The sequence below is a fragment of the Desulfurobacterium sp. TC5-1 genome, assembly GCF_000421485.1.
Taxonomy (GTDB): Bacteria; Aquificota; Aquificia; order Desulfurobacteriales; family Desulfurobacteriaceae; genus Desulfurobacterium_A.
In genome coordinates this window covers 632,455-745,920 of record NZ_ATXC01000001.1, presented here as the reverse complement: position 1 = coordinate 745,920, position 113,466 = coordinate 632,455, and the positions used below count along the sequence as shown (strand labels likewise).

Annotated in this window: 128 protein-coding genes, 1 tRNA gene and 2 CRISPR repeat arrays (2 of these 131 cut by a window edge); of the genes, 83 read left to right on the top strand and 46 right to left on the bottom strand. The window is 38.9% G+C overall.

Annotation, left to right across the window (positions count from 1 at the left end; all coding sequences use genetic code 11):
* The 6 genes from H153_RS0103835 to H153_RS0103805 all read left to right on the top strand — a co-directional run.
* On the top strand, positions 1–604 hold the 3' portion of the coding sequence (locus H153_RS0103835) for a ParM/StbA family protein (protein ID WP_022846828.1). 299 nt of this gene lie to the left of the window's left edge; only the last 604 of its 903 coding nucleotides appear in the window; the start codon falls outside the window, past its left edge; the stop codon is at positions 602–604.
* Positions 601–804 carry a hypothetical protein gene (locus H153_RS10210; protein WP_022846827.1) on the top strand — a complete coding sequence of 68 codons (204 nt, stop codon included), beginning with the start codon at positions 601–603 and terminating at the stop codon, positions 802–804. The genes H153_RS0103835 and H153_RS10210 overlap by 4 nt, the downstream gene beginning before the upstream one ends.
* A complete protein-coding gene (locus H153_RS0103825; protein ID WP_022846826.1) occupies positions 776–1,048 on the top strand; it encodes a hypothetical protein in 273 nt (90 codons plus the stop codon). Before H153_RS10210 ends, H153_RS0103825 begins: the two co-directional genes overlap by 29 nt.
* A gap of 17 nt (positions 1,049–1,065) precedes the next feature.
* The gene (locus H153_RS0103820; protein WP_022846825.1) at positions 1,066–1,749 is read left to right on the top strand and encodes a ribonuclease H-like domain-containing protein; all 684 of its coding nucleotides are present in this window, start codon (positions 1,066–1,068) and stop codon (positions 1,747–1,749) included.
* 3 nt (positions 1,750–1,752) lie between these two features.
* Positions 1,753–2,418 (top strand): hypothetical protein, encoded by a 666-nt coding sequence (locus tag H153_RS0103815; RefSeq protein WP_022846824.1) that lies wholly within the window; start codon positions 1,753–1,755, stop codon positions 2,416–2,418.
* Positions 2,419–2,606: 188 nt separating this feature from the next.
* A complete protein-coding gene (locus tag H153_RS0103805; protein WP_022846822.1) occupies positions 2,607–4,094 on the top strand; it encodes a hypothetical protein in 1,488 nt (495 codons plus the stop codon).
* A 38-nt stretch (positions 4,095–4,132) separates the two neighbouring features.
* Here H153_RS0103805 and H153_RS0103800 read toward each other — a convergent pair whose 3' ends face one another.
* Positions 4,133–4,441 carry a HigA family addiction module antitoxin gene (locus tag H153_RS0103800; RefSeq protein ID WP_022846821.1) on the bottom strand — a complete coding sequence of 103 codons (309 nt, stop codon included), beginning with the start codon at positions 4,439–4,441 and terminating at the stop codon, positions 4,133–4,135.
* The gene (locus tag H153_RS10160) at positions 4,438–4,632 is read right to left on the bottom strand and encodes a hypothetical protein (protein WP_155883407.1); all 195 of its coding nucleotides are present in this window, start codon (positions 4,630–4,632) and stop codon (positions 4,438–4,440) included. The genes H153_RS0103800 and H153_RS10160 overlap by 4 nt, the downstream gene beginning before the upstream one ends.
* Positions 4,633–4,679: 47 nt before the next feature.
* On the opposite strand from H153_RS10160, the gene H153_RS09880 reads away from it, so the two are divergent.
* Both H153_RS09880 and H153_RS0103785 read left to right on the top strand, forming a co-directional pair.
* Positions 4,680–6,002 (top strand): RNA-guided endonuclease TnpB family protein, encoded by a 1,323-nt coding sequence (locus H153_RS09880; RefSeq protein WP_081638817.1) that lies wholly within the window; start codon positions 4,680–4,682, stop codon positions 6,000–6,002.
* A 46-nt stretch (positions 6,003–6,048) separates the two neighbouring features.
* Positions 6,049–6,405 (top strand): hypothetical protein, encoded by a 357-nt coding sequence (locus H153_RS0103785; RefSeq protein ID WP_196799786.1) that lies wholly within the window; start codon positions 6,049–6,051, stop codon positions 6,403–6,405.
* A gap of 50 nt (positions 6,406–6,455) precedes the next feature.
* Here the strand turns inward: H153_RS0103785 and H153_RS0103780 are convergent, their stop codons facing one another.
* Both H153_RS0103780 and H153_RS0103775 read right to left on the bottom strand, forming a co-directional pair.
* Positions 6,456–7,712 carry a CHC2 zinc finger domain-containing protein gene (locus tag H153_RS0103780; RefSeq protein ID WP_022846817.1) on the bottom strand — a complete coding sequence of 419 codons (1,257 nt, stop codon included), beginning with the start codon at positions 7,710–7,712 and terminating at the stop codon, positions 6,456–6,458.
* Positions 7,705–8,853, bottom strand: a complete 1,149-nt coding sequence (locus H153_RS0103775) for a hypothetical protein (protein WP_022846816.1) — start codon at positions 8,851–8,853, stop codon at positions 7,705–7,707. The genes H153_RS0103780 and H153_RS0103775 overlap by 8 nt, the downstream gene beginning before the upstream one ends.
* 175 nt (positions 8,854–9,028) lie before the next feature.
* On the opposite strand from H153_RS0103775, the gene H153_RS0103770 reads away from it, so the two are divergent.
* From H153_RS0103770 to H153_RS0103705, 14 genes are all read left to right on the top strand, one after another.
* Entirely contained in the window at positions 9,029–9,340 is a 312-nt protein-coding gene (locus H153_RS0103770; RefSeq protein ID WP_022846815.1) for a hypothetical protein, read from the top strand.
* Between the two features lie 138 nt (positions 9,341–9,478).
* Complete coding sequence (locus H153_RS0103765) at positions 9,479–9,973, top strand: hypothetical protein (RefSeq protein WP_022846814.1); 495 nt, start codon at positions 9,479–9,481, stop codon at positions 9,971–9,973.
* Between the two features lie 376 nt (positions 9,974–10,349).
* Positions 10,350–10,841: a hypothetical protein gene (locus tag H153_RS0103760; protein ID WP_022846813.1), complete on the top strand. Its 492-nt coding sequence runs from the start codon at positions 10,350–10,352 to the stop codon at positions 10,839–10,841.
* Positions 10,816–13,230, top strand: coding sequence for an HD domain-containing protein (locus H153_RS0103755; protein ID WP_022846812.1), 2,415 nt, complete (start codon positions 10,816–10,818; stop codon positions 13,228–13,230). The genes H153_RS0103760 and H153_RS0103755 overlap by 26 nt, the downstream gene beginning before the upstream one ends.
* A gap of 83 nt (positions 13,231–13,313) precedes the next feature.
* Positions 13,314–13,616 (top strand): hypothetical protein, encoded by a 303-nt coding sequence (locus H153_RS10205; RefSeq protein ID WP_022846811.1) that lies wholly within the window; start codon positions 13,314–13,316, stop codon positions 13,614–13,616.
* Positions 13,616–13,894, top strand: coding sequence for a type IV conjugative transfer system protein TraL (traL, locus tag H153_RS10200; protein WP_022846810.1), 279 nt, complete (start codon positions 13,616–13,618; stop codon positions 13,892–13,894). The genes H153_RS10205 and traL overlap by 1 nt, the downstream gene beginning before the upstream one ends.
* Positions 13,891–14,445: a type IV conjugative transfer system protein TraE gene (gene traE / locus H153_RS0103740; RefSeq protein WP_022846809.1), complete on the top strand. Its 555-nt coding sequence runs from the start codon at positions 13,891–13,893 to the stop codon at positions 14,443–14,445. Before traL ends, traE begins: the two co-directional genes overlap by 4 nt.
* Positions 14,438–15,559, top strand: a complete 1,122-nt coding sequence (locus H153_RS09875) for a TraB/VirB10 family protein (RefSeq protein WP_022846808.1) — start codon at positions 14,438–14,440, stop codon at positions 15,557–15,559. The genes traE and H153_RS09875 overlap by 8 nt, the downstream gene beginning before the upstream one ends.
* Positions 15,556–15,741, top strand: a complete 186-nt coding sequence (locus H153_RS0103730; protein WP_022846807.1) for a hypothetical protein — start codon at positions 15,556–15,558, stop codon at positions 15,739–15,741. The genes H153_RS09875 and H153_RS0103730 overlap by 4 nt, the downstream gene beginning before the upstream one ends.
* Positions 15,738–16,085 (top strand): TraV family lipoprotein, encoded by a 348-nt coding sequence (locus H153_RS0103725; RefSeq protein WP_022846806.1) that lies wholly within the window; start codon positions 15,738–15,740, stop codon positions 16,083–16,085. The genes H153_RS0103730 and H153_RS0103725 overlap by 4 nt, the downstream gene beginning before the upstream one ends.
* On the top strand, positions 16,082–16,546 hold the full coding sequence (locus H153_RS09870; RefSeq protein ID WP_081638814.1) for an OmpA family protein: 465 nt from the start codon (positions 16,082–16,084) through the stop codon (positions 16,544–16,546). The genes H153_RS0103725 and H153_RS09870 overlap by 4 nt, the downstream gene beginning before the upstream one ends.
* Complete coding sequence (locus H153_RS0103715; protein WP_022846804.1) at positions 16,543–17,235, top strand: type-F conjugative transfer system secretin TraK; 693 nt, start codon at positions 16,543–16,545, stop codon at positions 17,233–17,235. Before H153_RS09870 ends, H153_RS0103715 begins: the two co-directional genes overlap by 4 nt.
* Positions 17,228–19,717: a TraC family protein gene (locus H153_RS0103710; protein WP_022846803.1), complete on the top strand. Its 2,490-nt coding sequence runs from the start codon at positions 17,228–17,230 to the stop codon at positions 19,715–19,717. The genes H153_RS0103715 and H153_RS0103710 overlap by 8 nt, the downstream gene beginning before the upstream one ends.
* Positions 19,701–20,060: a hypothetical protein gene (locus H153_RS0103705; RefSeq protein WP_022846802.1), complete on the top strand. Its 360-nt coding sequence runs from the start codon at positions 19,701–19,703 to the stop codon at positions 20,058–20,060. The genes H153_RS0103710 and H153_RS0103705 overlap by 17 nt, the downstream gene beginning before the upstream one ends.
* 434 nt (positions 20,061–20,494) lie before the next feature.
* Here H153_RS0103705 and H153_RS0103700 read toward each other — a convergent pair whose 3' ends face one another.
* Positions 20,495–21,127 (bottom strand): YkgJ family cysteine cluster protein, encoded by a 633-nt coding sequence (locus H153_RS0103700; protein ID WP_022846801.1) that lies wholly within the window; start codon positions 21,125–21,127, stop codon positions 20,495–20,497.
* Between the two features lie 161 nt (positions 21,128–21,288).
* Positions 21,289–23,058, bottom strand: coding sequence for an AAA family ATPase (locus H153_RS0103690; RefSeq protein ID WP_022846799.1), 1,770 nt, complete (start codon positions 23,056–23,058; stop codon positions 21,289–21,291).
* Positions 23,059–23,632: 574 nt separating this feature from the next.
* On the opposite strand from H153_RS0103690, the gene H153_RS09220 reads away from it, so the two are divergent.
* Positions 23,633–24,427, top strand: coding sequence for a tetratricopeptide repeat protein (locus H153_RS09220; RefSeq protein WP_022846797.1), 795 nt, complete (start codon positions 23,633–23,635; stop codon positions 24,425–24,427).
* 330 nt (positions 24,428–24,757) lie between these two features.
* Here the strand turns inward: H153_RS09220 and H153_RS0103675 are convergent, their stop codons facing one another.
* The gene (locus H153_RS0103675; RefSeq protein ID WP_022846796.1) at positions 24,758–25,369 is read right to left on the bottom strand and encodes a recombinase family protein; all 612 of its coding nucleotides are present in this window, start codon (positions 25,367–25,369) and stop codon (positions 24,758–24,760) included.
* Positions 25,370–25,744: 375 nt separating this feature from the next.
* Between H153_RS0103675 and H153_RS0103670 the strand changes: the two genes are divergently transcribed.
* The 12 genes from H153_RS0103670 to H153_RS0103610 all read left to right on the top strand — a co-directional run bounded on the left by H153_RS0103670 (position 25,745) and on the right by H153_RS0103610 (position 33,357).
* Entirely contained in the window at positions 25,745–26,122 is a 378-nt protein-coding gene (locus H153_RS0103670; RefSeq protein WP_022846795.1) for a DUF6516 family protein, read from the top strand.
* Positions 26,123–26,131: 9 nt separating this feature from the next.
* Positions 26,132–26,596: a transcriptional regulator gene (locus H153_RS0103665; RefSeq protein ID WP_022846794.1), complete on the top strand. Its 465-nt coding sequence runs from the start codon at positions 26,132–26,134 to the stop codon at positions 26,594–26,596.
* On the top strand, positions 26,597–26,863 hold the full coding sequence (locus H153_RS0103660) for a hypothetical protein (RefSeq protein ID WP_022846793.1): 267 nt from the start codon (positions 26,597–26,599) through the stop codon (positions 26,861–26,863).
* A complete protein-coding gene (locus H153_RS0103655) occupies positions 26,853–27,245 on the top strand; it encodes a hypothetical protein (RefSeq protein WP_022846792.1) in 393 nt (130 codons plus the stop codon). Before H153_RS0103660 ends, H153_RS0103655 begins: the two co-directional genes overlap by 11 nt.
* Positions 27,242–28,468, top strand: a complete 1,227-nt coding sequence (locus H153_RS0103650; RefSeq protein WP_022846791.1) for a hypothetical protein — start codon at positions 27,242–27,244, stop codon at positions 28,466–28,468. The genes H153_RS0103655 and H153_RS0103650 overlap by 4 nt, the downstream gene beginning before the upstream one ends.
* Positions 28,469–28,836: 368 nt before the next feature.
* Complete coding sequence (locus tag H153_RS0103640; protein ID WP_022846789.1) at positions 28,837–29,103, top strand: hypothetical protein; 267 nt, start codon at positions 28,837–28,839, stop codon at positions 29,101–29,103.
* Positions 29,104–29,153: 50 nt separating this feature from the next.
* Positions 29,154–29,321: a hypothetical protein gene (locus tag H153_RS10155; RefSeq protein ID WP_022846788.1), complete on the top strand. Its 168-nt coding sequence runs from the start codon at positions 29,154–29,156 to the stop codon at positions 29,319–29,321.
* Complete coding sequence (locus H153_RS0103630) at positions 29,311–30,042, top strand: hypothetical protein (RefSeq protein WP_022846787.1); 732 nt, start codon at positions 29,311–29,313, stop codon at positions 30,040–30,042. Before H153_RS10155 ends, H153_RS0103630 begins: the two co-directional genes overlap by 11 nt.
* The gene (locus tag H153_RS0103625) at positions 30,026–30,448 is read left to right on the top strand and encodes a lytic transglycosylase domain-containing protein (protein ID WP_022846786.1); all 423 of its coding nucleotides are present in this window, start codon (positions 30,026–30,028) and stop codon (positions 30,446–30,448) included. Before H153_RS0103630 ends, H153_RS0103625 begins: the two co-directional genes overlap by 17 nt.
* Positions 30,445–31,548: a thioredoxin fold domain-containing protein gene (locus tag H153_RS09865; protein ID WP_022846785.1), complete on the top strand. Its 1,104-nt coding sequence runs from the start codon at positions 30,445–30,447 to the stop codon at positions 31,546–31,548. The genes H153_RS0103625 and H153_RS09865 overlap by 4 nt, the downstream gene beginning before the upstream one ends.
* Entirely contained in the window at positions 31,545–32,396 is an 852-nt protein-coding gene (locus H153_RS0103615; protein ID WP_022846784.1) for a phosphatase PAP2 family protein, read from the top strand. The genes H153_RS09865 and H153_RS0103615 overlap by 4 nt, the downstream gene beginning before the upstream one ends.
* Positions 32,344–33,357 (top strand): hypothetical protein, encoded by a 1,014-nt coding sequence (locus tag H153_RS0103610; RefSeq protein WP_022846783.1) that lies wholly within the window; start codon positions 32,344–32,346, stop codon positions 33,355–33,357. The genes H153_RS0103615 and H153_RS0103610 overlap by 53 nt, the downstream gene beginning before the upstream one ends.
* A gap of 166 nt (positions 33,358–33,523) precedes the next feature.
* On the opposite strand, the gene H153_RS0103600 is transcribed toward H153_RS0103610, so the two are convergent.
* The 6 genes from H153_RS0103600 to H153_RS09210 all read right to left on the bottom strand — a co-directional run bounded on the left by H153_RS0103600 (position 33,524) and on the right by H153_RS09210 (position 35,628).
* A complete protein-coding gene (locus H153_RS0103600) occupies positions 33,524–33,721 on the bottom strand; it encodes a hypothetical protein (RefSeq protein WP_022846781.1) in 198 nt (65 codons plus the stop codon).
* Positions 33,718–33,927, bottom strand: a complete 210-nt coding sequence (locus H153_RS0103595; RefSeq protein WP_022846780.1) for a hypothetical protein — start codon at positions 33,925–33,927, stop codon at positions 33,718–33,720. The genes H153_RS0103600 and H153_RS0103595 overlap by 4 nt, the downstream gene beginning before the upstream one ends.
* A gap of 20 nt (positions 33,928–33,947) precedes the next feature.
* On the bottom strand, positions 33,948–34,094 hold the full coding sequence (locus H153_RS10150) for a hypothetical protein (RefSeq protein ID WP_022846779.1): 147 nt from the start codon (positions 34,092–34,094) through the stop codon (positions 33,948–33,950).
* A 77-nt stretch (positions 34,095–34,171) separates the two neighbouring features.
* A complete protein-coding gene (locus H153_RS0103585; protein WP_022846778.1) occupies positions 34,172–34,471 on the bottom strand; it encodes an SWIM zinc finger family protein in 300 nt (99 codons plus the stop codon).
* Positions 34,425–34,835: a hypothetical protein gene (locus H153_RS0103580; RefSeq protein WP_155883403.1), complete on the bottom strand. Its 411-nt coding sequence runs from the start codon at positions 34,833–34,835 to the stop codon at positions 34,425–34,427. Before H153_RS0103580 ends, H153_RS0103585 begins: the two co-directional genes overlap by 47 nt.
* The gene (locus H153_RS09210) at positions 34,717–35,628 is read right to left on the bottom strand and encodes an ArdC-like ssDNA-binding domain-containing protein (RefSeq protein ID WP_022846776.1); all 912 of its coding nucleotides are present in this window, start codon (positions 35,626–35,628) and stop codon (positions 34,717–34,719) included. The genes H153_RS0103580 and H153_RS09210 overlap by 119 nt, the downstream gene beginning before the upstream one ends.
* A 106-nt stretch (positions 35,629–35,734) precedes the next feature.
* Here H153_RS09210 and H153_RS0103570 point away from each other — a divergent pair, with 106 nt between their 5' ends.
* On the top strand, positions 35,735–36,946 hold the full coding sequence (locus tag H153_RS0103570) for a TrbC family F-type conjugative pilus assembly protein (protein WP_022846775.1): 1,212 nt from the start codon (positions 35,735–35,737) through the stop codon (positions 36,944–36,946).
* A gap of 8 nt (positions 36,947–36,954) precedes the next feature.
* Here the strand turns inward: H153_RS0103570 and H153_RS0103565 are convergent, their stop codons facing one another.
* Together H153_RS0103565 and H153_RS0103560 are read right to left on the bottom strand one after the other, a co-directional pair.
* On the bottom strand, positions 36,955–37,236 hold the full coding sequence (locus H153_RS0103565) for a type II toxin-antitoxin system RelE/ParE family toxin (protein ID WP_022846774.1): 282 nt from the start codon (positions 37,234–37,236) through the stop codon (positions 36,955–36,957).
* Complete coding sequence (locus tag H153_RS0103560; RefSeq protein ID WP_027719991.1) at positions 37,229–37,462, bottom strand: ribbon-helix-helix domain-containing protein; 234 nt, start codon at positions 37,460–37,462, stop codon at positions 37,229–37,231. Before H153_RS0103560 ends, H153_RS0103565 begins: the two co-directional genes overlap by 8 nt.
* A 247-nt stretch (positions 37,463–37,709) precedes the next feature.
* Here H153_RS0103560 and H153_RS09860 point away from each other — a divergent pair, with 247 nt between their 5' ends.
* From H153_RS09860 to H153_RS0103510, 10 genes are read left to right on the top strand one after another with little or no spacing between them, the layout of a single operon-like run.
* Complete coding sequence (locus tag H153_RS09860; protein ID WP_081638812.1) at positions 37,710–38,732, top strand: TraU family protein; 1,023 nt, start codon at positions 37,710–37,712, stop codon at positions 38,730–38,732.
* Positions 38,722–40,590 carry a hypothetical protein gene (locus H153_RS0103550; protein ID WP_022846771.1) on the top strand — a complete coding sequence of 623 codons (1,869 nt, stop codon included), beginning with the start codon at positions 38,722–38,724 and terminating at the stop codon, positions 40,588–40,590. Before H153_RS09860 ends, H153_RS0103550 begins: the two co-directional genes overlap by 11 nt.
* Positions 40,587–41,987, top strand: coding sequence for a conjugal transfer protein TraN (gene traN / locus H153_RS09855; RefSeq protein ID WP_022846770.1), 1,401 nt, complete (start codon positions 40,587–40,589; stop codon positions 41,985–41,987). Before H153_RS0103550 ends, traN begins: the two co-directional genes overlap by 4 nt.
* 35 nt (positions 41,988–42,022) lie before the next feature.
* A complete protein-coding gene (locus tag H153_RS0103540; protein ID WP_022846769.1) occupies positions 42,023–42,625 on the top strand; it encodes a hypothetical protein in 603 nt (200 codons plus the stop codon).
* A complete protein-coding gene (locus H153_RS0103535; protein WP_022846768.1) occupies positions 42,622–43,149 on the top strand; it encodes a hypothetical protein in 528 nt (175 codons plus the stop codon). Before H153_RS0103540 ends, H153_RS0103535 begins: the two co-directional genes overlap by 4 nt.
* Entirely contained in the window at positions 43,146–43,880 is a 735-nt protein-coding gene (locus H153_RS0103530) for a hypothetical protein (RefSeq protein ID WP_022846767.1), read from the top strand. Before H153_RS0103535 ends, H153_RS0103530 begins: the two co-directional genes overlap by 4 nt.
* A complete protein-coding gene (gene traF / locus H153_RS0103525) occupies positions 43,828–44,604 on the top strand; it encodes a conjugal transfer protein TraF (RefSeq protein ID WP_022846766.1) in 777 nt (258 codons plus the stop codon). The genes H153_RS0103530 and traF overlap by 53 nt, the downstream gene beginning before the upstream one ends.
* Positions 44,588–45,055 (top strand): S26 family signal peptidase, encoded by a 468-nt coding sequence (locus H153_RS09195; protein WP_022846765.1) that lies wholly within the window; start codon positions 44,588–44,590, stop codon positions 45,053–45,055. The genes traF and H153_RS09195 overlap by 17 nt, the downstream gene beginning before the upstream one ends.
* Positions 45,055–45,273, top strand: a complete 219-nt coding sequence (locus tag H153_RS09190) for a helix-turn-helix domain-containing protein (RefSeq protein ID WP_022846764.1) — start codon at positions 45,055–45,057, stop codon at positions 45,271–45,273. The genes H153_RS09195 and H153_RS09190 overlap by 1 nt, the downstream gene beginning before the upstream one ends.
* Entirely contained in the window at positions 45,264–46,676 is a 1,413-nt protein-coding gene (locus tag H153_RS0103510) for a hypothetical protein (RefSeq protein WP_022846763.1), read from the top strand. Before H153_RS09190 ends, H153_RS0103510 begins: the two co-directional genes overlap by 10 nt.
* Positions 46,677–46,743: 67 nt before the next feature.
* Here the strand turns inward: H153_RS0103510 and H153_RS0103505 are convergent, their stop codons facing one another.
* The 4 genes from H153_RS0103505 to H153_RS0103485 all read right to left on the bottom strand — a co-directional run bounded on the left by H153_RS0103505 (position 46,744) and on the right by H153_RS0103485 (position 49,393).
* On the bottom strand, positions 46,744–47,457 hold the full coding sequence (locus H153_RS0103505; RefSeq protein WP_027719990.1) for a nucleotidyl transferase AbiEii/AbiGii toxin family protein: 714 nt from the start codon (positions 47,455–47,457) through the stop codon (positions 46,744–46,746).
* Entirely contained in the window at positions 47,342–47,821 is a 480-nt protein-coding gene (locus tag H153_RS10145) for a hypothetical protein (protein ID WP_022846761.1), read from the bottom strand. The genes H153_RS0103505 and H153_RS10145 overlap by 116 nt, the downstream gene beginning before the upstream one ends.
* A gap of 303 nt (positions 47,822–48,124) precedes the next feature.
* Positions 48,125–49,141 carry a tyrosine-type recombinase/integrase gene (locus tag H153_RS0103490; RefSeq protein ID WP_022846759.1) on the bottom strand — a complete coding sequence of 339 codons (1,017 nt, stop codon included), beginning with the start codon at positions 49,139–49,141 and terminating at the stop codon, positions 48,125–48,127.
* Positions 49,142–49,306: 165 nt separating this feature from the next.
* Positions 49,307–49,393, bottom strand: a tRNA-Leu gene (locus H153_RS0103485).
* 54 nt (positions 49,394–49,447) lie between these two features.
* Between H153_RS0103485 and proC the strand changes: the two genes are divergently transcribed.
* The 6 genes from proC to H153_RS0103455 are packed head-to-tail and all read left to right on the top strand — an operon-like array spanning position 49,448 to position 54,958.
* Positions 49,448–50,266, top strand: coding sequence for a pyrroline-5-carboxylate reductase (gene proC, locus H153_RS0103480; protein ID WP_022846758.1), 819 nt, complete (start codon positions 49,448–49,450; stop codon positions 50,264–50,266).
* Positions 50,266–51,015 (top strand): UPF0280 family protein, encoded by a 750-nt coding sequence (locus H153_RS0103475; protein WP_022846757.1) that lies wholly within the window; start codon positions 50,266–50,268, stop codon positions 51,013–51,015. Before proC ends, H153_RS0103475 begins: the two co-directional genes overlap by 1 nt.
* A gap of 39 nt (positions 51,016–51,054) precedes the next feature.
* A complete protein-coding gene (locus H153_RS09845) occupies positions 51,055–53,094 on the top strand; it encodes an adenylate/guanylate cyclase domain-containing protein (protein ID WP_022846756.1) in 2,040 nt (679 codons plus the stop codon).
* A gap of 11 nt (positions 53,095–53,105) precedes the next feature.
* Positions 53,106–54,149 (top strand): DNA-processing protein DprA, encoded by a 1,044-nt coding sequence (gene dprA / locus H153_RS09175; protein WP_022846755.1) that lies wholly within the window; start codon positions 53,106–53,108, stop codon positions 54,147–54,149.
* The gene (gene hisB / locus H153_RS0103460) at positions 54,130–54,717 is read left to right on the top strand and encodes an imidazoleglycerol-phosphate dehydratase HisB (RefSeq protein WP_022846754.1); all 588 of its coding nucleotides are present in this window, start codon (positions 54,130–54,132) and stop codon (positions 54,715–54,717) included. The genes dprA and hisB overlap by 20 nt, the downstream gene beginning before the upstream one ends.
* A 1-nt stretch (position 54,718) precedes the next feature.
* Positions 54,719–54,958 (top strand): hypothetical protein, encoded by a 240-nt coding sequence (locus H153_RS0103455; protein ID WP_022846753.1) that lies wholly within the window; start codon positions 54,719–54,721, stop codon positions 54,956–54,958.
* Positions 54,959–55,001: 43 nt separating this feature from the next.
* Here the strand turns inward: H153_RS0103455 and H153_RS0103450 are convergent, their stop codons facing one another.
* The 5 genes from H153_RS0103450 to H153_RS0103425 all read right to left on the bottom strand — a co-directional run bounded on the left by H153_RS0103450 (position 55,002) and on the right by H153_RS0103425 (position 60,137).
* Positions 55,002–55,979, bottom strand: a complete 978-nt coding sequence (locus H153_RS0103450) for an ABC transporter permease (protein ID WP_022846752.1) — start codon at positions 55,977–55,979, stop codon at positions 55,002–55,004.
* Positions 55,976–57,013: an ABC transporter permease gene (locus H153_RS09170; RefSeq protein WP_022846751.1), complete on the bottom strand. Its 1,038-nt coding sequence runs from the start codon at positions 57,011–57,013 to the stop codon at positions 55,976–55,978. Before H153_RS09170 ends, H153_RS0103450 begins: the two co-directional genes overlap by 4 nt.
* Positions 57,003–58,469 (bottom strand): ATP-binding cassette domain-containing protein, encoded by a 1,467-nt coding sequence (locus tag H153_RS09165; protein ID WP_022846750.1) that lies wholly within the window; start codon positions 58,467–58,469, stop codon positions 57,003–57,005. The genes H153_RS09170 and H153_RS09165 overlap by 11 nt, the downstream gene beginning before the upstream one ends.
* Before the next feature lie 18 nt (positions 58,470–58,487).
* Entirely contained in the window at positions 58,488–59,660 is a 1,173-nt protein-coding gene (locus tag H153_RS0103435) for a BMP family ABC transporter substrate-binding protein (RefSeq protein WP_022846749.1), read from the bottom strand.
* 120 nt (positions 59,661–59,780) lie between these two features.
* Positions 59,781–60,137 carry a ferredoxin family protein gene (locus H153_RS0103425; RefSeq protein ID WP_022846747.1) on the bottom strand — a complete coding sequence of 119 codons (357 nt, stop codon included), beginning with the start codon at positions 60,135–60,137 and terminating at the stop codon, positions 59,781–59,783.
* Between the two features lie 173 nt (positions 60,138–60,310).
* Between H153_RS0103425 and H153_RS0103420 the strand changes: the two genes are divergently transcribed.
* Both H153_RS0103420 and H153_RS0103415 read left to right on the top strand, forming a co-directional pair.
* Positions 60,311–61,507 (top strand): hypothetical protein, encoded by a 1,197-nt coding sequence (locus H153_RS0103420; RefSeq protein ID WP_022846746.1) that lies wholly within the window; start codon positions 60,311–60,313, stop codon positions 61,505–61,507.
* Between the two features lie 21 nt (positions 61,508–61,528).
* A complete protein-coding gene (locus H153_RS0103415; protein ID WP_022846745.1) occupies positions 61,529–62,680 on the top strand; it encodes a hypothetical protein in 1,152 nt (383 codons plus the stop codon).
* Between the two features lie 24 nt (positions 62,681–62,704).
* Here H153_RS0103415 and H153_RS0103410 read toward each other — a convergent pair whose 3' ends face one another.
* The 4 genes from H153_RS0103410 to H153_RS0103395 are packed head-to-tail and all read right to left on the bottom strand — an operon-like array spanning position 62,705 to position 65,579.
* Positions 62,705–62,989, bottom strand: a complete 285-nt coding sequence (locus tag H153_RS0103410) for a DUF503 domain-containing protein (protein WP_022846744.1) — start codon at positions 62,987–62,989, stop codon at positions 62,705–62,707.
* 8 nt (positions 62,990–62,997) lie between these two features.
* Positions 62,998–64,158, bottom strand: coding sequence for a tRNA pseudouridine(13) synthase TruD (gene truD / locus H153_RS0103405; protein ID WP_022846743.1), 1,161 nt, complete (start codon positions 64,156–64,158; stop codon positions 62,998–63,000).
* Between the two features lie 3 nt (positions 64,159–64,161).
* Positions 64,162–64,731: an aminodeoxychorismate/anthranilate synthase component II gene (locus tag H153_RS0103400; protein ID WP_022846742.1), complete on the bottom strand. Its 570-nt coding sequence runs from the start codon at positions 64,729–64,731 to the stop codon at positions 64,162–64,164.
* On the bottom strand, positions 64,728–65,579 hold the full coding sequence (locus H153_RS0103395; protein WP_022846741.1) for a metal ABC transporter substrate-binding protein: 852 nt from the start codon (positions 65,577–65,579) through the stop codon (positions 64,728–64,730). The genes H153_RS0103400 and H153_RS0103395 overlap by 4 nt, the downstream gene beginning before the upstream one ends.
* A 64-nt stretch (positions 65,580–65,643) precedes the next feature.
* On the opposite strand from H153_RS0103395, the gene carA reads away from it, so the two are divergent.
* From carA to H153_RS0103365, 6 genes are read left to right on the top strand one after another with little or no spacing between them, the layout of a single operon-like run.
* The gene (gene carA / locus H153_RS0103390; RefSeq protein WP_022846740.1) at positions 65,644–66,786 is read left to right on the top strand and encodes a glutamine-hydrolyzing carbamoyl-phosphate synthase small subunit; all 1,143 of its coding nucleotides are present in this window, start codon (positions 65,644–65,646) and stop codon (positions 66,784–66,786) included.
* A gap of 15 nt (positions 66,787–66,801) precedes the next feature.
* Entirely contained in the window at positions 66,802–67,983 is a 1,182-nt protein-coding gene (locus H153_RS0103385) for an NAD(P)/FAD-dependent oxidoreductase (RefSeq protein ID WP_081638811.1), read from the top strand.
* Positions 67,916–69,124, top strand: coding sequence for a class I SAM-dependent rRNA methyltransferase (locus H153_RS0103380; protein ID WP_022846738.1), 1,209 nt, complete (start codon positions 67,916–67,918; stop codon positions 69,122–69,124). The genes H153_RS0103385 and H153_RS0103380 overlap by 68 nt, the downstream gene beginning before the upstream one ends.
* A complete protein-coding gene (galU, locus tag H153_RS0103375) occupies positions 69,121–70,008 on the top strand; it encodes a UTP--glucose-1-phosphate uridylyltransferase GalU (protein ID WP_022846737.1) in 888 nt (295 codons plus the stop codon). The genes H153_RS0103380 and galU overlap by 4 nt, the downstream gene beginning before the upstream one ends.
* Positions 70,001–72,406, top strand: coding sequence for an endopeptidase La (lon, locus tag H153_RS0103370; RefSeq protein WP_022846736.1), 2,406 nt, complete (start codon positions 70,001–70,003; stop codon positions 72,404–72,406). Before galU ends, lon begins: the two co-directional genes overlap by 8 nt.
* On the top strand, positions 72,403–73,260 hold the full coding sequence (locus H153_RS0103365; protein ID WP_022846735.1) for an MnmC family methyltransferase: 858 nt from the start codon (positions 72,403–72,405) through the stop codon (positions 73,258–73,260). The genes lon and H153_RS0103365 overlap by 4 nt, the downstream gene beginning before the upstream one ends.
* On the opposite strand, the gene H153_RS0103360 is transcribed toward H153_RS0103365, so the two are convergent.
* Positions 73,257–73,451, bottom strand: a complete 195-nt coding sequence (locus tag H153_RS0103360; RefSeq protein ID WP_022846734.1) for a hypothetical protein — start codon at positions 73,449–73,451, stop codon at positions 73,257–73,259. The two genes, H153_RS0103365 and H153_RS0103360, sit on opposite strands and share 4 nt — an antisense overlap.
* Before the next feature lie 98 nt (positions 73,452–73,549).
* Between H153_RS0103360 and H153_RS10140 the strand changes: the two genes are divergently transcribed.
* Entirely contained in the window at positions 73,550–73,711 is a 162-nt protein-coding gene (locus tag H153_RS10140; RefSeq protein WP_155883401.1) for a hypothetical protein, read from the top strand.
* Positions 73,712–73,736: 25 nt separating this feature from the next.
* Here H153_RS10140 and guaB read toward each other — a convergent pair whose 3' ends face one another.
* Positions 73,737–75,203 (bottom strand): IMP dehydrogenase, encoded by a 1,467-nt coding sequence (gene guaB, locus H153_RS0103350; RefSeq protein ID WP_022846732.1) that lies wholly within the window; start codon positions 75,201–75,203, stop codon positions 73,737–73,739.
* Positions 75,204–75,266: 63 nt separating this feature from the next.
* Between guaB and argH the strand changes: the two genes are divergently transcribed.
* The 5 genes from argH (at position 75,267) to H153_RS0103325 (ending at position 80,784) form a co-directional block, all read left to right on the top strand.
* A complete protein-coding gene (gene argH / locus H153_RS0103345; protein WP_022846731.1) occupies positions 75,267–76,667 on the top strand; it encodes an argininosuccinate lyase in 1,401 nt (466 codons plus the stop codon).
* Positions 76,664–77,527 carry a transketolase gene (locus H153_RS0103340; RefSeq protein ID WP_022846730.1) on the top strand — a complete coding sequence of 288 codons (864 nt, stop codon included), beginning with the start codon at positions 76,664–76,666 and terminating at the stop codon, positions 77,525–77,527. The genes argH and H153_RS0103340 overlap by 4 nt, the downstream gene beginning before the upstream one ends.
* Positions 77,528–77,544: 17 nt before the next feature.
* On the top strand, positions 77,545–78,483 hold the full coding sequence (locus tag H153_RS0103335) for a DUF3800 domain-containing protein (protein ID WP_022846729.1): 939 nt from the start codon (positions 77,545–77,547) through the stop codon (positions 78,481–78,483).
* Positions 78,484–78,559: 76 nt separating this feature from the next.
* Positions 78,560–79,501, top strand: a complete 942-nt coding sequence (locus H153_RS0103330; RefSeq protein ID WP_022846728.1) for a transketolase family protein — start codon at positions 78,560–78,562, stop codon at positions 79,499–79,501.
* Entirely contained in the window at positions 79,498–80,784 is a 1,287-nt protein-coding gene (locus tag H153_RS0103325; protein ID WP_022846727.1) for a S41 family peptidase, read from the top strand. Before H153_RS0103330 ends, H153_RS0103325 begins: the two co-directional genes overlap by 4 nt.
* Before the next feature lie 31 nt (positions 80,785–80,815).
* Here H153_RS0103325 and H153_RS0103320 read toward each other — a convergent pair whose 3' ends face one another.
* Entirely contained in the window at positions 80,816–81,523 is a 708-nt protein-coding gene (locus H153_RS0103320; RefSeq protein WP_022846726.1) for an aminotransferase class IV, read from the bottom strand.
* Positions 81,524–81,691: 168 nt separating this feature from the next.
* Here H153_RS0103320 and H153_RS10055 point away from each other — a divergent pair, with 168 nt between their 5' ends.
* The 17 genes from H153_RS10055 (at position 81,692) to H153_RS0103235 (ending at position 95,633) form a co-directional block, all read left to right on the top strand.
* Entirely contained in the window at positions 81,692–82,714 is a 1,023-nt protein-coding gene (locus H153_RS10055; RefSeq protein ID WP_022846725.1) for a DUF2202 domain-containing protein, read from the top strand.
* 53 nt (positions 82,715–82,767) lie between these two features.
* Entirely contained in the window at positions 82,768–83,565 is a 798-nt protein-coding gene (locus tag H153_RS0103310) for a DUF4405 domain-containing protein (protein ID WP_022846724.1), read from the top strand.
* A gap of 13 nt (positions 83,566–83,578) precedes the next feature.
* Positions 83,579–83,839 (top strand): HPr-rel-A system PqqD family peptide chaperone, encoded by a 261-nt coding sequence (locus H153_RS0103305; protein WP_022846723.1) that lies wholly within the window; start codon positions 83,579–83,581, stop codon positions 83,837–83,839.
* Entirely contained in the window at positions 83,832–84,860 is a 1,029-nt protein-coding gene (locus H153_RS0103300) for an ATP-grasp domain-containing protein (protein WP_022846722.1), read from the top strand. Before H153_RS0103305 ends, H153_RS0103300 begins: the two co-directional genes overlap by 8 nt.
* Positions 84,857–86,218 (top strand): alanine racemase, encoded by a 1,362-nt coding sequence (locus H153_RS0103295; RefSeq protein WP_022846721.1) that lies wholly within the window; start codon positions 84,857–84,859, stop codon positions 86,216–86,218. Before H153_RS0103300 ends, H153_RS0103295 begins: the two co-directional genes overlap by 4 nt.
* Positions 86,208–86,585: a cytidine deaminase gene (gene cdd, locus H153_RS0103290; RefSeq protein ID WP_022846720.1), complete on the top strand. Its 378-nt coding sequence runs from the start codon at positions 86,208–86,210 to the stop codon at positions 86,583–86,585. Before H153_RS0103295 ends, cdd begins: the two co-directional genes overlap by 11 nt.
* A gap of 80 nt (positions 86,586–86,665) precedes the next feature.
* Positions 86,666–87,343, top strand: coding sequence for a response regulator transcription factor (locus H153_RS0103285; RefSeq protein WP_022846719.1), 678 nt, complete (start codon positions 86,666–86,668; stop codon positions 87,341–87,343).
* Entirely contained in the window at positions 87,340–88,677 is a 1,338-nt protein-coding gene (gene hisD, locus H153_RS0103280) for a histidinol dehydrogenase (RefSeq protein WP_022846718.1), read from the top strand. Before H153_RS0103285 ends, hisD begins: the two co-directional genes overlap by 4 nt.
* An 11-nt stretch (positions 88,678–88,688) precedes the next feature.
* Positions 88,689–89,627 carry an aspartate carbamoyltransferase catalytic subunit gene (locus H153_RS0103275; protein WP_022846717.1) on the top strand — a complete coding sequence of 313 codons (939 nt, stop codon included), beginning with the start codon at positions 88,689–88,691 and terminating at the stop codon, positions 89,625–89,627.
* Positions 89,620–89,943, top strand: a complete 324-nt coding sequence (locus tag H153_RS09155; protein WP_022846716.1) for a c(7)-type cytochrome triheme domain-containing protein — start codon at positions 89,620–89,622, stop codon at positions 89,941–89,943. Before H153_RS0103275 ends, H153_RS09155 begins: the two co-directional genes overlap by 8 nt.
* A 10-nt stretch (positions 89,944–89,953) precedes the next feature.
* Positions 89,954–91,237 (top strand): dihydroorotase, encoded by a 1,284-nt coding sequence (locus H153_RS0103265; protein ID WP_022846715.1) that lies wholly within the window; start codon positions 89,954–89,956, stop codon positions 91,235–91,237.
* A gap of 12 nt (positions 91,238–91,249) precedes the next feature.
* Positions 91,250–92,104, top strand: coding sequence for an ATP-dependent Clp protease proteolytic subunit (locus H153_RS0103260; RefSeq protein WP_022846714.1), 855 nt, complete (start codon positions 91,250–91,252; stop codon positions 92,102–92,104).
* A gap of 9 nt (positions 92,105–92,113) precedes the next feature.
* On the top strand, positions 92,114–92,605 hold the full coding sequence (locus H153_RS0103255) for a CarD family transcriptional regulator (RefSeq protein ID WP_022846713.1): 492 nt from the start codon (positions 92,114–92,116) through the stop codon (positions 92,603–92,605).
* Complete coding sequence (locus H153_RS0103250; protein WP_022846712.1) at positions 92,602–93,588, top strand: PIN domain-containing protein; 987 nt, start codon at positions 92,602–92,604, stop codon at positions 93,586–93,588. The genes H153_RS0103255 and H153_RS0103250 overlap by 4 nt, the downstream gene beginning before the upstream one ends.
* Positions 93,585–94,280 carry a 2-C-methyl-D-erythritol 4-phosphate cytidylyltransferase gene (ispD, locus tag H153_RS0103245; RefSeq protein ID WP_022846711.1) on the top strand — a complete coding sequence of 232 codons (696 nt, stop codon included), beginning with the start codon at positions 93,585–93,587 and terminating at the stop codon, positions 94,278–94,280. The genes H153_RS0103250 and ispD overlap by 4 nt, the downstream gene beginning before the upstream one ends.
* 66 nt (positions 94,281–94,346) lie before the next feature.
* Positions 94,347–94,772: a nucleoside-diphosphate kinase gene (gene ndk, locus H153_RS0103240; RefSeq protein ID WP_022846710.1), complete on the top strand. Its 426-nt coding sequence runs from the start codon at positions 94,347–94,349 to the stop codon at positions 94,770–94,772.
* A 36-nt stretch (positions 94,773–94,808) separates the two neighbouring features.
* Positions 94,809–95,633: a hypothetical protein gene (locus tag H153_RS0103235; RefSeq protein ID WP_022846709.1), complete on the top strand. Its 825-nt coding sequence runs from the start codon at positions 94,809–94,811 to the stop codon at positions 95,631–95,633.
* Positions 95,634–96,211: 578 nt separating this feature from the next.
* Here the strand turns inward: H153_RS0103235 and H153_RS0103230 are convergent.
* The 15 genes from H153_RS0103230 to H153_RS0103150 all read right to left on the bottom strand — a co-directional run.
* Complete coding sequence (locus H153_RS0103230) at positions 96,212–96,469, bottom strand: hypothetical protein (protein ID WP_155883400.1); 258 nt, start codon at positions 96,467–96,469, stop codon at positions 96,212–96,214.
* Between the two features lie 75 nt (positions 96,470–96,544).
* Complete coding sequence (locus tag H153_RS0103225; protein WP_022846707.1) at positions 96,545–96,895, bottom strand: hypothetical protein; 351 nt, start codon at positions 96,893–96,895, stop codon at positions 96,545–96,547.
* Between the two features lie 359 nt (positions 96,896–97,254).
* A complete protein-coding gene (locus H153_RS0103210) occupies positions 97,255–97,530 on the bottom strand; it encodes a hypothetical protein (RefSeq protein ID WP_155883397.1) in 276 nt (91 codons plus the stop codon).
* A 306-nt stretch (positions 97,531–97,836) separates the two neighbouring features.
* Positions 97,837–98,094 carry a hypothetical protein gene (locus H153_RS0103205; RefSeq protein ID WP_022846703.1) on the bottom strand — a complete coding sequence of 86 codons (258 nt, stop codon included), beginning with the start codon at positions 98,092–98,094 and terminating at the stop codon, positions 97,837–97,839.
* 296 nt (positions 98,095–98,390) lie between these two features.
* Positions 98,391–100,988: direct repeats of the CRISPR family, unit length 30 nt; unit sequence GTTTCAATTCCTTAGAGGTACGCTTAAAAC.
* Positions 100,989–101,837: 849 nt separating this feature from the next.
* A CRISPR array of direct repeats spans positions 101,838–102,793; the repeat unit is 30 nt; unit sequence GTTTCAATTCCTTAGAGGTACGCTTAAAAC.
* A gap of 190 nt (positions 102,794–102,983) precedes the next feature.
* A complete protein-coding gene (gene cas2 / locus H153_RS0103200) occupies positions 102,984–103,250 on the bottom strand; it encodes a CRISPR-associated endonuclease Cas2 (protein WP_022846702.1) in 267 nt (88 codons plus the stop codon).
* Complete coding sequence (gene cas1b / locus H153_RS0103195; RefSeq protein WP_022846701.1) at positions 103,250–104,224, bottom strand: type I-B CRISPR-associated endonuclease Cas1b; 975 nt, start codon at positions 104,222–104,224, stop codon at positions 103,250–103,252. Before cas1b ends, cas2 begins: the two co-directional genes overlap by 1 nt.
* 2 nt (positions 104,225–104,226) lie before the next feature.
* The gene (cas4, locus tag H153_RS0103190; RefSeq protein ID WP_022846700.1) at positions 104,227–104,730 is read right to left on the bottom strand and encodes a CRISPR-associated protein Cas4; all 504 of its coding nucleotides are present in this window, start codon (positions 104,728–104,730) and stop codon (positions 104,227–104,229) included.
* Position 104,731: 1 nt separating this feature from the next.
* Entirely contained in the window at positions 104,732–106,963 is a 2,232-nt protein-coding gene (locus tag H153_RS0103185; protein WP_052168193.1) for a CRISPR-associated helicase/endonuclease Cas3, read from the bottom strand.
* On the bottom strand, positions 106,938–107,726 hold the full coding sequence (gene cas5b / locus H153_RS09140; RefSeq protein ID WP_022846698.1) for a type I-B CRISPR-associated protein Cas5b: 789 nt from the start codon (positions 107,724–107,726) through the stop codon (positions 106,938–106,940). The genes H153_RS0103185 and cas5b overlap by 26 nt, the downstream gene beginning before the upstream one ends.
* Positions 107,711–108,628 carry a type I-B CRISPR-associated protein Cas7/Csh2 gene (cas7b, locus tag H153_RS0103175; protein WP_022846697.1) on the bottom strand — a complete coding sequence of 306 codons (918 nt, stop codon included), beginning with the start codon at positions 108,626–108,628 and terminating at the stop codon, positions 107,711–107,713. The genes cas5b and cas7b overlap by 16 nt, the downstream gene beginning before the upstream one ends.
* Positions 108,625–110,343: a TIGR02556 family CRISPR-associated protein gene (locus H153_RS0103170; RefSeq protein ID WP_022846696.1), complete on the bottom strand. Its 1,719-nt coding sequence runs from the start codon at positions 110,341–110,343 to the stop codon at positions 108,625–108,627. The genes cas7b and H153_RS0103170 overlap by 4 nt, the downstream gene beginning before the upstream one ends.
* Positions 110,344–111,195, bottom strand: a complete 852-nt coding sequence (locus tag H153_RS09135; protein ID WP_022846695.1) for an RAMP superfamily CRISPR-associated protein — start codon at positions 111,193–111,195, stop codon at positions 110,344–110,346.
* Positions 111,192–111,599: a hypothetical protein gene (locus H153_RS0103160; RefSeq protein ID WP_196799785.1), complete on the bottom strand. Its 408-nt coding sequence runs from the start codon at positions 111,597–111,599 to the stop codon at positions 111,192–111,194. The genes H153_RS09135 and H153_RS0103160 overlap by 4 nt, the downstream gene beginning before the upstream one ends.
* Positions 111,574–112,662, bottom strand: coding sequence for an RAMP superfamily CRISPR-associated protein (locus H153_RS0103155; RefSeq protein WP_155883395.1), 1,089 nt, complete (start codon positions 112,660–112,662; stop codon positions 111,574–111,576). Before H153_RS0103155 ends, H153_RS0103160 begins: the two co-directional genes overlap by 26 nt.
* Positions 112,663–112,687: 25 nt before the next feature.
* Positions 112,688–113,466: the end of a CRISPR-associated protein Csx11 gene (locus tag H153_RS0103150; protein WP_022846692.1), read on the bottom strand. The gene runs 2,578 nt beyond the window's last position; the window shows 779 of its 3,357 coding nt (coding positions 2,579–3,357); its start codon lies off the right edge, out of view; it ends in the stop codon at positions 112,688–112,690.

The window sequence follows — 113,466 nt, the reverse complement described above, 5'->3', positions numbered from 1 at the left end:
GCACAAAGAACATGCCGCTGGAGTGGAAGAAATCATAAAAGAAACAGGAGCGGCAGGAAAAGTCATTCCCCAGGGCATGGGAATCTTTTTTGACACAAAAGAAAAAGTAGAAGGGACCGAAGACATTCTCATAATAGACATCGGCTACAACACCCTTGACTACATCATGCTCGTCAGAGACCGGACAAAAGCCGTCGGATACAGAAAAAGAAAATCCAACACCATAGAAAACTTTGGCATCAACAGAGCCGTATATGAATTCAGAAACCAGATGGAAGACGGATACATAAAAGACCTGCCCCTCACGAAACTGAACGAAATATTCATAAAAGGACAGGGAAGAGTCTTTGCCGAAAAGATAGACTTCACAAAACAGAGACAGAGAGCCATAACCGCGTACGCAGAAATGTTAACGGGAAGACTGAAAACAGAAGTGGGAGACTTCATAAACAGCGTGGAAACGATAGTAATAGCGGGAGGCGGAGCAAGATTCATAACAGGAGAACATATAGGAAGACCCGATGCAATCATCCCCGAAGAACCCGAATTTTCACAGGCAAGAGGATACTACAAATTCGGATTAATAACAGGAGAAAAAGAATGATAGAGATAGCAATTATCTGCGATAATTGCGGGAAGAAAAAAGCAATAGAAACGGGTGCCGCCCGCACCCTTTCATTTCATCCCCTGAATCTGTGTCCCCGAAACTGGAAGATTACATATAGTGGTGAAGACTACACCTTTTTGTGCCCAAACTGCTCAAAAAGGAGGAAAGATGAAAGCAAGAATAATAGTAACTATTGAAGAGGATTTACTTTATAAATTAACAAAGTGTGTTCCTCCCAACTTTCGTTCGCTTTTCATAGAAACGCTTGTAGAAGAATTCATTGCAAACCATCCACCGGAAGAAATAAAAGAAAAAATATTTAAAGACTTTGATAAAAAAGCGATAAAAATGAGAATAAAAGAAACGTTAAAAAAAAGTGATAAAATTAGCCATGAGGTTAAAAAAGGGGACATAGAGGAAGAGATAAAAGACATGTGGTAGGTGCGGGGAGGAGCGGTGTGATTTATTTTGTGTTTGATATTGAAACCGTTAAAGATTGCCGTTTGCTGGAACTGGCGGGGAGTGACAGGGATAAGGAAAGAGCAGAGAACGGGGAATTCGTCAACCCGGTTTTTCACATTCCGATCTGCTTTTCCTTCATGGCGTTTAATCAGAAAAAACTTTTCGCCTTTGAATCCCACGCCGGACGGGAAGAGAAAATTGTTAGAACATTCTGGAATAAGGTGGGAAAAGTTATAAATAGAAACCCGATATTTGTGAGCTTTAACGGGAAGAATTTTGATCTTCCCGTTATGGTTGTGAGGGGAATAAAGCTTGCCGATGAAGAAGTTAAAAAAGTTATAAGATACTACATGGAAGACTCGGATAAGTGGGAAAAAGAACGTCCTAACTACACCCGTAAATATACACGATACCACATAGATCTTATGGAAGCGTTCGGAATAAAGACATCTCTTAAAGCACTCTGTACCCTTTTTGAAATTCCTGTTAAAACAGAAGCTCACGGAAGTGAAGTTGAAGAACTTTATAAAGACGGGGAACTTAAAAAGATAGCAACTTACTGCGCAGAGGATGTTCTTGCAACAGCAAGGTTGCTGGAAGTCTTTTTAGATACGAAAGATGATCAGAATTTCTCTTTTCTAAAGGAAATTCTTGAAGCAAAACTGGTTGTGGAGGAGTGAAAGATGAAAAAAACATTGGTTCTGCTGGCTGCCGTTTCTGCGGTGATGTTTTCTTCATGTGTACAGGAGGTGGAGAACGCGGTGAGTCTTTATAACACGGCCGTTGCGTTGAACAGAGGCTATCACGCTTACAGTATGGTAGATTCTATGAAAAATGCCATCCCTGTTTTTAAAGACTACAAATGTGTGAAAGTGCAGGCACTCATTATGCCCGGCAAGACCGAAAAGGTGAAGAAATTAAGAAGTGCTTTTGTTGATGATTTTAGCTATATAGTAAGGGAGTACGTAAAGGCCGCTCATCTTGAAGATGTTAAAGTCTGCAGTACGGAGAACTGCACGGACTGTAAAGGGAAAATGCTCGTCATCCAGTTTCTTGAAAACGGATATTCACCAAACCTGTTTAACAAGATAACCATGGGCGGGCTGTTAAGGGGCAGTCTGAGATACATAGATGGTGAGAGCGGCAGGGTTATAAGAGAAGAAAAGCTGGAGGATGCGAAAAATTACGAGGATCTTCTGCAGGAAATAGCCATGTCTGTCGGCTCAAAAGCCGCTCAAACGGCCATCACAATTTATCCTGATAAGGATCCGCAGAAAATAATTGATGAAGTGAATAAGGTTAATCCTATAAAACCGGAATACAGGAAGCTTTTTGAGGAAAGCCGTTGATAGTTGAAAAGTGAAGCTGATAAAAACTTTTCCTTTTTCGCTTTCCTTTTTGTTGCTGGTGTTGCTGTCAGTCTCTCTGACAGCAGTTTTTTAGAGAAGAAGAGGAGAAAAGTAAATGCTTCACTCTGCAAGGAACATACTCAAGTAGAGAGGAGAAGGCCACGATAAATGGAGTTGGGAGGGAAAAGATGAAGAGGTTAGTTACAATCGCTTTAGTTGCGGCAGCGCTGGCAGGTTGCGGGGGGACAGGTACAGACACTATAGATGAAAGTACCCAGGTGAGCGGAATAGGTTACGTTGACAGTGTTATCACCGGTGGGGGATACACCGTCCAGGCTCAGCTCGGAGATCTTGACGGTGCATCGGTGACGGTAAAAGAAATTGTAAGCGGAGACACAATATGGGAAGGAACAACGAGAGACGGTGTGTTTAAAATCCCGGATTCTGTTTACATTCAGGATGATGGCGTGTATCTTATTACCGTTTCAAACGGGACGGATCTTGACACAAACGACGACGGATTTTACGGTGATTCCGCACCTAACCACGGAACAATCTATGCAATTGTAGCGGGAAAGGACATAAAGGATAACGATCTTGTGGTTTCTCCGCTCTCAACCTACGTATATGAGACACTTTATAAACCCGGTTACTTCGGAGGTGGTGGTATAGCTGTTGATGTTGATGTTTTAAAAAAAGTTGGATACAAAAGACTCAGAAACGCTTTTGGAAACATAGTAATTTCTTATCCTTTCACTATTTACAATTGGGGGATGAATGATGACATATACGACCTCATGAAAGATTACATTGACGACATAAGAGGTGGGGAGACTGACCTGGTGAAAATTGGCAGGGACATGAGAGAGATAAGGAACTTTGAAAATGCAAAAGCATACTGTATAGACTTTATTCCGGAAACGGGGCACTTTATCCCCATAACGGATTCCAGCTGTAATCAAAAAAGATTGGAGGATTACGACTATTACGGAGGTGAGGTTGCAGTTGGTTCCGCGTATCCCTTCGGTTCCTGGAAGAATGCCACCGGTGTTACCGTAAGTTCTGCAAAATTCTGGTTTCCTGACGGCCGCTCGGTAACCCTGTTTGACGAGCGGCCGGGAGACATTACCTGGGTAGGGGTTGCCGGAAAGGACATCTACACCCTGCTGATGCAGCCTTCAGGTGACGGAATAATATATCACTTTGAAGTCATAGACGACGGAGTGGTTAAGGAAGAAGGTAACGTGACAGTTCCGGGAGCTCAGAAGTTTTATCTTGTAACGAGTAAGAATAAAGGTTCCACAAATGTGTTTGTTCAGACCGCGACAGGCGTTAAAATTTACGATTCAGATCTTCACCTGTATGGAGAGGAAGCTGGAGCAAGTGTTGAAATTCCAGGTTACTATTTTATTAAGCTATCAAACGGCAAAATCTACAATTCAAGCTATTCAATCGTCACAGAATTTGACAGGTATGCTTATTCGCAGGTTGTTGACAACGACACAGATGGATACCTGTATGTGAATGGGAAACCTGTTATGCCCGTTGATTATACAAGTGTTGAATCCAACAGCAAAAAGACGTTTTTCGGGAATTATCTCTTCTATCAGCCTGGTAACGACACAACCTATGATGTTAACAATGTAACAATGGTAAATCTTGATTATGTTTTGTAGAAAAGTTTTTAAGTCCCGCGATCTGCGGGACTTAAACCCTATCCGGCTTTTTTCTCTCCCATTTTGTTGTGAGCTTTCCATAAATCGTAATCTCTCTGGAAATTCATCCAGAATTGAGGTGTTGTTCCAAAGAAATTTGCGAGCTTTATTGCCATTTCGGGGGATATGCCCCTCTTTTCGTTAATCAGATCGTTTATCGTTCTGAAACTGACATTAAGCTTTTTCGCAAGTTCTGATTGGGTCATGTTGAGCGGTCTCAAAAATTCCTCTAACAGAATCTCGCCGGGGTGAACCGGGGGAATTTCTCTTTCAAAGAGCGGTACAAAGTTATAAGTTTTTTTCTTCACGATTCCTCCCGCAGGATGCTCTCCTCTTTAGAGGAGAGAGGAATGCGGTTATCTTCTTCTAACACTTTTTTTATAACTTCATTCAAGTGCTGATTTATAGACTTGTATCCCTTATCTATTAACCACTTCTTGTATTCTTTATACAAGTTCTCCTCTACTCTAATTGTGGTTTGAACATACTTTCCACTCATTTTAATTACACCTTGACATTATGATTGCTTGATGTATATTAAGTCTTATGAAACGGATAGTCAAGGTTAAACTCTATCCTACTGGGGAAGAGAAACAAAAACTGAGACAACTACAGTTAAGATGTAGCTACCTCTACAATCGTGTTAACTATATTTTGAGACAGCAGTATTTTTCCTTTGGAAATGTTAAAGTATCAAACGGAACGCTTTATCGCTTAGCTAAAGACTTACCTGAATACGAAGCTCTCCCCTCAGATATAGCTCAGGAAGTTTTGAAAAAACTTTCAGAAGACTGGAAGTCGTTTTTAAATCTCAAAAAGTTAGAAAAGAAAGAAAAACTACCGCCTAACATAAAGAAAGTTTCTCCACCGAAATACAAGAAAGACAGGAAAAAGAAGCAAACTCTCCCTATGAACATCTACATAAAAACAGATAGGAGTTATCGGTTAGGAAACTACGAATTTGAACTAACAGTTCCTAAAGACATAAATGGTAAGAGACTGAAGGTCAAAGCTAAGTATTCAATTTATTACGAAAATATTAGAAACTTTGGTAGAGCTGAAGTTTTTTGTAAAGCTGGAGAGTGGTGGTGCTATGTAACCGTTAATCTCCAGCAGGAAGAAAAACAACCATTAGGAAAAAGATTAGCAGGGATAGATTTTGGGATTCGTAATTTCTTGACACTTGCAGTAGAAACAGATAAAGGAATAGAAGTTTTTCAATTCAAAAGCAGAGAGCTTATAAAAGACTACAAGAGATGGGATAGAAAGATAGCTACATATCAGTCAATCCTTAACAGAAGTGGAACTAAAACTTCCAAGAAACTTCAAAGACTCTACATCAAGAGAGATAAGAAGCTGAAGCAGTCTATCAACTCAATGCTTAACAAGGTAATTGACATATGTGTTTCAAGAGGAGTAGAAAAAATTTATATAGGAGACTTAACAGGAATCAGAAAGGATAAAGACTTTGGAAAACTTAATGTTCTCCTACACAATTTCTGGATAAGAAATTATACCCTCAAAAGACTCAAAGAAAAGCTATCTGAAGCTGGAATCGGGATAAAACCGATTCCAGAACACTATACCAGCTCAAGGTGTTTTAAGTGTGGTAATCATATTAAAAGACCTCATCAACACTATGTAGTCTGTGAAAATTGTGGCAAATTAAATGCAGATTTAAATGGAGCAATTAACATACTAAAGAGAGGGAAGAAAAATCTCTCTCTTGAAATTGTCTCCTTCTACCAATTCAAGTGGATTAGAGGGAGAGTAAACTCCTGGATACCCATTGTGATGGGAGAGGGTGATAAACCACCCTGTAGTCTCTTTTTGAGACTACAAAATCCCTCTCATTTTAATGAGGGGTAGTTTAGTTTCTTTAAAATCTTTGGAACTTAACCTGAAGAATGTTTCTTTGTCTCGATCTAAACTAAAAGAACTTTTTTATAATTATCCTCCAACAAAAGAAGAAATAAAACAGGGAGTTTCTAAATTTTTACCTGCTTATCTTATAGGTCAATTAGGTAGACATGAGGAAATTAACCCTGATGATCTCCCTGGTGATCACATCTTGGACACTGCAAAAGCAAAAATTAAGGAGTGTTTTGAAAATTTAGGCTGTAAACTAATAATAGTTGAAGTTTTAGACGGGGATTCTAAAGCCAAACAAAAGCTGGTGGGATTCTATACCGGCAATGGGTTCCGAAGATTAGATACAGTTGCAGAAAAAGGTAAAATCCTAACAAGGTTTTATTATGTGATTGGTAAGTAGGAAGCTCCCAATGGCTAAAATCATAGATTTTGAAGATGATCTGTTTAAATCTAAGCAATAAGAATTAATCTCTTTCCTTCAGGAACAACAGAATATGCCGCTCTCAGCAGTTTTTTCTCATCAGCTTCAAGCAGATAACCGGGATTGAAAATAATCACGTCATAGATATAAAAAAGCTTCCTCACCTCTTCTACATCTGGAACACCGTCAAAATAGTCGGCTCCTTCAATTTCACCTTCACCGATAAGCAGTTTTTTCCCATTCGCTTTTTCTATTCTTCTTTTCACCGGATTGAATCCATCTCTGCAGACAATTACCCTTTTTTCTTTTGTTGTTTTTATTTTTTTAAGAAAGCTGTAAGAATTGTCCATTAGAGCTTTCTTAAGACCGTCCGGAATGTTCATATTCAGGATTTCTCTGATCTTCTTAAAGCTAACCTCTTTTTTTATTTCGCCTATAGGTTTTATGGACAGGTTTTCAAGAACCTCTTTAAAGGAGCGGGAAAGACACTCTTCTCCTAAATCTTTTTTTTCTATTCCGGTAGCAATGTGAACGTTTGATTTCATTCTCGTTACCGCAACAATTCCCGCTTCATCATTGTCAGGAAAAATAATTACCGTTTTGCCGAGGTTTTTCAAATTTTCCGCAACCGAATCGAGTTGAAAGAATCCGCTCGTCCCACCAACGGAAACTATCGGCAGGTATCTCTTTTCTCTTGACATCGGCACAAGGGCATCAAATTCCCCTTCTACAAAGAATATGAAAGGTTCATCGGATTTAAAAGCCTCATCAAGTCCCATCCCGGAGAATCCTTCAGATATTTTCTGAACACGTATCTTCTTTTCAAAAGGCTTCCTGAGATGGAAGGAAGCAGGATTGCCGTGTATGTCGGTGTAGAGAAAAACTATCCAGCCTTCAGATTTTGACAACACCGGGAATCTTTTATCGGTGAATCCTTTAGGAATAACACCTATGAACTTCAGTTCTTCCAGGATTTTTCTTGAAATGCCCCTGTAGGTGAAGTATTCAAGAGCTTTGCTTTTAAAAAGTTCTTTCCTGAAGATCTTCATAAGGGATAGAGCGGGTGATGCTTTATTTTTTTCGGCTGTAAGACTTCCTTTCGCTCCGCAACTGAAACACCTGTAGTAGGCATTATTGCCGTAAATGTATATGTTGAAGCTGTGGTGTTTTTCCCTGTGAAAAGGACATAAACCTAAAAGCCTGTTTGTCCCGGATACTTTCCACTTAAAATCCCAGGTGGGAAATTGCTCTTCAAGTTTTTCTTTCAGACGAAAGAGCTTATCCATACCTTCTTCCTACTGCAACGTAGAATTTTTCAAGGAATTCGTTAAGGACTTTTGTGTTATGCAGGGCTGTTACCAGGAAACCTACCGGCGATTTGACCTGAAACATACTTCCGAGCCGTTCCCTGACGGTGAAAAACATTCTTACGAAAATTTCCGCATCTTTGCCAAGGACGTCATATACGGGTTGCCAGAGGGCCGGGACAACCTGTGTTCTTGATAGAAGATATGAATTTCGGGAAACCCTCTGGAGAACCTGTTTGAGTTCTGAAACTTCAGGTTTGACCGGTTTTGTTTTTCTGATAGCTTCGGCGGCTTTTTTACGCGGTATATATTTGATAGCCAGGGCCACCTTGCCGGTTTTGATTCCCTTTTTCCTTTTGTATGAAACGGCGTTTATTTTAAGGATATCCGGAATTTTTGTTTTAACGGTAACAGGAGGAAAGTTCTTAAAAAATGAAAGGAGCGGGTGTAAGGGGTATTCCTTTTTCATTCTGTAAACCGTTAGAACATTCCAGTTCCACTTCTTTCCAGCAACTGGCGGTATAAGATAGTAGCAGTTTGTTTTTCCTTCTTCTCTTTCGATCTTAAGAACACCGATGTTTTCAAGTTCTCTTATGGCCTTTGCAAGGGACTGATTTTTAAGCTTCAATGTTTTCCGAATTCTTTCTCTGCTGACCTTTATTTTGTGGGAAGTCTTTTTCTGCATGGAGTAGAGGAATATCAGAACGGCCTTTGCCTGAGCTGATACAGGAAGCAGGGTTATAAGTTTTGGAAATTTAAAGAAACCGGCTGGAGCATTTTCAGGATCAATGATTTCAGGAATATCAAGAACGTTAATGAGGAAGGCTGTTGAGCGGTCTTTAGTATCTCTGCTTACAATGAAGCCAAGTTCTTCACAGAGTTTTATAAGATCTCGAACGGTTCTGTCTCCCTTTCTTGTGTCAGGATCTTTCAAGGTTAGAATGTGTCTCAGTTCCGAATAGGAAAAGCGAACAAAGCTGTTTTCGGTCATTGTCATGGAGTAGAAATAGGCAAGTAGAACAAGCAGCCTGAAAGAGGAGTGTTTTTTGACAGAGAACACCGCTCTTGGTAGGAGAGTGTACGGCGTATATGTCTGTTTTAGGTCAATGTAATTGTTCATCCCGTATCCTGACTAAATAGAATATATCCGCTTTTATTTTAAAGACAAAATGGAATATAGTCAATATAGACGGTTGAAAGATTATGTAAGTCTGACAAATTATTAAGAAAGTTTGACAATTATACGGATGCGACATATAATGTGGTAGTAGATAACTATAAACAGGAGGAAAAAGATGAAAACGGAAAGGTTAACGGAAAAGGATAAAAAACTTCTTGAGAAGTTTGAAAGAATGAGGAGAATAAGAGGTTCAAGGGAAGAGTTATACAAGTTCCTCGTGGATAATGTTGAAAAGATAGGAAAGAGAGACGTTATGAGAGATTCAAAAGCCCTTGATAAGAAATTTGCCATTATAACGGATAGAAAAAGGGTGAAAGGTTTTTACGTGGATCTTGAAGCAGCAAAACTGTTGCCTGCCGAAGTTCAGGCTTTCTTTTTCATGCTTCTTGATGCTTCCGGATGCAAGTACATTGTTGAGAAAGATTAACCGTTGTCTGATTAATTTTCTTAAATATATCTAATATAGATGTATTTGGCAAAAACCATATTGACAATATTGATTAGTGTATATAAATTATTATTGAGCATTTGGTAATGCTGATTTTTATATCTATGGAGGTTTAAAATGAATGATGAATCATGTGACGCAAAGGTGGTAGTTGTTGATGCCACCAAGTTGTTTAAATTAGCCTCATCTGTATTCAGAGGGAGGGGAAAGATTTACGACTGCTTCATCTCTCTAAAAAAAAGGACGGACGTGATTGTAGTAACCACATCAATTACCGTGAGACGTGCCTGGCAAAGTTTTTGCCGAAAAAACGAGGAATTTGACAGCATTGAAGAAGAATACTACGGTAAAATTGAGTTCTTGGTTGACGAAGTTCTGGAAGAAAGTATGTATAAAAATTTTTTAGAAAATGCAGATGAAATATTAAATGATCAGGATGAGGAAAAAGAAGACACCCACGTTTTAGCAGCAGCTGTATATCTAAAAGAGATTGGACAAGAGATCGGACAAAAAACATATATATGGACTGATGATACCGATTTTTTGAAAAGGAAAGATGAAATAGAAAGAATGTGGGGCATAGAGGTTATTAAACTTACAGATGAAATTTAAAAAGTATTTCGGGGCTTCCGGCCCCGATTTTTCAAAAATTTTTGCGCGCAAAAAATTAAAATAAAGAAAGAGATTTATTTAAAGTTTCGCCGCCGTCCTTATAGTCTGTTTAAATAGTCTGTTCTATTAGTCTGTATTATAGTCTGTAAGGAGGTTCCGGGCGCCAGCTCTTGCAGTTCCTTGCGTGTGTTAACCCGGTTCCCTATTTCAGACCCCCGGTTCCCTATTTCAGACCCCCCGGTTCCCTATTTCAGACCCCCGGTTCCCTATTTCAGACCCCCCGGTTCCCTATTTCAGTATCCATTTCACCTTCACGCTCTTCACAAATCCTTAAGGACAATATAGAATATAAAATACATACACCGCAGGAGGTTTTATGGAAAAAAGATTTGAAACGATAAATGTATCCAAAACGACATACAGAAAAGCAATGGAAATAGGAAAGCGGATGAACCTTCCCGGGTCCTTCGTAATCAGGGCTTACATAGAGTATTTTTTGAAAAGTAAATTGAGACTTAGACTTATTGAAAATCCGGGTTCAGAGAAGGTATATCCTTTAAAAGTCAAGAAGGAAATGAAGGAAAAAATAAGGAAGAGGGCAGAAGTACATGGCCTTTCGGTTAAAACCCTGGTGGACTTAATCTTCCTTAACATAAAAGATAGTGAAAAGCCGTTAAAGGCTGCCACCGAAAGGATGTGTAAATTACCGAAAGGTGACAAGTTCTACATTCTAAGAGAATGTTTTCGCAAAAACATTGATTATCTTGAGGCGGCCAGAATAGCGAAAACAACGTATTCGTATGCCGCCCGTGCATACAGAACCTTCAGGAAGGAATTAAGAGATGTTCAGGAGAAAGAGGAAAAATAGATTCTATGATGCAAATGAGGAGTACTATCTTGGCGTTGCAAAGGATGTAGAAAATAACTACGGCTTTCTCTATTATGATAAGCCAACATATCACATGGTAGGCTTCGGTGCTTCCGGTTCGGGAAAAACCGAATTTATAAAGGTTCTCACCTATCAGAGCATAGAGGCCGGATATCAGGTTCTTGCTATAGATCCGAAAGGTTCAGCCTCCTGGCTTGAGGCGTTTCTTCTTGCCTGTGACAGGAAGGGCATTCTCTACGATAAAAAGAAAGGTCCTATATTCTTTGCCCCGACATACACGAACGTTTCCTTTCGTTTCAATCCCCTCTACAATCTTGAACCTGCACAAATAGCAGAGGTTGTTGTGTCAGGAATTAAAGAGGGAAAGGAACCTTTCTTCAAAGAGATAGCCTATGAGATAACCTATGCGATAGCTTTAGGACTGTTTGCAAGAGGCGAAAAAGAGATAACCTTCTCTCACATCTACGAGTACATCAATCAGACCTCTATAGAGAACCTTCACAGACTTATTGAAAGGGATCTTGTTTCTTCATCAAAAATAAATTTCAGGTATGTTGACGATGCTATGAGAGTTCTTGACAAGCTCAAGGCATATGACCCGCAGTATTTTCCGCGGGTAAACGGTTCTTTAAGAACGTATCTAACAAAAGTTGTTACCGGGGACGTTGGCAGGTTGATCAACGTTAGGGGAAATCTTCTCTGGGACAGAATACAAAAAGGTTCCCTTTTAATGTTTGCGTTTTTAAACAAGCAGGTACTCGGAGAAATGGCAGTTGCACTTTCAAGGATTCTTCTTTCAAACATTCAGCAGATTGTCGGTTATTATGCAAATAGAAGACGGAAAATAGAGCCTCAGCTGAGGATTGTCATTGATGAGATGAAACAGGTTGCCTACAGGGGATTTGAAACTGCGTTTGGGCTTTTCAGGGAATTCAACGTGAGCCTTACGGGTTTTACCCAGAGCTACTCGGATCTTGTTGCAGAAATAGGGAAAGAACGAACGGAAGCAATCATGGAATCGTCAGGTGCAAAAATCATCATGTATCTTGGTTCGGTTGAAAGCCAGAAATACTTCAGTCAGCTTTCTGGAAAGGTGAAGAAACCAAGAGTAATGGTAAGAGAAGGCTCAATCTTTGTGACTTACCTTGAAGACTATCTCGTTCCTCCTGAATTCTTTGAAAAACTTAAACCGGGGCATTATATAGCTTTTATACAGGGTAAGTGGTACAGGGGGTACATGCCTCTTTTAAAAGACGAAAAACACGTTGAGATAGTTGCTATTGAGAGTGAAGAAGAGCTTGATAGGGTTAGAGAAGCTCTGTCTCAAAAGTATGATGACTTTGTGATAGCCAACCTTTTCAAATTAGCAGAGAACTACGTTACGAAGGACAATGTAAAGATTCTTGTTGTTAACATGGAAAAATTAAAGGAAAACTATTCTTCGAAAGAGGTGATAGAGGAAGAAATAAAAAGTAAAGAAAGAAAGGGCAAAGAAAAACCTGCAGAGAAAAAAGAGAAAGTAATTCCTCTTAATCTAAAAGACTTTTTAGAAAAGTATGAAGGGAGAATAACAGAAGATCTGGTTCCTCTCTTTCGTAAGATAGTTGAAATTTTCTCAACAATGCAGCAATCTCCGTCAGTTGTTCTTGGAGATAATCCCCTGAAGGAGATTTCACTTGTAGAACATCTTCTGGCTACTGCTGAGAAAGCCTATGAGTATGGCCAGAAAGAGTTGACAGTAGAAGATTTGTCTTTGCTCTTTATGGCGGCTCTTACCCACGATATAGGAAAGGAGCTGCTTGAGAAAAAAAACTACGATACGGAAAAGCATCCTGAGGAAGGTGCCGGATACATAAAGGAGCTGGCGGAGTCTTTTGGAATAAAGAAAGATAAGGTAAATGTAATTACTTCTTTAATCGCACTGCACCATGAGGACGCAGGAGATCCGTACGATCCGTACCTGAAAAAACTACTAAAGATCCTCAAGAAAGCAGACCAGGACACCAGAAAAGAGGAAGAAAAAAGAATAATCGTTGAGGCGAGCGGCGTAAAACTTGATAAAGCGAAACTGAAAAGGGATCTTGAAAAGGCCGCAACAACAAAATACGGAAAAAGCCGTTCTCTGTTCTGTTACGGCGGTTACATATACGTTTCGTACGAGAAAGGGCAAAAGTACATGATCGGGAAACCCAAGCATCCCGATGTTCTTGCAAGGATGCTTGATGGTGAAGTCGTAAAGATAAAGGGCCTGAGAATTGACGACAAGGATATTTTTAAAGGAACTTCTCCGAAACTATATGTTAGATTTGACGGGGCCGTGGTCAGTGTTGCTCCATGGAACAGCGGAAAGGTTGAAATCTTTAGTTGACAAAATAGAATATAAAAGGTATATTTGTGGTACAGGACTGAATAGAGTATAAGTGACAAATCTTATAAAGGAGGAACAGAGGTATGGTGAATGAAAAGGCTTTTAAAATCGGTTTTTACACCGGTGTAGCACTTTCTTTTGTTCTCGTGCTTACTACATCTGCAATGGCGGGGACGGGAGGAAGCTACTTCAGTAGCTGGTGGAGTGAAATTGCGGCATGGTTCACGGGGTACCCGGGCAAGATCGGGAGCGCGTTCTTCATGCTCATGGCCATCATTGCTGCAAAAAACGGAAGTATCGGTGGTGCAGCGTTTCTCTTTCTTCTCGGTTTGTCTCTTGGATTTATTCCGGGAGCGATCGACTCTGCTTATACGGGTACGTTCTGATGAGAAGGTATGTTCCTAAATACCTGAACGCTCAGCCGCAGTTTTTATGGTGGGAGCTTGACGATTTGATTTTTTTCATGGCTCCCATCATGATAGGACTGTGGACTGACAGGCTTTTAATAGGGCTCGGTGTGGGATTGATTCTGGAGCAGGCTTACGGAAAACTGAAGACGCAATCTCAACCCGGTTTTTTATGGCACTTTCTCTACTGGCACGGTCTTTACAATAGCAAAAATAAAAGATTTCCCGAATCCTGGAAAAGGGAGTTGGTGGAGTGAACTGGCAGAAATTCAGAAATAGTTGGGACAATTTAATTTCGTACTCTCAGGCTCTTGCGGTGGCTGTTATCGCCCTTGCGGCCACCAATGTCTTTTTTGCGGTTGTTCTGATAGGAAAAGTGAAGAATCAAAAGGTAATCATTTTGCCTCCAAACGTAAATAAAGAGTTCTGGGTTTCCGGAGATAAGTTATCGTCTTCATATGTGGAAATGATGGGGAACTTTATCGCCGATAAGTATCTTTCAGTTTCTCCCGAGACAGCTGCGTATCAGCACTCTCTTCTTTTTCCCTTTGTTGCGCCTTCCGCGCTACCTGATTTTAAAAAAGCAATGCAGCAATATGAAGCCTTCATAGCACGGGAAGGAATCTCACAGGTTTTCTATCCCAGAAGTGTTTCTTTTGGAAAAAATCAGATTCTGGTTTCCGGAATCTTAAAGAAATACGTGGAAGGAACGCAGATAAAAAGCGAAAAAGCTACCGTCTTAATCAAATACACGGTTAGAAACGGCCAGTTTCAGCTTCTCTCTTTAGAGGTGAAGGACAATGCTTAAAAAATATAAAGGCACGAAACTGAAGCAGTACGGAATTCTGGTTGGGGTTGCGGTTGTCGGGTTGTTTGTGATGATCGTTCTTCCGGAAATTCTCTCATCTCCTGAAAAACCTCAAAAGAAGAAAGAAATTGTAAAAGTTGACACCGAAAAGCAGATGAAGAAGACAATTGAAGAAGAGTGGAAATCAAAAGCGCAAAAACAGATCCAGGAACTTTCCATCACTATCAAGAACCTTGAAAATCAGATAAAAGAATTGAAAAATGAAAAGAAAAAAGAACCGAAGTTTGAAAATCTTGCAGCACCACCGCCGCCCCCACCGCCCGAGAAAAAGATCACGGCTCCGCCACCTCCGCCACCTCCTTCTGCCGCAGCAGCACGGAAAAAGAAAGAGATGGTGATTCCGGATATCGGCGTGACAAGGATAGAGGTTCAGGAGAAGCCGTTAGAGTCCGAAAAAGAACAGAGGCAGAAAAAAACTCCCGATAAAGAGTATATTCCGGCCGGGAGCTTTTTTACCGGTGTTCTTTTGAACGGCCTTGATGCTCCGACGGGAATGAAGGCAAAGTCCGATCCTCATCCCGTTCTTATAGAACTTACGGATTTTGCACAGCTTCCGAACGACTGGAAGGAAGACGTGAAAAAATGTTTTGTCCTTGCCGAAGGCTACGGAGATCTCTCCTCGGAAAGGGCATACCTGCGGACTACGGCCATTTCATGTGTGGCCGAAAACGGGACAAGATACGAAATGCCGCTTCGGGGCTATGTTACCGGTGAAGACGGCAAGGTGGGCCTGAGAGGCATTGTTGTTTCCCGTCAGGGAGCACTTCTTGCAAGAATGCTTGTTTCCGGTTTTCTTGAAGGTGTTGCTTCAGCATTCCAGCAGGCTTCTCAGGTTGTGATGGTTTCACCTACCGGAACAACGTCAACGGTAAAGCCTGAAGATGCTCTGAAAATGTCAGCATTTTCCGGGGCGGGAAAAGCGGCCGAAAAATTAGCCGAAGTATATGCGAAGCTGGCCGAGGAAACCTGGCCGGTTGTTGAAATCAATGCCGGTAGAAAGGTTAACATCATAGTTGAAAAGGGAATTTCTCTTTCAAAGGGAGAAGTGAAGTGAGAAAGATAGCTCTTTTGCTTGTACTTGTTTTACCTTTTGTATCTTCCTGTATCTTGCTTCCGTACAGAGAGGAACCTCTCTGTGTGAGTGGTACGGGAGAGGGTGTATGCGGTTCTCTGTCGGATGTCTATCAGGATGTTCAGGAACACCCTGAAAAATACTGCGGGAGTTGTGAGAGATGAAAAAAGCCGTTCTGTTAGCTGTTCTTCTGCTTCTGGCTTCATGCGGGGAAAAGGATTATAAGCTTCGTACCGTATGTACTGCCTGCAACGAAACCCGGCCACTGAAGGTATCAAAAGATATTGTTCAGATAGAAAAAGAAGTATTGACAAAGCCTCTTGTTCCCGTGAGGTTACAGGATCAGGAGGTCAGAATACTTGTTCTCCCGTACGTCGATGATCACGGGGATTTTCACCAGGGAGAATACATCTATACTGTGATAAGAAACGGAAAGTGGATCTTTTCGCGAGAAAACTTAAAAAGAAAGCCGGAAAACATTTCCTATCCTCTCAAGGAGAGAAAATGATGTTTCTTGTTGCAGCGATAATTCAGCTTTTTCCGCCGCCGGTTAAAACGGAATATAAGGTGAGTTACTCACCGCCACGGTATTATATATGCAGGGCCGATTGTCCAAAGCCTTCAAAGATTCATGTTGTAAGGATTATAAAGGTACCTATTTCCGTTAAAGTGAAGGAGAAAAAAGCTGAGGTTCTCAGCGTTTACTTTGACTTTGATAGATATTACCTTAAACCTGATGAGAAAAAGAAAATAGAAAGGTTTGTGAAGCACGGTGAGAAATACAGAATTCTTGGATATGCCGATTGCATAGGAACGAAAAAATACAATCTGTGGCTTTCAGAAAAAAGGGCACAAACAGTTGCAGAGTTTATAGAAAAACTTGGCGGTGTTGTTGAAAAAGTTGAGGGTAAGGGTGAACTTCCGCCCCCGCCGGGACCAACGAAAAGAAAAGTAGAGGTAAAAAAATGAAAAAAGCACTGCTGATGGTTTTTTTACTGGCGGCATCTTCATCAAAAGCCGCAACGTTTGTAAAGTGTGACAATAAAGACTTTCAGGTTGTTTCAATCAGCCGCACCGGAATAAACAGGATCGTTTTCCCGGAAAAGGTTGTAGAAGTTGTTTATTCGAAAGAAAGACCTTTCAGGCACATGGTTGAAGGAAAAAACGTGTTTATCAAGGTTCTGGGAAGAAAAACAGCTGCAGAGTATTACGTTGTTCTCGCGGACGGCCGTGTGTGTCAGTTCATTTTCAATCCTAAAGATATACCTGCACAGGTTGTCTTTGTTGAAGATAAAGATAAGAAGAAGGTTTTGCAGATACAAAAAGCTCTTGCTTTTGAGAAAGTTTCTCCTTACGAAGAAACCATGAAAAAGCTTGTCCTGGCAGGTATTGATGAGGTTCCGCCGCCGGGATACACGGTGAAAAGTACAAATGTTGTTATTGATAATTTTAAAGAGTATTCAAGAAACCTTGTCCTGGAAATGAGAGGAGCACTTTTCACCGTAAAAGTTTTTCTGCTTCGTGCTAAGCAAAAGGTCAGGATTGATGAGAAGAATTTTATAGATTCGGATCGGACAAGGGCGGTTGCAGTTTTAAGGCACGAACTTGAACCGGGGCAGGAAACGAAAGTTATTGTTGTGGAGGGAAACGGTGACTGAAACCTCCGTGGAAAAAGAGAAATTTTACGAACTTCTTGATAGAGAAACTCTCTCAAAGTATCTTCCGTACGTTGCTTACGATCCGAGGTTCGGTGTTTATGTTACTTCCGACGAGGGTGCAGGTATCGTTTTTGAATGTTTTCCCCTTTCGGCTGCCGGAGAGAGAACAATGACAATGATAGAAGGAATGATAGAGTCTCTTCCGGTAGGAGCAACCCTTAACTTTTTTCTCTTTGCTTCAAGAAATCTGAAAGATATAACCCGTGTGTACAGGAGTTTAAAACGAACGGATGAAGAGCTGTTAAAAGTAGCCATCGAACAGCATGCCGGGTTTTTTGAAAATCATTCAAAAGAGATAATATCAAGACATTTTCCCATTACTGTAAGGAATTTCAGGTTGATAGTGTCCGTCAAATTGAAGCATCACAGTAAGGTTTCTTCATTTCTTAAACTTTTCAAAAAAGAGCAGGTAACGGATTTCAGCCAGCTTTTAAAGGAAGCAGGAGAGCTAAAAAATAAAATTGAAGGTTCTTTAAGAGCCATGGGACTCTCTCCCGTTCAGGTTGCACCTGAACGGCTTATTCAGATTATGTCTGAAGTTATAAACATAAATCATGATGAGAACGAACATTACAGGAACTATAATGAAGATGAATATATAAACACACAGATTGTTGCCTACGATACAAAAGTTGAAGTGGAAGAAGACTATTTTGTGATGGACAATCAATACTGGCGCAGCCTTTCTGTTTCAGCATTTCCTAAAGAGTGGCATCTCGGAGATATGACGAAGCTTTTAGGAGATATGTTCTTTAATGAAAATAATTTCAAGTATCCGTTCATCCTCTCGTTCACAGTTGTCAGACTTTCGGAAGACGAAACCGCAAAGATTAAAAGGAATGCAGCTCTTGTAATGTCCCAGGTTTTACCGGGAGGACTTTTCCCGAAACTCAAGGCAAAGCAGGAAGACCTTGCAATTGCAATGAACAGACTTGAAGAAGGGAAGAAACTCTTTTCATGTTGCCTTTCGCTTCTTGTTTCGGCACCTTTCCGGGACGAGCTGCAAAAGCAGATTGATACCGTTAAGACTTTCTGGAGGACGGCCGGTTTTCAGATTTTCCCTGACAGGTATATTTCTTTTCCGGTATTCCTTTCGGCACTTCCCCTTGCCGGGGATAAGGAATTGTTAGAAGAGCTGAAGAGAGACAAAATCTTCTTTTCGGATAATGTTGCTTCATTTTCCCCGGTTGAGGCCGAATTTATAGGAACGGGAACTCCGCAAATACTTTTTGTTTCAAGAAGAGGACAGCTTGTAGGAGTGGATCTATTTGATTCACCGACAAACTATAACGCCTTCGTAATAGGAACTTCTGGCGCAGGGAAGTCGGTTTTAATGCAACTGCTTTCATTTCAATACAGAGCAGCCGGTGCAACGGTATTTATTAATGATATAGGTCGATCGTACGAAAACTTCTGTAAGGTGATGGGCGGGCAGTGGCTTGAATTTGATCCCGAAAATCCCATCTGCATAAATCCCTTTTCTCTTGTTACGTCACAGGAAGAATTGTCCGAATTCATGGAATTTCTGACCAATGTTATCTACATTATGGGAGCTCCAAAAAGCAGAGAAATGTCAGATAGGCTTGAAAAATTAATTAAGGCAGAACTTGAAAGAGCTATAAGAACTTTGTATCAGCAGTACGGTAGTAATCTTTCAATCACTCATATAGCAGACTACTTTAGTGCTCTCAGGGATTCCAGGATGGTTGATTTCGGAAAAACACTTGAACCTTATACCGGTAGAGGGCAGTACGGTCGGTTTTTTGAGGGAAAGGCAGAAGTTGATTTCAGGAAGCCTCTTGTTGTTGTTGAGTATGATCATCTTGAAGATGTTCCGGAACTGAGAAACCCGGTGATTATGATGGTGAACTTCTTTATTTCCCGGAAAGTATATATAGAATCAAAAAGACACAAAGGATTTAGATCTATCGTTCTTTATGATGAAGCCCACAAATTTCTTGGTGATCCAAGAATAGACGGATTTATTGAGCAGCTCTACCGTCGTGCAAGGAAGCACGGTACTGCCGTTGTTATAGGCACTCAGGGATTTGAGGACCTCTGGGAATCAGGTAGCAGGGCCGGAAGGATTATCGTCCAGAACAGTAGTTTCAATATTTTTATGAAGCAGCAGCCGACGAGCATCAACGCCTTAAAGAAATCAGAAGTGTTGAACCTTTCTGACTTTGAATGGATGCTTATGGAGTCAATTGCACCCGTGAAGGGTGAATACTCGGAGGCTTTCTTGATGACACCTTTCGGCCGCTCTCTCGTGAGAGTTGTTCTTGATAGGTTTATGTACTACCTGTTTACAACAGACAAGAAGGACAGGGAAAAGATTTCATCCCTTATGGATGAAAAAGGGATGACACTACCGGAAGCCATTCAGTACTGCGTGGAGATGGAAAATGGAAATGGAAGCTAAAGAAATGGAAAATAGATACGTTGACTACTTTGTTTTCGGTCTTTTGATTGTTTTAGCAGCTTCACTTTCTTACTTCCTTGCAATAAGGAAATGTAAAGAGATTGTAAATAACAGCAGGCTTGAAATGAAAACCGTTGACGTTCAAAAGGTGATGTCGAGGGTTCAGGAAGTTTGTCAGAACAATCAGAATGTTTCGTCCTGTATAAAGGAAAATCTTGAAAGAGTTGATAAAAGAATAAAAGAGCTTGATGACGGCCGCTCTTTAATACTCATCAAAAGAGCGGTTCTTTCCGATTCCAACGTTCAGGATGTTACGGGAGATGTGCTTCAGGTTGTAAAATAGTAAAATACCACCAAAGTGTGAAAAATATAGTTTTCAGGCAGTGGCTTTGGTAAATTATTTTTGCATCAGTTTCCTCTTTACTTCGTGCCGCAAGAAGCTGATGATACTCTCATACAGCTTTTTGCTATCGTAAACTTAGGATTCACAGCACCATTTTGAGAAGGCTGTCGATACCTCTATGAAAACTGCCGATCTTATTGTTAATAATTTCCTCAAGAACATGACCAAAGAATCTGCCTAACTAACAGGGTGGGTGCTCCTCTCCGTTAAAGTTACACTGAAGATTCCAATATTTTCTTATAAATTCCCAGTTTTTTCTTTTCTTCTTGATTAGCCCACTGACTGTTCAATGCCCTTTCTATTGTACCTATTTGAGCCTTAATTCCTTCCTTACCATATATTTTTCTTACCAAAAGAATAGAAAAGTCAAGACTTCACGAGTTAATAGGAGGTTTATAGCGAATATAATCCTTGAAAGAGCTTTTATTTTCTCTAAACAGCCTCAGCAAGAAATTCCTATGTTCTCTTAAAACGTTGTTATATTTCCGTCCATATTTTCTCAAAACTTTTTTCTGCTTTCTAAAGAATTCATTAAATCCCTTGAACTTTTCTTCACCCAAAGAACAACATTCTTTGCACTTTTTAAAAGTACTCTCCTGAAAACTCTTAAAATCTACCCTTTGAAGAGCATCCACAGCCTCAGGTTCACTATTCAAAAAGGGATAAACTGCACATATGAAAGGTCTTTTTAGATAAATAGAACATCTATTGTCCTTAAGATGGGGACATTTTTCTTCAACTATCAGCGACTGAACTACGAAAAGAAGAGAGATGTTTGGCAAATGTGTACTGTTAAACACCTCACGGATATTAATAAAAGCGTTTGAGTACCCTTTTGTCCTTTCTTTCTTTGTTTTAGCGGATCCCATTAAAGTAAGCAGGAAGATAGTGTTTTCTGGACTGAAAAGTTTCATTTCGCCGATAAACAGCTCTAAAGTGAACAAACAGTTGCCGTCGTATTTACAGCATAGTGCTTTGCATTTTTCTGGATCACAACGGAATGGCATCTTTCCGCCCTCCTAAAACTTGATAAATCTAGCTTTCCATCTAAAAAATAAAGCTATGTTCAAAGATAAACCATTCACGAAATTTGTCAAAATGGAAAAAACGACCGTTTTTGATTAATGACCTGACTATAGTGGTTTCGAATGTATTTTCTGAGGTCAAGTTAGTCATAGTTTTCTCCTGAACATAGATTTCTCAGAAATTCTCTAACTTGATGATATTCAGAATCGAACTCTTCAAGTTTAGATTTAGTTATATTTTCACAGGATTTCTTACAAAGGTATTTTTTTATTCCTTCATCCTCAAAATTTATTTCTTCTTTATCTGAATTTTTTGCCTTTGCTATCTGAGTAAAAAAATTCAATATACATGTTTTATCATAAGCAGATTGAAAGCGTTTTTTTAATTCTGTTTTAGAGATAGCTTTATAATTTCTTCTTTTTAAAAAATCGTTGACTGCTTCCAGCATAATTTCAGGGTATATAAAATCTTCAATTTCATAATCATATTCGATGCTTTTATCTCCATCACATCTTGGAATAAATCTCAAGTCTAAATCTAAAAAATTTCTGTATTTATCTGGTATTATTTTATCATACGTTTCTTTTCCCTCTTTATCATGGTCAAAAATACATACAATTTTTGGTTTAAATCCACTTTCCCTACAAAATTCTTTTAGAAACTGTAAATAACCTTTAATTTTTGTAACTCCACCTGCTACTAAGATATTTGGAACACTAAAACCAAATTTTCGTGCGAGCATTTCAATATATAGCTTATCTTCTTCCCCCTCAACTAAAATATTATAGGGCATAATTTCCCAATTATCATTTTTCTTCATGCCAAAATGTTCTTTGATTTCAATTAGCTTTTGATAATCACTTTGTTTTTCTTCTATAAATGTATTGATTTTAAAAAATACTTCTCCTGGTCGTCTTTTAAAATCCTTCTTTTCGTAATTTGCTTTAAATAAATAGGTAGTTTGCAAATCTGTTATATCAATAAAATATTGAGAATGAGTCGTAAAAATTATGTGTTGCTTTTTTGCCATATCTAATAAAATATTGAAAACTCTTTTCTGTAATGCAGGTTGTAAAAAAGCTTCTGGTTCGTCTATTCCCCAAATAATATTTTTGTTTTTTATTTTTTCAGATATATATTTAATAAGTGACAACAAAACTATTCTCTGAATACCACTTCCTTTCGCCTCCATTTTAGAATTATTCTTGTCGTAAAGAGTAAATTCGATCATATTTGCTAAAACTTCTCTTAATTTATTTATTTCAGCGAATAGTATTTTGACTTTCCATTCATCTTTATCTATTCCAGTGACTCCTTCAATAAATTCATTCAGGTTCTTGCTAATTTCTTTTTCTATCCCGGAAAGAGCTTCTTTAGATTTTGTTACAAAGTTCTCCAAGATTTTCAAAGGTTCTGTTTGTTTTCTTCTTAGTGGATCTAATCCTAAAGGTAAAACTTCTTCATCAATTATTTCTGCAATAATTTGAGGCATATTTATATTACTTGCTTCTATAAATAGAAATCTGAATCTTTTAATAATATTTCTTGCCTCTGGTTCACTGATGTTTGTGTTATTTCTCTTTGCTTTAATCTCTAAAATATTACCCTTTACCTTTGTTCTCTTAAAAATAGTTTTTATCTCATATCTCTTATTTTCATTATCTATAAACCATCCAGTAATTGATGTATTATATCCTGCACCTCTCTTACCACGTTCAATATCATAGGGGATATCATCCCTTGTATTAAATTTCTTTTTATCTAAACTGAAATACAAATCCAGCGCTCTCAAAAAATTTGTTTTACCCACGTTGTTTGAGCCACAAATAATAAGAGGTTTCCCTTCTTTAAACTCTACTGTTAAATTATTAATAGAACGAAAACGCTTAATATTTACTTTTACAAATTTCATCTTTACACCTCTCTCCTCTTTCCTGTTACAACCTTGCTAATCAATGAGATTTTGTATCCCTTTAATGATTCTATCACTTTTTTGTTTTTTCGATTTTGGAATTGATGATAGATATTTGTTTTTCAATGATTCGAGACTTATCCAAAAAATTGTATAATTATTCTACCACCTCCTCAGACTCAAATTTAATACACATCAACTGGTGAATTCTATAGAGATTAGCCCTTATCCTTGGCATAGGCTTCCTCATCCACCTATCATTCAAATTGCTAAACTGAATGAACAAATTAATTTCCAGAGACTTAAGAGATGGAAAATACCCTCCAGGCCCAAGTCTCATAAACTCCAGACCGGCATTGACACTCTCAACGACATTAGTCGTATAGACATGTCTTCTAACTTCCTCAGGATATAGGACAAAAGCAAGATAATTATTCCTTTTACGGAAAAAAGCTAAAGGAAATGTGGAAGATTTACTGAGGAAAATAGTTATTATAATATCAACGTTGCATACTTCCGACAAGCGTGAAACTTGCTGAGCAGGTGAAAAAGAACGATTCCGGGAGGAGAGAAGATGATTGGAAGCAAGGCACTAAGAACTTTTACGGAGATTCTGTTTCTGTCTGTGCTGATGTTTTTTGTAAGTATTCCAGTAATGGCAGGTTCTAAAAAAGCAGAATCTCTATTTGAGCAGGGACTAAAGGCTGATAAACAGGGCAATTATAGAGTTGCAGCAGAGCTTTACGAAAAAGCCTGCAGCGCCGGAGATGCATTGGGCTGCAATAATCTTGGTTATTTGTATGCGGAAGGTCTGGGAGTTCCGCAGAACTATGCTAAAGCAGCAGAGCTTTACGAAAAAGCCTGCAGCGCCGGAGATGCATTGGGCTGCAATAATCTTGGTATTTTGTATGAGAAAGGTCTGGGAGTTCCTCAGAACTACGCTAAAGCAGTAGAGCTTTACAAAAAAGCCTGCAGTGGTGGAGAAGCAGGCGGCTGCAATAATCTTGGTGCTTTGTATGAGAAAGGTCTGGGAGTTCCTCAGAACTACGCTAAAGCAGCAGAGCTTTACAAAAAAGCCTGCAGTGGTGGAAATGCATTGGGCTGCAGGAATCTTGGTATTTTATATGAGAAAGGTCTGGGAGTTCCTCAGAACTACGCTAAAGCAGCAGAGCTTTACAAAAAAGCCTGCAGCGCCGGAGATGCATTGGGCTGCAATAATCTTGGTATTTTGTATGCGGAAGGCCTAGGAGTGCCTATGAATAAATTTAAGGCTTATGAATGCTGGGTAAAAGCCGCAAGGCAAGGAGATGTAAATGCTCAGCATAATCTGGATATCCTTTGTAAAGAAAGTCCCTGGGCGTGCAAATAATGTAGAAAAACCACTGGCTGTATCCCCAAAGCAGGGATACAGCCCGACACCCCCTTCGGGGTGTTGACTTTGAAAATTCGCTGAAATTCCTCTAATCGTTATGATTTTCAATAACCTTTCAGGCAGATCTAATAAACCAATCCGAACAGCCAGAGAGGAATTTTATTTCCGGAGCCGATCTCTATACCATCAACTGCAAGAAAAGAATTTTCAATGTTTCTCACCTGACAGAAGGCCGCTCATTCGTTCAATCCATTAAACTAAATTTACTTATTTTAGTTTAATCTATCTAACTTCAACAGGCAAGCCCTGTGTCAGGATATAGTATTCTTACTTTTGGAGTAGAAATTCAGCCTTCCTTCTCTGAACGTAGGAATATACCGTAGAGTAAGGAACTCCTATGATTTTAGCAATAGAAGAAATAGACACACCTTTTGAGAGAAGCTCCTCTATCTGATTCCTATAACGTTCAAGCCTGGATGAATAACTTCCTCTGGGCCTGCCAAGAGGTTTTCCCTCTGCTCTCCTGCGCTGGAGAGCCTCTTTAGTCCTCTGAGATATGAGTTCTCTCTCTATCTCGGCTGCTATGGAAAAAGCCATTGCGAAAACTTTTGACTGTAAGTCGTCTTTCAACACCTGACTGCTTTTGACAACGTGAAGTTCTATTCCCTGTCTGAGGAGGATAGAGAGAAGTTCCATAATTTCAAGCATAGACCTGCCAAGACGGGAAAGCTCTGTAACTATGAGAATATCCCCTTTCTGGATTCTCTCTACTAATTTCCCCAACTGCCGTTCTTTCCAGCTTTTTCTACCACTTGCTGTTTCCTCTATGAAGTCGATGTTCCCGAGCTTCCTCTCATTAGCGTATTTGAGAATCTCATATCGCTGATTTTCCGTTTCCTGTTTATTCGTGGATATGCGAATGTAAGAGTAAACGGCCATTGATGTTTCCTCCCCTTCACTCGTATATTTCGTGACTGCCAATGTCTATCAACACTATGCCTTTTTCAGTTACTGCAAATGTCAGAATAATTCGATAGCTCATGGTTATGGAAATCCAGTATAACGTCAAAGTAAGCGTATTCCTGTCTTTTGGTATTTTTATAAAAATGCCGGTGTGCAGGTATTTATTCGTTAATATTCTACTCATAAATTATACATTTATCAAGTAGAATATACGTTAATTAAACGGACGTTTTTTGAGTATATATTTGGCAGGTATGCTAAATATGGTTTTGAAAGCAGGGGTTGATATACCCTCATTTTTGGCTATTTTTTATATTGATGGTGTTTTGATCTTTTTTAGAGGAATTATGGTTGGACAGGCTGGAGGGTAGGTTTCAAGAAGTTTTAGAAGATGATAGTATTATTGTTGTTGAATATCTCTTTGAGGAAAGAGATATTTCTCACTATAGTTATACAAACGGTTTGAGATATAAGCTGGTTTTGATTATTAAGTGGGCAACAGAGGAATCGGTAGAGATGGTTCTTCTATATGACAACTTCCATGAGTCGGAGCCACATATCCATATTCGTAGTAGGAAAAATAGAGTAGTATATGAATTCAGAGGAATAGAAAACTTACTCCTTGATTTTCTATCTGAGGTTAAAACTTTAACAGGTCTGAATATCGAGGACTGGATAAAGGAATTGGGCCAGGAAGTTTTGAATTCTCCGTTTAAAAAGTTCTGGTAGGAGGCAATTATGGAAAAGAATTTCTGGAATGTTGGGAAGGATAGATTTATAAAGGTTGTTCTTAAAACTCCAGAGGGAAATAGGGTTATAAAATTCTCTGATTATGAGAGTTTTCACAAGGTTTTTTCTCCTCAAAGGATGGAAATATTAGTTCTACTTGCCAATGAAAAAGTGAAGTCCATTAACGAGCTTTCAAAGATTCTTAACAGAGATGCCAAAAATGTTAGAAATGATATTGGCATTTTGGAATCTACCGGATTAATCAGGCTGAAAAACCATCTTAATCGCAAGATTCCAGAACTTGTGGCTGGTAGTATGACTGTTTCCATTGAGTTTAAAAATATCTGTCCAATTTCAAGGAAGAGGAAAATATCAAAGGAAAGGTTAGAGTATGGCACGCAAATGCTGAGGCAGAAGTATTTACCTATTAGTTCTATTGTGAGTCCAGAAGATAAACAGATTGAGAGGTGCTAAGTGAGGAAGCTGAAGATAGTAATCCCGGCTAACTTCAGGGAATATGAAGTTGAGATAAATCCGGATGACTATGTAATTAGCATTTGGAAAGCGGATCCAAATCTTCCCTATAAGCCTGCTTGTGAGGGATTAATAAAAGGCGTTAAGAATCCTGATGCTAATGTTCCTGAGATAGTTAAAGAGATATTGAAATTCAGTGGTGAAGTGGCTTTTTTTACCAGAGAGATGTATCCAGAACTTTGCCAGAGAGGGGCAGATGGAAGCTAAGGAACTGCTCGCACTTGTGGAACAAGTGATCTCTAAAAAGAACGCATATTCTTATGTAACCTTTAGGCAGCATAAAAACACTGAAAGGATTCATCTTTTCCCATCAAGAACTGATAACGGGAAATGTACCTTTTATAGGGAATCCTATTGTTCAAGAAGAATAACAAATGCTGTGAAATTAAAGGATACGGAGAAGTTGCCATCTGTGAGGCTTAAGGTTCTTTCATCGGGGAAAATTAAGGAAATTAATGTGACTTCAGACAAATTTCTATGTGTAGAGAGAGAAAAAGCAAGGCTTTTAGCGGCTTTACTTCAAAATAACGGATATGATGTGTGTGGTGTTTGTGTATCCCATCTTTATCACTTGGATGGTGAAGAATGAATGAGTTTATATCAGTTAAGATTGTTTTGGATCTTTTTAAGGTTCCTAAAAAGCACGTAAAGGAACTTGTTACTCTCCTTGATCCAATTACAACAGGAAGAGATAAGAGGAACATTTATTTCCATTATCAGAATAATAGGAAGTGGAGAGAAAAGTACTGGAAGATTCTTAGAAAACTCCACATTGTTTATGGGCAACTTTCGGGAGATACTTTCCTTTACTGTGCCTGTTCTTTTCCAGAAAAAAGAGTTCCCTTGATCATAGCTAAATCTGGGAAGTTATTCTATATCAAGAGTTTTCCAGAGAAGACCTCAGAGCATGACAGGATTTGTCCTTTTTACGGTGAGTCTGTTGATACTCAAGCTCTCTGGAAAAAATGGAGTAAAAAAGAAATTAAAGTTACTTTACTGGACTTTCCAAATGAATCAAATAGCAATTCTACTGAAGAAAGAGAGGAAAGACTTCGACCTCTTACAAATTCAAACAAGCCAAGGTTAACGTTCACAAGGATCATGCTGAGTTACATTGATGATGCTTATGGTCTTGCTTTTAATTCCGTTAACAAAGGAATTAATAGGCTTAAGGAAAGCAAAAATTTATCTCTACCAACCGTTGGGAAAGTTCTTACGGTTTTGGGAGGTAAGTTAAATGAGAAGACCCCTAAAGGTTTTAGACTATTTGTAAATCTGATTTCTCATAATTCTATGGAAATTTCGGGAGAGAGTCTGATACTGACTTACAATGACAGGAAAAAGATAGTTCATAAAAGACAGATTTTTGGCTGGGACTTGTGGGAAAATGGGTTTGCAGGGTCAACCGGGAAGTTTCTTAATATTAACGTTGTCAAGGGAAAGCTAATAACGAGAGCTTTCTTTATGCCTCTACTCTATCTTGAGAGGAGCAGGCCGTTCATTCCAATTGAAAGTAGAAACGAAGCAGGGAAAATTGAAAGCTTACTTAAACAGGGAAATAGGTTCTTTAAGGTGGTTACTGGTTCTATTTCGAAGAATTATGCGAAACTCTCCCTTCCGTCCTGTGCAACTTCGGTTTTGATGAGACTCTCTTACTATCCGGATCTGGTGATTTTTGGTGAACCTCTTCAGGTTGCAGAATTAATGGGATTCAGGGACACAAGGTACAAGAAGGTTAAGGAAAGAGTTGAAAAGGATTTCTGTCGACTTCGTCCTCCAGGATGTCCGATGGAGTACATTAGAATAGGTTGAAACTTGGAGGCAGGTTCCAGCAAAGGAGATTTCGATAAACAAGAAATGCTACCAGTTCAGCAATAATCTAAACACTTCTAACTGACTCAGACTTACAAGAGTTTTTACTATATTGGAGATAAAAGTTTCACTTGCAGGACAAAAATATCAATCCCGCTCCTCTTTCACTCTCTTTTTTCTTTTGTTTTCTTTTTGCAGAGTTTCTGTCAGTTTTCTTTTCGGTTTTTCCTTGAGAAAAGCTGCAGGAAGTCATTCAAAAAATCTTTCAGAATTTTTGGAAGAAAAAGGCCCTTTCTTCCATCTGGTATTTTTGTCCTGCCAGTGATATATTTATCTATACACCTTATATTCTATTCAGGGAAGGAGTGATGAACGAAAAGAAAAGGATCTGGCAGATAGATGCGTGTTTCAAAATGGCAATAAGAAAAAAGTTTGAGGGGATAAAGATCAGACATTTTATGTTGAAGGAGGGGTTTTCAGAGAAGGAATACAGAAGGTTCATGAAATGGCTGAACGGGGATATAAGAAAGATTGAATACGGCTTTGTTATGAAAGTTCTTGAAGCAGCCAACATAGATGTTAAAGAGGTAGAGAAAGAAGCTCAAAGAATGATGGAACGGTTTTTAATTTGTTGACAAAATAGAATATACAAGGTATAATTTCGTAAAGCTTTCGGAGACGAGGGATGGAAACGGAAAAAGTAGAGGAGTATATCTTTCAGCTTGAGCGGATTCTGAAAATGATTTATTCAGAGATTAAAGAAGTGCCCGAAAGCAGGGAGCTTATCTTTATAGGGTACTTGTTGTGTGAGTCTTTAAGGACAATAGTTCGGGAGGTGGAAAATGGAATTTAGAGCGTGCGAAGCATTGAAAAGGTATGACGGCGAGCTTGCAGAGTGGATTTGTTCTTTAAGCGCGCCGGTTGTGGATGATATTGAGGAGAAGAACGGAACTGTCCAGCTGCCGGTGTTAAAACTGAACACGGAACTTTCGAGGCAAAAGTATTGCTATTATGAACATGATGAGCTTCATGAACTTCCTTATCCTCTGATTGCAATTCCAATTAAAGTTTTTTCAACGTATGTGATATGGGATAGAACCAATAAAAGGGTTTTCAGAAATTTCTTTGATGAATATGTGGCAAGAAAATTTCCCAGACCTGAGAACAGTACGGTATTTTCGGTGATTAACATTGCTTTTTATCTTCCTGATGTGCACAAGATCGGTTTCATGATTGGGATTAAATCGGTTGCTGAGTTTGCGAGAGAGTTTAAAGACGCCTTGAAAAACATTGTTATTGAGAAAAAACGTTCCGGAGAAGATCCGAGAATTTCTGCCCACAGCGTGATGCTGACTTCCAGAAAGCGGGTGATAGAGAAAGACGGCAGGAAGATTACCTATTACGTTCCGGATTTTTCCATCAATGTGGGTAAAGGGATTGATGCAGAGTTTGCAAAGGAACTGAAGTCATTTATTGAAGAGTACAGGGAATACAGGAAGAGGCTCAACATGGAATCCCTGAAGGTGGCTGAAGGCCATGAATCCGGTGAAGACATTGATGATATTGATATTTAGCATCTACCTCCCCCTTTCCCCCTCCTTTTCCGCCTCTATGGTGTGCTTCGGGAAGGCTGCAGAGTACTATGGCCTTCCCGCGTCTCTACTGGTGGCCATTGCAGAGGTGGAATCGGGACTTAATCCGGGGGCTGTAAGGCTTAACAGGAATGGCTCGAAGGACATAGGGATAATGCAGATAAATTCTTCCTGGATTCCGGTGTTGAAAAAGTACGGAATTGGTGAGATGGATTTATACGATCCGTGTACGAATGTTTTTGTCGGTGCATGGATTTTGAAGCAGTGTTTTGTCCGGTACGGATGGACGTGGAAGGCTGTCGGGTGTTATCACTCGGGGGATCCCGACAGGCAGCTTAAATATGCAAGGAAAGTCTATAAACAAATCTATAAGGAGAAGAAAAGGTGAAGAAAATCCTTACGGCATTTCTTGTTACAACTACTTTTGCTTTTGCGGGTTCTATTCCGCCGGTGGTAAGGAAAACGATTCCATCTACGAGGATAGACGCGGTTAAGAAGATTGGAAAACACCTATATGAGGTAAAGACCGGAAATAATATAGTCTATGTAACAGAAGACGGTTATCTGATTTTAGGAGTTGTTTATAAAAATGGAAAAAACATCACAGAGCAGGAACTAAATCAGCTTGTAAGAGATCAAATACAAAAGCTGGATCTGGCTAAAGCTATACACTTAAAGCACGGCAATTTAAGGGTTGTCGCTTTTCTTGATCCCGAATGTCCCTACAGCAGAGAGGTGTGGAAGCAGTATATAGAACCGAATCTTTCAAAACTTGACCTTTACGTTTTTCTCTATCCTCTTCCGTTTCACAAAAAGGCAAAAGGTAAAAGTTGCTTCGTTCTGGACAGTAAAGATAAAGAAAAGGCCCTGAAAGAGGTTATGGAAGGAAAGAGTGTTAATTTGAAGGAATGCGATGTAAAGCCTCTTCTTGATGAAGCTAAAAAGGTTAATTTAACAGGTGTTCCACTTCTGTTTGTATATGGAAAATCCGGTATTGAAAGGATAGAGGGGCTTAATAGAAACAAACTTTCTTCGTATTTTCCGAGAAAAATTTCCTTTAAGGATTTTAATCTTGAATATGCCGTTCAGGTTGGGAGCGGTAAGGGAAAAAAGATTGTGGTAATAACCGATCCGCTATGTCCTTTTTGCCGTAAGGCCTGTAGTGAACTGCGAAAGTATGCGATGAGCGGAAAGGCAACCTTTTATGTCTATTTCGTTCCAACACACGGCAGGAAGAGTGAAGAAGCTATCGTTTATATTCTTTCCCAACCTAAAATACAGCAGGCACGGGCTCTTGCGGAGATATTTGGAGGGAAAAAGGATTATACGGTTAAAACGCTTTCCGATAAGCAAAAGAAAAATATTGTTGAAAATGTAAAAGAAGCTTTAAATTCCGGTATTACGGCAACGCCGACCTTCATTTTTGAGAACGGAAAGGTGATAAAAGGTGCAAAGATTAAAGAGATTGAAAAGGAAATAGAAAGATGATTCTTGTTTCCTTTATCAGGAAGGGAAGTTCAGTTTTCGTTCTTTCCATATTGCTGTTTTTCACGATAGGAATGAGTACCTGTTTTGTTGATATGCTTCGGGATGACTGGAAAGGTCTTGACCGGAAGGCTAAGGAATCTCTATTTTTCGGTGTTCTGTTCATCACCACGGTGTGGATTTACATGGCAGTTAAGTATTATGTAAGCGGTTACGTTCAATACAGTTCTTTGATTCCCGACATAGAAAGAAGTTTGTTTATAAGAGTTAAAACTATCTTCTCCTTTTTACCGGCCGGCTTTCTGTCATACGTGTATGAAAACATCTGGGGCAAGCTTCACCTTTTGCCACCAGTTCTTATAGCTCTTTCTGTTAAGAATAGAAAAAAGTTCTTTTTTGCTTTTTCGTTTATGTATTTTGCAGCTGCAATCTGCCATATTTTGCTGCCGACAAGATCACCCGTCTTCTGCTATCCGGACCTGTTTAAGAATCTTCCAGATGTTACTGCAAAGATTCATGCAGAATCGGCGGTTGATACGCTGTTTATCATTAAACATAAAACTCTTCCAGGATTTCCGACTCTTGCAGACATTGCCTTTCCCTCCCTCCACGTGGGTTACGCTTTCCTGTTGTTTCTTGTTTCCGGGAAGAGAATCAAACCGATAGCTTTTGTTTTCTACACACTTATAGTGGCTGGAAGTATTATATTGGGTTTTCACTATGTATCCGACTGCGTAGTTGGGACGCTTCTGGCATATACAGGCTGGAAGTTGGCAGAAATCCTATCGGGAAAAAGAATTGAAAGTTCTTTTATGGAAAGATGGAAAGGTTTTCGGAAAGTTTCTGATTGAAAGCAGGTGGGACGTCAGGCTCTCTTCTTCTATCCAGGAAATCCTTGAAAGATTGATAGATGCAAGAGAACAAGGTTCTAACGTTTATGCTACTTGTGGATGTAAACTTCCCGGAGGTGAGCCTTTAAAACTTTACTTAAAGAGAAATAAAAGATTCATTAATCTGGTTTCTTTTCCCGGTCACGGAAGGTTTCACTCATCCTTTTGTCTTTTTAAAAAGCAGGATGAAGAGTTTATAGTGGAAACCGATGAAGGCCTTGACGTTTCTGCAAGTGTGTTTTTGAGCAAAAGAAAAAGAGCCAGCAGAACTTTTGATGAATTGATGATTAGAATACTTGGAGAAACTGAAATATTAGCGTTTAACTATCAAAATTCCGGTATCAGCAGATTTTCAAAGAGATTGAAAAATGTAAATGCAAGAGAAGCTATTCCTATTTTTGTGAGACTGATTAGAAAAGAGATAAAAGTTAGGGGAATTTCTTTTACGGATTTTCTTGAGAAGCATAAATTAAATATGAGCTGTGGAATCATATATGAGTGGAGGGAGCTTGATAGGGCGGTAAAAGTTTGTGGTCTCGTAATGTATCCCGATGAGAAAAAGGCAAAGTATAGGGAGATTTATCTTCCGAAAATGTTTATTTATAAGGCAAGGGAAATGTTTCCGCCGCTATTTTTTGTTTCCTTTTTCGTTCCGGAAAAGAGCAAGCTATTAAGACTTTTTCTGTACAGGATAGAAAGATTTGTGCCTGTTAGAACTGAAGCTCAAAGGCAAACTGTGAAAACTTTTATAAAAAGTGCTGTTGTCTTTGTTCCTCTTAATAGAGGATTTGACAGAATATTAACAAAGGAGGTGACCAGAAAGATTGATGTTAATAGTCTTGAAACGCCTGATCTGGTTATTTTTGACGGAAAAGTCACGTTTTTGATTGGAGATAACAAGATAGTTGTTGAAAATAGGTAAGAGGGGCACAGCCCCTCAGATTATTTTTCTTCTTTTCTCTTCCTTTCCATTTTTGTAAACTGATCATTAAGCCAGAGAATCCCTCCGGCAAATATAACAAGATTCATTATCAACAATATCCATGCCGTCATCTGGTTCATATTCCACCTCCTTGATTTTTAAAGTATCACTTTTTATCTGATTTGTCTATACTCTTCCCGATAATGTATCCTGTAATTATGAGTATAACGGCGCTGACATCAGAAAATATTGCCGCGGTTATAGGATTTATTTTATCCATTTTGTACACTATCGAGGTACTTGCAGCTATCAGCAGTAAAACTCCGTTCATGATAATTCTCAAGAGTTCTTCTTTAAACTTCATTCTTTATCAACCTCCACATCGTAAGTTTTTTTGGGAACGAACATCGGCCATATAACTTTTCCCACTATTTTTTTATTTCTGAGCAGAAGAATTTCTCTGCCCAGTTTTACAAATGAATATCCCTTCTTATTCAGATATCTCTTTACAAAATCGTAGTTATTTGGGGATATAAGGAGTTTTCCTTTGCCGTTTGTCATTACAATCATTGTTCACCTCCCGAAGTTTTTTAATTGAGATTTAGTGTGATTTCTCTGATGTTGTTTTCTGAATCCAGAAAGATTATTTTGAATTCTGAATCCATTACAAAACTGATTGAATTTTCCGTGACAGAAACATCAGTAATTAGTTCTACAATTTCTTCTTGTTTTTCCATTTTCCACCTCCCGAGGTTTTTAGCCGGGAGCCGGAGGCCCCCGAATTGGCTATTTTTCTTGTAAGCCGATCAGATTCTCAATGAGCTATAGTTGTAGCTTCTTGTGTTTCTTGCTTTTTGTTCTGCTTGAAGTATTTGATGGCTGCAATGAGATGATGGCAGGGATACCTGCCTTTCATGCCTCCACAGCTGCACTTCCAGAGAATTTTTCCATTCTTAACTTTAAACACGACTTTGGCGGTTGTATTTAGATAATCTTCCACAAGAGCACCGTAGAGAGTTCCTTCTTTTTTTGCCTTCAGTACCTTTGCTGTTACTGAAGGACATTCTTTAAGAAACATTGACACTTTTTTGAGTTCTTGCGGTGTTGTTACCATCTTTCACCTCCCGAAGTGTTTTGAAGTTTTTCGTTGAAATACTGACTAACTCCTGTAAAAAGTTTTCAATTTCGCGGAGAGATAATCCGTAAAACAACGGCAGTTTTCCTGTTCCGATGTAGAGCGGGATACCGGAACAGGTTCCGAAAGCGTAATAAATGTCTCTGTAGTAATTTTCCTGAATACTCAGAACAAAAGTTTTTATTTCCGTTTCTATTGTCCAGGCCATCGCAGAGAAAATCGGATCAAGATCTTCCTGATACCAAACATCTTCTTTTGTTAGATCTCTTAGAGCTTCTTTGACTGTTTTTTCTGTTAGATCGCAGTACTCTTTCAAAAATGTCTTGAGTAGTTTGTACTTCATCCGGTTCCACCTCCCGAATTGTTTTAATGATTTCTCTTGCATAGAGAAAACCATTGTAAATTGCTTTCTCTATTTCTTTGTTCTCTTCGGAAGCCCATGCGGATAGATAGTCGAGAGAGTATTCTGAGGAGTCCAGACCGATGGCGGAACAGATAACCATAGCAGCGGTCTCGGCCTCAAGCTCTTTTATCGAGGTTTTTTCGTGTTTTCTGTTACCGAAATGGTATCTCAAGTGAACAAGTTCGTGAAAAAGGGTTTTTGTTTTGTGAGCTTCAGAGAGCTTCTTTTCTATAAAGATCGTGAATCCGTCTGTAGTCCCTTTTGGGCCGTAAAGTCTGTCTTCCTGGACGGGAACACCGAAGATTTTCAGATACTTTTTGTAGTTCCAGTTTCCTGTTAAAGGTTCAGCGAATCTGAGTTCTTTAATTTCTCTTCCTTCTGTCTGAGAAATGTCCCAGACGTAAACTGCTTTGAATCCTACTACTTTTTCTTCTTTTACTATTTCACTCTCCACCTCCTTTTCTATAAGTTTTACGATTGGAGCAAGGATTGCAATTCCCCGCTCCCCTTTCCTGATTTTTCTTCCGAGTCGGTTCCATTCTTTCATTCCTGCAACAAACGTTGCATCCGGCTTCTGCGAGTAGATAAGCCAGATGTTCGTTGCCGAATATCTGGAAAGAGAAAATTTTCCTGCAAACCGCAGGAATTCTGTGAATTTTTCCTCTCTCCTCTCCTTGATGAGTCGAACGAGTTTTTTTACCTGCATATGCAGGTCCTTAGCCTTCGTGGCCATTTTCCACCTCCCGATTTTTTAAAAAGATTCCTTCACTTGAAATAAGTGTTTAACTGACTTAATTATATAATACCTAAATAGAATATACAAGACATACGGGGCAACGATGAGATATGTGGTTTTTTTATTGTTGATTTTGATACCTTTCAGAGCTTTTGGATTTGATGTTACAGATAATCCGCAGGTACGCAGAATGATAACCGAATTGGAAAAAGTAATTAAAAAAATTGAAAATAGTACTGCCGTAAAAAGGGAAAAAGAGGCTTTGAAAGAGCAAGTCAAGGAGGTTAAGAAAGCAGTAAAGAAAAATGGCAACTATAAATCTGAAAAGATGAAAGATAAAATTCTTCCGGAAGACGAAAAGATATATGTTCTAATCTCTTCTTCCGTCCCGCTTGAAACTTTGAAGGCTTATGTCGGGGAAGCAGAGCGGTTCAACAGAGATTTTGTTTTTGTGTTGCGGGGAACAATAGGAACCGTTTCAAAAATAAGGCCCACCCTTCTTTTTATCAGAAGGGTTATTTCTAAAGGTGATAGAGAAGCATACAGAGTTGAGTTTAACCTTGATCCCCGGCCTTTTCGGCTTATTAATGCAGAATCTGTTCCGGCCTTTCTTCTTCTAAAAGATGGGAAACCGGAAGCAGTTGTATATGGTGACGTTTCTCTCGGATATGCTGTTAAAAAGCTTTATGAAAATACCTGTAATCCATATCTTGAAAAGCTTGCAGAAGCTCTCGGAGAATCGCCAGGACTTTGTTCTGTTAGATTCACCGAAAAGATAGGAACGATTTACCCAATTAAAGAAAAGGATCTTATATCAGAAATAGAAAAGAGGGCTAATAGAATAGATAAGAATGCACTTATAAAGAAAATGCAAAAAAAGATCTACTCATGGCAGCCGACAGATCTTCCGGTTTTGCCTGCAGCACGGAAAAAGAGAGTATATACGTTTGTTCCCGTATATACTTTGAAACGCTCTATTCCCAGGGTGAAGAACGGCCGCGTTATCGGAGTTTTGTATCCAGCAGGATATACATTTAATCCTTTGCGTTATATTAGCTCTTTACCGACAGTGGTATTTTTTAACGGCAACAGAAAGGAAGAAGTTGAATGGGTAAAGAAACATCTGAATGATTTTAATTCCGATACGCTTTTCTGCACGACGTCGGGATTAGCCTGGAAACTTGGACAAAAGCTGGGATGTAGGGTTTACTATGCTACAAAAGATATGGTTGAGAAATTTCATGTTAAAGAGACTGTCTCTGTTTGCAGGAAAAAGGGAGAGACGATAGAGGTTACGGTTGTTCCTGTTGAGTGACTTTTCCCTTATTTTCGCAAATCTCTATAAACATCTTTTCGTTTTCCTATTCTCAATATTAAAATAATAAGTTCATCATCTTTCACTTCAAAAATAGCTCTTATTTTTCTGGCAATAACAAACCTGTAAAACTTACTGCTCCCTTTTAGTTTTCTTATTTTTTTTGTTCTCTTAAGAAGATCAAAGTTAGCCGCAAGATACTTTAACTTTTCAGCAATAAAAATTCTCTCGTCAACGGTAAATTTTCCTAAATCCTCTTTAGCAACTTCAGAAAACAGGAGTTTATACATTTATGCCGAGCTCCTTGAAAACTTCCTCAGCATCGTAAACTTTCACTCTGCCTTCTTCTATATCTTTACTTATCTTCTCAGCAATAGCTACATCCAGATAGTCGAAATAGAAATCAAGAGCCTTTTCTACTATTTCTTTCTGAGAAACTCCAAGAAGCTTTGATACAGTAGAAAGCTCATTGGCAAGTGCTTTGTCCATGCTGATCAGTTTCTTGGCAACAGCCATAGTTCCTCCGTTTTCATGATTACTGTATATCCAAATATATATCCTTAACGATATTCTGACAACTCTTTGTACGAGTTCAATACATGGTGGATACCCTGACATCTTCCAGGTGTAATTCTCAAACCTCTCAGCGGGAGTTCTTTTCCTTATTTCTTTTAACCTGTTCACATCTTTGTCTATATTGTTTGAGTACACAAAATGTCCTAAATGGAATATAATAACCATAAAAGCTTTATAGAGGGAAGTTGTGAAAAGGTTCTTGATTTTTCTGGTTATGCTTCTCTTTCCGTTTACCGGGTATTCCATGTCAGGGTTCTGTCCTGTGGATTCTGCAGGACAGATAATGAGTGTTGAGTTTTCAACAATTTCAAATATGCTTCCGGTTCGTATAGGTTATGTGACAATTGCCGGAGGAACGGCACTTCAGGCTGATATGAGAACAGATTATCCACCGTTGTCACCGCTTTGCTTTTGCATAAGAAATATTGCTGGTGTTCCCGTTCCCACAATGGGCATCATTATAGGCTATTATTCACCACTTGCTACCATTGAGACAGTGAAAATACCGGGATGTTTTCCTACGTTCGGACTTTCAATACCGCTTAAAGGGAATATGGGAACTGATGGAAGTGAAGACAGCTTTGGCGGCGTTTCGTTTTTTGAAGTTCACTATGTAAGCTTTAACGTTTTAAAGCTGCTTTCGATATTCACAGACCTGTCGTGCACTTTTTCACCTTCGGCGTCAGGGATGGATATTGGATGGATTTCAGAATTTGATCCCACCTGGCACAATGAGCAGCTTGCTGCTTACATGTCACCGGAAAGTCTTCTGTTTGCAAATCCAATTGCACAGATGGCCTGCATGGCTGACGGTGCTGCTACGACCGCAGGGATTGATATAGATGTTCTTTACTGGTGTAGCGGGGGAGCTTCAATATTCCCGCTTTCCGGGTTTGTAGATACGACAAGTTTTATAAGGGCGGCTTCTCTTGACTCTGCAAAAATGATATTCAAGCTGACCCGTCAGGGAATGCTCTGGGATACAACTGGACTTCACATGGTAGAGGGAAGATGCGCCGCTCTTCCGGCTCCTATCTGGGAGAAATCAAACTATTCTCAATATCCGATATTTCCAGGAGTATTCCCCCATAGGTTTCCTCTCGGGATGACAGATCTTGTGTGGGGAAAACTTATTAATCTTCCGTTTCCTGAAAAAGAAGGTTTTATAGTCTTTCAAATCTATCAGAAGAGGGATTGCTGTGCGTTATAGGTATTTGACAGTTGCTCTGTTGTTTTTGAAAGTAGCCTACGGAGCTGATTTTAATTTTCAGCTTCCGTCGTCAAAGCTTTCAGAGATAAAAAGCAATTCCACTTATCGTTCTGTAACGTCGAAGGACGGAATATCTTCTCTTACCGGCAGGGTAAACGCTACCGTTTCCTGTCCTGTGGTTGATTTCTTGAAAGTAAAGCTGAAAGAGGTTTCCGGTAATAAAGAGATTTATGTTTATGTGGATACGAATTTTGACGGTTCATACGATAAAGTACAGGTATTTAGAGGCGTTTCCGCAATTTGCGATGACGGTTTTATCAAGTGTGCGGGGGCTTTTCCCGTTGATTCCTGTTCCTTTTATCCCGTTTCGTTTGTGAATGGAACTTTTGTTGTAGGCAGTGCTGAAGAATATAAGAGAGGATGTTACTGCATACAGTCATCCTGCGGGATTTCCCTTGATTCAATTCTGCAAACAGCTGGAGGATTTTTTGCAGGAACTTACTCAAAGGCCGGAATAGAGGTGTCAAACGGAACGATAGATTCTGCAAATGCGACAATATATTACAGAGCGGCTAATCCAGTATGTGAAGGTAATGTAGATGAGCTGAAGTCTTATTATTCTGATCCTTCAGGACTTGATGAGGCTGCGGAGGATATTCGATCCGGGAACAGAACCGTCGAAGAAAGTGGAACGGATCTATGGGAAAAAGTTGCACGGCCGGCCGAAAGTTCCGTTCCCGATGAGTACAGGTGTGATATAAGCGTGAATGTGTCTAAAAAAGTTGTAACAAAGACCGACACGTGTCCTTCCGGGATTACAAAAGATATAGGAGGGATGCTTTACTGTTTCCTGGGAAAAAGTCCAACATATACAACGGAAAGAGATGGGCCTGCCACGTTCAATCTTGGTGTGGTTGAGTTGAAGGGGTATCAAAACCTTTATGCGGTACTGGTAAGGGATGATTATGATTGGTACAGAAATAATTATAAGTTTATAGAAGCTTATAAAGACGGTGTTCTTTTAGGAAGATTTGTTAACCGAGATGAGATTTGGTCGAACAACTGGGTCTGGGGGACAATCGTATATACGAATGAGAATTTTAAGGATGAGACAGGAAGTTTCAGTTTCAGGTTTTACTGTCAGGATGATGGAAAAACAGGTGTCTGGAGCGGCCATCTTGAAGTCTGGAAAAGCATGAATTATCAGACAGATGAGCTTACGTACACGGTTTCAAATACGTGCCATCCACCTGCAAATTGCACACTGAAAGATGAAACTTACTGTGATTGGAATAACGAAAACTGTTTTAAAACTGTTAATAATACGATTGAGTATTCAATTTCTGTTCCTGCATCCTGTCGGACAATAGATCTATCAAACGAAAGCTGGAAACTTTGTGCAGTTGGAACAGAAATAACGGGATTGTCAGATACCGGTGAAAGACTTGATATAGATGCTCCCTGGTGGAATATTCACAGGGTTTACACGTGTCCTTCAGATAGTTCAGGAACTTCTATAGATACTTCGTTTCTTGACAGTATGACTTATGACAATGGAACAGGTGTACTAACGGCAGGCTGGGGAAATTTCACGTCCGAAATGGGAAATGAGACGTGTAATCAATACTGCAAGGTTAAGACCGTTCAGGAGGAAGCGCAGGGAACATCCGATACGGTAAAGGAAAATGAAGTAACGGAAATAAGACTGTGTGCTGACGGAAGATGTCCCGTTAAGCCGGGAGAGACGGTTGTTGAAAACTGTACGTGTAACCTGTCTCCGGATCTTGACACGCTCATAACCATACAGGCTCTTGATGCAGCACGTAAAGATGTAATCTGTTCAAAAGAGGCGCCATGAGGAAGGTTATCTGTTTGCTGTTAATGTTTTCAGTTAGGGCCTATGCTCTAACAAATACGTACATTGAAAACGGTGTGGAGTATGGCCTTAGTGATAATAGCTATACAATCAGTGATTACAATAGCAATGTTCCGCAGGATTGTCAGCTTGTAAGTTGTGAAGCTGCACCGGACATAGTTTCAAAGCTTGGGATAAGAACGGATTACGTGTTTTGCGATACCGGGCTTTACAGTCCTCTTACGGGAACTATGTGTACGATATATTCAGGATATGCAGAATGTTCCGGAACACCTATTCCCCTTGATACAAAAGCCCCTTTACTTCTTCAATGCTCTATAGAGGAAAGTTCTGAAACGGCGGAAGCTGACAGCACCTATACCTATCCCGAAGACGGAGAAAACTACTGCTATAAGGATATGAACGGAAATGATATTTATGACGATCCCGATGAAATGCAGAAGTGTATATCAACGGATAACGGTTCATTATGTCCGATAGATAAGACGGAATGCAATCCTGTATGCCCGGCGGGATCAACTTACGATTCGCAGCTTCAAAAGTGTGTTGTGCCACCGGTTACAGGATATTGCCAGAGATACTGTGCAAGAAGAATTATTTTCGGAATCTGCATAGACTATGATTACAGATGTTCCATTAACGGTGTATCTTACGGCACTGCCGATGCATGTTCAAGCAACTGTTATTCCTGTCCGTCCGGGTTTATATATCAGGACGGTAGATGTATAGCTTCGTCTTCCTTTTCATGTCCTCTCGGGGACTATCCCTGCTGGCCTGTTGACGGAAAATACTATTGTTCTGATGTAGCCTGCTTTCAGTATTCTTCCTCTGCTGCAGTTTCGGAAGATACACCGGAAGGTATTAACGATAAACAGGACGACGGAACAGTTGACTCTTCCGGAATATGCACCGGTTTCGTTTACATCTTCAACGGCAAAGACTATCGATGCCGTCCGCCGGGTACTCAAACTGGATTTTCAAACTGTTGCCTTGATTCTGACATGTGGTTTGGAGTTCTTCCGTGTAAAGATACCGAGAAAACCCTTGCAGTACTGAAGCATGACGGGAAATGTCATTATGTGGGCGAATACTGTGCTTCTAAATTAGAAGCTTTCGGTCACTTTATAGCATGCCTTCAGGAGAAAAGGACATACTGCTGTTTTACCTCAAAGCTTGCCCGTATAGTTCAGGAACAGGGAAGGCCACAGATAGGTCTTTCCTGGGGAACGCCGGAAAGCCCGGTATGCCGGGGATTTACAGTTGATGAGTTTCAAAAGCTTGATTTCGGAAAAATGGATTTATCGGAACTCTACGAGGATATGCAGGAGAAGGTTAAGGAAGGGTTTAAAGCATTCTATAATGCTACATTGACAAAATAGAATATATAAGATATATTTACACGTGGAGGTGGAAAGTGGAAGTTATAGGCGGTGAAATTGAATTTAGAAACGGAAAGATTGACATAAAAGGAATAAGAGGCAGGAAGGATTATTCGCCTTTTGTCGGTGAAGTAGAAATACCGATAGGTTTACGAACGAGTTTCTTTTCTTTTTGCTTCAAGGCCTTAAAAGCGGGTGAAGACAATCTGGATATAAAACCTGCCGAGTACAGGGGAAATGTCAGAGTCAGGATGTTTATTAATGAAAATCCCAGAAATGGGTACATTGCCGGAATGCTTGTAACAGATACAAAGCAGAACATGTCAACGAAGTTCCTTTTTCGCAAGTATCATCTTCTGGAGTTTATGGTTTTTTTTGCAGAATTGCCTAAAGTCACAACCGTTGCCGATCTTTTTTTGCTTGAAAGGACAAAAGACGGAAATGTAAGGATAAATCAGGAACCGATTCCTGAAGATTGCGTAAAGAGAGTAAGGGCGGCACTTTCAACGGATTCCTATTATGCCGGAACGGTTAATGATAAACCTATCAGAGTCGGGAAAATTTTCGGATACGGAGAGCTGAAAGCTCCCCTTGACGAAGAGGGAAGAATCAGAATGAGGAGTGTGTTCGGAATATGATTTTGGATGCCGAAACCCTGTACAGTGAAATTACTTCTTCTTTTTCATCCGAAGCGGCGTATAACCTTTTGATGCTCATGGAAAACGGCAGAGGAAGGATAAGATTCGGGAACGGCTTCATAATACTTACAAAAGGTGTGAACAAGTATTTCCTTACCTTTGCAAAGGGTGAAGAACGACTTAAGATGGAATTCTTCTTCCCGGAATTTGAAGCTGCAAAAAGAAAAGTAGCTCTTGCACTTTTTGAGAAATCATTTGTTATCAGTTCCCATCCTTTTTACCTGAAGAAAGAGAGAGAAAGATTTGAAGTTTCCGTTTTTACCGTTAACGGTCTTGAGAGTGAGTCTTTCTATGCTTATGAAGATAGTGATACGATGCTGGCCCTTTCCGTTGCTTTGAAAGAGCGTTATTACTACCAGAACAGAGGATTTTTTATTACCGAGTCAAAAATCACTTTTATGATGAAAGAGATTACCGATCCTTTACCTTTCGTAGTGTTTTTTAAAGTAGGGAGTGTGAAGTGAAAGACAGCATACTGGATGGAATAACGAATGAGCTTGAGGGAAGAAAGCTTGACCTGAAAAACCTTGTAGGCTTTCTATCTTCTCTTGACTGGTTGAGATTTCTGCTTCTTGAAGGAGCACTTGAGCAGAACCGATCTTCCAGGGAGATGTTTTTGACTTCTGAAAAAACATCAATCTCAAACTTTGCAGTAAAACAGGCATTTCTCTTTCAAATTGCAATTACAGCTGCAACACTTTCCTTTGTTTTTATTTTACACTTCAGCCTGTTCACGGCGAGGGCCACCATTTTTTCCATATTTTTGCTATTTTGTTACTACATAGTAAACAGATACGTTCTTGAAACAGAAAGCCTTTTATACGCGATATTTAAAAAGTTTTATTTGAATTTCCTCTTTATGCTTACCTTTACTTTTATTGCGGAAGAACTTTTGATAGAACTGCTTTTAATCAATCTTCCAAAGGTTATTAACTGGTATCCTCCGCAAACTTCAGAACCTCTTTCAAAGATTATGCTAAAGGTTCTTTTTGTGGTTAAAGAAATGTTTAAGCCGGTTCTTTTAAAGTTCGGAGCAGAGCCGCTTTCGGCCATTTCGGTACCGATGTTAAAGCTTGCTTGTATTGTTATAGCTTTCGGTTTTTTTGTCATCAGAAGGATCAGAGTGAGAGGGAGAAAAGTCCATGAGACGTTTATTGATTTTTATCCTCCTGATGATCTTATCAGGAAAGGTTAATGCTAAGAGTTTCTTTGAACAAAAACCAGGTGAGGGCTGGTTTCACTACAACTGGCATACCGAAAATAAGACAAGCGATACGGAGAAAAAGAAAACTTATAGTGAAAAGGAATTTGAAGTAGTTCTTTACCCTGACAAGCTTGACAATATGACCGCAGAACAGATCAGGAAATTAGAAGAAAAACTCAGGGGATTTGCCGTTATGAAACCGACCTTGCGCAATGTATATCTTTATTTAAAGTTAACTCAGTACATAAAAAGTAAAGCCGAAAAATTTGTGAACGTAAGTTCGGAAGTTGCGCACCTTTATCCGGATGTTTCCGAGACGCCTCCGACTTCGACGGTTGCAAGAAGGATATATCTTAAAGAAGAAAAGAGGAAGATTGAGAACACCATAAAAGAGAATGCCGACAGGATAGCACTTACGGTTTTTGAAAAGCCCGGATGTTCCTACTGCAGGGCACAAAACAACATTCTGAGATTCCTGAAGGATAAATACGGGATTTATATAAAGGTATTAAATGTCTATGAGTATCCGCAGATGGCGGAAAGATTTCAGGTGAAAACTACTCCAACAACGTGGCTGGTGTATGAAGATTCCGAAAACGAGTATAAATGGGTTTTGATTTCTGCGGGTTTGGTCAGTCTTGATCAGCTTGAAGAATCAATTTATAAAGCGCTCATAATCCTTCAGGAAGGGAAGTATTATGGGAAAAACGGATAATCTTTACAGGACGGGATTCTGGATTCTGTTGATGTTTGTTATCTTTTCATATCTGCCTTTTCGGTTAATAGTTTCGGAAGACGTGTCATTAAATGGTAAAGTTTGGATAAAAACACCTTTCAGACCGGAAAAAGGTGATTACGTAGCGTTTCCGGTTTTTAAAGAAAATAGATACTACAGACTTTTTACAGACTGGCTGCTGAAAAGAGATGTCTGTGACGAAGGTGAAAGGCTTACCGTAACAGGAGGAAATTATTTTTGTAACGGTAAATTTTTAGGTAAAGCGGTTGAAACGGATAGAGAGGGCAGAAAAGTTTCACATTTTGTTTTCAACGGCACCGTCCCTTCGGGGTATTTTTTTGCAATGGGAACGCATCCGAGATCCTACGACAGCAGGTATTTCGGGTTTGTTCCCAAATATATAGCCAAAAAAGTTTTGAGGGTTTTCTGATGGATGGGTGGATGTCAACGTCAGAAGCCTCAAGATATTTGAAGCTATCAACAAAGACTGTTAGAAAATTAGCTGCAAGTGGTAGTATAAGAGCTTATAAAGTTTGCGGAAGATGGCGTTTCAGGAGAGAAGATCTTGATGCTTTTGTTTTAGAAATACAAAGTAAAAGAGTTGTAGAACTTGTAAACAGAGCTTTAGGAGGTGGAAAATGGAAATGAGAGCAGCCGGTGGAATTGTTGAAGTAAAGGAAAACGGCCTTCTTGTAAGGGCGAATAAGCCTTTTAAGTTTAAGCAACCTTTTAACGGTCTTATTCCTTATAGAACCGTTAAACTGCCGAGACTACATAAGATACTTGCCCGAAGTTGCTATGAAGAATTCAGGGAAAAACTTGAAGAAACCTTTCCCGGGAATCCGGCGGCAAAACTCTATACAAACACGGAGAAAAAAGTTCTATACATGAGAGTTCTTGCCGGGGATAAGGATGCAGGGGTTGCATTCAACAATCTTGGTACATATACCTTTATGAAAGCCGTAAGACCTCATATAAGAAAGGTAAAATTTGTGGATCCCGATGGTGTGGAGTGGGTATTTGAAAAGGAAAAAGATGATTTAATTCTCCATATTAGAGATTTAGTCGGAACTATTTGGAAAGAAGTTCTTTTATGTGAGAAGCAGGCGGCCATTGAAATTGCAGCTGAGACTTTTTTAAGGGGAGAGGTTGAAAATCGTGAAACATTTTATATGTCCCGGGAATTTGGTGTTACCGTAACAAAAGACAGACTTAAAATAACCTGTCCGGGAGGTTCTATTTTCCTTTCTAAAGATCAAACGGCGGAGTTATTGGGTATTGTTTGTGGCAATGCGAAAGACAATGTATTTGTCGGAATCGGCGGAAAGGTTGAAATAAACAACAAGACGGTAAAAATCGTAACAAAGGAAGAGATATATGAGTTTGATGTGGGTTTAGTAGCACTTTTTGAAATAGTTTCTTCTTTAAGGAGAAATTTGTACAGAAATAAACAACTTTTGAAGGTAGCTCTACTTTCTTCCCTACCGAAGGATGTAGTAGATAAGCTTTTAAACGGTGAAAATCTTGAACTGGAAAGTCCATTTATTGCCGGATACTATTCCCTTAAAAGAGAAAAATTAGAAAAAAACGGTCTTTTGCTTAACATTCACACGTTCGGACGTGGAGCTGCTTTTGATGTGGAAAAAGGCGGGAAAGTTATTGCATCCTTGAAATTCAGGCGGGGAAGTCTTTATGCCATGGAAAAATACATTCAGGCTCGGGATAAGGAAGTTATTGTCGGGGAAGAAAACGGGAAAACTATTGTTTTAAAAAAGCAATCGGATAAGTTATTTATGAAGATTAAAGACAAAGAGATAGGTATTGAAGGAGAAGTGAAATACTTTTTACAGATGGCTCTTGAACAGTTTTTAAGGAAAGGAGATGTTAGACCTTTTAAAAGAACCATCAATGGAATTGAAATAAGAACCTTTAATATTTTTGATAAAGAAAGTGGTTATCCGATTGCTGGATTGGGCGTCAGAATAGAAAACGAGGACTTCCATTTTCATATTGGTATAAAGAGAGCATTGAGAATCCTATCCGCATTATAGAATCTTCACTTCAGGATTCCCACTTAACCTTTCGGGGCGTTTTGCCCCGGCCTTTTCCCCGTAAAAGTCATGGTTCAGGTTCTTTATAATCTTCCTCAACTTCAAGAGAATCTCTCGGGTCCTCTTTCATTTTTTCGTAGAATGTCATCAATCTCGTTACGCTTTTTAAAAGGTCTGAATCAGTCAATATGTCGTCCTCTGTGAAAATTTCGGCATACATCGGGATGAGGTCGTATATTTCATCTTTAGAAGAAAAAACGTTAAACAAGGATTTTTTTAATCCTGGAAGAAGGAAATCATAATACTTTTCAACAATAAAACCAATATCGTAAAGGTCTCGGGCTGTATGCCTTCCTACAAAGGCGTTAATCTTTTGCTGAAAGAGGTCGTTAATATCGTAAACACGAAGAGAAGCACCTATTTCTTTAGAAGACAAAATCGGCTTATAGTTCCGTAAAGATATTTCCACCTTGACTTTAAAATTTTCTCTGTGGGGGGAAACCATCATTCTTTTAACAGTTTCTGTGTCTTTTTTGAGATTAACGTTTCCTATAGCTTGTAAACTTTTAATAATACTGCTCGCCGAAAGCTTATAATTGCAGTCAAAATCAAGATCTTCAGAAAATCTGTCAAGTCCGTAGAAAAACATCAACGCACTACCACCTTTAAAGATTAAAGGCTTTTCTGACAGCTTCTTTAAAATCTCTGACATTACGTTGAGCTTTTTTCGTTCTTCTTTTCCAAGCTTCTCTTTCAAGAAGTCTGATACGCGCAAGTTCATAGTGTTCACCTCTGTTATACCGTTCCCACTTTTTCAAAAGTTCCAGTTCCTCTTCTTTGAGGGCAGGCTCGAGAAGTTCTCTTAATTTTTGTTTTATTTCTTTTTCTTCTTTGTCCGAAAAGTTAAGATCGCTTATTCTCTTAACAGGAACTCTTTTCCTGAACCTGATATTGTAGAAAAGGTAATCAAGAAAAGCCCTTACAGGGTTTGCCACCTCCCTGTTTTCTTCTTTGATGATTCCGTAATCTTCTGCCCACGTTCTAACCTCTTCGGGATATCTGCGGTTAAAATCGTAAGCAAAAGAATGCCAGTCTGCCCCATGATAGTTGAGGGCTTCTATGCCTGTTAAATAGTGAACAGTCATCCTTTCCTCTTTTGATTGTCTTCATTAAAATTAGGTTCTGATTTCTTTAGTTTCAACACGGTTCACGCTGTGTGCTGTACACTATTTTGAAAAGGAGAGGATCAGCGGAAAAATTATCATCTGCGTGAGGAGTCGTGAAAATAAGGGGGGAGGGTTAAACCCTCCTGAAAAAGAACCATAGGGATGCCGGGACTACTGCCCATGCAATCCCGTAAAGTTTTAGCAGTATAACTGCTGCTTCCATTTTCCACCTCCCGAATTGTTTTGATAAAAACTTACTTCACTATAAATAAGTATTTCTTACTACTTATGATAATTTGTATATTCCATATTGTCAAGATTACTGGGAAGTCTTTTAACTGCCTCAAATAATGTCTGTTCAGCTATGTGAGCATATATTTCAGTTGTTTTATAGTCAGAGTGTCCGAGGAGTTCTTTAACTATTTTTAGAGATACTCCTTCCATTGCCAAAAGAGAAGCAAACGTATGTCTCAAATCGTGCACCCGAAATTCTGGAATTCCAGCTTTACGAAAGTATCTCTTTAGCCCTTTTGTCACAAAATCAGCCTTTACTGGAAAAACTCTCTCTCTGGGATCAGGATCTTCTTCTAATTTTTCCAAAAGGATTCTTTTCAGGAATGGATGTATGGGTATTATTCGTACTTTTTTGTTCTTTGTTTTATCAAGTATGATTATGCCGTTTTTAAGGTCTATTTGTTTCCAGGTAAGAGATACCAGCTCTCCTCTTCGCATTCCTGTGTAAACTAAAAAATAAAAAATTTCTCTCAATATTTTATTATCTATAATAGAAGCTACTTTATGAATCTGTTCAGGCATCATGAATCTCGGGAGTTTTTCCTGAATTTTCAGAAGTTTGTATGACGCTATAGGATTTTTATCTATGTAATTCCAATTAACAGCTTTATTAAAAGCAGCCTTAAGGTGTCTTATGTGACCGTTTATCGTTTGAAAGCTGAGTTTTTTCTTTCGTAAATGAATGATGTACCTGTCAAATAATTTTACGTCCAGGGCGTCAATAGGAATGTTACCGCAAAATTCCAGGAATTGTTTTGTAATAGTGAGTATTTTCTTATAAGTTCCCTGACTTCTACTTTCAGATACCCATTCTATGTATTCATTTAGGAAATCTGATAGTGTAATGCTTTTTCTTATTATTCCGGCTTTTCTTTGATAGTAAAGAGCCTGGAATTCTTTGAAAAGCTTAATAGCTTTCTGTTTGTTTTTTGTTTTTAGGCTGACGCGTTTATTCCTTTCATATTCTATGTACCAGTAGCCATTTTCCCTTTTAAAGAGTCTCATTTTATGCCTCCCTCTATATGGGTGCAAAATTGGTCGCAAATTGATCGCACACTGCGATCAATTTTTCCGTTTCGTTCCTTTATATTCCCTATATTCTTTTTTGTCCAGAGGGTAAGTAATATTATAATTAAGGTCGAAAAACGCTTTTTTTTAAAAGGTTTTAATTGGTGCCCGGGGCGGGAATCGAACCCGCACGCCCGCAAGGGCAAGGGATTTTGAGTCCCTCGCGTCTGCCAGTTCCGCCACCCGGGCTTTTTTGGTATTCTTAAGATTACTATGTGTAAACATAAAATAGGCGGAGGAGTTATGAATGCAAGGGTAGGATTTATTGGTGGTGGCAGGATGGCAGAGGCTTTGATTGAGTCAATTATTGCTTCACGTAAAATTAAGCCCTGCGATATAAATGTTTCTGATGTTAGTGAAAAGAGACTTTGTTATTTAAAGCAAACATTTGGGATTAATACTTTTATTTTGAACACGGAAGTCGTTGCTCTTTCGGATATTATTGTGCTTGCCGTCAAACCTCAAGTTATGACGGCCGTTTTGAATGAGATTAAAAATGCGGTTATTCCCCAACAGTTGATTGTTAGTATAGCTGCCGGTTATCCTATTGAAAACATTGAGAATATTCTCGGTAAAGATAAAAAGATTATCAGGGTTATGCCTAATATACTTGTTAAAGTTAGTGAGGGTACAATAGCTTTTAGCAGGAATATTAATGTTTCTGATGAGGAAATAAATCTTTTTAAAGGGCTATTCAGTACAGCAGGGGAAGTTATAGAAGTGGAAGAAAAGTTGATGGATGCTGTTACTGGTCTTTCAGGTAGTGGTCCTGCTTTTATATTCCTTATGATTGAGGCTCTTGCAGATGGTGGCGTTAGAGCAGGACTTCCAAGGGATACAGCTTTAAAATTAGCAGCTCAGACAGTTAAAGGTTCTGCGGAGATGGTTTTAAAGGGTGAACATCCAGAGGTTTTGAAGGATAGTGTTATTTCACCTGCCGGTACGACAGCTGAGGGGATAGCAAAGCTTGAAGAGAAAGGTGTTCGTTCTGCCTTTATAGAGGCGGTATTTGCTGCTTTTAAGCGTTCAAAGGAAATATCAGAACTTATAAAGAAGTGGTGATGAAGAAGGTAAGGCCGGAGAAGAGATTTTACAGACAATTTGTTGGAAGGAAAGGTGTATCTTTTGAAGTAAGTGCAGGTGAAAGTGACTTGTGGATATATCTGCCCGGGATTTTCTCTTTTTCTGAAAATCTTAAAAAGGTGATTTTAGAATATCTTATTTTGCTGAGAAAGCAACTTGAAGCTTATATAAAAGAAAATCCTGACTTTTATTCCAGCCTTGTGCCTGTAAAGGTTGATGATCTGTTGTTGCCGGAAATCGTAAAAACTATGTTGAATGCTTCTCAGAAAGTTGGTGTTGGACCAATGGCGGGCGTTGCTGGTGCGATAAACTATTTTGTAGGAAAAAAGTTGGAAGGGCTGGGCTTTAGCCAGTACATAATTGAAAATGGCGGGGATGTTTTAGTTTTTTCAAAAGAGAGAAGAGTTTTAAAGCTTTACACGGGAAATTCTAAAATAGATGAAACTATTGGATTGAGGATTCCTGAAGGAAAATGGGGCGTTTGTAGTTCTTCGAGCAAAATCGGACACTCTTTGAGTTTTGGAAATACTACAATAGCTACGGTTGTTGCTGAGGATGTAGTTGTTGCCGATTGTGCGGCAACTTTTCTTGCCAATAGCAGGACTTTTGAGGAGTCGGTCGAAAAAGCAAAAAGATTAATCGGAGAAAAAAAGATAGCAGGTGTTTTTTGTGTCATTGGAGACAAAATTGTTGTTAATGGAAATTTGGAAATGGTAAGAATAGTTTAAGTGATATAATTATATTTAACTAATGCTTGGGAGCTTAGTTTGAGGAAGTTTTTAGCCTCATTTCTTTTTTTTATGTTTTCCCTTTTTCTCACTTTTATTATCTATTTTTTTAAGGTTCCTCCTTTTTATTCATTTTCTTTAAGAGTTATGGATATGTTTTATGCTTTCAACTTATCAAGGCCTTCAAATGAAGTAACACTCATCTTGGTAGATGAGAAAAGTGTTAATAGATTTGGAAGGTGGCCTTGGGATAGAAGGCTGATTGCCAGGGGTTTAGAAAATCTCAAAGACGCTCGAGTTGTAGCATTAGATATGGTTTTCTCTGAGAAGACTTCAGATATAAAAGATGAAGTGCTTGCAAATACTATAGCTAAGCTTAATAATGTTGTTTGTGGTTTTTTTCTTAGAGGAAAGGCAACAGAAAATCCTTCAGATGATATTTTAGATGTTCTTTCAGATTCTGCTTTATTAAAAGTTCCGCAGGAATTGGCTGTTCCTATGTATTCTTTTGCTGAAGCGAATATTGAGTTTATTACAAATAGTTGCTATTTATCCGGTACGTTAAATGTTGAGGGAGATGAAGATGGAATAATAAGACACTATCCTCTTTTGTCTGTCTTTTTAGGAGATGTTTATCCTTCTTTAGGACTCCAGGCTTTAAGGTTATACTTGCGAAAAGATTTTAATGTTACTGATAAATATATATGGATAGATGGAGAAAAACTGCCTGTAAAAGATGTTCTTTTAAATTTTTACCATATTGCTGACTATTATAAACATGTGTATTCATTTTCTGATCTTTATGATAAAAAAATTCCTGAGAATGCAATTAAAAATAAAATAGTTGTTTTGGGTATTTCGGAAGCAGGAATTACTGATATAAAGCCATCATCTATAGGATATATTCCTGGACCTTTCTTTCATTATACGTTTTTATCCAACTTTTTGAATCGTGATTTTGTGTTTCCTTCTGTAGGCTTCGATCTTATTTTTATGATTTTTTCTGGTATTATGATAATTTTTATTTTTCATTTTACGGAGAGCGTTTATTTGCGTGCCTTGGAATATTTATGTTTGATTTTTCTTTTAGTGATAGCTTCAATTTTGTGTTATGTATTAAAGCTGTATTTTCCAAACATATTTCAAATACTGCTATTTGTTGTCTTCTTTATAATTTTAAATGAAGTGTTTTTTATAGCCAAAAAGAGCAGAGAAGCAAGATTTATAAAAAGCATGTTTGATACATACGTTTCACCTGCCCTTCTGAAAATTATGGTTCAGCATCCTGAAAAGCTCAAACTTGGTGGTGAGAAAAGGGAAATTTCTGTTCTATTTGCGGATATTAGAGGGTTTACTACCATTTCCGAGAAATTAAGACCTGAGAAATTGGTTGAGTTGTTAAATCTTATTCTTACACCTCTTACAGATGTAGTGTTAAAAAACAGTGGAACTCTCGATAAATATATAGGTGATGCAATTATGGCCATCTGGAACGCGCCACTTAATGTGGATAAACATCCTGAAAAAGCAGTTGTATCTGGTTGGGAAATGATAGAGACTCTAAAGAATTTAAATAAAGAACTTAGAAACAAAGGATTTCCCGAAATTAAAATAGGAATTGGCATTAATACGGGTAGTGCTGTTGTAGGGAATATGGGTTCAAGCCAGCGTTTTGATTATACTGCAATTGGTGATACTGTTAACCTTGCATCAAGAATAGAAGGACTTAACAAGGTTTATGGAACGTGTATTTTGGCTTCTGAGAACAGTGTGAAACAAGTTGATTTTTCTAACCATTCTTTCTTTCCTGTAGAGATTGACAGTGTTACAGTTAAAGGTAAAGAGCAGCCGGTGAGAATTTATACATTTTTAAAAAGAACAGCTGAAAATTTTAGATTAAAAGAGAAGTATGAAAAAGCTCTGGAACTTTATCGGAGAGGTGAATTTAAAAGGGCTTTAAAGCGATTTGATGAGATTAGCCATTTTCCTCCAGCGGTAGAAATGGTAAGAAGATGTAGAATACTAATTGAACATCCACCGCAGAACTGGAATGGTGTATTCCACATGAAAACTAAATAGCAGGGGATTATATGGAAATTTTGTATGCTCTTGCCTTTTATTTTAAGAAAGGTATAGGTCTAAAAACAATAAAGAAGCTTATAGATAGATATGGAAGTTTTGAAATAGCTTTCAGGTCTGGAGAGTTTGATTTAAGGGAGGAACTTTTAAGGGCAGAGAAAGAAATTAAAAAAGCACAAACATCGGGTGTAAAAATAGTTTCTTTTACAGAAAAGGCTTATCCTTCCATCTTGAAAAAAATATCAGCTCCGCCGCCCGTACTTTACATTAAAGGGGAGATAAAAGATGGTTTCTCCATTTCTATTGTGGGTTCAAGGAAGTGTTCTTCTTACGGTAGGAAGATTGCCTATCAGCTTGCATCATTTCTTGTTTCACATGGTGTGTCGGTAGTTAGTGGGCTTGCTTACGGGATAGATACGGCAGCTCATAAAGGGGCAGTGGAATCTAAAGGTGTTACCTACGCTGTGCTTGGTTGTGGTATAGATATAAATTATCCTTCCGGGAATAGGAATTTGAGAGAGAGGATTCTTGAAGAGGGTGGTGCTTTGATTTCAGAGTTTCCATTTGGTACACCACCTTCAAAAGAAAATTTTCCAAGGAGGAATAGGATAATAAGTGGCCTTTCTGTTGCTACGGTTGTTGTTGAAGCTAATGAAAATAGTGGCGCGCTTATAACAGCTGGTTTTGCCCTTGAGCAGGGTAGAGATGTATTTGTTGTACCCGGCAATATTGATTCTGTTTTCAGTAGGGGAAGTAATAGACTTTTAAAGGAAGGAGCAACGCCTATTGTTGATTTTGAGGATATATTTGAAGAACTTCCTTACCTTAAAACTGAGGAAAACCATCATTGCGGAATAGATGATAAATTTCAGCCAATTATTGATGTTCTTTTGAAGGGGGATGCTCATATTGATAAAATAGTTGCAGAAAGTGGACTTCCTTACTGTGAAGTTATTACGCTACTTTTTGAGCTTGAGTCAGAGGGTGTTATTAGATCTGATGGAAATAGATATTTTTTAGTTAAAGGAGGTAATTTTGCGAAAGGCGGAAGTTAGAAGGAAGACGGAGGAAACGGACATAAAAATAAGAATAGACCTTGATGGTGTGGGAAAATACAAGATTAATACGGACATTCCTTTCCTTTCTCATATGCTTGAGCTTTTTTCTAAACATGGAGGTTTTGATTTAGAAATAACTGCAGCTGGGGATGTTGAAGTTGATCATCACCATCTCATAGAGGATGTGGGAATCGTGATGGGTGAAGCTTTTAGTGAGGCTTTGGGAGATAAAAGAGGGATTAAAAGGTACGGTAGTTTTATCCTTCCTATGGATGAAACGCTTGTGATGGTTGCGGTTGACCTTTCAGGAAGGCCGTACTTTATTTACAACAACTTTCCTGAGATGAAAGTGCTTAACGGAATTGAGTTTGACTTGTGGAGAGAGTTCTGGAAATCTTTTGCATTTTCATTAAAGTGCAATCTTCATATGAATTTATTTTATGGATTGAATCTTCATCACATTGCGGAAGCTTCTTTTAAGGCTGTTGCAAGGAGCTTAAAGGAAGCTGTTTCTATTGATGAACGTTTTAAGAATAGCATACCTTCAACCAAAGGGATAATTTGAAATGGAAAAAAGATATGAATTGGGACTGATAGCCACGGGACTTTTAACGATAATAGCAAAATACCTGCCGATAAAAATTCCTGCTCAGGCTGAAGAGAAGATAGAGCGATTAGAGAAATCTTCTGCAAGTCCAGAGCTTGTAGATTGTTATAAAAAGCAGTTAGAGCTTGAAAAAAAGAGAAAGAAAGGGATGAAGCTTACGCAAGTCTTGTTCAATCTTTTTGCTTATTATTCATCTTAAATGCAGGAATTCAACTCTATTTGCTCTATAAAGTTAAAAAGGTTTAATTTCTGTAGAATACCTTTCCTAAGGATGCTGGAGGATTTGCTTTTAGTATCTTCGAAAGAATTCTTAATACGGGGTTTGTTAAAGCTTTTTCCTGAATTTCTTTTCTGTTAAAGTAGTTGATGAACAGGAGAGTGAAGATCATAAGAGGAAACGGTGCAACTTGAAAAACCTGAGCAGGTACAGAAGGAAACTTATCCTGGAGCAGAATACCGGCAACCTGGAGAAAACTGAAGAGGTAAGCCCCCAGGGCTACCTTTATAGGTTCCCATCCGCCGAAAATGACAATTGCCAGAGCAATCCATCCTATGCCTTCAGCACCTTGAGGTCTTCCCCATCCTGGCTTTACAGATAAGGAATATAAAGCGCCGGAAATTCCGACCAAGAAACCTCCAAGAACGGTGAACCAGAACTTTAGCTTTTCGACTGGAATACCCCTAATATAAGCTGCTTCAGGATTTTCGCCTGCACATCTTAACATTAATCCCCATCGTGTTTTGTATAGGAAAAACCAGACGGCGAATATTAGAATATAACTGGCATAAACCATTATGTTCTGCTGGAAGAAGATTTTTCCTATTACGGGAATTTTTTCAAGAAGGGGAATGGGCATGTAAGAAAGTTGAGGACCTTGGATTCTGCTGTAAGGATTTCCAAGGAAGTATGCGAGATCTCTACACATTAGGGCAAGGACAAATCCTACTGCTACTTGAGAAACTCTCAGGAAGAGTGTTGAAGAAGCTACAATTCCGGCAATTAGGGCGCCTACTATTCCTGCAACAACAAATCCCCATAGTACGCTTCCCGTCTTGTAAGCTATGGCAAATCCGGTCATTGCCGATAAGAGTATTGATCCGTCAAGAGAAAGATTTATTATGCCGCCTCTTTCCGTTATAGTTTCGCCAAGAGCGGCAAAGACTAAGGGTGCAGCACCGCCTACGACCGTTGCAGCTATGACTGGAAACTCTGTGCTCATTCTAATGAATTCTCCTTCAATTTTTGAAAATTATAGACGCATAGGAAGACAAGGACGGAAAGTCCCTGAATAATTCCGCTTAGTGAGGAATCAATGTTTAAAACCATTGGGAGCTGAATGCTACCCACGTTTAAGCATGCAAAGAAGAATGCGATAAAAGGAACTGGCCAGTAGCTGAAGTTGGCAAGCATTACTACAAGAAGTGCAAGGTAACCGTAGTTACTGGATATGGCCGGAATAAGTCTGTGGTACACGCCGGCAGTCTGGAAAAATCCTGCCATTCCTGCACACGCACCGGCGAGAAACATTGCAAATAGACTGTATTTATTGACGGATATGCCAAAAAGTGTTCCAGCTGTTGGATTATCACCGATGGCTTTAAAGAATAGTCCCCATCTTGTGTATTTGAAAATAATGACTGTTGCAATAAAGACAAAAACTGAAATGCTGAGGGCAACTGGCGAAACTCTAAATCCTTTTATTACAGAAAGCCATAGGTGTCTGTCAAAAGGTTCCGTTCCGCTCATTGATGCAATTCCAGGACGCTTCCAGGGGCCAAAAATGAGCCACAGAATTAATCCCTGAGCAACAAAGTTAAGACCAAGTCCTGCAAAAATTTCGTTAACACCGCCTTTAGTTTTCAAAATACCTGCGAACAGTGCCCACAATCCACCAGCAATAATGGCTAAGAGAAGTCCCAAAAACATAACGTAGATGGCTGGGAGAGATGGATAGAACCATTTGAAAGCGGCGGTAGTTCCTATCGCTCCAAGCATTATTTGTCCTTCTATACCGATGTTCCAGAGTCCTAAAGAGAATGTGTAAAGAAGGCCGCAAGAACAGAGCACGAGAGGAATCCATACATTTAATACTCTTGCTATTCTATATTTTGAACCAAGGGAACCTTCTATCAGAAGCTTATACACTTCGAAGGGGTTTACTCTAATAGCGTAAAGAAGCAGGGTTATTATCAAAAACACTGATCCAACAACGATGATCCATCTTATTAAGGGTTTCAAAATTTTATCCTTCAAATCTCTCACTCCCTTTGATGTTTCCTGCAATTGCTGCAGCTACCTCTTCAGGTGTTGTTTCTTCTCTCTTCTTTTCAAGTACGACTTTTCCATTAAAGAAAACCAGAATTTTTGTTGCTACGGAGAATATTTCATCAAGGTCTGGAGAGCTAAAAATAATAGTAGCTCCTTTGTTTGTAAATTCCTTGAAATGTTCCCATACCCATATTGCTGATTCAGTGTCAAGACCTCTTGTTGGTTGTTCAAGGAGTAGCAATTTTGTTTCCGGATCGATAAGGGATATTAAAAGTCTTTGTTGGTTTCCACCGGATAAAGAAGCAGCTCTGTCAAACAGTCTTCCCTTGATTCGGAATTTTTTGATAAGTTCTTTTCCTTTTTTACTAACTTCATTCCAGGGAATTATGAAATATTTTTTAAAGAAGGCTATACCGTAATGTTCTAACAGAGATAGAGAAGGAAACAATCCTTCTTCCAACCTTGAAGCCGGTAAAAATATTGTTTTGTGGAACTTTCTTTTGAAGAATTTTTTGTTCCTTTTAACTTTTCCTCTGTACGGTCTTGTTAATCCTGCAGCAACTCTTAGAAAAACTTCTTGTCCACTGCCTTCAAGACCGGCAAGTCCTATTATTTCTTTTTCTCTTGCTTCGAATGAGCAGCTTTTAAGACCTGCCCTGCCTCCATGGGCATATACATTGTCGAAACTTAAAAGAACCTCTCCAGGCGTAAGTTTTTCCGTTTTTATTTCTGGTGGTTTACTTCCAAACATCATTGTTAATAAACGTTCTCTGTTAAAAGGTGCATCCATTTCACCAACGACTTTTCCATTTCTTAAGACGGTAACCCGGTTACAGATGGCTTCGATGTCTTTTAATTTATGGGAAATGATAATTATCGATTTTCCTTCGGCAGCCAGTTTTTTAAGGGCTTCAAACAAAATCTTCTTCTGTTCTTTTGATATACCAGTTGTGGGTTCGTCAAGGATTAGGGTTTTTACTCCGATAGCTAAAAGTCTAACAATTTCAAGCTGCTGTCTTTCGCCAACAGTTAATAAACCTACAGGTTTATCGGGATCTATGGAAAATCCAAGGATTTTGCTCTTTTCTTCTAAAAGTTTTCTGTACCTGTCTTCATCAAGTTTCCATTCCTTGCTGACGCCGGCTATAAAGTTATCAAGAACGGTCATTCCAGGAAAGTCACAAGGTTCCTGATAGAGCATCCCTATGCCAGCTTCAGTTGCTTCAGCTGGCGATTGAAAGTTTACCTCTTTCCCGTCAACAAATATCTTTCCTGAAGATTTGGAGATGAAGCCGGCAAGCATCTTCATCAGAGTGCTTTTGCCGGCTCCGTTCTCTCCAACTATACCGTGAATCGTGCCAGATTTTACGGTTAACGATATTCCCTTGTTTGCGTGGACAGAACCAAAATATTTATGAACGTTCTCAAAGCGGATTTCCACTTCTACACCTTATCCTGCTTATTTTGCTGCACTCTGTCCTTCCATACCTTTAAGGAGCTGTTTCATATACCATATTTGCTTTTCTGAAGCAACCTGTCCAGATTTAAGGAACACACTACCATCCTGATAGTAAAGTGGTCCTTTGAAGAGTTGTATTTTACCTGAAGCCAGTCCTTTTATAAAGTCATTAAGAGCTTTTTTGACTTCAGGCTTCAGTGCAGGTCCTGGAATAAATCCTACAGCACTTTTTTCAGTATCGTTTATGTTCTTCCAGTACGGACCCATCCAGAGCCATTCCTGTTTCCAGTGACCACTTTTAGCCATTTCTATAAAGTGTTTATATCCAGGTTTCCAGTTAAAGTAAGGAACGCCAAGGCAGGCATCTGGTGCTATTGAACATGCTCCTTTATAATCGTAAGGTATAGCCCATACTTTTTTACCCTGTTTTCTCAATTGACCTGCAACAACGAGAGCTTCTGTTGTATCTATACCGGAGATAACTACATCATATCCGTTATCGTAGAAATTCTGGCTTACCTGTGTTGGATCTGCAGTAACGCCAGGAATGTTAAACCAGAAACCTATCCAGTTAACCTTAAAGTGGAGTTTGGAAGGATCTCTATGAAGAACATTTACCCATGCATATCTTGCACCAAGGTATGCAGATACGGCGAGTCTTCTTGTTTCGTCGTTGATAAGGGGACCAAGGTAGCCAATTTTTCCTGTTCTTGTTGTCATGGCGGCTACAAAACCTGCCATCATCTTTCCGTATATCATCTTACCCATGAGGTTTGAAAGGTTTTTAGGAGCTTTTCCTGTTAACGCATCATCGCCGGAAATATGAACAAAGTAGATGTCAGGGTGTTCCAGGGCTGCTTCTCTTATCCCATCTTTCATGTCGTCAGAGTTGGCAATGATAAGCTTGGCTCCTTTGTCAACAAGGTCATCCACAAGTTCGGGAATTGTGACGCCCGGACGGTCTGCAGGATTGACTTTGTCAATGTAGATCATTTTTACACCTTTGAGCTCTTTTTCTACCTCTTTCGCAGCTTCATAATGTGCCTGACTCCATCCGTGGTCATTGTAAGGCCCTACTAAGAGAACACCAAATATGAAGTCTTTTGCCTGTGCTGAAACCGCGAAGAAGAGGGAAAAGAGACAAAGAAAAAAGGCATTTAGAAATTTTTTCATCACCTCTCCTCCTGATAAAGTTAGAGTTTCATTGGAAAGGAGATTTTAACATATTAAGGATTGCAATATTAGAAAAAGAAGGGGCTCTTGCCCCTGAAATGTTAAAAGTGGATAAAAGTCTTATTTTTGTGTGGAAATAGCCTTTGTTATTTTTTCTTTTGCTTTTTGAAGAAGGTTTAGTTCTTTGACTAATTTCCTTATGTAGTTTTTATCGGGAAACGAAATAGCATCTACAGGGCAAAGTGTTTTACATGTTGTACAACCAACCATACAGTTGTAAGGTCTTGAGACTATAGGTCTGTTTTTCTCAATGTCCCAATCAAATACCTTTTTGCCGGCACATGTGATGAAGCAGATGCCACAGCCTATGCACTTCTGATAATCTATTTCAGGATACCATTCGATCTCTTTTCTTTTCACACCCCACCATAGTTCTTCAGATAGGTCTTTTATCTCTCTGCCAAGTAGATCTTTCATGTTCTCCTCCGTTTAGGTTTAATTATAATTTAGACAATAATCAAATAAATTTCAAGGGTTTAAAACGAGAATTTTAAAAGCCGGAAAAACTGCAGTTTGGTCGGTCTAAAGATTATCAGTCCAATTTTTTGATAAAATAACTTTAAATTATAAAATTCTCATAGGGGGCTATTATGAGAAAGCTTCTTGCCTTGTCGCTTTTTGTAAGTATTTTTGCTCTTTCAGGTTGTAATGGTTTTGAAACATTAAGCAATAAAGACAGCACGGAAGCATGTGAGTACAAAGTAACGAAAGCACTGGATAAGCAGGATTACGATGAGGCGATAGCTCTGCTTAACGGTGAATGTAAAAATGCATTTGATCCTGCAGAGAAAAATATTAACCTTGGCGCCGCGTACCTTGGTAAAGCCGGATACGACATTCCAGGCCTTATAACAGATATTCTCAATAGTGATGATGATAGTGATCCTTTTTCATCGTTTCTTAAGAGTGTAGCCGAAAGTCAGGGAGGAAAAAATCTTATCTATCTTGCAAAGTCAAGAGATTACTACTTTAGAGCTCTTTCCTTTCTTGGTAGTGTTAACTGCAGCAGTCCTAATCTTACACTTGTGGAACAGGACGCATGTTTCTTTAAAGGAATTGCCGATTTTGCTCAGGCTACGACTTCGTTTGTTTCTCTTTTTGAATCCACCCTTGGTGAAGATGTGGCTGATGCTATAGAGACCTGGGCAGATAATACCACTCTTACATGTGAACAGGATACAGATGAAAATGACTTTTTAGATAGTGCACAGTTTAGTGCCTGTGCTTTAGAGTATGCAGCAACAGGTAACGTGACAAACTGTGACAATTATTCATCTTTAGGTAACTTTACTTTTGGTTACAGCAATAAGACATTTGAAGTTGTTAAATTTACCATTAATGCTACTGCAAACTGTACATCTGAAGGAAATCATTTTGATTACAAGGTTATTGATAGAACAGGAACAACTTCTGTTGTTGCTTTAACGAGCGGACTCTGTTATGCGAACAACGGAACAGTTTGTGATGCTGCAAATGAAACAGCACAATGCTTCCCCTGTCCTGTGGTTTCCAATAATGAAACGTTTACTGTTACTGACAGTCTTGTAGAACTTCTTAACAATGGAACATCTACGGTGGCTGCTGTTACCGGCGATACGGATGTAGAGGAGAGTCTCTTAGATATTAAAAGGGATATTTGTGAGCCAGATCCATCTGCATGCCAGTGTGAAGTAAATGGCACGTGGACACCATGTACAAATAGTACGCTTGATACGGCTACAGATATTCAAATAAGTGCCAACGACACTGTGGCTCAACAGCTAATTGCTGATTATCTTTCACAATAAAAGAGGGAGGAGGAATTAGAGATGAAAAAGCTTTTAACAATTTTATCTATAGCGGTTGTTACGGCCGGTTCTGCTTTTGCTGCTAACTTTGAGTATCCGTATATCTACAAAGACCCTGCCGTTATGGGAATGGGTGGTGCGTATACCGCCGTTGGTGGGACGGTAAATTCCCTGTTTTACAACCCGGCTGGTCTGTCGGATGTTAAGCAGAGTGCAGGTTTTGAGGTAACACTTTTGAAACTTGGTGTTGCTACTTCTTCTAAAACTAAAGACTTTTATAACGATCTTCAGGATGTTTTAGATATAGATAATGATACTGAACAGCTTACAGCACTTAACGACTTGATTCTTGAGTATCTTGGCGAAAATTTCCATTTTGATGTGGAGACTATGGCCCTTGGGATTGTGAAGGGCGGTGAAACATCCAGCTTTGGATTTACACTTGTGGGAAATGTTCAGGCGAATTTTGCGACTCATGAAGGTGCAGGTACAGATGGTTTAATAGAGGTTCATCAGCACGCCTATGGTGGTATCATAGGAGGATATTCGAGAAAGTTCATGGATAGCAGGTTAAAAGTTGGTGTAGGTGCTAAGTTCTTCTACGCTCAAAGTGTTGATCATACGTTTACAACCTCTGAAATTGTTGCTAACAGTGATGATTTGAGTGATTACATTAAAGATAATTATCTTGAAACTGGGAATGGTTTTTCTTTTGATTTTGGTTTGGAATATGCACCGATGCCTGATAACGTACTCCATCCTCAAATAGGACTTTCTGTATTGAATATTGGTGATCTTGACTTTGGAGATGCAGGGAAGATTCCAATGAGTGTAAACCTTGGTTTCGCACTCAAGCCGGAGTTTAATGGATTTGGGGGATTTTTTAAAGAGCCTGTATTTGCTCTTGATATTGTTGATGTGACCCATAACAATGGCGTTGATGATGATTGGGGAAAGAGGATAAGGGTAGGTGCAGAGATAAAGGTCTGGGATAATAGGTTTACATCTTGGGTAGTAAGGGGTGGATTGTACGAAGGGTATCCTACCTTTGGTACAGATTTCAGATTAGGAGTATTTAACCTTCAATTTGCCACTTATGCTGAGGAAGTTGGAGCTTATGCAGGTCAGGATGCTGATAGGCGGTATACCGGTGCATTGTCTATAGAATGGTAATTGGGGGAATTTTTCCCCCTTATTTTAAATCAGTTCTTTGTGGTAGCTTTTTATCATGCCAGGGTAGAGTTTTTCTATAAATCCAACAACCTTTTCAAGTGTTTCATCAACTTTTTTTGATGATGTCGAGACCGATACAATGGCGATTACGGCAGTTTGCCATTTGTCATGTGCTTCTGCTTCGCAGATGGCAACGTTAAACTTATTTTTAACTCTTTCTTTGATTCGTTTGACTACCATTCTTTTCTCTTTTAAAGAGTGGCTGTGGGGTATGTAAAGTTCTACTTCAAGATAGCCTATGGAGACCATTTTACACCTCACACAGAGAGGAGTGCTCTCAAAAGAATTGTAGCGTAGCTTCCCGGTGGTAAGATAAATTGTATGGTAACATCCTTTTTTGTTTTTGAAACTATTTTGAAATTTTCCGGAATAACAACAGCTTTTCTTTGACCATCAGTCATTACTTTCATTCCGGCAATTTCCATGTCAAATACAGAAGAGTTAACTTTTTCTTCTTTAAATACTTTTTTCATTACTTTTTTAAGGAGAGAATCTTCCGGCGGTAAATCCTTTCCGGTATAAGGTATCTGCAGGTTTTTGAAATATTCAAAGTCGGTAACTTCTAAGTAAAAGTAAAGTTTCCAATTGTTTATGAAGGGAACTTGTCTGTATGGATATTTATTCAATATGTATTCGCCAAGAATGCGGTTAAAAAGGTAGCTTTGAAAAGCGAAGTTAAACATAATTCTTATATTTTTTGGAAGGATTCGGAAAGCTTTTTCTGCAGGAAGCCCTTTTAGTAGTCCTCTTAGTAGATCTTTTTCATACTCTTCAAGTGTTGGCTTTAGTACTTTATATATGTCCTGCCAATCTGTGAGCATATCTATTTTTTCTCTTCCTAAGAAATAAACCTTTAAAGCCTTCACAAAGTCACCCTTTAAAATGTACCTTAGAACGAAGTCGTCTCTGCTTTTAACGCTTCCAAACCTTTGTTCTCCAAAATAATTTGGGAATCCGTACAGTTTAACTGTTTGAAGGTTTCTGTAAAATTTTTCCCTCATTGATTTTTCAAAATTTCTAATTTTTATTGTAAATTTGTTGCCGTAGATATTTCCAATAGTCAGGGGTTTTTTAGATTTTCCAATAAACTTGATTTCAAAGGAAGAATTAGATTGCCTTTTGCCGACCCTCCATCTGCCGTCGTTGTAAAAAGATAGTTTTTCTTCGGTGATTTTCCCTGAAGGCACCGTTATGTACTGTGACGTTACGGCATATTTATCCTTTAATCCTGCAAATCCTATGGATTTAAGTGAAAGTTTTAAGAGTTTTGATATTATCCTGACTGCTTCCAAAGTAGATACATTCCTCTTTTTAAGAATAAAAACATCAAAGGCACCTTCACTTCCAACTTTTAAGGCCGGAACTTCTTCAACGACAAAGTCCTCAGGAATCTTTTTTATGTGGGAGTACAGTTTCATCGTTTAAATTTGTTTAGTAAAGTTTTCTATGATTTTCAGGCCATCTTCTGTAAGAATGGATTCAGGATGAAATTGAACGCCAAATAAGGGGAACTGTTTGTGCCTTATGCCCATAATTTCTCCGTCATCTTCACTTTCTGCCGTTACTATAAAATCTTCAGGGAGAGTTCCCCTATCGATTACAAGGGAGTGATATCTAATGGCAGAAAAGGGATTTTTCATTCCTTCAAAAAGATATTTTTCATCATGTTTTATCAGGGAAGCTTTGCCGTGCATAAGTTTCTTCGCTCTTATTATTTTTGCACCGAATGCATAACCTATTGATTGATGACCAAGGCAGATACCTAAAATCGGCAGTTTACCAGAAAACCTTTTTATCACCTCTACAGAAATACCCGCTTCTTTAGGTGTACAGGGACCTGGAGAAATTACAATGGCTTCAGGTTTAAACGTTTCAATTTCATCGATCGTTATTTTGTCGTTTCTTTTAACGGTAATATCTGCACCGAGCGTCCCGAAGTATTGAACAATGTTGTAAGTGAAAGAATCGTAGTTATCTATCATAAGAATCATTGTTCGTTTACCTCCTTCAAAGCGGTGCATATTTTATTGCACCAGTTACTTAAAGCTATAACATAATCTTTGTCAGGAATTGGGTTTAGCACGATAACTTTTGCACCTATTTCAGAGGCTATTTCATTTACAAGAGTTTGAGGTTCACCCTTTTCGGCTATTACAATTTTGACATTTTCCTCTTTTCCTTTTTTGATAAGTTCTTTTATGATTTCCGGTTTAGGTTCTTCTTCAGGATTGTTAACTATATAGCCTATGCATTTGATGTTTATAGTTTCAAAGAGAGGTTCCCATACGGGGTGAAATGCAATAACTTTTCTATTTTTCAATTTTGCCGTGCATTCATTAACTCTTGAAATTAACTGTTGTATCATAGCACTATAGTCGTCAGCCCTTTTTTCATAATATGTTTTTTTTCCGGGGTAGAACTTGCTGAGTTTATTAGCCATTTCGAAATACACGTCTTCCATTAAAATTGGATTTGTCCATATGTGATACCCGGCTTTTTTTATAAAAGGGTACTTTTTTGAGAGGAGTTTTCCTATGTTAAATACCTTTTCCCTGTTATCGATTCCTTTAAGTATCCAATTGTCAAGGCCCAGCCCATGAATTACTATTAGTTTTGCCTTTTTTAACTTGGCGATGTCTGAAGGTTTCATTTCGTATCCGTGGGGGGATTCACCTCCCTTTAAAATGGAATAGTATTTGAAATCTCCGCCAGCTAAATATTCTGCAACATTTTTCCATATCGGAAGACTTGAAACTATAAGAGGTTTGTTGGATTCTATATTACAGCCGTAAACTGCCAGTCCTGTTAAAAGTGCAACTATGAGCAGTAGTTTCTTCATCGTTCCTCCGTAAATTTTGGTAAACTAACTGTGACAATTATAATCTATGCTGCGGAGAGAGATTATGTTAGACAGAAAGAAGACAATTCTTGCTCTTGAAGATGGGACATACTTTGAGGGAGTTAATTTTGGTGCAGAAGGTGAGGTGTCTGGTGAAGTAGTATTTACGACCAGTATGACAGGTTATCAGGAAATAGTGACGGATCCTTCTTTTAAGGGTCAGATAGTAACAATGACCTGTCCTTTGATAGGAAACGTCGGTGCTAACAGTGAAGACATTGAGTCTGATAAGCCACAGGCAGAAGGTTTTGTAGTAAAAGAAATTTCTGAGATTTATTCTAACTGGCGGGCAGAGTTTTCATTTGAAGATTATCTCAGGAAATATGGTGTTGTTGGAATTGCAGAGATAGATACGAGAGCCCTGGTTAAAAGATTGAGAGATGTTGGTACGATGAGGGGTGTAATTTCTACGGTTGATCTAAATCCTGAATCCCTTGTAGAAAAGGCCAAAAGTATTCCTCCTATGGAAGGTCAAAACCTTGTTGATGTTGTAACTTGTAAAGAGCCTTATGAGTGGAGTCAGGGAACGTGGAAGTTAGAGAAGAAAGGTTATTCAGAAGTTAAAAACTTTAAATACAGCGTTGTAGTTCTTGATTTTGGTATAAGAAAGAACATTCTTAGAAATTTGGTGGATGTGGGTATTAAACCTGTGGTTGTTCCGGCGAGTACGCCTCCTGAAGAGATTCTTAAGTATAATCCTGATGGCATATTCTTATCGTGTGGTCCTGGTGATCCGGCGGCTGTTGATTATGCGATAGAGACCATTCGTTACCTCATTGCAACGTTTAAAAAACCAATTTTTGGTATCTGTCTTGGCCACCAGCTTACAGCTCTTGCTTTGGGTGCTAAGACTTACAAATTAAAGTTTGGACATAGAGGTGCCAACCAGCCTGTTAAAAATCTTAAAAATGGAAAAGTAGAGATAACGGCCCAGAACCATGGTTTTGCTGTTGATGATAGAACGCTTCCTGACGAACTTGAGGTAACCCATTACAGTCTTAACGATAAAACGGTAGAAGGCTTGAAACATAAGTCAAAGCCACTTTTTACTGTTCAGTATCACCCTGAGAGTTCGCCTGGTCCTCACGATTCCAGGTACCTTTTCCGTGAATTTGCTAAATTGATATCAGACTATAGGGGAATTTGATAGAGGGGAGGAAAAATTAACGATTCCTACGACGTTGCTATTGTAGGGCTTGGTGTAGCAGGCTGCTGTGCTGCTAAAGTTTTGGAGGGCAGTGGCCTGAAAGTTATTGCTTTTGATACGTTTAATTTTCCCAGGAAAAAGTTGTGCGGTGGTGGGTTAACATTAAAATGTTACCACCTTATTACAGATATTTTCGGTGAAGTTGCTCCTATAATCAGGAAAAAAGCAACGAAAATCTATCTTGTTAACAAAGAGTCAGTTCTTGAAGCGGTGTCTGATGTTCCTTTTGTTCTGTTTGTAGATAGAGAAGAGTTTGACAACTTTTTGTTTTCTAAGATTTCTCGTATTGCAGTTCATGACGGTGAGAAGGTAGTGGCTATAACAGAAGAGAAGGGTGGCTATAGAATAGAAACATCTAAGGGTTTTTATAGAGCACGTTTCATTATAGGTTGTGACGGTGTGAACGGATTAACGCCAAGAATTTGTGGCATAAATTTAAAGAAAGCTTTAACGTTTGAAATGGATATTGAATCTGATACAAAGGAATCAGCGATTATAGATTTTTCTGACTTTAATTCAGGATACTACTGGATATTTCCGAAAGGAAATTTTTACACGACGGGATTTGGTGATTTTTCTACTGTTAAAATGAAAAACCCGGAAGTGGTTAATAAGAAGTTTAATGAAAAGTATAGGATTAAAGGGAAAGTGATTTCCAGGGGTGGGGCGTTTGTTCCAGTTTTTGATGGACAATTGTATCCTGGAAAAGGCAGGATATTTCTCACGGGAGACGCGGCGTCTCTTGTTGACCCATTTACCGGTGAAGGTATATATTTTGCCGCGTTGAGCGGCAAAAGGGCTGCTGAAAGTATTTTAAAATATTACGACAATCCACAAGAGGCGTTAGTTGTCTATGCACGTTTTCTTGATAAATTTGCTGCGGATTTTAAATGGGCACTTTTTCTAAGACGTTTGTTTTTTAGATTCAAAGGTGCAATGTTCAAAATTATGGAAACGAGTGATGAAATTCGTACTGTAGCAACTGATATAATTTCAGGTAACATAAGTTACCATGAAGCCTTTAAAAGGTTTGTTGCAAAATCCATCAAGTTACCAATGAGGTTTGTTTATGTTACAGGTTTCAATAAAAAGAGGCAGAGAAAAGAGGATAAAGGGCTTTCATCCCTGGATATATAAGAAAGATATTCTCTCTTTTTCAAGGAGACCAAAACCCGGTGAAATATGCATTGTAAGGGATTATAAGGGTGCATTTCTCGCCAAAGGATATATAAATCCGGATTCTTACATAGCTATAAGAGTTTTGACTTACAGGAAAGATGAGGAAATAGACCTTGAGTTCTTTGTCAGGAGAATTCGGGAGGCTTTTGCCTACAGAAAAAAACTGCTTTCGGATACTAATGAAACTACGGCGTTTCGTTTAATACATTCTGAGGCTGATTACCTTCCAGGCTTAGTTGTGGATAGTTATGATGGCTATCTTGTAGCTCAGTTTACAACACTTGGAATGGAAATTTTAAAGCCTCTGGTAGTGAAAGCTTTAGTTGAAGTTGTACAACCGAAGGGTATTTACGAAAAGTCAACCGTTCAGACGAGGGAGTTAGAGGGACTTCCGCTGTGTGAGCAAAAACTTTATGGTGAAATTCCTGAAAAGGTAACGGTACTCGAAAACGGGATAAAGTTTCGCGTTCAGATAATAGGCGGTCAGAAAACTGGATATTTTCTTGATCAGAGAGAAAATAAACTACTTTTTGCCAGGGAATTTGTCGATGAAGGTGATCGGGTTCTTGATGCATTCTGCCACTTGGGAGGATTCGGCATTCATGCAGCTGTAATAGGTAAGGCAGGAAGTGTTGTTGCCGTTGATAGTTCTGAGATGGCACTTGAGCTTGCGAAAGAAAATGCGGAGATAAACGGTGTAGTCAATAGATTCACTTTTGTGAAGGGTGACTGTTTTAAAGTCTTAAAGAAGATGCAGAAAGATGGTGAAATGTTCGATTCTATTGTCATAGATCCCCCTGCCTTTGCTAAGAGCAGAACTGTGGTAGAACAGGCAAAGAGAGGTTACAAGGAATTGTTCCTTAGAGGATTAAAAATGCTTAAACCTGGTGGAAAGATCGTTGTCTGTTCCTGTTCTCACCACATTACTCCACCTATACTTGAGGAAATTTTGCTATCGGCAGCTCTTGACACGAGAACGCCCCTCAGGGTTCTTTACACAACTTATCAGGCTAAAGACCATCCGTTTGTTCTTCAAATACCGGAGTCAAGATATTTAAAATGTATATTCGCCAGACGGTTTGAGTGGGAGGTAAAATGACAGCGATAAGGAAGGCAGTTATCCCTGTTGCAGGTCTTGGGACGAGGTTTCTTCCAGCTACAAAGGCACAGCCGAAGGAGATGCTTCCTCTGGTTGACAAACCAGTTATTCAATACATTGTTGAAGAAGCTGTAAAGGCCGGTATCAATCAGATTGTTTTTGTAACGGGTAAACATAAGAGAGCTATAGAGGATCATTTTGATAGTAATTTTGAGCTTGAAACGGCCCTTGAAAAAAAAGGAAAGACGGAACTTCTTAAAATAGTGAGAGAAATAACTAACCTTGCAGAGATAATTTACGTGAGACAGAAAGAGCCTCTTGGACTTGGACATGCCATTTTGACGGCAGAGCCAGCGGTTGGAAATGAACCGTTCGCCGTGCTTCTTGGTGATGACATAATGGTTTCTGAAACGCCTGCCATAAAACAGTTAATGGAAACTTATGACCGTTATAGGTGTTCGGTTCTTGGTGTTCAACATGTTCCAGAAGAGGAGGTTTCAAATTACGGTATCGTTTCCGGGCATGAAGTTGAGGAAAATGTAATTAAGATTGACAAGCTTGTTGAAAAACCAGCAGTTTCAGAAGCACCCTCAAACCTTGCTATTACAGGAAGATACATACTGACGCCAACTATCTTTGATATGCTCAGGTATACTCCGCCAGGAAAGGGAAACGAGATACAGCTAACCGACGCTATAGTGAGACTTTCCATGAGAGAGGCTGTTTATGCGAAGGTAATGAAAGGTAATAGATACGATACAGGTTCAAAACTTGGATTTTTGAAAGCAACGATAGATTTTGCTCTCATGAGAGATGACCTTAGAGATTCCATCATAAATTATATGGAAGAAAAACTGAAAGAGAGAGGTGAAAAGAATGGCTGAAGGAATTATGCCGGTTAATGAGCCAAAGCTTCCTGACAGGCTTCCGGTGCTTCCTCTCAGGGATGTTGTAGTTTTTCCCATGATGATAGCACCTCTCTTTGTTGGAAGACCTTTTTCATTGAGGGCTGTGGAGGAGTCTTTAAAAGAGCATAAGCTTATTTTTCTTGCAACGCAGAAAGATAAAGATATCGAAGAGCCAAAGAGAGAAGATCTTTATGATATAGGTACTGTTGCCGTTATCCTGAAAGCGATGAAGATGACTGACGGCAGAGTAAAGATTCTGGTTCAGGGCCTTGGTAGAGCCAGACTTAAAGAGCTTGAGGTGGTAGATGACCACTTTGAAGCGGAAGTAGAACACATAGAAGAACCAGAATTTGTTGCGGAAAAATTAGAAGATGAAGCACTTATAAAGCTTGTAAAGGATCAGATAGAAAGGATTGTCGCCCTTGGAAAGCAGATACCACCAGATATGGTGGCGATTTTAAGGAGTATTGAAGACCCGGGCAGACTTGCAGATCTCATTGCTGGACAGATAGAGCTTAATACCGCGGAGGCTGCAGACCTTCTTTCTACTACTGATCCGGTTGAGAGACTCAAGAAGATAAGCAAGAAGCTTGAACACGAAATGAGAGTCCTTGAGATTCAAGAACTGATAAGGACAAAAGCCCGGGAATCTATGGAAAAAGAGCAGAGGGAATACTTCCTCAGGCAACAGCTTAGAGCTATAAGGAAGGAGCTTGGTGAAGAAGAAGAGAAGAGTAAGGAGATAGAAGAGTACAGAAAAAAGATTAAAAAGGCAAAGATGCCTGAAGAGGTTGAGGAAGCTGTTTTAAAAGAGCTTTCAAGACTTGAAAAAATGCATCCGGAATCTGCTGAAGCAGCCGTTCTGAGAACTTATATAGAGTGGATGATTGAGCTTCCGTGGTCAAAACGTTCAAGAGATAAACTTGATATTGAAAGGGCAAAGAAGATTCTTGATGAGGATCACTACGACCTTGAGAAGGTTAAGAATAGAATTCTTGAATTTCTTGCTGTAAAAGCTCTTATGAAGAAGAGGAAGAAGAAGTCTTACTCTATGAAGCAGCCAACCATTTGTTTTGTTGGACCGCCAGGTGTTGGTAAAACATCTCTTGCCCGTTCCATTGCAAGAGCTATGGGAAGGAAGTTTGTGAGGATATCTCTTGGTGGTGTGAGAGATGAGGCGGAAATCCGTGGTCACAGGAGAACCTATGTAGGTGCTATGCCCGGTAAGATTGTTCAGGCATTGAGGAAAGCAGGAACAAAAAATCCGGTAATTCTCCTTGATGAGATAGATAAGATGTCTTCTGATTTCAGGGGTGATCCAGCGGCGGCACTTCTTGAAGTTCTTGACCCTGAGCAGAACAAAGAGTTTGTTGATAACTATATAAACCAGCCTTTTGACCTTTCAGAGGTACTTTTTATAGCTACTGCAAATACACCGTATACCATTCCGGAACCTCTCTACGACAGACTTGAGGTTATAAATATTCCAGGGTACACGGAAGAAGAAAAACTTAACATAGCCAAAAAGTACATAATTCCAAAGCAGATAAAAAACCACGCTTTGACGACAAAGGATATTCAGTTTAGAGACGATGCTGTTATTCACATAATAAGACATTACACGAAAGAAGCTGGTGTGAGGAACCTTGATAGGAAGATAGCAGCGGTCTGTAGAAAAGTTGCCCTCTGGATAAGTGAGGGAAAAGAGAAAAAGTATGTTATTACAAAGAAGCGTGTGGAGGAGATTTTAGGCGCTCCGAAATTTATTCCTGAAATGGAACTTGGTGAGGATGAAGTGGGAGTTGTTACGGGTCTTGCCTGGACGGCCGCCGGTGGAGACGTTCTTTTTGTAGAGGCGATAGTAACGCCGGGAACTGGTAAGCTTATCCTGACGGGACGTCTCGGTGATGTAATGAAAGAGTCCGCGCAGGCTGCTCTTGGATTTATTAGGGCACATGCACAGGACTACGGTATAGATAAGGATTTTTCGAAGATAGATATCCATGTTCATGTGCCTGCAGGTGCCATTCCAAAAGACGGTCCTTCTGCCGGTATAACGATAGCTACTGCAATGCTTTCAGCCTTAACAGGTAGAAAGGTAAGAAAAGATGTTGCAATGACAGGTGAGATAACACTTGGTGGTAAAGTTCTTCCAGTTGGTGGTTTAAAAGAGAAAATTCTTGCTGCTTTAAGGTACGGTGTAAAAACCGTTATCATTCCCGCCAAGAACAGGGCGGAAGTTATGGAAGAGTTGCCGGAAGATGCGAAGAAACAGCTTAAGCTTCTCTTTGTTGATAGAGTTGAGAAGGTCTTTGAAACTGCCATTCACAAATCTAAAACGAAGAAGCACAGAAAAACAGCTACTGTGAAATGATAAAAAAGATAATAACCGCTGACGGCTCTCCTACTTTTTTTTCGGAAGAGTATGGAGAGCCTTATCATTCTATAACAGCAGGTGCTTTCAGGGAAGCAGAGGAAAAGTTTATAAAGCCCTGTAGGGTAAGGGAAACCTTAAGAGAAAGAGATTTAAAAATTCTTGATGTTTGCTTTGGCCTCGGTTTTAATTCCGTATCTGCCGTTAAAGTTGCTTCTGAAGCTGGAAGGCGCCTTCTGATTATCGGTTTTGAAAAAGATATAGAAGTTATAAAGGCTTCCCTCCGGCTTGACTGGGGAGATATGTCAGGTTTTAAAGTGGTGTTGAAAGAACTTTTGAGAAATCGTTCTTTTGAAGACGGTTTCCTGACTCTCAACTATTGTGACAAAGAACTTGGTGTTAGAGTTTTTATCGGTGAAGGAAGAGGTGTTGTAAAAAGAATTTCTGACAGTTATAGAGATTTTTTTGACGTTGTTTTTCACGATCCCTTTTCTCCAAAAGTCAATCCAGAACTCTGGAGTTTTGATTTCTTTAAGAAAATTTCTGAAATGGTTAGAAAAGGGGGGATACTTGCCACATATTCTTCATCTTTACCTGTTAGAAAGGCTTTGCAGATGGCTGGTTTTGGTGTTAGGGAAGGAATAGCCGTCGGTAGAAAAAGTAAAAGTACAGTGGCGGTTAAAGGTGCTGAAACTGTTTTGCCTGATAAGTTGAAAAGAAAACTTGAAAGTTCAATTTTTGCCGTTCCTTACAGGGATCCTTATTTGAATGATCCGCCGGCCCTAATAAAAAACCGGCGGAACGGCTGTATCTATCTTTTAAACAGAGTGTATCCCCTTGAATGTATCTATTAACTTTCAACAGGTGCGTAGTAACATCTTTTTGGTGAGTTAACAAGCCCTTTTTCTCTCAAAGATTTGATGATTTTAGAAACCTCTTTGCTTTCCATACCAATCGCTTTTGCAACGTCACCGGGACGAACTGGCTTGCCTTTCTCTTTCATGAATTCAAAAACGGCCTTTTCCTTTTCGTTTAACTCTGCCATACTTACCTCCTTTAACTATTTTATCTTAAAAAGATAATCATTCTCAATTGTATTTCAAGAGGTTATAATTAAAAGCACAACCGATTGTGGCATTTAGAATGACGCTTATAAAGAGAGCTATTACTCTTTTAATTTTTGTCATTACACTAGTCACCGTTTTTGCTATTTACATAGATGAAAGACACTATTTAAAGTTTTACGTTGCAAATGTTGAAAGTGCTGATGAAATAGTAGAAATAATAGAGTCTGCGTGTGAATGAAGAAGCCCCCGAGGGGGGCATAATTTTATCTTTCAATCCAATAGTTTGGAGCTTCTTTTGTGATGATTACATCGTGAACGTGAGACTCCTTAAGTCCTGAAGCTGTTATCTTAACAAATCTTGCTTTCTTTCTCATCTCTTCTATGTTAGCGGCACCGCAGTATCCCATTCCCGCTTTTAGTCCGCCGACAAGCTGATGGATCGTGTCAGCAAGAGGTCCTCTGTATGGAACCATACCTTCAATACCTTCTGGAACAAGCTTTTTCTCTTCAACTTCAGACTGGAAGTATCTGTCTTTGCTTCCCTTTTTCATTGCACCGAGAGACCCCATGCCTCTATAAACCTTGTAACTTCTTCCCTGATAGAGGATAAGTTCGCCCGGGCTCTCTTTTGTTCCGGCAAAGAGGCTTCCTATCATTACAACTCTTGCTCCGGCTCCTATGGCTTTTGCAACGTCACCGGAGAATTTTATACCACCATCGGCAATGATGCTTATGCCGTATTTATCGGCAACTTTAACACACTCGGCAACGGCCGTAAGTTGCGGGACACCAACGCCTGCAACAATTCTTGTAGTACATATTGAACCGGGTCCGATTCCCACTTTTACCGCGTCGGCACCTGCCTTAATGAGTGCTTCTGTTGCTTCTGCTGTGGCAACGTTTCCAGCGATTACGTCAAGTTCAGGAAATTCTGCTTTTACCCTTTCTACTGTTTCGAGAACCTTTTTAGAGTGACCGTGGGCGGTATCAATTACGATAATGTCAACACCGGCTTCAACGAGTGCTGTTACCCTTTCCAGTGCGTCAGGACCAACACCAACAGCTGCTCCAACCATTAATCTTCCGAGTTCGTCCTTGCTGGCAAGAGGATACTTTTCTTTCTTTTCAATGTCTTTGATAGTAATTAAGCCTTTGAGATATCCATTTTCATCAACTACAGGGAGCTTTTCAATTTTGTACTTGTGAAGAATCTCTTTTGCCTGCTCAAGAGTTGTTCCAACGGGAACGGTTTTTAAATCTTCCTTTGTCATAACTTCTGATATTTTTATGGTGAAATTTTTGACAAACCTTATGTCTCTGTTTGTGATGATACCGAGTAGTTTTCCATTTTGATCTGTAACGGGAAGGCCTGATATTTTATACTTTCTCATAAGGGCTTCAGCATCTGCTATTGTCTGTTCAGGAGAGACGGTGACAGGCTTAACGATCATTCCACTTTCAGACCTCTTTACTCTATCTACTTCTTCCGCCTGCTCTTCTATTGTCATGTTTTTGTGAATAATACCTATACCGCCCTGTCTTGCGATTGCGATGGCAAGGTCTGCTTCGGTAACGGTATCCATGGCGGCACTCATTATAGGAATGTTCAACCTGATTCTTTTTGTTAACTGTGTTGAAACGTCAACCTGCGTAGGTAAAACTTCTGAGTAGTTAGGAACAAGTAGAACATCATCAAAAGTCAGGGCCTCTTTTACGTGTTCATCAAGCATTTTATCCTCCTTTTTGCTTTTTTGAATTATAATTACAACCAACCGAATAAACAAGGAGGTTTAATGGCTGAAAGCGAAAAAAAGTTGTGGGGTGGCAGATTTAAGGAGTCTACAGACGCTCTTGTAGAAAAGTACACGGAATCGGTATCTTACGATAGAAGGCTTGCGCCATTTGACATTGCAGGTAGTATCGCTCACGTTACGATGCTCGCAAAACAGGGAATACTCAAAGAGGAAGAAGCAAAAAAAATAGTTGATGGTCTTAACGAGATTTTAAGAGAGATAGAAGAGGGAAAGTTTGAATGGAAGCAGGAACTTGAAGACGTTCATATGAACATAGAAAAGAGGCTTATTGAAAAGATAGGTCCTGTTGGTGGTAAGCTGCATACAGGAAGATCAAGAAACGACCAGGTTGCCACAGATGTGAGACTTTACGTAAGGCATGAAATAAACGAGATTATTTCCCTTTTAAAAAAGTTAAGGAAAGCCTTTTATCTTCAGGCAAAGAAATATATTGATGTAATTATGCCCGGTTATACGCACCTTCAGATAGCCCAACCTGTCCTATATGCTCACCACATGCTTGCTTACTATCAGATGTTTAAACGGGATGAGGAGCGTTTTAAAGACACATTAAAAAGAGTAAATGTTATGCCTCTTGGTTCTGCGGCTTTAGCAGGAACAAGTTATCCCCTTGATAGAGAGTTTACTGCTTCCCTTTTAGGGTTTGATTCTGTATCAAGAAACAGCATGGATGCGGTAAGTGATAGAGACTTTGTTGCTGAAACGATTTTTAACTGTGCTCTTGTAATGGCCCACCTTTCAAGACTTTCAGAAGAGTTGATTCTCTGGTCAACGGAAGAGTTTGGATTTATAGATTTACCGGATGCTTTCTGTACGGGAAGTTCCATAATGCCTCAAAAGAAAAATCCTGATGTTTCAGAGCTTACAAGGGGAAAAACAGGTAGAGTTTACGGTGATCTTGTGGCTATTCTTACCATCATTAAAGGGCTTCCGATGACCTACAACAGAGATTTGCAGGAGGATAAAGAACCTCTATTTGATGCAATAGATACAGTTAAGCTTGCCCTTGCCGTAAACTCAAGGGTCGTAAAGGGAATGAAGCCCAAAAAAGATAGAATGAAGGTTCAGGCCTCAAAAGGTTTTTCCCTTGCTACCGATGTTGCGGACTATCTTGCAAAGAAAGGCGTTCCATTTAGGGATGCCCACAGGATTGTTGGTGAAATCGTTGCTTACTGTCTTGATAACAAAAAAACGCTTGAATCAATGACGATAGAAGAATTTAAACAGTTTTCGGACGCATTTGACGGAGATGTTTTAAATTTAATGAGTGTAGAAGGTTCCACTTCAAGTAGAAACATCATAGGTGGAACTGCTAAAGAACAGGTGTTAAAAGAGCTTGAGAAAATAGAAACAGAAGAAGGTTTTAAGGAGGAAAAATGATAAGGTTTGAGCCTCAGTTTTTTATGGAAAGGAACAGGGATATAGATAACAGTACATTAAGAGTAATTGCAAGGGAGGTCAGGAAGGATATTCTAAAAATGACAACAAATGCAAATTCAGGCCATCCAGGCGGTTCAATGTCTGTTACAGATATCTTGGTTACACTCTATTACTACAAGATGAGACACAATCCTGATAATCCCCGCTGGGAAGAGAGAGACAGATTTGTTCTTTCTAAAGGTCATGTCAGTCCAGCTCTTTATTCTGTTCTTGCAAGGTGTGGATACTTTCCTGTTGAAAATTTAATGACGTTTAGAAAGATTGATGGCAGCCTTCAGGGACATCCGGATATGTTGAAAACACCAGGTATAGAGATTTCTACCGGTTCGCTTGGTCTTGGAATAGGTGCTGCCGTTGGAATGGCCTTAGGTTCAAAACTTTCAGGTCTTGATTCAAAAATTTATTGTGTTATCGGTGATGGTGAAGCCCAGGAGGGAAGCGTCTGGGAAGCGTCAATGGCAGCATTTCACTACAACCTTGATAACTTATGTGTGATTCTTGATAACAACAACCTTCAGATAGATGGTCCTGTTGATGAGGTTATGTCTATATATCCGGCAATGGAAAAGTGGAAGGCTTTTGGCTGGCATGTTATGGAGATAGACGGACACGATTTTGATGAAATAAGAGCGGCTCTTGATGAAGCTGACAGGGTAAAGTACAAGCCTACGATGATTGTTGCAAAGACTGTGAAAGGAAAAGGTGTCTCTTTCATGGAGAACCGTGCTGAATGGCATGGAAAGGCACTTTCACCAGATTTACTCAAGGAAGCTTTAAAAGAACTTGGAGAGATTGTATAACCTTGGAGGAATGAGTAGTGTTTCTTGTCTATACAGATGAAAGTGGAAAGGAGCTTAAAAAAAATGAAGAAGGTTTTTACCGTGATGGTCCTTGTTTTCTTTATGGAGGACTTGCTGTAGAAGTGGAAAAACACCATTTAATCGAGAATGCTTTTAAATCTATGTGTAAGGAAATTTTGGGGATTAATAATATATATGAGACAGAAATCCATACTGGAGATATTTTTTATGGAAGAAAACAGTTTAAAGATTTAGATTTTGAAAAGAAAAAAGATTTTTTTAAAGAAGTTTTGCAGCTTCTGGCAAAATTTAATGTTCCTTTAATTTTAGGATTAGTCTACAAGGATACTAATCTGTTTAGGTCTGATTTGGAAAAGATATCTTCTGCTATTTACGCATTTTTTTATGCTCTTGATAGTTTTTTATTGCAACGAGGTAAATATGGACTTGTAATAGCTGATGAGCTGGAAAAGGATATTAAGAGCATAAAGGAACTTTTAAATAGAAATAGCCTTACTGGAAGGAAGGGAGGGATTAAGCTTTCCTTTTTGATAAGAAGGGTTTACTTTGAAAAGCTTAATAGGTTTGGTGAGTATAGTTTTGAACCTATAATATCTCTTAAATATAAATTTGAAAGTCAAATTTATGCAGTAATTGACAATATTCATTATGTTAATTCAAGCTTTTCTATATTTAACCAACTTTCTGATATTGTTCTATTTTTGTTTAATATTGCTTTAGAGTTTCAGGAAACTGAAGGTTTTTTTGTTGACAAAGGAAAGTTGTTTGAAGCAATTGCAGAAGATTTTTTGTTCTTCCTTTCCAAGACAAAAAGTATTGTAACTTTTCTGTGTTATAGAAAAAAAGCTTTTGATGTTATGTTTGGTGATTTTTATTTATCCGGCTTTAGAGCCATGATGGAAACATTGAAGAAAGAGCAGGCAAACGGCACATAGGGCCCGGGGTACATGGGACCCCTTGCCTGCTGGTAGGTAATTTATATAAGATTACTTTCAATGTCAAGGAGGAAAAATGCAGAAAGTAAGCCTTAGGGATGCATACGGTGATACCTTGGTAGAACTTGGCAAGAAGGACGACAGGATTGTTGTTCTTGATGCTGATCTTTCCGGTTCGACTAAATCGGGAAAGTTTGGAAAGGTTTTTCCGGAGAGGTTTTTCAACATGGGTATTGCTGAGATTAATATGATAAATACAGCAGCTGGACTTGCAACGACAGGGAAGATCGTTTTTGTTAGCACATTTGCTATATTTGCTACCGGAAGGGCATGGGAAGCGGTACGACAGATGGTCTGTTATCCTGAGCTTAATGTTAAGATTGTGTGTACTCACGGTGGAATAACCGTTGGAGAGGATGGTGCAACTCATCAGGCTTTGGAAGATGTGGCAAATATGAGAAATATTCCAAATATGAGGGTGGTAGTTCCTGCCGATGATATAGAGACAAAGCAGGTAATAGAAAAGGTTGCATACACGGCTGGTCCTTTTTATGTCAGGTTGACAAGAGAGAAGTTTCCAAGAATTTTTGACGAAAACTACAAGTTTGAAATAGGAAAAGGATATGTGTTAAGAAGGGGTGAAGATGTAACCGTCGTTGCAAACGGTTTAGAAACATCATTTGCACTTGAAGCGGCTGAGGTTCTTGAGAAGGAAGGTATATCTGTTGAAGTTATCCACATGCCAACAGTTAAACCTATAGATAGAGAACTTCTTGCTGAATCGGCTGCAAAAACAGGTGCGGTAGTTACTGCCGAAGAACATTCAATCATTGGTGGTCTTGGGTCTGCAGTTGCTGAAGCCCTTGTGGAGACGGTACCGGTTCCTATGGAGAGAGTTGGGACACCTGACATTTTTGGCCGTTCTGGAAAAGCCTGGGAACTTGTAAAATATTATAATTTGGATGCAAGCGGTATAATTGAGAAAATTAGAAAGGTTCTTGAGAGGAAGAAAAGATGAAAAAATCTGTGAAAAAGGGACTGTTCGTTTTAGCTTTTGTGCTTTTTTCATTTGCCATTGTAACTTCAGGCTTTGCCTCAAAAAATGATAATGGTGGAGAGCTTTCTTACATCTCTCTCTTTACAGAAGTTTATCACCTTGTTAAAGAAAAGTACGTTGACCCTGTAAGTCCTAAAAAGCTTTTTGAAGGTGCGATTCAGGGGATGCTTTCAAAGCTTGACCCCCATTCCGTTCTCTTTACGCCGGAAGATTTTAAAGAGTTTGAAGTTGAAACGAGGGGAGAGTTTGGTGGTTTGGGCATTCAAATAACAAAGACTAAAGACGGTAAGCTGTTGATAATAACCCCAATAGAAGACACACCGGCCTATAGGGCTGGCCTTAAACCTGGCGATATCATAGTTGAAATAGACGGTAAGCCGTTTACGCCGGAGATGAGCCTCATGGATGCTGTAAAGATGATGAGAGGTAAGCCGGGAACGAAAGTTACGATAAAGGTGATGAGAAAAGGCTGGGATAAGCCAAAAACTTTTACCATTACAAGGGCTATAATCAAGATAAAAAGTGTCAAATACAAAAAGCTCAAGGGAGATATTGGATATATTAGGTTTACAATGTTTCAGGCAAATTCACCTGATGAGTTCAGGAAAGCACTTAAAAGTCTTTTGAAGGATAAGCATCTTGAAGGCATAATTGTTGACGTGAGGAACAATCCAGGTGGATTGCTTGATTCGGCAGTTGAAATAAGTGATTACTTCCTTCCTGAAGGGGATTTAATTGTTTACACAAAAGGTAGAATCCCGGACAGCAATCAGAAATTCTACTCAGAAAATCCACCGATAGTTCCTGAAGACATTCCTGTTGTGATGCTTGTTAACGGTGGAACGGCAAGTGCTGCAGAGATTCTTACAGGCGCTTTAAGGTATAACGATAGGGCGATAGTTGTTGGTGAAAAGACTTTCGGAAAAGGTTCTGTTCAGACACTTTTCCCTCTTGAAATGGGATATGGTGTTAAGATAACGACTGCGAGATATTACATGCCTAACCATAAATGTATTGACGGTAAAGGCATAACACCCGATATAGAGGTTAAACTTTCTCAGGAAGATATCGATTTTCTCAAGAAAGAAGCTAAGGAGATGGAAGAGCATCCTGAAAAAACAGAGGAGCTGAGGAAAGAGAAAGAGAAAAGAATAGACAATCAGCTTAAGAGGGCTATTGAAGTTATAAAAGAGTTTAAGCTCTTTCAAAAAATGGAAAATCAGGAAGTTAAAAAGGCAGCCTGATAACTTTTTGGGGAGGGTTTTTCCTTCCCCATTATTTAAATTTAATCAAATCCATCACCTTTTTTAGTCTTTCTCCCCAGGTTTTTCCTGCAAGGTTGAAATTTTTGTCTTCTATTCTGTGAACGGAAACAACATCATACCTTGTGCTTGTTATTAACACTTCGTCAGCTTTTAGAATTTTCTCTTTTGTGAAGAATCCTTCGAAAACGGGAACGTTCATTTCTTTTAAAATTTCTAAAACTATAGCTCTTCTTGTTCCCGGAAGGCATCCCGTTTCAAGTGAAGGTGTGAAAAAGACACCATTTTTTACAAAAAAGATGTTGGCGAAGGCAGTTTCGGAGATAAAGCCTTTAGTGTCTGAAAGTATTACCTCTGTGAATCCTTTTTCTCTGGCAGCTTGAACGGCGATAATTGACTCGTATATGGACGACGTTTTGTGCCTTGAGAGGAAATCGTTTTTTCTTTTTATCCTGTCGGAAAACATGAGAGAAATTTCTCCAGGAATTTGACATTCCCTAAAAGATATAGAGGTTTTTCCGCTGTAAGACAGTGTGAATTTAACAAGGTAATTGCCAGATTCGGGGGCTGCGTCTTCTATCAATGTTTTGAAATCCTCTTTTGGCAAGTTAAACGGAATCTTTAGAATAATAGCGCTTCTTTGTATTCTTTCGTAGTGTCTGTCAATGAAGATTGCCTTTCTGTTTTCAACCCTTACCGTTTCGAAAAGTTCAAATTCCACGGAAAAATTACCCCCTATTTCGGAAAAATTTCCGACTGTAAAGCCGGGAAAATTCTACAAAATCTTTGATAGAACTGGAAACAAGGAGATACAGCCGTTAAGGAAATTTTGGCACGGTACTTGCTCATATAAGCAGCAGAGTTAGAAAACAATCTAAAGGAGGAAGCTATGAGAAAGTTAATAACGGTTCTACTGTCTGGAGTAGTTCTTGCGGGAAATCTATTTTCATGTGCAACAGTTAGCGCTGCAACAAATGCGACTGTTTTACCGGGGATAGGCCCTGCCTACGTGGCATCACTTCCAAAACAGCCTCTCAGTAAGCAGGAGATTAAAGACCTTCTTCATATGAGAGAGGAGGAAAAATTAGCAAGGGACGTTTACACAGCTCTTTATGAAATGTGGCAGATGCCGGTTTTCAGAAACATTGCCCGTTCAGAGCAGAGACACATGGATATGCTTAAGTTTTTGATTGATAGGTACAACCTTGAGGATCCTGTTGCAAGGACGGGAGATAAACTTGGGAAATTTGAGAATAAGAAACTTCAGAGACTTTATACAAAACTTGTGAAACAGGGTAGTAAGTCCCTTATAGATGCCCTTGAAGTTGGTGCGACTATAGAAGACCTTGATATAAAAGATCTTCAGGATGCTCTAAAAAGGACTGATAACAGGGACATTGCGACTGTTTATGAAAATCTTATGAAAGGTTCGAGAAATCACATGAGGGCTTTTACGGCCATACTGAGAAGGTACGGTATAGAATATAAACCTAAGTTTATAACGCCTGCTGAATACAGAGCTATTGTCGGTTCAAAGCACGAGGCAGGCGTTGTTTATGGAGATAACGGAAGAAGTGTTGCTGCTTATCAAACAATAACCGTAAGTGGAAGGGTTACGAAAGTTTACCAGCGTCCAGGTTATGGTAACAAAAGGGTTATATGGTGGGTAGTTGAAGTGAAAACACCAAATGGTAAGGAAGAGATAGCGGTTGCACCTATATGGCTTTACCCTTCCCTTGATATTGTTCCCGGTGATACGATAGAGGTTGCCGGCTACGTGCCTCCGTTCTGGAGGTTTAGAAACATAAAAGGTCTAATGGCCTGCACTATCAAAAATCCAAAAAGAGGAGTAACATATAAGATAAGGAATTGTAACAGGCTTAACAGAAAATTTAAATTGCAGAACCGATAATTTTCTGGCGGACAGAAAGTCCGCCTTCCTTTAAAATTTTAGCGGAGGGCTAAATGAAAAAGAAGTCCGCTAAATCTTGCAATTCACGTGTTTTTGTAAGTCTCTTTCTTTTTTACACTTTGGTGGTTCTGATAATAAGTAGCGTCGTTCTTTACATAATGCCCTACGGGAGGGTTGCTTACTGGAGTGGATGGAGACTTTTAGGACTTTCAAAAGATCAGTGGGAAGCAGTTCATGTTATATCTGGAATCGGCATAGTTATTCTTGCCGTATGGCACACAATTTTAAACTGGAAACCTCTTAAAAACTACCTGGTTAAAAGGGAAAGTCTCGTTTCTGCCATGGTGGTCGTTATCTGCACCGCTGCTACAATTGCCGGACTTCCACCATTTTCAACCATTATCAATATTGAGCAAGGGATAAAGAAAAGTTGGGAAAGACGTCTTCCTGCGGCACCTCTACCCCATGCTGAACTTATGACTTTGAAAGAGCTATGCCTGAAAGATGACATTCCGCTTCAGACTGTTCTTTCTGTACTTCATCAAAACGGAATTTCAGCTTCGCCAGACGAAACTTTAAAAGAGATAGCGGAAAATAACCATCTTACACCTGCAATGGTTTATAATCTTATAAAGAGGGCAGTTAGAAGGACATATACAACGGGAATGAGAGTGGGTTTTGGCAGGATGACGCTTAAAGAAGCCTGTTTAATGAATGGACTCACTGTGGATGAGTGTATGGAAAAGCTGCAGAAAAAAGGAATAGTGGCATTACCTGATGAGACGTTAAGATCTATAGCGGCTAAAAACGGTGTTTTACCGAGAGATATAGCTGCGATGATATCTCAGTAATTGCGGAGGAGTTATGAATAAACTGAATAGACTGGCTATAAGCGAGGAGGGTTTCATCTTTGACCCAGAAACGGGGAACAGTTTCACAGTTAATAAAACGGGATTGTTTATTCTCAACTTGCTTAAAGAGGGTAAAGATGTTGAGGATATTGTTGAGGCTCTGACTGAGGAATTTGAAGTTGACAGGGAAGAGGCGACGAGAGATGTTACTGATTTTATTGAGCAATTGAGACTTTTAGGACTTGCAGGTCGAGAGGGAGAAGAAAATGTGTAAAGTTGCCGTCTCCGGAATAAACGCTGTTGACAATCCAGGTCCAGGTATTGGGGTTATAAAAGGCATTAAAGAGAAATATAAAGAAACAGCGATAGTTGGATTGGCATACGATGCGATGGAACCGGGCGTTTACATGGATTGGTTGATTAACAGGGTTTACATAATGCCGTATCCTTCGGAAGGTGAGGAACCGTTTATCAACAGACTTCTCTACATAAAAGAAACTGCTGGGCTTGATGCAGTCATACCCACGCTTGATGCAGAACTTCCCCTGTTTATCGCAAACAGTGAAAAACTTAATAGCTATGGAATATCGACTTTCCTTCCTACGAAGGAGCAGTTTAAACTTCGTTCAAAAGATAGGGTATCGGAGTTAGCAAAAGATATTGGTTTAAAAGTGCCAGAGAGTTTTATAGTCGTTTCCTACGAGGATTTAACCGCAGCCATTAACGAAATTGGTTTTCCCGTTATGATAAAGGGGATTTTCTACAAAGCTTACAAAGCCTTTAACTATCAGGAAGCCACTTCCTATTTCAACAAAATAGCCTCCGAGTGGGGATATCCGATAATCGTTCAAAAGGTTATTTCCGGTGAAGAGATGAATGTTGTGGGTGTTGGTGATGGTGAAGGTGGTCATTTCGGGATGGTAGGAATAAAGAAACTCTGGATAACCTCACTCGGGAAAATATGGACAGGTGTTACCGTTAAACATGAAAAAATGCTTAAAGCGGCAGAGAATTTTGTTGAAAAGTACAGGTGGCGAGGTGCCTTTGAACTTGAGTGTATCGTCTCAGGTGATGATATTTATCTTATAGAGATAAATCCTCGTTTTCCAGCCTGGGTCTATTTTTCTGTTGGTGTTGGAATTAATCTTCCTGCAAGGCTTCTTGATGCTGCCCTTGGCAGAGAACCTGAGAGGAGATCCGATTACGAAGCTGGAAAGCTTTATATAAGGTTTACGGACGATTTTGTAACCGATATGGATACGTTCCAGAAAATAGTCACGAGAGGTGAAAGATGAAAAAGACTTACGAGAAACCGGCGATATTTAAACTTCACACTGGTATGATGAATAAATTTGGAAGTTTTGCCTCACCGCTTTCCCGAAAAGTAAGAAAAGAGATTGACGGTGTAAAAATAGCGGATCTTGTAGAAAAGTTTGGCACGCCGCTGTTTGTTTTCTCAGAAAAAACCCTCCGTTCAAAGTTTAGAGAGATAAAAAGAGCTTTCACCACACGTTATCCCAACGTTGAATTTTCATGGTCCTACAAGACAAACTATCTTGACGCAATTTGTGCTGTTCTGCACGGTGAAGGTGAAACGGCAGAAGTTGTTTCAGAATTTGAATACAGCAAGGCAAGAAGACTTGGAGTCAAAGGTAGCGAAATAGTTTTCAATGGTCCTTATAAACCTATTGAGGCTCTTAAAGTCGCTGTATCTGAGGGAGCAAGGATAAACATAGACACTTTTGAAGAGATTGCAGACCTTGAGGAAGTTGCAGTAGAGCTTGGTGTGAAGCCAAAAGTTGCAATAAGGTTGAATATGGATACGGGTATCCATCCTCAGTGGAGCAGGTTTGGGTTTAATTTAGAGTCAGGTCAGGCTTTTGATGCCGTTAAGCGTATTGCCTTTGGCGGAAAGCTTGAATTGGTCGGTCTTCACTGTCACATAGGAACATTCATACTTGAACCAAAAGCCTATGAAACAGAAGTTAGAAAGATGGTTGATTTTGCTTATAAAGTTGAAGATGAATTTGGATTTAAGATTGAGTACATTGATATTGGTGGCGGTTTTCCATCAAGGAACAGACTTAAAGGTGTCTATTTACCGCCGGAAGTTGCAGTTCCGTCGATTGACGAGATTGCCGATAGAGTATGCAACGCCCTTCTTTCTTCTTTGAGACCGGGAGATTTTCCAAAGCTGATAATAGAAAGTGGCAGAGCAATTGTTGACGAGGCTGGCTATCTGATAACACAGGTTCACGCTACCAAAAGGCTTCCTGACGGTAGAAAAGGTTACATCCTTGATGCAGGCGTCAACATTCTCTTTACCGCATTTTGGTACCACTTTAACATTGAAGTTGATAGAGAAGTTCAGGGACCTTCAGAGCCTTGCGTCCTTTACGGTCCTCTCTGTATGAACATTGATGTTGTTGATGACCTTGCATATCTACCGCCCCTTCCGAGAGGGACAAATCTGATACTTTCACCTGTCGGAGCCTACAATGTAACGCAGTGGATGCAGTTTATCCGCTATAGACCGAATGTTGTTCTCATAGGTCAAAATGGTGAAATTGATTTGATAAGGGAAGCAGAAACTCTTGAAGACATTGTTAGAAGGGAGAGACTTCCAGAGAGGTTAAGGTTAAATGAAAGTTGAAGAACTGCTTGGAGTGGCTAAAGAAAATATAAAAAACTGCTACGCGCCGTATTCAAACTTTCGTGTTGTAGCAGCGATAGAAACAAAGGAAGGTAAGGTCTATACAGGTGTAAATGTAGAAAATGCGTCCTACGGACTTACGATGTGCGCCGAGAGGGTTGCACTGTTTAAAGCTGTTTCTGAAGGGGTAAGGGATTTTTTGAAGATTTTAATCTATTCACCTGACGGAATGCCCTATCCGTGTGGTGCATGCAGGCAGGTTCTTTCAGAATTTTGCAATAGGGACTTTTTGGTTGTCGTTGCTTCTGATGAAAGGATAGAAAAATTTACCCTTGGTGGTTTGCTTCCTCATTCATTTTCTCTCTGATGCTCTTTTCTTTGGTGAATGGCTGTTCATCTGTGGTATAATTGGTTAACCGTCTGAAACTCTGTACTTAAGAGGCTCACATGAGGATACTGTTTGTCGAAGATGACGAAGACCTTGGAGAAATAGTCAAATACAATCTTGAAAAAGAAAATTTTGAAGTTGATTGGGTGCTTGATGGTAAAGAAGCGTTAGATAAAGGACTTTTTGGTAATTACGACCTTATCATTTTAGACATAATGCTTCCAGGTATGGATGGTAAAGAGATATGTAAACTTTTGAGAGAAAATGAGAGAACAAAAGATGTTCCAATAATAATGTTGACTGCCCTTTGCGATGAAGATACGAAAGTTGAAAGTTTTAATTACGGTGCTGATGACTACGTTACAAAGCCTTTCAGCATAAAAGAGTTAATAGCCAGAATAGGAGCCATAAATAGGCGACTTAAAATATCTGAAAATGAAAAACTCTCATTTAAAGGGATAACGCTTGACAGAGTTTCAAAAGAGATAACGGTTGACGGTCAGCCTGTTCAGTTAACTAAAACGGAGTACCAGCTTATGGAACTCTTTCTTTCCAATCCCAATAAAGTCTTTTCAAGGGAAGAGCTTTTAGAAAAGATTTGGGGAAAGGAACATAGTGAAAATACGAGGACGCTTGACGTTTATATAAGCAGATTAAGGAAGAAACTTGGAAGTTACGGTAAGTATTTGAAGACACTTCCACGTCTTGGTTACAAGCTAACAGCGGAGGAGAAATGAGAATAGTAGATTTACGTAAAGAGAACTGGCAGGAGGATGCAGAACTTAGCAGGATAAAGACCCGCGGTCAGGGTCTTGAGAGCAAGTATGCCACATCTGTTCTTGAAATAATTGAAAATGTTAGAAAGTACGGCGATACAGCCGTTTTTGGCTACGCAAAAAAGTTTGATAGAGTGGAACTGACACCAGAAAATGTTAAGGTTTCAGAGGAAGAGATAGAAGAGGCTTTTGAAAAAGTAAAACCTGAAGTTATAGATGCAATTAAGCTTGCCGTTGATAGAGTTAGAAAGTTTCACGAACATCAGAAAGAGAATTCATACTTTGTTACAGAACCGGGAATGGTATTGGGACAGAAAGTGATTCCTCTTGAAAGTGCGGGGATATACGTTCCTGGTGGTAAGGCTTCTTATCCGTCTTCCGTTATTATGAACGCAGTTCCTGCAAAGGTTGCAGGTGTTGAGAAAGTTGTAATGGTAACGCCTGCGATAGGGAGCTTAGAGGTAAATCCTTACTCTCTTGTAGCAGCGAAACTTTCTGGTGTTGATGAGATATACCGTGTGGGTGGTGCCCACGGTGTTGCGGCAATAGCTTTTGGAACTGCTTCAATACCGAAGGTTGATAAAATAGTCGGTCCCGGTAACATCTATGTTGCCCTTGCCAAGAAGTTTCTCTTTGGTCAGGTTGATATTGACATGGTTGCGGGTCCGAGTGAAATATTGGTTATAGCCGATGAAACGGCAAATCCTGAGTGGGTGGCTATAGACCTTCTCTCTCAGGCAGAACACGATGAACTTGCCGGTGCCTTTTTGGTAACTCACGATGACAGAATTGCTCAGGCTGTAATTGAAGAGGTAAACAGAAAATTAAAGACACTTAAGAGAAAAGAAATAGCTCAAAAATCGATAGAGAATTTTGGAACAGTATTTCTCACGGAAAACGTTTACCATTCATGTGAAGTGGCAAACATTGTTGCACCAGAACACCTTGAAGTTGCAACGGCAGAGCCTTTTGCCCTGCTTGACTTTATTAAAAATGCAGGTGCTATATTCCTTGGACATTACACCTGTGAATCTTTAGGAGATTACGTTCTTGGGCCAAATCATGTTCTACCAACGGGTGGAAGCGCTAAGTTCTTCTCTCCTCTTGGAGTTTATGACTTTGTAAAGAGAAGTTCAGTCCTTTACGTTAGCAGAGATGGTTTTGAAAGAGTTTCTTCGGCCACTGCGCTCCTTGCAGACGTTGAAGGACTTGAAGCTCACAGCCTTGCTGCAAGGGTGAGGGCGGGAAGCCGTATAAAAGTTTCTACAAAAGAGGAAGAAAACGTTAAAGGTTAAAGAGGTTTTCAATGGAACATCTTTTGAGCTGTGAAGAGCTTGAAAAAGAAGATATTGATAATCTAATGTCCCTTGCTTTCAAGATTAGGGAGACACTTAGAAAAGGAAAGAAAAAGTTCTCAGCTTTAAGGGGACAATGTGTCGTTAATCTCTTTTTTGAAGCAAGTACAAGGACAAGAACATCTTTTGAGAAGGCTGGAAAGTTTCTCTCTGCTGACGTGATAAACATATCGGCTTCAACCAGCAGTGTAAAGAAAGGAGAAACGCTCATAGATACGGTGAAAAACCTTGATATGATGCATCCGGATATAATTGTTTTAAGGCATCCCTGTGAAGGTGCTGGAGAAACGATAAAACAACACATAAAAGCTTCAATAGTGAATGCAGGAGACGGATGTCACGAGCACCCTTCTCAGGCACTCCTTGACGCTATGACAATTATTGACGTCAAAGGGAGTTTAAAAGGTCTAAACGTTGTTATAGCTGGAGATATTGTTCATAGCCGTGTGGCAAGGTCGGACATAATTCTTTTTAAAAAGTTAGGTGCTAACCTTTTTATATTCGGCCCTTCCACGATGATGCCAAGGTATCCGGAAGCTTTAGGCGTTACGGTTTTGAAAACTTTTGAAGAAGTGGCTGAGGTGGCAGACGTACTGATACTGCTGCGGATTCAACTTGAAAGGCTTAATGCAAAAAAAGTCTTTCCATCTTTAAGGGAGTACAGCCGTTTCTTTGGTCTTAACAGGAAACGGCTTGGGATGATGAAAAAAGATGTTCTTGTAATGCATCCAGGGCCTGTTAACAGAGGTGTTGAAATTAATAATGATGTGATAACCTCTGACAGAACCTTTATATTTAATCAGGTTGAGAACGGGCTTGCCGTGAGAATGGCAATTCTTACGACACTTTGTAGCAGAGAGAAAAAACTTCTGGAGGAGATAGATGCGTAAAGCACTTTTGATTTTACCTTTCGTATTTGTTGTTGGATGCGGGCAAAGTGGCGTTTTAAACAAGGATTTGGTTTTTAAAGCAAAAGATAAAGGTGCACCTGGTGACGTTGTTTTCAGCCACGTCTATCATTGCAAGGTGAAAAAAGAACACTGTTCTGCCTGCCATCCAGGAGTATTTAAGAAAAAGTTCGGTTACGACAAAATTACAATGAAAGATATATGGGCAGGAAAATACTGCGGAACGTGCCACAACGGACAGAAGGCTTTCAGTGCCAAGGATAAAACTCAGTGTACAAGATGCCACAGTGTTAAGTGAGGAAATGTAGATGGATAGCTGTCTTCTAAAAGGTGCTCTTGTTGTTGACCCTTCTCAGGGGATAGAAAAACAGGTAGACGTTTTAATTGATAATGGCAGAATTGTTAAGATTGAAGAGAACATAGAAGCTTCTTCAGCGAAAGATATTATTGACGTTTCCGGACTTGTTTTGATGCCTGGAATTGTTGACATACACACTCACCTGAGAGATCCCGGCTACGAATGGAAAGAAGATATTGAGTCTGGAAGTCTTTGTGCAGTTGCTGGAGGTATTACCTCTGTTTGCTGTATGGCCAACACTGATCCTGTTAACGATAACCCTTCTGTTACAAGATACATTATAGAAAAGGCAAAGAGGGTAAACCTGTGTGATGTTTTCCCTGTAGGTGCTTTGACTAAAGGACTTAAAGGTGAAGAGATAGCAGAAATCGGTCAGATGGTTGAAGCGGGAATTGTTGCAGTTTCAGATGACGGAGAAACGCCAAGAGATTCAAAACTGTTGAGGAACGCCTTCGATTACGCAAAAAGTTTCGGAATACCAATTTTCTGTCACAGTGAAGACAAAACTCTTTCAGCGGGCGGGCACATGAACGAAGGCCGGCTTTCTACCTACCTTGGTATTCCGGGTATTCCGCCCGAAGCAGAAGAGATTGGAACTATCAGAGATATAATGGTTGCGAAGCTTACAGGAGCAAAGATTCATATCTGTCACGTTTCAACGAAAGGAGCTTTAAAGATAATAGAGGAGGCAAAGAAGGAGGGTGTTAACGTTACGTGTGAGATAACACCTCACCACTTTACACTAACAGAGGAAGCGGTCAGAACATTTGATACAAACGCTAAAATGGCACCACCACTTAGGACTGAAGAGGATGTTAGAGCTTGTAGAGAAGCTTTAAAAACGGGAGTTGCAGACATAATAGCTACCGATCACGCCCCCCATTCTGTTGATGAGAAGATGGTTGAGTTTAACTATGCACCGTTTGGAATAATTGGTTTTCCGACTCTTCTTCCGCTCTCTCTTGACCTTGTGAGAAAAGGTTATCTAACACTTTCACAGATGGTAGAAAAATTATCTAAAAACCCGGCAGAAATTATTAACAGGAAAGATATAGGAACACTTAAACCGGGGAGCCGTGCAAATATAACCGTATTTGATCCTGACGAAGAGTACATCCTTACGCAGGAGATGATTAAGTCCAAGAGTAGAAATACCCCCTTTCTTAACAGGCCTTTAAAGGGAAAGGTAAAGCTTACAATCAGAAATGGTAAAATAGTTTATAAGGATTTTTAAAAGGGAGGCAGGATGCAGGGAGGTTCATTTTTTGATATTTTCTGGATGTTAATAATCATTTTTTCTCTCTGGCCACTTATTCAACAAAAAAATATTGAATGGGCAAGGTTGAGGCTTATAAGAAAAATAGAAGAGAAACGAAAGTCCCGCGTAATAACGATGATACACAGACAGGAAAGATTGGCTTTTATGGGCTTTCCTATTATGCGCTACATTACGATAGAAGATTCTGAAAGAATTTTAAGAGCTATAAGGATGACTCCCGATGATATGCCGATAGATTTAATACTTCATACGCCAGGAGGACTTGCCCTTGCAGCAACACAGATCGCTTCAGCCCTTATTAAACATAAAAGCCCTGTAAGGGTAATAGTTCCCCACTACGCTATGTCTGGAGGGACACTGATAGCCCTTGCTGCCGATGAAGTTATAATGGATCCCAACGCCGTTCTCGGTCCTCTTGATCCGCAGTTGGGGCAGTTTCCAGCTCCTTCAGTTATAAAAGCTTATAAAATGAAAAATGTGAACTTAAAGGATGAAACTTTAATTCTTGCAGATGTTGCAGAGAAAGCTTTAAATCAAATGAAAAACACAATAAAAAGAATTTTAATAGCTAAGGGAAAAAAGGAAAAACAGGCAGAAGAAATTGCCGAGCTTTTAACCTGCGGTTACTGGACCCACGACTATCCTCTAACGGTTGATGTTTTAAAAGATATAGGAATAAACGTTAAGACTGATGTTCCGGATGAGGTTTATGACCTTATGGAACTTTACTATCAACCTACTGCAACAAGTTCCGTTCAATACATTCCGGTTCCATACGGAGAGCCTAAAAAGGAAAACATTCCGATAAAGAAACCTCATTAGGAGAGACCATTGATTAAAATAGGAGATAAGGTTGCCTATCCGCCTCACGGTGTAGGAATTGTGGAAGGAGAGGAAAAAAGAACCGTGGGGGAAAGGGAGATTCTCTTCTTCCGCATTAAACTTTTAGGTAAAAACATGTCTGTGCTTGTTCCTGAAAATATTATTGAAAGTTCGGGCATCCGTCCTGTACTTGACGAAAAGGAAATAGATGAAATCTTTCAGTTTCTGTCGGAAGTTCCTGAAAATATAAGTAGCAAGTGGACTGTAAGGCACAGGCTAAACGTTGATAGAATAAAGACAGGTGATGTAAAAGAGCTTGCGGTTGTTGTGAGAAATCTATCTTATAGAACGAAGGAGAAAGAACTTTCTTACTCGGAAAAGCGTATGTTTGAAGAAGCCTTTGAAAAGCTTTCGGAAGAGATAGCTCTTTCCTTGGGAAAAGACATAAAAGAAGTAAAAAAGAAAATAAGGAAGATTTTGAAAGAGGTTAAAAAGCGATGAACATACAGAGGCTCATAGGTGTTTTCTTTATCTTTCTGCTTTTGGTATCTACGCTTATTTTCCGAAACTACGGTTTCGCCGCTACTCAATCCATGTTTATAGGCATTCTTATAACTGCTGCTGCTGTTTTGCTCTACACTTTTGTCTTTCACCAGAAGAAGTTTAAAATCAGGGGACTTTTAGTATTTTCTGCAGGTTTCTTTTTAGGTCTGTACCTTGCAAAGGGAATAACCATATCCCTGTATGCTGTTTTTACCAATTTTCCCTATCTTCAGGAAATTCTCTACCTGACACTTCCCTACCTGTTTGGTTTTGCTTTTCTTGAAATGATAGGTGATAAGCCCCTTTCCGAGATATGGAAAGGAGAAACGGGTCTTTACGCAACAATTAAGGTTCTTGACACAAGCGCTTTGATAGATGGAAGGATTGTTGAAGTTATAAAATTGGGGTTCGTTGAAGGAAAGATAGTAATTCCGAGATTTGTTCTTGAAGAACTTCAATACCTGTCCGATTCAACTGACCCGAATGTCAGAACCAAAGGTAAGAAAGGACTTGAGCAGGTTTCTCTGCTTAAGGGGATCAAAAATCCGCCGGTTGAAATATACGAAAGGGATTTTCCAAGGATAAAAGAGGTTGACGCAAAGCTCGTGGAACTGTGCAGGCTTTTAAAGGCAAAGCTTATAACTACAGACTACAACCTGAACAAGGTTGCTTCTATAAAGGGTGTTGAGATTTTGAACGTTAATGATCTTGCGAACGCCCTTAAACCTGTTGTGGCAGTTGGTGAAGAATTGGTCGTTTTTGTTATGAAAGAAGGAAAAGAGAAGGAACAGGGAGTGGGATATCTTGATGACGGGACGATGGTGGTTGTTGACGGAGGTAAAGCCTACATAGGACACAGGATAAGGGCTGTGGTAAACAACGTTCTTCAAACATCTTCGGGAAAGATAATCTTTGTTAAGCCAAAAGAGGTTGTGAAGTGAGATACGCAATTATTCCTGCTGCCGGGCGAGGGAAAAGGTTTGGAGGAAAAAAACAGTTTATAGAAGTGAGTGGAAAGGCTATTATAGAGTTTACTCTAAAACCTTTTGAAGAGAGTCCATTTATAGATAAAATTGTTGTTGTTGCGCCTGAAGAGTCCATTCCGGAAATGGAGCTCAGAGTAAAGGACTTTTCAAAGGTTGAAGCAATTATTCCCGGAGGGTGCGAAAGGCAGGAGTCTGTTTTCAACGGTTTGAAGTACATAGACGGTAGATGTTCAGAGGTGGTCATTCATGATGGCGTGAGGCCCCTTGTAACAAAAAGGATGATAGATGAACTTGTGTCGGCATATCAGGAGTACGGAGTGGAGGGAGTAATAACTGCAGTAAAACCAAAGGACACGGTAAAGGCTGTGGGAGCTTCCCTTGAAGGAAGCGATTTTCTTGTTAAAGAGACCCTCAACAGGGAGAAGTTGATCCTTGTTCAAACACCGCAGCTTTTTAATTTTGAAGTTTTAATGGAGTGTCATAGAAAAGCAGCCGAAGAGGGCTTCTGGGGAACAGACGATGCTTCTCTGCTTGAGCGTTACGGTTATACGGTTGTTGCAATAAAGGGGGATTACAGAAATATAAAAATTACAACGCCAGAGGATATTGATATTTTTAGAGTTTTCCTTAATCAGATGGAAAGGTAAAAGTTTCAATTTCTTCTTCCCATTAATTCGGGTATAATCTCACAACAAAAAATATGGAGGTTCAGGATGGCAGTTGAAAGAACACTTGTTATCGTAAAGCCGGATGCTGTTAAGAAAAACGCTGTCGGTGACATTATCAGAATCTTACAGGAAAATGACCTGAAACTGATAGCTCTCAAAATGATTCACATGTCAAAAGAAGAGGCAAAGGGATTCTATATCGTTCACAAGGATAGACCTTTCTACGATGAACTTACAGACTTCATGTCTTCCGGTCCCTGTGTTCCTATGGTTTTTGAAGGTGAAAATGCCATTGCAAAGGTTAGAGAAATTATCGGTGCAACAGATCCGGCAAAAGCTGCTGAAGGAACAATTAGAAGTAAATACGGGACTGATGTAGGAAGAAATGCCGTTCACGCATCAGACTCACCGGAATCAGCGGCCTACGAGATTCCTTATTTCTTCAGTGCTCTTGAAATTCATTCTGTTTAAATAAAGGGGGCTTGCCCCCTTTTTCCGGGGAAATTTATGAAATCTAATTTTCTCATTGCTTCCGAAATAAAAAACAGGTTCTGTTATAAGGCAAAAGAAAAAGGTATCAGGAAAGAGGTCAAATATTTTATATTTGAAGATCTACTTGATACGGGAGAGTTGCTAATCGGCAAAAAGTTTGAAGTTGATGAGTTCTCTTTTATTACTTACTTTCTATTAAAAAAAAGTCGTAACATTTTTAGAAAGTGGGATGAAAATTATCTCGGATGCTTTGCAGGGTTTAAAAGCGGTACGGAGATGTTGTTTGAAGATTTCTCGTTTAAAATCAAGGATTTTTCGGATTTTACACTTTTAGCGGAAGCGGTGGAAGTGGAATCGGGTAATATCTATTCATTTACACTTGCCAATATCTGTGACCTGCCAAAAGCATTGAAATGGGAGGTTCCTGTAAAAGTAGCAATATTTGCGGACGGCGTGGCTGAAAAGGTTGAAGAACCGTCGTCGCCAATAGAGGACAGCCGTGTTATTCGTCTTTTGAAACTTGCGCTAAAGGGACACGGAAAGGCGATAGATAGACTTGAAAAGGTTTTAAACATTGATAACGCATCGTTGCTTTTAAAGAAAGTTCGCAGAAATCCGGAAGAGTTTTTTAGGAGTGCGATTTTGCATATATCAAAAGATAGATACACCGTAATCGGAAGGGCAGTATCTTCGGCTGCTGTCAATTTGGATAATCAGGAACTGTTCAGTACAGTTTTAGAAACGGAAGGCGTAAATCTCGCCGTTCTTTTAAAGGATAAAGTTTCTGAAGGTGAAAGGATAAAAATAACTGGCCGGATGGTCGGATACTACTGCGGTTAAAGGTTTCTTTGTATCCTTAAAAAGATATCATGGTATTCTTACGCCGCTGCCTTACCGAAAATCCAGCCTTGAAGACCTGCTTTTATGGTTATTTTCTTAACTTTCTTTAGATGCTTTAGATGCTCGTTTTTACTTTTTAAAATAAGTGAAATTGGGATATAAAATAAATAATAATAAGAAATGCATAAAAGAATAAACAACTAATTACCAGCCGTTTTTGGCCAGCTTTGTAAACTTTGTATAAGTATAAAACCGAAAAAAATGCTATGATGAGGTGAGAAGATATGAGAAGTGTGAATCTGTATCTATAATGTGTGGCGTGAAGACAGAGGTCATATTGTTCCGGCGTAATGTATTCATGTTTATACAGATAGATACATGGAAATTCAAAAAAAATGATATAAACGGTAAATCCCGAAACCAGTAATGTAACTAGTTTTTCTTCAATGTTGCCTAATTTTTCACTCTTTGTTTTCAACTTTTTCTCCGGGTCCGAAGCAATTTTAAAATATTTTATCATTCCTTACAAAGATTATGGAAGACTTTTGCATGGTTTTGTGATTTGTAAGGGAGAAATTTCATGATAAAGAAATTCCCACCTCTTTTCCTGCTTTTTTCTGAAGTTTGTCTTCTAACTCTATAAGTTCAGATATTTTTTTAGGCGATGGTGTTATATGAATAATCATAAACTTTTCGTAAGTTGGTGCGAAAGGTGAAATGCCCATTTTAACTTTTTCTATCTTATACCTTTCACTTTCTAAAAACTTTAAGGCAAGTTCATAGGCTTTTTTAAGGTCTCTATCTTCTACCGTGGCAGGATTTTTGATAATTTTCATTTTCCGCTCCGGCATAGGATTTCCACCTTTCTTAAATAATTATAGTGAGTATAATTTTAATTTCTTCGAGGTAGATTAAAATGTTTTAGCAGGCCATTTTTGTGAGAGTTTAGCTTCGTAATACCTCTTCACTGCTTCAAGAACTTCTTTGAAAGTGGCGTTTTCTACGCCGAGTTCTGGAACGGTGTAACGACCTTTGATTTGGTTTTCAAAAAGTGTAGTATCTTTTACCAAGTTTTCCAGCTCTTTAAAGATGTTACCCTCTCCATTGAGAGAGCGAAAAGCATAGTTGTAAAAACAAATTACTCCATTGTTGTCGTAGATGTTATCTCCAAACTCCCCAGAAAAATCAACCCCTTCACCTTCCATTCCTGAATCAAGAGCAAAAGCAAGTTCCCTATCTTCAAAGTGAAGAACAGTTACCATCCCTCTACCTCGCTATAAAGCACTTTATAACGTTTCACATTTTGGAATTTAGTCCTTCTCACCAAGATTGTCTCTATTCTACCACTATCCAAACCTGCTACAGGCAACATAACGAATTGGTCTGAAGGTGACTTTCTTCCGAAAAGAATTGCATTTTCTTCAGTATCGTGAATTATCACTTGCGGTTCCTTGAAGGTCTTTCTAATGAAAAATTTCTAATGAAAAATATGACTGCTTTTTCCGTTGTGATGCCAGTTTTTTTGAGTTTGTTCAAATTATCGCGAAGCAAGTGTCTCCTGAGATGAAATTCCGAAAGATAATACTTATTACCAAGCTCATCCTCAAACACCTCAACAACCTTACTCCTTACCCATTCCTGGCCCTTTTTTGACATCAGCAATCCGGCCGTCTATAAGCCTGACCTTTGGAGTGCGTTCTTCTCCAATAAGTTTCTTCAAAACTTCTCGTCTTCTGTTGTATTTCTCAATCAACCTCTTAACCTCTTCCCACTCTGGGCACTCATCGGCAAAGTTTTTCTGGCAGAGCTTCTTAGCCTTTTCCAGAACCTCATCTTTCGCTCCGTATTCTACGATTCTCCTGGCCATAGAGTCCGTTAACTTCCACCAGCTTTCCAATGGACTTGCGTCAAATCTTTCAGGAACCGGCGAAATGTCTTTTGGTTTCCTTTTCCTAATCTTTTTCGCCTCATTGGAACCTTTAAAAATCGCTCTTACTGTTGAATGGTGGTTAAATTGGTTGGGGGAGAATGGGTCATCAGGTGGCAGTTTTGCTCCCAGCTTATGTGGTTACTCTTTAAGTTTTTTTCTATCGCCCCGGCAAGTTTTTCTTTTACTTTTTTCTGCGGCGTCAAACCCTGTGAAATTCACAACAATTTTCCGTTCTTTAGAGGTATGCTTTAAATTTTTGTCAGGAAATTTTTTTCATACCAGGGTAACCCCAACTTTCTTACCTATTCTTTTTTGTAGGTCTTGCTTTAGATGAACAAGATCAACAATGTGTTTGGGAGCCGGCGAAATTTCGACTATCATTGATTTTTTATGAGTAGGGGCAAAAGGAGAAATACCCATCCTTACTTTTTTTACCTTAAAACCCCTTTCTGCAAAGAACTTTAAAGCTATCTTGTAAGCCCTTGCCAAATCCCTATCTTCTACCGTGGCAGGATTTTTGATAATTTTCATTTTCCACTCCGGTATAAGATTTCCACCTTTCTCTGGGTTTATAGAAATCCTAAATCTAAAATATCCCCGTTAATTGAAATGTAAATTAAACTAAGTTAGGCGGTGGTGGGAGGACGCCCACCCCCTCCATAGAACGAATCCTCCACTCAGGAGGACCCGCCCAGCCAGCCAGGGCGACTTTCTGGCTTTCACCACCGCTTACTAATAAAATTTAACCTGAGTCTAGCATGATTCAACTATTAGTATAAACTAACAAATTTCTCATCTTTTTCTTTACCAGTTTAAAACGAAAAGTAATTTCAATTCCTTAGAGGTACGCTTAAAACTATAGAGGAACAGCTGAAAGAATACCCTGACTTTCGTTTCAATTCCTTAGAGGTACGCTTAAAACGAGATGTTCCAAAACGCTTTGCAAGCCTAATACAGCAGGAGTTTCAATTCCTTAGAGGTACGCTTAAAACTCTAAAGCTTCCTGGCGCTTTTCCGCCGAAAGTTGATTGTTTCAATTCCTTAGAGGTACGCTTAAAACGAAACTTCCGGAAGATGTAACGCCGGACTTTAAAGAAAGTTTCAATTCCTTAGAGGTACGCTTAAAACATGAAAGGTGCCGACTCGCTTGTGGAGATTTCTGCAGTTTCAATTCCTTAGAGGTACGCTTAAAACGAAATTGTAAAACGTTATTATGAGTTTCCGCCTAATTTTCTGTTTCAATTCCTTAGAGGTACGCTTAAAACTGAACTTAGTGCAAATAGAGATAATCCTCCAGAAAGTTGTTTCAATTCCTTAGAGGTACGCTTAAAACTCTCTAACGATAGGCTGAAAGATAGAAAGCCTGCTTGTTTCAATTCCTTAGAGGTACGCTTAAAACTCTCTAACGATAGGCTGAAAGATAGAAAGCCTGCTTGTTTCAATTCCTTAGAGGTACGCTTAAAACTCAACATCCTGAGGATTAGGATCGTAGAAAATCTGAGTTTCAATTCCTTAGAGGTACGCTTAAAACGCCGTTTCCGATGGTTCCGGTCTGTGTGCACTCGGCGTTTCAATTCCTTAGAGGTACGCTTAAAACACTCATCGTTGTAGGTGGAACCGTTACAGAAGATGACCTGTTTCAATTCCTTAGAGGTACGCTTAAAACGCAATGATTTCCAAGGCCGAAAACCTTTCGGGCTTCTTGTTTCAATTCCTTAGAGGTACGCTTAAAACCCTTCAGCGGCGATACAAAGAGATAGCCATGACTCAGTAGTTTCAATTCCTTAGAGGTACGCTTAAAACTCCCTCGTGCCTTCGGGTGGCTTTTCGGCATCAGAGGTTTCAATTCCTTAGAGGTACGCTTAAAACACTGGCTTGGCATACTCGGTTTCCCTTTGAGGAGCTGTTTCAATTCCTTAGAGGTACGCTTAAAACTGTCTATATCGATTAAAAACGCCGGTTGTGTTGAATTTCGTTTCAATTCCTTAGAGGTACGCTTAAAACAGAAATTAAAAAGAAAAATGAACGTGGTGAAATGTAGTTTCAATTCCTTAGAGGTACGCTTAAAACCTCAAACTCTTTCACCTTTTCAGCTTTATCTTTAGCAGTGTTTCAATTCCTTAGAGGTACGCTTAAAACTGGGGTGTCCGGTATTTTGACGTTGAATTTCTTCTCTAGTTTCAATTCCTTAGAGGTACGCTTAAAACCTGCCATTGTTGACATAGTTGGATATATGCGGGTTCTGTTTCAATTCCTTAGAGGTACGCTTAAAACACACCCGTGTATTTTTGTGAAATGGTATCTACTACTTGTTTCAATTCCTTAGAGGTACGCTTAAAACGTGTATATACGGTTTTGTCCCGTCGCCTTTGTCCGAGTTTCAATTCCTTAGAGGTACGCTTAAAACCGTTCACAGCGTATTTCACAGACCAAAGCACATGAAGTTTCAATTCCTTAGAGGTACGCTTAAAACAGGATTTCATCAAACAGCTTTTCAGGAACCTCAACAGTTTCAATTCCTTAGAGGTACGCTTAAAACTCTCAGCCATATCCAGAATCTTAGTTCCAATAGCTAGTTTCAATTCCTTAGAGGTACGCTTAAAACTTCTCCTTTAAAAGAAAGAACTTTGCAAGCAGGTCAGTTTCAATTCCTTAGAGGTACGCTTAAAACGTTTTTAGGTAATCAAGCTCTTGCTGTCTTTGCTCGTTTCAATTCCTTAGAGGTACGCTTAAAACCAGGATTCATACCGGCCGCCCGTGCAGATAGCGCCTTATGTTTCAATTCCTTAGAGGTACGCTTAAAACAAAACAACCTTTGCCCTGATAACATCTTACAGGCTTGGTTTCAATTCCTTAGAGGTACGCTTAAAACACGCTTCTTTATCGCTCTTGACACTGGAAGCGCAAGTTTCAATTCCTTAGAGGTACGCTTAAAACCGCTATGATTTAGAGCAAGTAGCCTGTATGAATCTAAAGTTTCAATTCCTTAGTGGTACGCTTAAACGATCCAGACGGGGATGAAAACAAAACAAGGAGGTGGTTTCAATCCTTGAGTACGCTTAAACAATCAGACCAAGCGATACTTGAAGTAAGTAGTATAAGTTTCAATTCTTAGAGGTACGTTAAACGAGTATAAGCGAAGCTCTTCGGCAGAAGCTCATCAAGGTTCAATTCTGAGGTACGCTTAAACTTAAAGGCGCGAGAAGAGTCTTTGATCAAAAGTTCAATCCTTAGAGGTACGCTTAAACAGAGCTCTCGCGACGAGGCAACTCCGCAGTTTATTCCTTAGAGTACGTTAAACACTTCCGAAGTGTATTATAGGCTGTTCCTCCTTTATGTTTCAATTCCTTAGAGGTACGCTTAAAACAGCATTTTCTTTTTCGGAACAAAAAGTTTTTTTATTCCTTAGAGTACGCTTAAACTCAAGATTCGTGATTTCATTTCTCAGCAAGTTGGTTTCAATCTTGAGGTACGCTTAAAACTGATACGCCACCGCCGTATGTTCCTTGTCACTAGTTTCATTCCTTAGAGGTACGCTTAAAACCTTCTCCCGGAAAGTATGCAGGCAAACCTGCTTACAATGGGTTTCAATTCCTTAGAGTACGCTTAAAACCCGGAAGCTCCAACCTCACGATTGCAGTTGCGTTTCAATCCTTAGAGGTACGCTAAAACTGTTGACCTATCGTAGTGTGAAGGTGTAGAAAAAGTTCAATCCTAGAGGTACGCTTAAACTTTCCTTTTGATCTTTCCTCATCGTTTGAAAATGCGGTTCAATTCCTTAGAGGTACGCTTTAAACACAAAAAAAGCGGATTCCCGTTCGCAATGCAACGTGTTCAATTCCTTAGAGTACGTTAAAACGACTGGCATGATTCTAAATCGTTGCTTATACAGTTTAATTCCTTAGAGTAGCTTAAAAACAGAGCTGGGATTTCTGAAGCAGACATGGAAAATGTTTCAATTCCTTAGAGGTCGCTTAAAACAATTGAAAAGTGATTTTCGGGGATGTTGCGGAGTTCATTCTTGAGGTACGCTAAAAACAAGGCGACAGGAAGAAGAATGAAAGAACGTGAGAAAGTTTCAATTCTTAGAGGTACGCTTAAAACCAGAATGTTAGAAGTCTCAGAATGTTCCTTATATTTGTTCAATTCCTTAGAGGTACGCTTAAAACTCGAAATCGCCATACTGGCAGAAATTCATATCTAGTTTCATTCTTAGAGTACGTTACCTTTTCATCAGTCAAAAACTGTTTTGGCGTTGAATAGTTTCAATTCCTTAGAGGTACGCTTAAAAACGGGGTTCTTGCCCTTGCCTTTTTTCATTTGGTTCAATTCCTTAGAGGTACGCTTAAAACATGTTTTTGGTCTTCCTGCAGATGGTTTTCTCTGTTTCAATTCCTTAGAGGTACGCTTAAACCCTATCAGAGAAAGTTTTTGCAGATACTCATGGCAGTTTCAATTCTTAGAGGTACGCTTAAAACTGAGCGTTTGGGTGCTGACTGGGCAAAGACAGTTTCAATTCCTTAGAGTACGCTTAAAACAGTATCTGCTGTCGAAACTTCTTTTTATCGTCCCGTTTCAATCCTTAGAGGTACGCTTAAACATTCCCTTGTTCAATCCCTTACTAATGCTGAGTTTCAATTCCTTAGAGGTACGCTTAAAAATTCCATTACCACTACAGAGAAATCAAATAACGGCGTTTCAATTCCTTAGAGGTACGCTTAAAAACCTCATAAATCTGGGATATTAGAGATCAGAGTAGTTTCAATTCCTTAGAGGACGCTTAAACTTTTTTCATTTGGATGACCTCATTAAAAATGTTTCAATTCCTTAGAGGTACGCTTAAACTATAATCCCTGCAATTTACTCACAGCCTATAGTTTCATTCTTAGAGGTACGCTTAAAACTCTAAATAACAAAATTGTATAATTACTTTTTTATTAGTTCATTCCTTGAGTCGCTTAAAACTCTAATGTATAAATTATTTCTATACCTATTCATGTTTCAATTCCTTAGAGGTACGCTTAAAACAAAAAAGATGTCAGAACTTGCTTAACACCTTCTATTAGTTTCAATTCCTTAGAGGTACGCTTAAAACTCTCTTCTTTATTCTTACCTTCCTTATCCTTCCACTACCGTTTCAATTCCTTAGAGGTACGCTTAAAACTTGTAAGAGCTATTATATCCGATACTTCTATCTATGGTTTCAATTCCTTAGAGGTACGCTTAAAACCTATTTTAAAACTTATTCTTTTTTCAAAGAACGTCAAGATTTATATTCATATTAGCATCGGTTAATGTGTGGTGTCAAGTGTCGGTGATGTTGATTAAAATAATTATTAACTTCTAATATATGGTTTTGAAACCATTGAGACTATGGTGTTTAAACCATTTCGGTCTAAAAATTGATTCCCGACACATGCTTAAAACATGAAACTTTCGTGGGACGGTTTCTCTATTCCTATGCTTATTCTTTCGTAATATTTTTTTGTCCGAAATTTGTAGATTAGAACGGAGTCTTCTTCATCATTCATTATCGTTTTAAGTTCTTCCGTAAGCATTCTCAGTGTTGCTTCTGTTAGTTCTCCTTCAAATACAGAGTTTTGGACGTGAACAAGGTATTTGCGGCATATTTTTAAAAATTTTTGCACCCTTTTTTCACCGGCATCATAGACTAAAATTACGAACATCACCACCTCGTTATAAAAGGTTCATAGACTTCATCTTCTATAAGATGTTTAATCAGTTTGTAGCATTCCAATCTTATGAGTCTTTGCAGGGAAACTTTTCTGTTTAACTTTCTGTGCTTTATCGTGTTTTTGAGGCGTTCTTCAAAGGCTTTTACGAATATTCTTTTACCTTCTTCGTTTAAAAAGCAAGTTCCGGCTTCAATTTCAAAATGTTTTTTGTTTATTACTTTTTTGTTTACAAGGGAAAAAATAACTCTGTCAACAATGATGGGTTTGAAGATTTCAGCAATATCAAGATTTAAAGTGAAACTCCGGTTGTTTGTCTGGTGAAGGTACCCTATGCGGGGATCAAGATGGGTAAAATAGATTTCCGATAGGACTTTTGTATAAAGGAGTGTGTTGCCAAAACTAATCAAGGCATTGATTTCATTATCGGGAGGTCTTTTCTGCCTCTTATTAAAATTGAATTGCTTTAGAATATTATTAAAGTTTTTATAGTAGGTTTCTCTTATGTTACCTTCAATAGCCATTAGTTCTTGTATGTTCTTTGTGTCTTCTATTTTGTCTGCGAAAGCATCTATTTCTTCTACACTTTTGTCACGGTCGTAGTTTTTGAGATTTTGTCTTATGTTTCTGTAGGCTCCATAAACGAACATTTTTGCGAGGAAAAGTCTGAGGTCGGGGTCAAGATGGTGTTCCGCCTGCTTTAGGATTACATATCCCGAGTTCAGGTGTTCTCTCGGATAGTATGTCCCGACGTAATATCCGTAGTAGTTGTAAAAGTGAATTGGTATTTTGGCTTTTGAGAAAAATTCCAGAGCCCTTTTGTTAAGGGTGACTTCACCGAAAATTTCAATTTCGGATATGGCTTCAACGGGTATTACATGCTTTCTACCTTCGTATTCAATAAAAAATATTGTGTTTTGTTCCCTTTTTATTGTTCCGCTTTTGAATATTATTAAGGGCTGTTTCATCTTCAACTCCAGCAAAATTCTCTATATCCGCAGTTTCTGCAAAATCTGATTTTTTTAGCCGGCGGAGGATGGGGAAGATCAATTATCCTTTCTATTTCCTTTATGGTCTTTTTGATTTCTTCTTCAAGCTTTTTGCTCAGTTTAACCTGTATTCTTTTTCTCTCTTCGGGAATGAAAAGCTCTCCCGTTAAAAGTTCTCCTTTCTGTTCTTTTATGTAATACAGATAAAATGCAAGCTGCATCTTTGCACTTTTTAAAAACCTTGAACTTTTCTTAATTTCACCGATCACTTTTCTGTTTTCAAGAAGGTCTATTTTTATTTTATTGTCTATCAACAGCTCTTTTGCTTTGTTCTTATATCTTTTTTCGTGAATCAGCCTTCCGACGGCGATGAAATCGTTATCCTGCTCTGCTTCTATTCCGTGAGCAATAAGCCATACCTCCCTTTTGCAAATGTAGTAATACCAGATGAGTGTTCCGTTTACAAAAATTTTCTCTAATTCCATATTACCAGATTAGATTAGGTTCTTTAAGTCCTGTTTTATCATAATAATTGTCTAATTCTTCTATTGGAATGAAGTAAAAACCAAGCTCTTTTGATATCGGTATTGGTATTTTTTTGTTTAAATTCACCTTTATTACGAAATCGTAGAACTTATGCTTAATTCGCAGGTAATCTTTAAATGCTTCACGGTTTCCTTTTTTTAACTTTGTGACAATTTCTATCATTTTATTCCATATTTCAACCGCTTCTTCATTAAGTTGAACAAAAATTTCCTCTCCACAGTCTTCTTCAATAAGGTTCATGTCGCAAATAAATTTTTCATTTTCCTTGCATCTATAATTTTCCATGGGTTGAAATCGTAGATACTTAACAGCTTCGAAAAAAGGTTTTACAGTTTTTGCTTCGTCTGTGGCTCTGTCTTTAACAAGATTGAAATACTTTTCAGTCAATTTTATAAATTCTTCTTCTGTTAGACGGTGTTTATCTTTTAGGATTTCCATAGTGGCTGAAGAAAGGATGGGATCGTATATGTAGCTCCAGTATGGACGTTGATTATTTTCATCAATTAATTTTATGATTTTAAACAGTCCTGCTTTTTCTCCGTTTCTGTTGCACCTTCCTGCTGATTGATTAAGGGAATCAAAAGGAGCAAAATCTCTTATAACTACATCAAAATCTATGTCAACTCCTGCTTCTACAATTTGAGTGGAAATTAGATATTTGACTTTTCCCTCTCTAATTTTTTTGAGCCTTTCCCTCCTCTCAAATGGTGTAATTGCTCTTGACAGGTATTCAATTTCTCCGTTGATTGTTTCACTTAACTTTTTATAAACTTCCTGGGAGGACTTTACTGTGTTAAGGATAAACAAATGACTTTTCTCAATGTTAATGTCAATTTTTTCTAAAAATTCTTCTATGGTACGTTCTTTCAGATCTATTTCTATTTCGTATCGGTTGAGTCCTGTAAAAAATTTTCCACCTGCAAGTTCTGTATGGTTGGTAAATATTGCTGGCTTTGTTGCTGTCATAAATATTATGTAGAAATCAAGTTTTTTTGATAAATCCTCAATGATTTCATTAAAAATTTTCCAATATTTAACAGGTATAGTTTGAATTTCATCAAGAATAATTATGGTATTCTGAAGTCTGGAAAAGCGAAGTGCCTGGCTTCGGTTTTTTGGAAAGATTGCATTAAATATTTGCACTATTGTGGTAATAGTAATTTCACTTTCCCAACCTTCTGTTAATACTTTTGCGATGTCAAAAGGAAGGATTTCAGAATTGTTAGTTAAATATTCAAAGTTGCTGAGGTGGTGGTGTTTTAAAATCAGTCTGGAATCTGTGCTGTCTATAATTTGTTCAAGTTTTTCTTTTAGTACTTCGAAGTTTTGGTCAATAATGGAAATAAAGGGTAATGCGTATATTATCCTGAAACTTTTGCCCGTTTTTTCCTTTAGAATTTTTTTCATTTTGAGTGCTTGTAAAAATCCTGTGTAAGTTTTTCCTAAACCCGTTGGGAGGTTTATTGAGTAGATTCGCTGTTTCAGATTGAATTCTTTAGAAAGCACAAATTCTTTTGCTTCCTGTCTTTTTTCATCTATTGGCCGTTTTAAAGGAATGGAATCAATCAAATTTTTAAACTTTTCATAAGGAATGTCCGGGAAACTTACTTCAGGAGCATCAACAGCATCTTTTCTATCGGAGAAAAGAAGAGAGGAATATATTGATAAAAAAGTTGTATATATTGAAAAGTTCTCTATTTCTCCAAAATTTCTTTTAAATCTCCTTAGACTTCTGAAATATTTTAATTCTTTGATTATGTCATTGATGGATTCTTTTAGTTCTTGAACAGTAACAGGAATTCCAAGTTCTTTGATATTATCTTTTGAAATAGCATTAAGTTGTTTTTTTATCAGTTCTGTGTCATTGATTATACCGCCGTTTTCAAACGTGTCTTCCGGAAATGAATGGTGTTTTTTTACTGCGAGAAAAGAAAGAAATGCCTGTAAAGGACTTATACCTCTAATTTTTCTCAAATAGTAATAAAGAATAACAGCAGAGAGGAGTGAATGGTTCTTTTCTTTTGACCATTTTCCGTTTCCTTTTATGTATTCCTGGAAAAACGATGTTGCTTTACCTGCGTCGTGGAACCTTGCAGCGTAAGCGGCAAGTTCTTTAGCCGTGTTGTCGTTATAAGGAAAGTATTTTTCAACCAGATTTTGCGTCTTTTTCAAATGATCTTTTAGACATTTGTTGGGATGGGACAGTAAACAGGTGAACGTTTTCTCCGGTCTCTTTAATGTGGAAGACATTTTTAAAAGCTCCCTTAATTGGTTTACCGCTGGTTTCAAATACAATATTGTCATATTCCTGAACAATTCTTTCTGCGTTCATATATATGGGAATTCTCTCTTTAGCCAGTTTAATCTGGTTGCTTAAGCTGATGTTTTTTATTTTTCTTGTTGGTATTGCTGAATGTATTTCGCTCGTTTCTTCTACTTCTTCAGCGGTAAATTCACCTGCAAATTTAAAATCGGCAAGGCATTCAGAAAGACCAAGGGAAACAGTGTATTCTGTCTTGTGGTACGGCAGATAGTTCAAAAGGGAATCAAGAAGTTTTTCGTCACCGGCTACGAAAATCCTGTAACCAGGATCTTTCAGGAATTCTACTTGAATTTGCGTTCTAACGGTTTTTTTAACATCTCCCTTTTTATCTTTAAAAAGCGTTGGTTCAAATTTCCCACCGCTTCCCTTGGTGAAAATTATGTTTAGCCCGGTTCTTAGCTTCCTGATAGGGGAAGTGATATATATTCCGATACTTAACCGATTTGTAATTTCTATGTATTCATTTTTTTGAAGTCCTAAAATGGCTCCGATTATTCCCCTAACGGTTGTTGGCGGCGGAAAAGAGAAAGTGAGGGGAGAAGAAGTGGTAAAAAACCGCCTGAAGTGTGCCAGTTCTCCCCATATATCAAAAGCAATTATTCTGCAAGCCATGGAAACTTCTCCAGAGTGATGTTTTCAAAAACTTCGTTCAGTGTGGAACCTTCGGTGAGTTTAACTCTTTCATCTATACAGTAGTAAACTTTTTCTATTTTGTCTTTGTGCTTCTGTACTGCTTCTTTGAGTTTTGAAAGGTCAAGTTCAAACTCTTCAATATCTCTTATTGCAAGATCATCAAGGGCTTCCGGCTTATTTATAGAAACTCTTTTGTTAAGTTCTCCAATGTGGAACTTTTCACCTTCTTTGTAGATAATCTCTATTAAGAGTCTCGGCATGTGTCCAAATTTGGAACGGGAAATTACATCTGTTGACTCTTTTATTCCTTTCCATAGTGCTTCTGTCATTTTTTCCAGATCTTCGTCGGTCAGCTGTGTATCATTTGATGCTTTTTCATTGGCTATTCCGTAGAAACAGAAAAGTCCATAGGGAATTATGTAAAAATCTGTCATTGTCCCCTGTCCTCTTTGTTCTCCTGACGGCATAACAGTGGTTCCTTTGATAAGTTTTACATCTACTTTATGAAGACTTCTTCCGAATTTAAATTGGACAGGTCCTGTAAAGCTTTTAGCATTGTCTCCGATAGCAAACGTTCCGCCGAAAAGTCTTATATCTATGCATCTTTTAAGAATTTCGTTGTAATCTCCTTTGTTGTAACTTTTTAACAGCTCCTCTTTTGTTTTTAATTTTCCGTCTTCTTTTCTTTCTTCCCTTATAAAGATTTCTTCACCCATGTCTGCCAGTTCGTCCCTGATTATCCTCTTCAGTCTGCTGTCTGTTACGAGGCAGATTTTTGTTTCTTCATCAATTCTCGGCTTGTTTTCATCCATTGGGTCGCCGTTGGGATTCGCATCGGTTACATCGTAGAAAAAAAGATACTCACGGCGGTTTCTAATCATGATTTACCTCCATCAGTTTTGTTCTCAAATTTTTTATTGTAGATTTTGTCCTTCATTCCCATGCCGACTGCAAATACAAAGTTCATCTTTTCAACATTAAGTTTCCAGGGCTGGTTGGCTTTAGCAAAACATTCTGAAGCCAGGTCAAACAGTTCCCTTTCAAATTTTCCAAAAATTTCGTAGGCTTCCATTTTGTCTCTCAGTTCAGGCATCAATTTTTCAAAGCCTCTCTGGTCCAGTTTAAAGCTGGAAAGTTTTTTAAGGAAAGGTTTGTTGCCTTTTCTGGTTCCAGCCTGCTTGTCAATCAGGCGCTGTGTCAGGACTCCGAGGACAAATAATCCTTTTGCTTCCGGTGTATTTAGCAGAGGTAGAGTTTCTAATAAATTCCTGACGTCGTCGGTTTTGATAGTTTCCATTATTCCCTCCGTAGTTGCTTTAACAAACAGGAACGATGCTAAAGCATTGAGTGCTGTTAATTTATCGTATTCTTCGTCAAGGTAAGCTCGTCTTATTCCATTAAGCAAGAACTTTATGAGCAGGGCTTCTGAGAAAGGGACTTCCCGAAATATCCGGTCAATGAGATCAAGGAAATATTTCTGCAGGTCTTTCCTTTTAGAGTGCTTATCCCATTTCCAGAAAAACTGACCTAAAGTGCCGAAAGTGAATTCTCTTTTAAGTTCCAGGTTCTTTTCAACGTGGGTTTTGGCTTCGAAAAGCTTTTTTATTCTTGAAGGATAGATGTCCTGGATATGCAGTTTAATGATTTCCTGAGATTGGTTCTTTTCAATAAAAATAAAGTGGAATGTGAGATAGTCCTCAAGCTCTTTCAGTATGTCCAGAATATCTTCTTCTGTATCTGCAAGTTTTTGATGTTCCGTTTCTGTTAAATGAAGATACTTTTTCATGTATTCCAGGTCGTAAATGTTTTCAATGAGTTCTTTGAGTGAGTTACTGTCAGAAGTTTCTGTGTCAAAAATAACACCTGGGACGAGCCAGTATCTGGGAGCGTTTTTGGTTAAAATAAAACTTCTGCTTGATATGTACTGTTTGGCTTTTTCCAGCTTTTTGAAACATTCAAAACATATCGGGAATCCTTTCCCGTGATTTTTAGTTGAAAAGCCTGAAATGTAGCCCACTTTATCAAGTGTGTAAAAGGCAAAGGGGGATTTTTTCCCTGTAATTCTGGTAGTGCTGCCGCACAGAGAACATGTTCCGATTTCGTTAAATCCAAGTTCTTGAACATAGCCGGTTTCAAATGCGCTAACTATCTCCGGAATTTCTGAGGGGAAATTCCCGTCCACGGTAACGGTAAGAAGAATCTTTTCTCTGCTTTGCGGAGGAAAGTCTTTCAGGTAACTTTTCAGTGCTTTGAGAATTGCTTCATAGTCTTCTGGTTCTTTAACCGAACTGTTATAGTTTTTCATCCAGTTAAAGATGGACTTTAAGCAGGTTATGCTTTTTTGCGGTTCTTTTATGTTCAGAAAGAATGTGGGAGTGCAGGAATTGCATCGTCTGGAGGCTCTTACTCTTTTATAAAGTAGTTTTTTTTCGTATTCGGATACATTTTTTGTATCTGTAACGTTAATAAGCTTTCCATCCTTATCAAGGTTTATGATTATTAATCTGTCTGCGCTGACCGGCTCTGGCGTTACTTTGCCGGAATTGCCGTCATCCTGCATTAAAATTTTTCCAAGGTTATAAATTGCTTCTATCATTTAAGACTCCAGAATAAATTTCCCTTTTTTTAAAATTAAATCATGAGGGGGATTGTTTTCCAGCATACTTCCTATTGCTATGTAAAATTTTGCATTTTTTACGGAAGAAGTGTTTTGAGAAAAATCCATTTCGGGAATAAGTTTGATATCCCCTTTGAACTTTATGCCGCTGCTAAATTCTAAAAAATTTTTTAAAGGTGTTTTGCTATCATGATTGAACTTTCCATCGTCATTTAAGTTCCATTTTTGTAATTCTTTTTCTTCTGCCTCTTTATATTTCTTTAGTTTCATCAAGCCGTAGCCGTATCTTGCATCTCCGCCTACAAAGATTTCAAAGTTTCCTCTTTCGAATACTTCTTTTATGTCGTCTTCTTTTAATTTTATTAAACCTATCCAGTAGAGATTTTCTTTGAAACCCAATTGCTTTGCATCTTCTAAAAATTCTCTTTTCGGCTTCGGCAAAATGTATTCAATTTCATACAGCTGCTCTTCTTTAGCCGTTACAGTAAATGGATTTATAGATGTTTTGAAGTCGGCACTTACAAAGTAAATCCTGAATTTTTCTTCTGTTATTAAGCTTTTTTTTGTTTTGTATGCAAATTCTCCGTCCTTATAGGCAGGTTCTAAAATATTTTCTTCATCAAAAGATGGAAAGAAATTTGTTATAGTTTCAAAGTTCTCCTGGACGGTCTTTATTTCAGAATGCTTATTTTTACATAAATACGCGTTGACAACGGCACCCCACATGGTTTGTCCGGGAATAAATATTTCTGTTTCAGATACCACTCCCCAGTTGAGTTTTCCAACGTGAATCGGCTGTACCTGTTCAAAAATCAGCTTATACCACTTCATTTTTTATCTCCTGATGCTTTTGCATGGTATCTTGCATAAGTTAGTGTTTTTTCCAGAAGTTGTTTCAGAAGTAAAAGCTGGGGAAGGTTCTCGGATATTTCTCTAAGGTTATTGTTTACACGCTCGATTCTTTTACTCTCTTTAGGCGTTCCTTCGTCTTTTGAAAAGTCGCTAAGCGGAGGAATTTCTTCAATTCTTCTTGCGAACTCACTGATTTTTTCATTTTTAAAATTTGCCTGAGCGTACACCCACATTGCATAGACACCGTTGTTTGTTAAAACTCCAAGCAGTTTATTTATCTCGCTTTCGTTTAAAATTCCTTTACTGACTATTTCGTAGGCTATTGTGCTTGTTAAGGCTTCTATGTTTTTGCCTTTATTATTTGCGGTTTCCACTGCTTTCACCTCCTTCAAATTCGTTAGAGTTTATGATTAATCTCCCGAAACCCCTTGTAGTCATGCCACCTATTCCAAGAGTTTCGTAGAAATGTCTGCTTTCTTTTAAAGCCTCGATTAAATATTTTGTTTCCGGAAGAGTTTCCGAATTACTTTCATCATTTTTCTTCCCTTCAAATGCTTTTTTATTAAAGATTCTTATCGTGCCGTGTAATATCGTTCCTCTCGGGATAGCTTCAGATGTAAATAGTGCTCCCTCTTTTGCTGCTCCGGTGATGGGGTCTATGGCCACAGAAGTTCTCACTTCTAAATTTGAGTTCACTATGTGGGCGAATAAACTTTCAGGCACGACGATTACATCTTCAGGTTTTAAGTTAAACTTTCCAAATTTCGGTATCTTAAATTTGTTTTTGTCTATGTTGTGTGGTCCTTCAACCTCTAAGTACAGCCAGCCTAAGTTCAGGTATTTTTCATCTCCGGTTTCCGTTTTTATTTTATCCTCAGATTGTTTATCTTCAATCTCGGGTGCTATGCCTGTTTCTTTTAGTTTTGAAGCTGTGGTTATCCACTTTGTTCCTTTTATCGTAAATACGGGGAAGAACAAAATTTGTAAGTCGCTGAAAAATATCATTCCCTGCCAGCGCATGTTTTTTTTAGAAAATCCAAAACCTTTACAGACTATGCAGTGTCCGCAATGTCCGGTATCTGTGTTTTTAGATTCTTCTAAGGTTTTTTGTGGTTCTTCATCCTGTCCTGCACATTTAATTTTTGCGAATCTATTGCCGTTAAAATTTTTCATCCAATCTTTTGGATTGTTAAAAAGCTTGGAAATATCGTCTTGATGTTCTTCCCTTTTTTTCAGGTCTGCTTTATATTCTTCTTTAAAATGACTTTGTAATTCCAAAGTTACATAATATCTCCATGTGCCTGCCAGAGTACTTCCCGGAATCTTAGGTACATTGGTGATAGGGTCTCTTACTATGGTGTTGTCAACCATTCCTATGGAATAACCACCGGTTCCTACATGAACGGGATCCATTGCCATGGCAAAAATTGATATCTCTTCAACCATACTGTTTTTGTTTTCAATGTCTTGATTACTCATCCTTTACCTCCTTTAATGCAGTATGCCAGAAATTGAACATATCTAAAAAGAGCAGTATGTTTTCTTTGATTTCTAATTTTTCTTTGAGTTCCCTTTTAAAGTCTTCGGATAAAGTTTTGCAGTCCGCGTCCAGCTCAAAAATTTCTTTTATTAATTTTCTTCTGTCTTCATTTTTACCGAGTTCAAGCCAATTTATAAATGAGGAGGCGAGAAACGCTCCACAATCTGCAAACTCTTCATATTGAACTTTAGAGTAAAGGATTCCTATCAGTTTATGCAGTCTGCTTGTCTGAAGATTGGTGTCTTTAGACAGAGTTCTAAAAGCTTTAAATTTTTCCCAGTAAACTTCAATTTCGTAAGGCCTGTTGCTTTTGAGCGCTAACATTCTTTTTCCGCTTTCATCGTAGGTAATTTCACTTCTCCTGATGTTGTGATCCAGGTATTCGTAGTCGAAAGTATTGGGAATTATTTGAACTTTTTCATCTGCGTTGAATTCACAAATAGTGCTGATCCATTTTTTCCGGCCGTTTTCTGGGTTTATGTAAAAGTTGTAGCCTTTCCCTTCCGGATTGTCCCAGTATAATGAATAGTATGCTTCAGCTGCCTTTTCTTCCGGCGTTGCATAGGTAAATTTTTGTTTTTGCAAAGTATAAAACCTCCCTGCATTTACTGGTCTATATAATTTGTCTGTGTCTTTGACATTTCTTCTTATTTTCCTGAGTGCTTTCAGGTTTACATAAACCGGCTTTTTGTAGTCGGAAATGACTATTC

Coding starts and splice junctions, on each gene's coding strand:
- H153_RS0103300 (WP_022846722.1), top strand. CDS start 83,832: ATGTGTAAAGTTGCCGTCTCCGGAATAAACGCTGTTGACAATCCAGGT.
- cas7b (WP_022846697.1), bottom strand. CDS start 108,628: ATGATTAGAAACCGCCGTGAGTATCTTTTTTTCTACGATGTAACCGAT.
- H153_RS0103285 (WP_022846719.1), top strand. CDS start 86,666: ATGAGGATACTGTTTGTCGAAGATGACGAAGACCTTGGAGAAATAGTC.
- traF (WP_022846766.1), top strand. CDS start 43,828: ATGAGACGTTTATTGATTTTTATCCTCCTGATGATCTTATCAGGAAAG.
- ndk (WP_022846710.1), top strand. CDS start 94,347: ATGGCAGTTGAAAGAACACTTGTTATCGTAAAGCCGGATGCTGTTAAG.
- galU (WP_022846737.1), top strand. CDS start 69,121: ATGACAGCGATAAGGAAGGCAGTTATCCCTGTTGCAGGTCTTGGGACG.
- H153_RS0103170 (WP_022846696.1), bottom strand. CDS start 110,343: ATGATAGAAGCAATTTATAACCTTGGAAAAATTTTAATGCAGGATGAC.
- lon (WP_022846736.1), top strand. CDS start 70,001: ATGGCTGAAGGAATTATGCCGGTTAATGAGCCAAAGCTTCCTGACAGG.
- proC (WP_022846758.1), top strand. CDS start 49,448: ATGAATGCAAGGGTAGGATTTATTGGTGGTGGCAGGATGGCAGAGGCT.
- H153_RS0103455 (WP_022846753.1), top strand. CDS start 54,719: ATGGAAAAAAGATATGAATTGGGACTGATAGCCACGGGACTTTTAACG.
- cas5b (WP_022846698.1), bottom strand. CDS start 107,726: ATGGCTTGCAGAATAATTGCTTTTGATATATGGGGAGAACTGGCACAC.
- H153_RS0103700 (WP_022846801.1), bottom strand. CDS start 21,127: ATGCCATTCCGTTGTGATCCAGAAAAATGCAAAGCACTATGCTGTAAA.
- H153_RS0103675 (WP_022846796.1), bottom strand. CDS start 25,369: ATGGCCGTTTACTCTTACATTCGCATATCCACGAATAAACAGGAAACG.
- H153_RS0103640 (WP_022846789.1), top strand. CDS start 28,837: ATGAACGAAAAGAAAAGGATCTGGCAGATAGATGCGTGTTTCAAAATG.
- H153_RS09135 (WP_022846695.1), bottom strand. CDS start 111,195: ATGAAGTGGTATAAGCTGATTTTTGAACAGGTACAGCCGATTCACGTT.
- argH (WP_022846731.1), top strand. CDS start 75,267: ATGGCTGAAAGCGAAAAAAAGTTGTGGGGTGGCAGATTTAAGGAGTCT.
- H153_RS0103805 (WP_022846822.1), top strand. CDS start 2,607: ATGAAGAGGTTAGTTACAATCGCTTTAGTTGCGGCAGCGCTGGCAGGT.
- H153_RS0103230 (WP_155883400.1), bottom strand. CDS start 96,469: ATGAAAATTATCAAAAATCCTGCCACGGTAGAAGATAGAGACCTTAAA.
- truD (WP_022846743.1), bottom strand. CDS start 64,158: ATGAAACTGTACTCCCACATAAAAAAGATTCCTGAGGACTTTGTCGTT.
- H153_RS10160 (WP_155883407.1), bottom strand. CDS start 4,632: ATGAGTGGAAAGTATGTTCAAACCACAATTAGAGTAGAGGAGAACTTG.
- H153_RS0103650 (WP_022846791.1), top strand. CDS start 27,242: ATGAATGAGTTTATATCAGTTAAGATTGTTTTGGATCTTTTTAAGGTT.
- H153_RS0103295 (WP_022846721.1), top strand. CDS start 84,857: ATGAAAAAGACTTACGAGAAACCGGCGATATTTAAACTTCACACTGGT.
- traN (WP_022846770.1), top strand. CDS start 40,587: ATGAGGAAGGTTATCTGTTTGCTGTTAATGTTTTCAGTTAGGGCCTAT.
- H153_RS0103595 (WP_022846780.1), bottom strand. CDS start 33,927: ATGATTGTAATGACAAACGGCAAAGGAAAACTCCTTATATCCCCAAAT.
- H153_RS0103615 (WP_022846784.1), top strand. CDS start 31,545: ATGATTCTTGTTTCCTTTATCAGGAAGGGAAGTTCAGTTTTCGTTCTT.
- cdd (WP_022846720.1), top strand. CDS start 86,208: ATGAAAGTTGAAGAACTGCTTGGAGTGGCTAAAGAAAATATAAAAAAC.
- H153_RS0103435 (WP_022846749.1), bottom strand. CDS start 59,660: ATGAAAAAATTTCTAAATGCCTTTTTTCTTTGTCTCTTTTCCCTCTTC.
- H153_RS0103340 (WP_022846730.1), top strand. CDS start 76,664: ATGATAAGGTTTGAGCCTCAGTTTTTTATGGAAAGGAACAGGGATATA.
- H153_RS0103585 (WP_022846778.1), bottom strand. CDS start 34,471: ATGGTAACAACACCGCAAGAACTCAAAAAAGTGTCAATGTTTCTTAAA.
- H153_RS0103305 (WP_022846723.1), top strand. CDS start 83,579: ATGAATAAACTGAATAGACTGGCTATAAGCGAGGAGGGTTTCATCTTT.
- H153_RS09190 (WP_022846764.1), top strand. CDS start 45,055: ATGGATGGGTGGATGTCAACGTCAGAAGCCTCAAGATATTTGAAGCTA.
- H153_RS0103325 (WP_022846727.1), top strand. CDS start 79,498: ATGAAAAAATCTGTGAAAAAGGGACTGTTCGTTTTAGCTTTTGTGCTT.
- H153_RS0103425 (WP_022846747.1), bottom strand. CDS start 60,137: ATGAAAGATCTACTTGGCAGAGAGATAAAAGACCTATCTGAAGAACTA.
- H153_RS10145 (WP_022846761.1), bottom strand. CDS start 47,821: ATGACTGTTCACTATTTAACAGGCATAGAAGCCCTCAACTATCATGGG.
- guaB (WP_022846732.1), bottom strand. CDS start 75,203: ATGCTTGATGAACACGTAAAAGAGGCCCTGACTTTTGATGATGTTCTA.
- cas1b (WP_022846701.1), bottom strand. CDS start 104,224: ATGAAACAGCCCTTAATAATATTCAAAAGCGGAACAATAAAAAGGGAA.
- traL (WP_022846810.1), top strand. CDS start 13,616: ATGAGAAGGTATGTTCCTAAATACCTGAACGCTCAGCCGCAGTTTTTA.
- H153_RS0103755 (WP_022846812.1), top strand. CDS start 10,816: ATGTTCAGGAGAAAGAGGAAAAATAGATTCTATGATGCAAATGAGGAG.
- H153_RS0103275 (WP_022846717.1), top strand. CDS start 88,689: ATGGAACATCTTTTGAGCTGTGAAGAGCTTGAAAAAGAAGATATTGAT.
- H153_RS0103205 (WP_022846703.1), bottom strand. CDS start 98,094: ATGAAAATTATCAAAAATCCTGCCACGGTAGAAGATAGGGATTTGGCA.
- H153_RS0103780 (WP_022846817.1), bottom strand. CDS start 7,712: ATGGATAAGCTCTTTCGTCTGAAAGAAAAACTTGAAGAGCAATTTCCC.
- H153_RS09155 (WP_022846716.1), top strand. CDS start 89,620: ATGCGTAAAGCACTTTTGATTTTACCTTTCGTATTTGTTGTTGGATGC.
- H153_RS0103630 (WP_022846787.1), top strand. CDS start 29,311: ATGGAATTTAGAGCGTGCGAAGCATTGAAAAGGTATGACGGCGAGCTT.
- H153_RS0103815 (WP_022846824.1), top strand. CDS start 1,753: ATGAAAAAAACATTGGTTCTGCTGGCTGCCGTTTCTGCGGTGATGTTT.
- H153_RS0103580 (WP_155883403.1), bottom strand. CDS start 34,835: ATGAAGTACAAACTACTCAAGACATTTTTGAAAGAGTACTGCGATCTA.
- H153_RS09880 (WP_081638817.1), top strand. CDS start 4,680: ATGAAACGGATAGTCAAGGTTAAACTCTATCCTACTGGGGAAGAGAAA.
- H153_RS0103665 (WP_022846794.1), top strand. CDS start 26,132: ATGGAAAAGAATTTCTGGAATGTTGGGAAGGATAGATTTATAAAGGTT.
- H153_RS0103725 (WP_022846806.1), top strand. CDS start 15,738: ATGAAAAAAGCCGTTCTGTTAGCTGTTCTTCTGCTTCTGGCTTCATGC.
- H153_RS09220 (WP_022846797.1), top strand. CDS start 23,633: ATGATTGGAAGCAAGGCACTAAGAACTTTTACGGAGATTCTGTTTCTG.
- H153_RS10150 (WP_022846779.1), bottom strand. CDS start 34,094: ATGGAAAAACAAGAAGAAATTGTAGAACTAATTACTGATGTTTCTGTC.
- carA (WP_022846740.1), top strand. CDS start 65,644: ATGTTAGACAGAAAGAAGACAATTCTTGCTCTTGAAGATGGGACATAC.
- H153_RS0103490 (WP_022846759.1), bottom strand. CDS start 49,141: ATGAGACTCTTTAAAAGGGAAAATGGCTACTGGTACATAGAATATGAA.
- H153_RS0103235 (WP_022846709.1), top strand. CDS start 94,809: ATGAAATCTAATTTTCTCATTGCTTCCGAAATAAAAAACAGGTTCTGT.
- H153_RS0103475 (WP_022846757.1), top strand. CDS start 50,266: ATGAAGAAGGTAAGGCCGGAGAAGAGATTTTACAGACAATTTGTTGGA.
- H153_RS0103825 (WP_022846826.1), top strand. CDS start 776: ATGAAAGCAAGAATAATAGTAACTATTGAAGAGGATTTACTTTATAAA.
- H153_RS0103560 (WP_027719991.1), bottom strand. CDS start 37,462: ATGGCTGTTGCCAAGAAACTGATCAGCATGGACAAAGCACTTGCCAAT.
- H153_RS0103625 (WP_022846786.1), top strand. CDS start 30,026: ATGATATTGATATTTAGCATCTACCTCCCCCTTTCCCCCTCCTTTTCC.
- H153_RS0103565 (WP_022846774.1), bottom strand. CDS start 37,236: ATGTATAAACTCCTGTTTTCTGAAGTTGCTAAAGAGGATTTAGGAAAA.
- H153_RS0103705 (WP_022846802.1), top strand. CDS start 19,701: ATGGAAATGGAAGCTAAAGAAATGGAAAATAGATACGTTGACTACTTT.
- H153_RS0103690 (WP_022846799.1), bottom strand. CDS start 23,058: ATGAAATTTGTAAAAGTAAATATTAAGCGTTTTCGTTCTATTAATAAT.
- H153_RS10155 (WP_022846788.1), top strand. CDS start 29,154: ATGGAAACGGAAAAAGTAGAGGAGTATATCTTTCAGCTTGAGCGGATT.
- H153_RS0103505 (WP_027719990.1), bottom strand. CDS start 47,457: ATGAACTTGCGCGTATCAGACTTCTTGAAAGAGAAGCTTGGAAAAGAA.
- H153_RS0103415 (WP_022846745.1), top strand. CDS start 61,529: ATGAAAAAGCTTTTAACAATTTTATCTATAGCGGTTGTTACGGCCGGT.
- H153_RS0103330 (WP_022846728.1), top strand. CDS start 78,560: ATGCAGAAAGTAAGCCTTAGGGATGCATACGGTGATACCTTGGTAGAA.
- H153_RS0103395 (WP_022846741.1), bottom strand. CDS start 65,579: ATGAAGAAACTACTGCTCATAGTTGCACTTTTAACAGGACTGGCAGTT.
- H153_RS09210 (WP_022846776.1), bottom strand. CDS start 35,628: ATGGCCACGAAGGCTAAGGACCTGCATATGCAGGTAAAAAAACTCGTT.
- H153_RS0103410 (WP_022846744.1), bottom strand. CDS start 62,989: ATGGTCTCCATAGGCTATCTTGAAGTAGAACTTTACATACCCCACAGC.
- H153_RS0103600 (WP_022846781.1), bottom strand. CDS start 33,721: ATGAAGTTTAAAGAAGAACTCTTGAGAATTATCATGAACGGAGTTTTA.
- H153_RS0103250 (WP_022846712.1), top strand. CDS start 92,602: ATGAACATACAGAGGCTCATAGGTGTTTTCTTTATCTTTCTGCTTTTG.
- H153_RS0103420 (WP_022846746.1), top strand. CDS start 60,311: ATGAGAAAGCTTCTTGCCTTGTCGCTTTTTGTAAGTATTTTTGCTCTT.
- H153_RS0103225 (WP_022846707.1), bottom strand. CDS start 96,895: ATGGTAACTGTTCTTCACTTTGAAGATAGGGAACTTGCTTTTGCTCTT.
- H153_RS0103535 (WP_022846768.1), top strand. CDS start 42,622: ATGATTTTGGATGCCGAAACCCTGTACAGTGAAATTACTTCTTCTTTT.
- H153_RS0103260 (WP_022846714.1), top strand. CDS start 91,250: ATGCAGGGAGGTTCATTTTTTGATATTTTCTGGATGTTAATAATCATT.
- H153_RS10205 (WP_022846811.1), top strand. CDS start 13,314: ATGGTGAATGAAAAGGCTTTTAAAATCGGTTTTTACACCGGTGTAGCA.
- H153_RS0103365 (WP_022846735.1), top strand. CDS start 72,403: ATGATAAAAAAGATAATAACCGCTGACGGCTCTCCTACTTTTTTTTCG.
- H153_RS0103265 (WP_022846715.1), top strand. CDS start 89,954: ATGGATAGCTGTCTTCTAAAAGGTGCTCTTGTTGTTGACCCTTCTCAG.
- H153_RS09875 (WP_022846808.1), top strand. CDS start 14,438: ATGCTTAAAAAATATAAAGGCACGAAACTGAAGCAGTACGGAATTCTG.
- H153_RS0103380 (WP_022846738.1), top strand. CDS start 67,916: ATGTTACAGGTTTCAATAAAAAGAGGCAGAGAAAAGAGGATAAAGGGC.
- H153_RS0103310 (WP_022846724.1), top strand. CDS start 82,768: ATGAAAAAGAAGTCCGCTAAATCTTGCAATTCACGTGTTTTTGTAAGT.
- H153_RS0103400 (WP_022846742.1), bottom strand. CDS start 64,731: ATGATTCTTATGATAGATAACTACGATTCTTTCACTTACAACATTGTT.
- H153_RS0103450 (WP_022846752.1), bottom strand. CDS start 55,979: ATGAGCACAGAGTTTCCAGTCATAGCTGCAACGGTCGTAGGCGGTGCT.
- H153_RS0103760 (WP_022846813.1), top strand. CDS start 10,350: ATGGAAAAAAGATTTGAAACGATAAATGTATCCAAAACGACATACAGA.
- H153_RS0103510 (WP_022846763.1), top strand. CDS start 45,264: ATGGAAATGAGAGCAGCCGGTGGAATTGTTGAAGTAAAGGAAAACGGC.
- H153_RS0103765 (WP_022846814.1), top strand. CDS start 9,479: ATGAATGATGAATCATGTGACGCAAAGGTGGTAGTTGTTGATGCCACC.
- H153_RS09195 (WP_022846765.1), top strand. CDS start 44,588: ATGGGAAAAACGGATAATCTTTACAGGACGGGATTCTGGATTCTGTTG.
- H153_RS0103775 (WP_022846816.1), bottom strand. CDS start 8,853: ATGAACAATTACATTGACCTAAAACAGACATATACGCCGTACACTCTC.
- H153_RS0103155 (WP_155883395.1), bottom strand. CDS start 112,662: ATGGTTGAAGAGATATCAATTTTTGCCATGGCAATGGATCCCGTTCAT.
- hisD (WP_022846718.1), top strand. CDS start 87,340: ATGAGAATAGTAGATTTACGTAAAGAGAACTGGCAGGAGGATGCAGAA.
- H153_RS09870 (WP_081638814.1), top strand. CDS start 16,082: ATGATGTTTCTTGTTGCAGCGATAATTCAGCTTTTTCCGCCGCCGGTT.
- H153_RS0103655 (WP_022846792.1), top strand. CDS start 26,853: ATGGAAGCTAAGGAACTGCTCGCACTTGTGGAACAAGTGATCTCTAAA.
- H153_RS10055 (WP_022846725.1), top strand. CDS start 81,692: ATGAGAAAGTTAATAACGGTTCTACTGTCTGGAGTAGTTCTTGCGGGA.
- H153_RS0103360 (WP_022846734.1), bottom strand. CDS start 73,451: ATGGCAGAGTTAAACGAAAAGGAAAAGGCCGTTTTTGAATTCATGAAA.
- H153_RS0103770 (WP_022846815.1), top strand. CDS start 9,029: ATGAAAACGGAAAGGTTAACGGAAAAGGATAAAAAACTTCTTGAGAAG.
- H153_RS0103570 (WP_022846775.1), top strand. CDS start 35,735: ATGAGATATGTGGTTTTTTTATTGTTGATTTTGATACCTTTCAGAGCT.
- H153_RS10140 (WP_155883401.1), top strand. CDS start 73,550: ATGACGCTTATAAAGAGAGCTATTACTCTTTTAATTTTTGTCATTACA.
- cas2 (WP_022846702.1), bottom strand. CDS start 103,250: ATGTTCGTAATTTTAGTCTATGATGCCGGTGAAAAAAGGGTGCAAAAA.
- H153_RS0103715 (WP_022846804.1), top strand. CDS start 16,543: ATGAAAAAAGCACTGCTGATGGTTTTTTTACTGGCGGCATCTTCATCA.
- dprA (WP_022846755.1), top strand. CDS start 53,106: ATGGAAATTTTGTATGCTCTTGCCTTTTATTTTAAGAAAGGTATAGGT.
- H153_RS10210 (WP_022846827.1), top strand. CDS start 601: ATGATAGAGATAGCAATTATCTGCGATAATTGCGGGAAGAAAAAAGCA.
- cas4 (WP_022846700.1), bottom strand. CDS start 104,730: ATGGAATTAGAGAAAATTTTTGTAAACGGAACACTCATCTGGTATTAC.